At 41.6% G+C, this 98,368-nt stretch carries 94 protein-coding genes and 2 pseudogenes; 87 read left to right on the top strand and 9 right to left on the bottom strand.

All coding sequences use genetic code 11. The features are described 5' to 3' along the window. Positions 1–62: 62 nt before the first annotated feature. Positions 63–1,483 (bottom strand): IS3 family transposase gene (locus tag DXB39_RS11165; RefSeq protein ID WP_243006023.1). Its coding sequence is split into 2 segments (ribosomal slippage): positions 63–997 and positions 997–1,483, totalling 1,422 coding nucleotides; the frame shifts between segments, so codons are not numbered across the junction. Positions 1,484–1,568: 85 nt separating this feature from the next. Beyond that, a complete protein-coding gene (locus DXB39_RS11170) occupies positions 1,569–2,351 on the bottom strand; it encodes an adaptor protein MecA (protein WP_117841856.1) in 783 nt (260 codons plus the stop codon). Positions 2,352–2,578: 227 nt separating this feature from the next. On the opposite strand from DXB39_RS11170, the gene DXB39_RS11175 reads away from it, so the two are divergent. From DXB39_RS11175 to DXB39_RS11190, 4 genes are all read left to right on the top strand, one after another. Next, a complete protein-coding gene (locus tag DXB39_RS11175; RefSeq protein WP_158561554.1) occupies positions 2,579–3,862 on the top strand; it encodes a serine/threonine protein kinase in 1,284 nt (427 codons plus the stop codon). Positions 3,863–3,868: 6 nt separating this feature from the next. Next, positions 3,869–4,429 (top strand): hypothetical protein, encoded by a 561-nt coding sequence (locus DXB39_RS11180; protein ID WP_117698869.1) that lies wholly within the window; start codon positions 3,869–3,871, stop codon positions 4,427–4,429. A gap of 359 nt (positions 4,430–4,788) precedes the next feature. Continuing rightward, positions 4,789–6,606: a glycosyl hydrolase family 18 protein gene (locus DXB39_RS11185; protein ID WP_199535136.1), complete on the top strand. Its 1,818-nt coding sequence runs from the start codon at positions 4,789–4,791 to the stop codon at positions 6,604–6,606. A 226-nt stretch (positions 6,607–6,832) separates the two neighbouring features. After that, positions 6,833–7,591: an N-acetylmuramoyl-L-alanine amidase gene (locus DXB39_RS11190; protein ID WP_117841858.1), complete on the top strand. Its 759-nt coding sequence runs from the start codon at positions 6,833–6,835 to the stop codon at positions 7,589–7,591. A gap of 86 nt (positions 7,592–7,677) precedes the next feature. Here DXB39_RS11190 and DXB39_RS11195 read toward each other — a convergent pair whose 3' ends face one another. After that, complete coding sequence (locus DXB39_RS11195) at positions 7,678–8,718, bottom strand: aldose epimerase family protein (RefSeq protein WP_117841859.1); 1,041 nt, start codon at positions 8,716–8,718, stop codon at positions 7,678–7,680. Between the two features lie 172 nt (positions 8,719–8,890). Here DXB39_RS11195 and DXB39_RS11200 point away from each other — a divergent pair, with 172 nt between their 5' ends. The 4 genes from DXB39_RS11200 (at position 8,891) to DXB39_RS11215 (ending at position 12,118) form a co-directional block, all read left to right on the top strand. Then, positions 8,891–9,940: an L-threonylcarbamoyladenylate synthase gene (locus DXB39_RS11200; RefSeq protein ID WP_117841860.1), complete on the top strand. Its 1,050-nt coding sequence runs from the start codon at positions 8,891–8,893 to the stop codon at positions 9,938–9,940. 11 nt (positions 9,941–9,951) lie between these two features. Next, a complete protein-coding gene (locus tag DXB39_RS11205) occupies positions 9,952–10,410 on the top strand; it encodes an arsenate reductase/protein-tyrosine-phosphatase family protein (RefSeq protein ID WP_117841861.1) in 459 nt (152 codons plus the stop codon). A gap of 1 nt (position 10,411) precedes the next feature. Continuing rightward, complete coding sequence (gene upp, locus DXB39_RS11210) at positions 10,412–11,041, top strand: uracil phosphoribosyltransferase (RefSeq protein ID WP_117698874.1); 630 nt, start codon at positions 10,412–10,414, stop codon at positions 11,039–11,041. 591 nt (positions 11,042–11,632) lie between these two features. After that, positions 11,633–12,118, top strand: coding sequence for a deoxycytidylate deaminase (locus tag DXB39_RS11215; protein WP_022242836.1), 486 nt, complete (start codon positions 11,633–11,635; stop codon positions 12,116–12,118). 354 nt (positions 12,119–12,472) lie between these two features. Here DXB39_RS11215 and DXB39_RS11220 read toward each other — a convergent pair whose 3' ends face one another. After that, positions 12,473–12,697 (bottom strand): hypothetical protein, encoded by a 225-nt coding sequence (locus DXB39_RS11220; RefSeq protein WP_117841862.1) that lies wholly within the window; start codon positions 12,695–12,697, stop codon positions 12,473–12,475. Positions 12,698–12,920: 223 nt separating this feature from the next. On the opposite strand from DXB39_RS11220, the gene DXB39_RS11225 reads away from it, so the two are divergent. The 11 genes from DXB39_RS11225 to DXB39_RS11275 all read left to right on the top strand — a co-directional run bounded on the left by DXB39_RS11225 (position 12,921) and on the right by DXB39_RS11275 (position 22,805). Beyond that, positions 12,921–13,175 carry an AtpZ/AtpI family protein gene (locus tag DXB39_RS11225; protein WP_022242837.1) on the top strand — a complete coding sequence of 85 codons (255 nt, stop codon included), beginning with the start codon at positions 12,921–12,923 and terminating at the stop codon, positions 13,173–13,175. Further along, the gene (locus DXB39_RS11230; RefSeq protein WP_117841863.1) at positions 13,156–13,563 is read left to right on the top strand and encodes an ATP synthase subunit I; all 408 of its coding nucleotides are present in this window, start codon (positions 13,156–13,158) and stop codon (positions 13,561–13,563) included. Before DXB39_RS11225 ends, DXB39_RS11230 begins: the two co-directional genes overlap by 20 nt. Before the next feature lie 79 nt (positions 13,564–13,642). Further along, entirely contained in the window at positions 13,643–14,329 is a 687-nt protein-coding gene (gene atpB, locus DXB39_RS11235; protein ID WP_117698891.1) for a F0F1 ATP synthase subunit A, read from the top strand. A gap of 25 nt (positions 14,330–14,354) precedes the next feature. Then, positions 14,355–14,609 (top strand): ATP synthase F0 subunit C, encoded by a 255-nt coding sequence (atpE, locus tag DXB39_RS11240; RefSeq protein ID WP_007890533.1) that lies wholly within the window; start codon positions 14,355–14,357, stop codon positions 14,607–14,609. A 48-nt stretch (positions 14,610–14,657) separates the two neighbouring features. Further along, the gene (gene atpF, locus DXB39_RS11245; protein ID WP_117698877.1) at positions 14,658–15,173 is read left to right on the top strand and encodes a F0F1 ATP synthase subunit B; all 516 of its coding nucleotides are present in this window, start codon (positions 14,658–14,660) and stop codon (positions 15,171–15,173) included. Next, positions 15,161–15,727, top strand: a complete 567-nt coding sequence (gene atpH / locus DXB39_RS11250; RefSeq protein ID WP_117841864.1) for an ATP synthase F1 subunit delta — start codon at positions 15,161–15,163, stop codon at positions 15,725–15,727. Before atpF ends, atpH begins: the two co-directional genes overlap by 13 nt. Further along, positions 15,724–17,229 carry a F0F1 ATP synthase subunit alpha gene (gene atpA / locus DXB39_RS11255; protein WP_022242842.1) on the top strand — a complete coding sequence of 502 codons (1,506 nt, stop codon included), beginning with the start codon at positions 15,724–15,726 and terminating at the stop codon, positions 17,227–17,229. The genes atpH and atpA overlap by 4 nt, the downstream gene beginning before the upstream one ends. Before the next feature lie 32 nt (positions 17,230–17,261). Beyond that, entirely contained in the window at positions 17,262–18,116 is an 855-nt protein-coding gene (gene atpG, locus DXB39_RS11260) for an ATP synthase F1 subunit gamma (protein ID WP_117841865.1), read from the top strand. Positions 18,117–18,157: 41 nt separating this feature from the next. Further along, positions 18,158–19,549 carry a F0F1 ATP synthase subunit beta gene (gene atpD / locus DXB39_RS11265; protein ID WP_117841866.1) on the top strand — a complete coding sequence of 464 codons (1,392 nt, stop codon included), beginning with the start codon at positions 18,158–18,160 and terminating at the stop codon, positions 19,547–19,549. 11 nt (positions 19,550–19,560) lie between these two features. Then, a complete protein-coding gene (gene atpC, locus DXB39_RS11270) occupies positions 19,561–19,968 on the top strand; it encodes an ATP synthase F1 subunit epsilon (RefSeq protein ID WP_022242845.1) in 408 nt (135 codons plus the stop codon). 371 nt (positions 19,969–20,339) lie between these two features. Further along, complete coding sequence (locus tag DXB39_RS11275; protein WP_243006024.1) at positions 20,340–22,805, top strand: cation-translocating P-type ATPase; 2,466 nt, start codon at positions 20,340–20,342, stop codon at positions 22,803–22,805. Here DXB39_RS11275 and DXB39_RS11280 read toward each other — a convergent pair. Further along, a complete protein-coding gene (locus DXB39_RS11280; RefSeq protein ID WP_022242847.1) occupies positions 22,768–23,214 on the bottom strand; it encodes an Lrp/AsnC family transcriptional regulator in 447 nt (148 codons plus the stop codon). The two genes, DXB39_RS11275 and DXB39_RS11280, sit on opposite strands and share 38 nt — an antisense overlap. A gap of 729 nt (positions 23,215–23,943) precedes the next feature. On the opposite strand from DXB39_RS11280, the gene DXB39_RS11285 reads away from it, so the two are divergent. The 6 genes from DXB39_RS11285 to DXB39_RS11305 all read left to right on the top strand — a co-directional run bounded on the left by DXB39_RS11285 (position 23,944) and on the right by DXB39_RS11305 (position 30,832). Continuing rightward, positions 23,944–25,356 (top strand): aspartate ammonia-lyase, encoded by a 1,413-nt coding sequence (locus DXB39_RS11285; RefSeq protein WP_117841867.1) that lies wholly within the window; start codon positions 23,944–23,946, stop codon positions 25,354–25,356. 265 nt (positions 25,357–25,621) lie between these two features. Next, on the top strand, positions 25,622–26,731 hold the full coding sequence (locus DXB39_RS11290; RefSeq protein WP_117841868.1) for a DUF362 domain-containing protein: 1,110 nt from the start codon (positions 25,622–25,624) through the stop codon (positions 26,729–26,731). Between the two features lie 129 nt (positions 26,732–26,860). After that, the gene (locus DXB39_RS14790; RefSeq protein ID WP_158565991.1) at positions 26,861–27,004 is read left to right on the top strand and encodes a hypothetical protein; all 144 of its coding nucleotides are present in this window, start codon (positions 26,861–26,863) and stop codon (positions 27,002–27,004) included. 125 nt (positions 27,005–27,129) lie between these two features. Then, a complete protein-coding gene (locus tag DXB39_RS11295; protein ID WP_117841869.1) occupies positions 27,130–29,079 on the top strand; it encodes a bifunctional metallophosphatase/5'-nucleotidase in 1,950 nt (649 codons plus the stop codon). A 61-nt stretch (positions 29,080–29,140) separates the two neighbouring features. After that, positions 29,141–30,079, top strand: a complete 939-nt coding sequence (gene purM / locus DXB39_RS11300) for a phosphoribosylformylglycinamidine cyclo-ligase (RefSeq protein ID WP_117698887.1) — start codon at positions 29,141–29,143, stop codon at positions 30,077–30,079. Positions 30,080–30,100: 21 nt separating this feature from the next. Continuing rightward, positions 30,101–30,832 carry a hypothetical protein gene (locus DXB39_RS11305; RefSeq protein ID WP_117698888.1) on the top strand — a complete coding sequence of 244 codons (732 nt, stop codon included), beginning with the start codon at positions 30,101–30,103 and terminating at the stop codon, positions 30,830–30,832. Between the two features lie 30 nt (positions 30,833–30,862). Here DXB39_RS11305 and DXB39_RS11310 read toward each other — a convergent pair whose 3' ends face one another. Beyond that, on the bottom strand, positions 30,863–31,453 hold the full coding sequence (locus DXB39_RS11310; RefSeq protein WP_022242853.1) for a hypothetical protein: 591 nt from the start codon (positions 31,451–31,453) through the stop codon (positions 30,863–30,865). Positions 31,454–31,687: 234 nt separating this feature from the next. On the opposite strand from DXB39_RS11310, the gene DXB39_RS11315 reads away from it, so the two are divergent. The 15 genes from DXB39_RS11315 to DXB39_RS11385 all read left to right on the top strand — a co-directional run bounded on the left by DXB39_RS11315 (position 31,688) and on the right by DXB39_RS11385 (position 54,998). Further along, entirely contained in the window at positions 31,688–32,377 is a 690-nt protein-coding gene (locus DXB39_RS11315) for a response regulator transcription factor (protein ID WP_022242854.1), read from the top strand. 15 nt (positions 32,378–32,392) lie between these two features. After that, entirely contained in the window at positions 32,393–34,777 is a 2,385-nt protein-coding gene (locus DXB39_RS11320; RefSeq protein ID WP_117841870.1) for a sensor histidine kinase, read from the top strand. A 176-nt stretch (positions 34,778–34,953) separates the two neighbouring features. Then, positions 34,954–37,239, top strand: coding sequence for a hydratase (locus tag DXB39_RS11325; protein WP_022242856.1), 2,286 nt, complete (start codon positions 34,954–34,956; stop codon positions 37,237–37,239). A gap of 26 nt (positions 37,240–37,265) precedes the next feature. Beyond that, positions 37,266–38,600 (top strand): AI-2E family transporter, encoded by a 1,335-nt coding sequence (locus DXB39_RS11330; RefSeq protein WP_243006025.1) that lies wholly within the window; start codon positions 37,266–37,268, stop codon positions 38,598–38,600. Between the two features lie 344 nt (positions 38,601–38,944). After that, positions 38,945–41,317 (top strand): tetratricopeptide repeat protein, encoded by a 2,373-nt coding sequence (locus DXB39_RS11335; protein ID WP_117841872.1) that lies wholly within the window; start codon positions 38,945–38,947, stop codon positions 41,315–41,317. 27 nt (positions 41,318–41,344) lie between these two features. Further along, positions 41,345–43,252 (top strand): 1,4-alpha-glucan branching protein GlgB, encoded by a 1,908-nt coding sequence (glgB, locus tag DXB39_RS11340; RefSeq protein ID WP_117841873.1) that lies wholly within the window; start codon positions 41,345–41,347, stop codon positions 43,250–43,252. A 292-nt stretch (positions 43,253–43,544) separates the two neighbouring features. Then, positions 43,545–44,117, top strand: a complete 573-nt coding sequence (locus tag DXB39_RS11345) for a PBECR4 domain-containing protein (protein ID WP_117841874.1) — start codon at positions 43,545–43,547, stop codon at positions 44,115–44,117. A gap of 368 nt (positions 44,118–44,485) precedes the next feature. Beyond that, positions 44,486–46,375 (top strand): oxidoreductase, encoded by a 1,890-nt coding sequence (locus DXB39_RS11350; RefSeq protein WP_199535137.1) that lies wholly within the window; start codon positions 44,486–44,488, stop codon positions 46,373–46,375. A gap of 38 nt (positions 46,376–46,413) precedes the next feature. Next, complete coding sequence (locus DXB39_RS11355; protein ID WP_117698781.1) at positions 46,414–47,793, top strand: PTS transporter subunit EIIC; 1,380 nt, start codon at positions 46,414–46,416, stop codon at positions 47,791–47,793. Between the two features lie 135 nt (positions 47,794–47,928). Beyond that, a complete protein-coding gene (locus tag DXB39_RS11360) occupies positions 47,929–48,786 on the top strand; it encodes a MurR/RpiR family transcriptional regulator (RefSeq protein WP_147343896.1) in 858 nt (285 codons plus the stop codon). A gap of 88 nt (positions 48,787–48,874) precedes the next feature. Further along, positions 48,875–49,375: a PTS sugar transporter subunit IIA gene (locus DXB39_RS11365; RefSeq protein ID WP_117841876.1), complete on the top strand. Its 501-nt coding sequence runs from the start codon at positions 48,875–48,877 to the stop codon at positions 49,373–49,375. 46 nt (positions 49,376–49,421) lie between these two features. Continuing rightward, on the top strand, positions 49,422–49,754 hold the full coding sequence (locus tag DXB39_RS11370) for a hypothetical protein (protein ID WP_117841877.1): 333 nt from the start codon (positions 49,422–49,424) through the stop codon (positions 49,752–49,754). A gap of 180 nt (positions 49,755–49,934) precedes the next feature. Then, complete coding sequence (locus tag DXB39_RS11375; protein ID WP_117841878.1) at positions 49,935–53,036, top strand: DUF6240 domain-containing protein; 3,102 nt, start codon at positions 49,935–49,937, stop codon at positions 53,034–53,036. An 81-nt stretch (positions 53,037–53,117) separates the two neighbouring features. Beyond that, entirely contained in the window at positions 53,118–54,506 is a 1,389-nt protein-coding gene (locus DXB39_RS11380; RefSeq protein ID WP_117841879.1) for a flagellin N-terminal helical domain-containing protein, read from the top strand. Between the two features lie 15 nt (positions 54,507–54,521). Further along, positions 54,522–54,998: a flagellar export chaperone FliS gene (locus DXB39_RS11385; protein ID WP_117841880.1), complete on the top strand. Its 477-nt coding sequence runs from the start codon at positions 54,522–54,524 to the stop codon at positions 54,996–54,998. Here the strand turns inward: DXB39_RS11385 and DXB39_RS11390 are convergent. Continuing rightward, positions 54,962–55,216 carry a YaaL family protein gene (locus DXB39_RS11390; RefSeq protein ID WP_243006026.1) on the bottom strand — a complete coding sequence of 85 codons (255 nt, stop codon included), beginning with the start codon at positions 55,214–55,216 and terminating at the stop codon, positions 54,962–54,964. The two genes, DXB39_RS11385 and DXB39_RS11390, sit on opposite strands and share 37 nt — an antisense overlap. Positions 55,217–55,370: 154 nt before the next feature. On the opposite strand from DXB39_RS11390, the gene DXB39_RS11395 reads away from it, so the two are divergent. From DXB39_RS11395 to DXB39_RS11455, 15 genes are all read left to right on the top strand, one after another. Continuing rightward, positions 55,371–55,643, top strand: a complete 273-nt coding sequence (locus DXB39_RS11395; RefSeq protein WP_022242867.1) for a pro-sigmaK processing inhibitor BofA family protein — start codon at positions 55,371–55,373, stop codon at positions 55,641–55,643. 55 nt (positions 55,644–55,698) lie between these two features. Then, entirely contained in the window at positions 55,699–56,244 is a 546-nt protein-coding gene (locus DXB39_RS11400; protein ID WP_158565992.1) for an A24 family peptidase, read from the top strand. Then, positions 56,244–57,245, top strand: a complete 1,002-nt coding sequence (locus DXB39_RS11405) for a hypothetical protein (RefSeq protein WP_117841882.1) — start codon at positions 56,244–56,246, stop codon at positions 57,243–57,245. Before DXB39_RS11400 ends, DXB39_RS11405 begins: the two co-directional genes overlap by 1 nt. A gap of 90 nt (positions 57,246–57,335) precedes the next feature. Then, complete coding sequence (locus DXB39_RS11410; RefSeq protein WP_117841883.1) at positions 57,336–58,562, top strand: CpaF family protein; 1,227 nt, start codon at positions 57,336–57,338, stop codon at positions 58,560–58,562. A 208-nt stretch (positions 58,563–58,770) separates the two neighbouring features. Then, positions 58,771–59,286: a type II secretion system F family protein gene (locus DXB39_RS14955; RefSeq protein ID WP_199535138.1), complete on the top strand. Its 516-nt coding sequence runs from the start codon at positions 58,771–58,773 to the stop codon at positions 59,284–59,286. Further along, the gene (locus DXB39_RS11415; RefSeq protein WP_117841884.1) at positions 59,280–60,503 is read left to right on the top strand and encodes a type II secretion system F family protein; all 1,224 of its coding nucleotides are present in this window, start codon (positions 59,280–59,282) and stop codon (positions 60,501–60,503) included. Before DXB39_RS14955 ends, DXB39_RS11415 begins: the two co-directional genes overlap by 7 nt. Positions 60,504–60,599: 96 nt before the next feature. Beyond that, complete coding sequence (locus tag DXB39_RS11420; protein ID WP_022242873.1) at positions 60,600–60,824, top strand: Flp1 family type IVb pilin; 225 nt, start codon at positions 60,600–60,602, stop codon at positions 60,822–60,824. Positions 60,825–60,860: 36 nt separating this feature from the next. Then, positions 60,861–62,303 carry a DUF5702 domain-containing protein gene (locus DXB39_RS11425; RefSeq protein ID WP_117841885.1) on the top strand — a complete coding sequence of 481 codons (1,443 nt, stop codon included), beginning with the start codon at positions 60,861–60,863 and terminating at the stop codon, positions 62,301–62,303. Positions 62,304–62,461: 158 nt separating this feature from the next. Further along, positions 62,462–63,208: a TadE family protein gene (locus tag DXB39_RS11430; RefSeq protein WP_117841886.1), complete on the top strand. Its 747-nt coding sequence runs from the start codon at positions 62,462–62,464 to the stop codon at positions 63,206–63,208. A gap of 93 nt (positions 63,209–63,301) precedes the next feature. Further along, a complete protein-coding gene (locus DXB39_RS11435) occupies positions 63,302–63,718 on the top strand; it encodes a prepilin peptidase (RefSeq protein ID WP_117841887.1) in 417 nt (138 codons plus the stop codon). Between the two features lie 59 nt (positions 63,719–63,777). After that, positions 63,778–63,918 carry a hypothetical protein gene (locus DXB39_RS14795; RefSeq protein ID WP_158565993.1) on the top strand — a complete coding sequence of 47 codons (141 nt, stop codon included), beginning with the start codon at positions 63,778–63,780 and terminating at the stop codon, positions 63,916–63,918. Continuing rightward, complete coding sequence (locus tag DXB39_RS11440; RefSeq protein ID WP_117698111.1) at positions 63,902–65,134, top strand: DUF6382 domain-containing protein; 1,233 nt, start codon at positions 63,902–63,904, stop codon at positions 65,132–65,134. Before DXB39_RS14795 ends, DXB39_RS11440 begins: the two co-directional genes overlap by 17 nt. A gap of 87 nt (positions 65,135–65,221) precedes the next feature. Continuing rightward, entirely contained in the window at positions 65,222–66,322 is a 1,101-nt protein-coding gene (locus DXB39_RS11445; RefSeq protein ID WP_243006027.1) for a rhomboid family intramembrane serine protease, read from the top strand. Positions 66,323–66,401: 79 nt separating this feature from the next. Beyond that, entirely contained in the window at positions 66,402–67,394 is a 993-nt protein-coding gene (locus DXB39_RS11450) for an SCP2 sterol-binding domain-containing protein (RefSeq protein ID WP_117698112.1), read from the top strand. A gap of 15 nt (positions 67,395–67,409) precedes the next feature. Further along, complete coding sequence (locus DXB39_RS11455; protein ID WP_117841888.1) at positions 67,410–67,829, top strand: HIT family protein; 420 nt, start codon at positions 67,410–67,412, stop codon at positions 67,827–67,829. Between the two features lie 57 nt (positions 67,830–67,886). On the opposite strand, the gene DXB39_RS11460 is transcribed toward DXB39_RS11455, so the two are convergent. After that, the gene (locus DXB39_RS11460; RefSeq protein WP_117841889.1) at positions 67,887–68,969 is read right to left on the bottom strand and encodes an undecaprenyldiphospho-muramoylpentapeptide beta-N-acetylglucosaminyltransferase; all 1,083 of its coding nucleotides are present in this window, start codon (positions 68,967–68,969) and stop codon (positions 67,887–67,889) included. Positions 68,970–69,119: 150 nt separating this feature from the next. Here DXB39_RS11460 and DXB39_RS11465 point away from each other — a divergent pair, with 150 nt between their 5' ends. The 3 genes from DXB39_RS11465 (at position 69,120) to DXB39_RS11475 (ending at position 72,382) form a co-directional block, all read left to right on the top strand. Next, positions 69,120–70,523 (top strand): hypothetical protein, encoded by a 1,404-nt coding sequence (locus tag DXB39_RS11465; RefSeq protein WP_117841890.1) that lies wholly within the window; start codon positions 69,120–69,122, stop codon positions 70,521–70,523. Positions 70,524–70,642: 119 nt separating this feature from the next. After that, on the top strand, positions 70,643–70,942 hold the full coding sequence (locus DXB39_RS11470; RefSeq protein WP_117841891.1) for a hypothetical protein: 300 nt from the start codon (positions 70,643–70,645) through the stop codon (positions 70,940–70,942). Between the two features lie 93 nt (positions 70,943–71,035). Then, positions 71,036–72,382, top strand: coding sequence for a glucose-6-phosphate isomerase (locus DXB39_RS11475; RefSeq protein ID WP_117698116.1), 1,347 nt, complete (start codon positions 71,036–71,038; stop codon positions 72,380–72,382). A gap of 193 nt (positions 72,383–72,575) precedes the next feature. Here DXB39_RS11475 and DXB39_RS11480 read toward each other — a convergent pair whose 3' ends face one another. After that, positions 72,576–74,378 (bottom strand): methyl-accepting chemotaxis protein, encoded by a 1,803-nt coding sequence (locus DXB39_RS11480; RefSeq protein ID WP_117841892.1) that lies wholly within the window; start codon positions 74,376–74,378, stop codon positions 72,576–72,578. Between the two features lie 251 nt (positions 74,379–74,629). On the opposite strand from DXB39_RS11480, the gene DXB39_RS11485 reads away from it, so the two are divergent. The 29 genes and pseudogenes from DXB39_RS11485 to DXB39_RS11625 form a co-directional block, all read left to right on the top strand. Then, on the top strand, positions 74,630–75,811 hold the full coding sequence (locus tag DXB39_RS11485; RefSeq protein ID WP_117841893.1) for a cell wall hydrolase: 1,182 nt from the start codon (positions 74,630–74,632) through the stop codon (positions 75,809–75,811). A gap of 131 nt (positions 75,812–75,942) precedes the next feature. Then, entirely contained in the window at positions 75,943–76,869 is a 927-nt protein-coding gene (locus tag DXB39_RS11490) for an SPFH domain-containing protein (RefSeq protein WP_117841894.1), read from the top strand. 100 nt (positions 76,870–76,969) lie between these two features. Beyond that, on the top strand, positions 76,970–77,959 hold the full coding sequence (argF, locus tag DXB39_RS11495; protein ID WP_117698162.1) for an ornithine carbamoyltransferase: 990 nt from the start codon (positions 76,970–76,972) through the stop codon (positions 77,957–77,959). Between the two features lie 6 nt (positions 77,960–77,965). Next, positions 77,966–78,943, top strand: a complete 978-nt coding sequence (locus DXB39_RS11500) for a biotin--[acetyl-CoA-carboxylase] ligase (RefSeq protein WP_117841895.1) — start codon at positions 77,966–77,968, stop codon at positions 78,941–78,943. A 94-nt stretch (positions 78,944–79,037) separates the two neighbouring features. Then, the gene (locus tag DXB39_RS11505; RefSeq protein WP_022242890.1) at positions 79,038–79,385 is read left to right on the top strand and encodes a DUF6145 family protein; all 348 of its coding nucleotides are present in this window, start codon (positions 79,038–79,040) and stop codon (positions 79,383–79,385) included. Position 79,386: 1 nt separating this feature from the next. Then, positions 79,387–80,157 carry a type III pantothenate kinase gene (locus DXB39_RS11510; RefSeq protein WP_117698119.1) on the top strand — a complete coding sequence of 257 codons (771 nt, stop codon included), beginning with the start codon at positions 79,387–79,389 and terminating at the stop codon, positions 80,155–80,157. Continuing rightward, positions 80,154–81,128, top strand: coding sequence for a tRNA dihydrouridine synthase DusB (gene dusB, locus DXB39_RS11515; RefSeq protein ID WP_117841896.1), 975 nt, complete (start codon positions 80,154–80,156; stop codon positions 81,126–81,128). Before DXB39_RS11510 ends, dusB begins: the two co-directional genes overlap by 4 nt. After that, complete coding sequence (locus DXB39_RS11520) at positions 81,125–81,754, top strand: hypothetical protein (RefSeq protein WP_117841897.1); 630 nt, start codon at positions 81,125–81,127, stop codon at positions 81,752–81,754. Before dusB ends, DXB39_RS11520 begins: the two co-directional genes overlap by 4 nt. 29 nt (positions 81,755–81,783) lie before the next feature. Beyond that, on the top strand, positions 81,784–82,263 hold the full coding sequence (gene greA / locus DXB39_RS11525) for a transcription elongation factor GreA (RefSeq protein ID WP_117841898.1): 480 nt from the start codon (positions 81,784–81,786) through the stop codon (positions 82,261–82,263). An 18-nt stretch (positions 82,264–82,281) separates the two neighbouring features. Continuing rightward, on the top strand, positions 82,282–84,237 hold the full coding sequence (gene lysS, locus DXB39_RS11530; RefSeq protein ID WP_117841899.1) for a lysine--tRNA ligase: 1,956 nt from the start codon (positions 82,282–82,284) through the stop codon (positions 84,235–84,237). Positions 84,238–84,319: 82 nt separating this feature from the next. Beyond that, complete coding sequence (locus tag DXB39_RS11535) at positions 84,320–85,456, top strand: Fic family protein (protein ID WP_117841900.1); 1,137 nt, start codon at positions 84,320–84,322, stop codon at positions 85,454–85,456. Positions 85,457–85,733: 277 nt separating this feature from the next. Next, positions 85,734–85,913, top strand: a pseudogene (locus DXB39_RS15165) (YoaP domain-containing protein); the annotation flags it as partial. Between the two features lie 382 nt (positions 85,914–86,295). Next, positions 86,296–87,492 carry an ATP-binding protein gene (locus tag DXB39_RS11545; protein ID WP_117841902.1) on the top strand — a complete coding sequence of 399 codons (1,197 nt, stop codon included), beginning with the start codon at positions 86,296–86,298 and terminating at the stop codon, positions 87,490–87,492. A gap of 72 nt (positions 87,493–87,564) precedes the next feature. Further along, the gene (locus DXB39_RS11550) at positions 87,565–88,107 is read left to right on the top strand and encodes a GDSL-type esterase/lipase family protein (RefSeq protein ID WP_117841903.1); all 543 of its coding nucleotides are present in this window, start codon (positions 87,565–87,567) and stop codon (positions 88,105–88,107) included. Positions 88,108–88,293: 186 nt separating this feature from the next. Then, complete coding sequence (locus DXB39_RS11555) at positions 88,294–88,764, top strand: helix-turn-helix domain-containing protein (protein WP_055057417.1); 471 nt, start codon at positions 88,294–88,296, stop codon at positions 88,762–88,764. Between the two features lie 11 nt (positions 88,765–88,775). Then, positions 88,776–88,994 (top strand): hypothetical protein, encoded by a 219-nt coding sequence (locus DXB39_RS11560; RefSeq protein ID WP_055057416.1) that lies wholly within the window; start codon positions 88,776–88,778, stop codon positions 88,992–88,994. 74 nt (positions 88,995–89,068) lie between these two features. Beyond that, positions 89,069–90,040: a site-specific tyrosine recombinase/integron integrase gene (xerA, locus tag DXB39_RS11565; protein WP_117841904.1), complete on the top strand. Its 972-nt coding sequence runs from the start codon at positions 89,069–89,071 to the stop codon at positions 90,038–90,040. A gap of 54 nt (positions 90,041–90,094) precedes the next feature. Beyond that, entirely contained in the window at positions 90,095–90,397 is a 303-nt protein-coding gene (locus tag DXB39_RS11570) for a type II toxin-antitoxin system RelB/DinJ family antitoxin (protein ID WP_176694763.1), read from the top strand. Further along, positions 90,397–90,717, top strand: a complete 321-nt coding sequence (locus tag DXB39_RS11575; RefSeq protein ID WP_015553868.1) for a type II toxin-antitoxin system RelE/ParE family toxin — start codon at positions 90,397–90,399, stop codon at positions 90,715–90,717. Before DXB39_RS11570 ends, DXB39_RS11575 begins: the two co-directional genes overlap by 1 nt. A 39-nt stretch (positions 90,718–90,756) precedes the next feature. Beyond that, positions 90,757–91,185 carry a hypothetical protein gene (locus DXB39_RS11580; RefSeq protein ID WP_055291182.1) on the top strand — a complete coding sequence of 143 codons (429 nt, stop codon included), beginning with the start codon at positions 90,757–90,759 and terminating at the stop codon, positions 91,183–91,185. Between the two features lie 55 nt (positions 91,186–91,240). Beyond that, positions 91,241–91,909 (top strand): hypothetical protein, encoded by a 669-nt coding sequence (locus tag DXB39_RS11585; RefSeq protein ID WP_008402220.1) that lies wholly within the window; start codon positions 91,241–91,243, stop codon positions 91,907–91,909. Between the two features lie 392 nt (positions 91,910–92,301). Next, positions 92,302–92,883: a TetR/AcrR family transcriptional regulator gene (locus DXB39_RS11590; RefSeq protein WP_117841905.1), complete on the top strand. Its 582-nt coding sequence runs from the start codon at positions 92,302–92,304 to the stop codon at positions 92,881–92,883. Between the two features lie 19 nt (positions 92,884–92,902). Next, positions 92,903–93,526: a GNAT family N-acetyltransferase gene (locus DXB39_RS11595; RefSeq protein WP_117841957.1), complete on the top strand. Its 624-nt coding sequence runs from the start codon at positions 92,903–92,905 to the stop codon at positions 93,524–93,526. Between the two features lie 87 nt (positions 93,527–93,613). Continuing rightward, a complete protein-coding gene (locus tag DXB39_RS11600) occupies positions 93,614–94,327 on the top strand; it encodes a lantibiotic protection ABC transporter ATP-binding protein (RefSeq protein WP_117841906.1) in 714 nt (237 codons plus the stop codon). Then, a complete protein-coding gene (locus DXB39_RS11605) occupies positions 94,320–95,051 on the top strand; it encodes a lantibiotic immunity ABC transporter MutE/EpiE family permease subunit (protein WP_117841907.1) in 732 nt (243 codons plus the stop codon). Before DXB39_RS11600 ends, DXB39_RS11605 begins: the two co-directional genes overlap by 8 nt. Position 95,052: 1 nt before the next feature. Next, on the top strand, positions 95,053–95,793 hold the full coding sequence (locus DXB39_RS11610) for a lantibiotic immunity ABC transporter MutG family permease subunit (RefSeq protein WP_117841908.1): 741 nt from the start codon (positions 95,053–95,055) through the stop codon (positions 95,791–95,793). Between the two features lie 14 nt (positions 95,794–95,807). Continuing rightward, the gene (locus tag DXB39_RS11615) at positions 95,808–96,470 is read left to right on the top strand and encodes a response regulator transcription factor (protein ID WP_117841909.1); all 663 of its coding nucleotides are present in this window, start codon (positions 95,808–95,810) and stop codon (positions 96,468–96,470) included. Then, positions 96,458–97,834 (top strand): sensor histidine kinase, encoded by a 1,377-nt coding sequence (locus DXB39_RS11620; RefSeq protein WP_117841910.1) that lies wholly within the window; start codon positions 96,458–96,460, stop codon positions 97,832–97,834. Before DXB39_RS11615 ends, DXB39_RS11620 begins: the two co-directional genes overlap by 13 nt. 120 nt (positions 97,835–97,954) lie before the next feature. Then, a pseudogene (locus DXB39_RS11625) lies at positions 97,955–98,368 on the top strand (lysine--tRNA ligase); the annotation flags it as partial.

Raw genomic sequence — 98,368 nt, forward strand, 5'->3', positions numbered from 1 at the left:
TGATGTGACCCCAAAAAGTTAGACTTTTAAGCGTAGCAGTTTTATTGGCTGCTACGCTGTTTTTATGCAGCCAAGAGGCTAAGCCTGTATTGCACAGGACTCATCCATCCTAGTTTTTCTTTTATTCGTTGTTCGTTATAATACTTTATATATCGTTCTATTTCCGATTTCAATTCTTCATAGCTATAATAAACTACACCATAATAGATTTCTTGTTTTAATAGTCCGAAGAAATTTTCCATCACTGAATTATCGTGACAATTTCCCTTTCTAGACATACTCTGAAATATTCGTTCTCCTTTAAGGCGATATGAGTATGCTTTCATTTGATATGCCCATCCTTGATCCGAATGGAAGGTTCTTCGATAGGGACAATCAGATGTTACTTCTATTGCTTTTTCTAGAGCATCCATTACATTCTTGGTAGACGGGCGTTTATCAATACCAAAGCTTAGTATCTCTCCATTACACATATCCATAAATGTATCCAGATAAAGTTTGTGCATAGTCATATGTCCTTTAACATCAACTTCATAGTATTTAAACTCTGTTGTATCTGTGGTGATCTTCTGATGAGGTATATGTGTGTTAAAGCGTCTGCGAATTCTATTAGGCGCAACAGTTCCAACTTTTCCTTTGTATGAACTATATTTCCTACTCCTGCGTGTAAATGAGGTTACCTGTAATCCGAGTTTTTGCATGATTCGCTGAACTTTCTTTTTATTGATAACATATCCCTGATTGCGAAGTTCTCCTAGCATACGACGATATCCGTAATCCTTGTGAAGTTTTCTAATTTCAAGGATTTTTTCTTCGATTTCCTTATCAGGATTTTCTCTATCAAATCTTTTTTGCCAATACATATATGTTGCTTTAGGCATTCCTGTATATGAGAGAAGATATTTTAGTTTGAACTGTCTTCGGAGGCTGCTGATGATTCGCGCCGTTCTCTCATTTTTGCTTCGTCCTCTAAACGCAGTCTCCTCAGTTCTTTTAAAAAGGCATTCTCTATCCTTAACTTAAGAAGTTCATCCTCTAGTTCCTTTACATGTTCTACACTTGTATCAACAGGAGATTCTACAAGTGGTTTGTTTTGTGTATTGTTATCTGGTTTATCCAATATTTTCTTTCGACCTTTCTTACGTGGCCTCAACGCATCAGGTCCAGCTGCTCGAAAGCGATTAACCCAATCAACTATCATAGACGGGTTAGTAATTCCTTCTTGCAGAGCTAAATCTTGATATGAGATTTCACTTGATAAATATAACTCTACAACAAAAAGTTTCTTTTCGAAAGAATATTTTACTTGTTGACGTGAACGTTTTAACCCATCATCTCCAAAAGACTTATAATTATCCACCCATAACTTAACTTTACTATGAGAAGGAACGCCGTATTGCTCGGCGAGATATTTATAACCGCCTTCTCCATTCAGATAAGCATTTACAACTTTCTTTTTAAATTCATAACTATATTTAGACATAAAAATACCGACCTCCAATCGTTAGATTTTTGGGTCTAACTTTTAGGGGTCGGTACAAACTCAAAGCAATTCCTTTTTATCGTTTTTAAATTTCCGCCAGTACCTGCAGTGCCTGCTCTTTAATCAGAGGCAGGAAATGCTCATCGAAGTAAGCCTGCGAAGCACGGCTGTATTTCTCAGTGGAAGCGTATTCCGATAAGATGTTGCAGACCTTATTGAAATCTTCCGGAGAATGGTGTCCCTTGTGCAGTACCAGATAAAAGGCACTCTTATTCGGATTCTTGTAAAGGAAATTCCGGTCGTTATAAAAGCCATTTAAAATACGGGCAAGATTGCTGATTTTTTCTAAGCTGTCAAATACAAACAGCCGGGTAATGTCTACTACCGGTTCTACAACTGGCTTAGGTACAGGAGCAGAAGCCTTTTCTACAGGAGGTTCTGCCGGGGCAGCAGCCTTCACTGACTTGGCAAGTTCGCTCTTCTGCTTTTCCTGAAGCTGTTTGAAGAAGCCTAAAATGTCATCGGCTCCGGCAGCAGGAGTGCTCTTTGCATCTGCAAAATCCGGATATTCATTTTCATCCGGCTCTGAAAATTTGGAAAACCGGGTGTCTAACTCTTCCGGGTATTCTACCTTGGTAATAATAAGCAATACTGTATCTTGTGTCAGGGGAACGGCTTCTATCATAAGAGGCATATCCTCGGCTTCAAATCCAAATTCATAATTCGCCTGCTGCATCATGTCACGAAACAGGGACTTTGCTTTCTCCGTGCCATATGCTAACTCACTCAGCTTCAGATGGCGGTCATCTAAGTCTGCTCTGGTAAGTGTGCAGCGAATCTGGTTGTCATTCACTTTTTCAATTTTCATAAAAATCACTTCCTTATCTATAGAAAATTGTATGAAGTTTACGCCTATATTATAATGGAATCAAAAATACTTGTAAACCGGTAAAAAATATTAAAGTTTTCTAAAAAGTCTAAAAAAACAGATTTTCTATTGCAAAGCATAATTGCTTTGTGCTATAAACTATTCCAAGAGATGCGTTCCGGTTCCTTTGAAAGAAGGAAGGGGCGGAACATATAGAAACACAAATTTTGTTTGACAGATACGAGCTGTTGTCGGAGTTAGGAAGCGGCGCAGCAGGAAAGGTGTATCTTGCCAGACATCTGAAGTTGGAGACATATCGTGCAATAAAGTGTATTTCAAAGACACGTTCTATGCCGTCTTCAATTCTTTCTGAAGCAAACATTCTCGCTAAGTTACGACATCCCGGAATTCCAATTGTATATGATATAGAGGAAGATGAAGCCTTTTATTATATCATTGAGGAATATGTTGAAGGGGAATCGTTAGAGAAGTTGCTTTGGAATACGTCAGTTTCCCAGGAGTATATGATACAGATTGGCATACAGCTTTGCGGAATTGTTTCATTCCTGCACAGCCAGAAACCATTTCCGGTATTACATCAGGATTTAAAACCGTCACACATTATAGTATGTGGGAATCAGGTAAAATTAATCGATTTTGGAATTGCATCATATATTACCAGTCGTGGAAAAAATTATCAGAACTATGGAACAAAAGGTTTTGCGGCACCGGAGCAGTACGGGGAATATGAACTGCATACGGCAAGCGATATTTATGCAATCGGGGCTGTTTTTTTACTTTATATTAAGAAGCATTCTCACAAAAGCAGCCCGGCATTCCGGCATATCGCACAAAAAGCCACAAGAAAAAATCCAAACAAGCGTTACAAAAGCGCCGGGGAATTACAACAGGCACTGACCCGTGCGTTAAAGCAGAAGGGGAATCGGAAAGAGCATCTCTTAAAAAGCATATCTGTTGTGGGGGCAGAATCCGGAGTCGGAACCACCCATATAGCCATTGCACTGACTTCATTTTTTAATGCGGGGGGCGCAAATGCCCTGTATCGGGAAATTCAGTCCGAAAAGAGGGAAAAGATAAGTAATGTGGTGGAACAAATTGGGCGGAGCCGTGAGGCAGAGTGCGAAGAAGATATCGTCATCTGCCGGAATTTCCGGGGAAGTGAGTCTATCGGCAGCGGGGAAGATACACTCATTTTCGATTATGGAGCTGCAGTGGAAGAAGCCTGCATGGAAGAGGCTGAGATTACAGTACTCGTAGTGAATCTGTCTTTGTGGAAGCGGGAGGCTTCCATGAAAGCCTGGCAAACGTTACGTTGTGTACCAAATCTTAAAATTATCTGTAATCATAGCAGCCCCATGGAGGCGAGAGAATTTGCAGCTTTCATCGGAAGAGAAGTGTACTGTTATCCGAGGGACACAATGCCATTTGATGGTGGCAGAGAAAAGGAAGCATTCTTCACACAAATGCTTTCGAAGGAAGGGAGAAGATAACAAACCATGGAAGAAAGAAAAAGTATCGGAATATTTGGTGTGCAGCAGGGCGTGGGTGTGACGCATCTGTGCACTGCGCTGACCCATTACTGTGCGGACTGCCTGAAAAGTCACACGGCATTGGTGGAATTAAGTGGAAATCACGAATTGGAAGAACTGCAGAAACAGCAGCAGGGTAAATGGGGGCGGCCGGACAGAAAACACTATTTTGCAAATGCGGGAAGTGATAATATGCCGGAATATATCCGACAGGGCTATGAATATTACATCATAGACGGCGGAAGTGAGTTTTACAGGATTCGTCGGGAATTCTTGCGCTGTGACCGGAAGCTGATTCTGGTTTCCTTAAGTCCATGGAAACGAAAGGAATTAGAGTATTTTATGTCCGTCATATGGGAAGAGGAAAAGTGTTTGGACAATGTGACGTTTCTGGCACAGTTTGGGATGAAAAAAGATAAAAAAGATTTTCAGAAACAATACCGGATACCAATCCATACCCTTCCTTTTATGGAGGACCCGCTTCATTTAAAAGAAGCAGAGCGCCTGTTTTTAAAAACTTTAGTTTAACATATCACGAATGCTTATCCTTTTGGAAAAGGAAAGTAGAAAGCAGGCATGTAAATTTAACAGAAACCAAAAACAAAAAAAGATGAATAAATAGAAATATATGCTTTTGATGTGAGAAGGTTACCCTGAATGCTTACTCACACCGCTGCAGAATGCAGCACAATGTAAAGAAAAAGAAAGGTAAGAGGCACAGACAAAAATGATAGTCTGTGCCTCTTTTTACGCGGGAAACTCGCAAAGCGTGTTTCCAGGTGGTTTTTACTTGAAATTTTCCCACCAATGACGTATGCTTATGGCAAAGAAAACAAAAATGGAAAACCATAAGAAAATAGAACAGTAAAGTACAGGAGGACGCAGGCTTGGAGAGAACGCAGCGAACGAACAGACCGACAAATGGAAATAGAAATAGAAACAGGAACCGCAGACGGAACAGAAAAAACACGAAATTAGCACCGGTTATTGTGGTAATCGTATTGATATTACTGGTGCTGCTGATTGCCGTAGGAACGAAAATTATTCAGAAATATATTCCGAGTAAAGAGCATCAGGATATGACAGAATATTATCATTTACAGGCGGATGAGGATATTTCGCTGGTGGTGGATCATGAAGTGTTAGAGATACCAGGCAAATATATTGACGGCGAAGTATATGTGGATTATGAAACGGTACATGACCGCTTCAATGACCGTTTTTACTGGGATGCCAATGAAAATGTATTGCTTTATACACTGCCGGATAATCTCGTTACCGTGGCAGCAGGCAGTAATACTTATCAGGTAGGCAAGGAAAACCAGAGTGCAGATTATACAATTGTCCGGAATGACAGCAATACCATGTATCTTGCACTTGATTTCGTAGAGCAGTATACCAATATTACCCACGAAGTATATGAAGACCCGAATCGTACCGTAATCAATACCGTGTGGGGGGATGTGGATACAGCACCGGCGAAGAAGGCAACACAGCTTCGTTTAAAGGGCGGTATCAAGAGTCCAATCGTGAAAGACTTAGAAAAAGGTGAGACCCTGACAATTTTGGATGCAGGTGACAGCTGGACCAAAGCCATGACAGAAGATGGTGTTATCGGATACCTTAAGAATAAGTTCGTAGGAAAAGTAACCACTGAAACCTTGAACAATGATTTTACAGAGCCGGAATTTACCCATATTTCCAAGGACTTTACCATAGAAATGGCATGGCATCAGGTAACAACAAAGGATGCCAACAGCACCATTGCAACGGTATTGCAGAATACCAAAGGAATCAATGTAATCGCACCGACCTGGTTCTACTTAAATGATAATAATGGTAACATTGCAAACCTTGCATCGCTGGATTATGTAAACTACTGCCATCAGAATAATATTGAGGTCTGGGGACTGGTAAGCAATCTTGAAAATAAAGAAGTGGACACAGCTGCTGTTCTGACCCATACCTCTACCAGACAGTATCTGGTCAATCAGATTATTTCAGCAGCAATCCAGTACGATTTAGATGGAATTAACCTGGATTTTGAATCCTTAAACAGTGAAGCAGTGGGAGACAGCTATATCCAGTTTATCCGTGAACTTTCCTTAAAATGTGCAAACAACGGCGTGGTATTATCCGTGGACAACTATGTGCCGAGTGCTTATACCGCATTTTATGACCGGGAAGAACAGGCAAATTTTGCGGATTATGTAGTGATTATGGGATATGATGAGCATTATGCTGGTTCAGATGAAGGATCTGTTGCATCCATTGGATTTGTAACCAACGGAGTAGCCGATACCTTAAAGGAAGTACCTGCAGACCAGATCATTCTGGGATGTCCGTTCTATACAAGAATATGGGCAGAGACACCAAAAGCAGATGATGAAGAAGATACAACAGCTGCAGCAGCAGAGGATTATGTACCATATGATTTGACCAGCGAAGCTGTTGGTATGGATACGGTACAGAAACGTCTGGAATTAAATGGAGCAACGCCGACCTGGTCAGAAGAAGATGGGCAGAATTACGCAGAATATGTAAATGATGGGGTTACCTATAAAGTCTGGATAGAAGACGCAGCTTCCCTTGAGAAGAAGTTAGAAGTCATGAAGTCAAATAAACTTGCGGGAATATCTTTCTGGAAGCTTGGCTTTGAGACAGACAGCATCTGGGATACCATTATAAAATATACAAATAACTAAAGTGTAAAACCGCAACGGAGAGGCCCATGAAAAAGTTGTTATGGATATTTCCGAAGAATTCTCCAGGGATGGCGACAAAGTAGTGGAAGCCGGACAGGAACTGAAACGGATTGTAGTAGAGATTACCGAAGAAATTGCGAAGTTTAAAGTGGATTAACAGATAAAACAGGATAATTGAGCCGGCACTTTCATATTTATTATAAAGAAAAGAATTAGGAAGTGTGGTTTGAAAAAAAGAATGGAATTATATATGGCGGTTCTTCTACTGGTGGCAGTATGCCTGTTATCAAAAGAAGGAGCAGTGCTGGTAAGCAGCATGCGGGCAGCAGAAGAAAAGCCATGTATCGTTGTGGACGCAGGCCATGGCGGTGATGACCCGGGCAAAATCGGGATTCACGGCGAACTGGAAAAGGACATTAACCTTGCCATTGCAAAGAAGGTAAAAGCCCGTCTGGAAAAAGAAAATATAACAGTGATTCTGACCCGGGAGACAGACGAAAGTCTTGATAAAGGGGAGAGCGGCAGCAAAAAGGTGGCAGATATGCGTAACCGCTGCCGGCTGATTGATGAGGCGAAGCCGTTATTTACCATAAGTGTCCATCAGAACAGTTATACGGAAGAGTCCATAAGCGGAGCCCAGTGCTTCTATTTTGGACAGTCCGAGGAGGGCAGAAAAATTGCCGGGATTATGCAGGAAAGCCTGCGGTCGCATCTGGATACGGAAAATAAGCGGGAAGCAAAAGCCAATGAGAGTTATTATCTCCTGAAAAAAACGGCATATCCTACGGTAATCGTAGAATGCGGCTTCTTAAGTAATTCCGAGGAGGCCGCGAAATTATCTACCGGGGAATATCAGGAGGCAGTGGCAGAAGCTATTGCAGATGGAATTCTAGACTGTCTGGGCAATGAAACAGCAGATACAGAAGAAGCCGGCATGAGTAATGAGACTGCAGATACAGAAAAACAGAAAGTGAAACAGCATTGAAATGCATCAGAAATAAAGAAAGATTACAAAAAAGATTCCAGCCATAATGGTCTGGAATCTTTTGCTTTCTTATATTTTTTTCGGGTTTAGCCCATCACAGAAAAATGATAGAGTGTCTTGGAACGGAAATTCTCGCCTGCTTTTAAAACAACAGGAGGGAAATGTTCGATATTGATCGCATTTGGATAATGCTGTGTCTCTAAACATACTGCGGAATATGGCGGATAATCTTTGCCATCAATTCCTTTCTGATGAAGGGTATAACAAGGGACATAGAGCTGTACACCTGGCTGGTCGGTAAAGCAGGTCATCCGTATGCCGCTTTCCATAGACTGTAAAACAGCCGCCTCTCTTAAGCCATCCCCGTTGATTACAAAGTTATGGTCGTAAGTACCACCTAATTTTAACTGGGCATTGTCACAGTGAATGCCGTCACCGATTTTCTTCATCTCACGGAAATCAAATGGGCTTCCCTCCACAGAGAGAAATGCACCGGTAGGACACTGTGTGTCATCCAGTTCTGTAATCGCATCTGCATCAATGCGTAATTCCTGATCTAATACGGTACCGTTTCCTTCCCCATTCAGATTGAAATAACCATGGCTGGTAACAGAAAATACAGTATCCTGATCACAGGCTGCATCGTAAACAATAGATAATTCATTGTCTTCAGACCATCCGTAGGTAACGGAAACTGTAAGGTTACCCGGATAACCTTCTTCTCCATCCGGAGAAATGCGGGTAAAAGTAACTTTATCATCTGTAATTTTTCCGGTCCATACACGCTGACCAAATCCCGTAGGACCACCATGCAGGTGGTTTGGCCCATTATTAATGGCAAGATTGTATTCTTTATCATTTAAGGTAAAGTGCCCTTTGGCGATACGGTTGGCGCATCGACCGACAACAGCTCCCAGGCTGGCATCATCAGCAAGATACTCATCGGCATTCATTAAGCCTAAAATTACATCGGTCAGTTTTCCCTCTTTATTCGGAACCATAATCTTAATAATACGACATCCATAATCCGAAAGTGTAACGGAAGCACCGGATGCATTTTCAATAGTATAAAGGGAAATCGGCTTATTATCTTTGGTCATGCCAAATTCGCTTTTTGTAATTTTCATCTGGAAACTCCTTTCCATAATATTCTAGTGAACATACTGATTATGCCACACTTAGGGCTACATAGCAAGTAGGAAGTGCGGTTTTCGGGTGTTTTCGATTTTCGATGGAAATGGATTTTGAAAACAATTCCAGTTCTTGAACACATAAAGGGAACGTGATATAATAGGCGTTATGAAAACAGAAGTGATAAAAATAGATCAGAATAATATGGATACAGAAGCACTGGAACGTGCAGCCGCAATTATCCGGGATGGAGGGCTGGTGGCATTTCCAACTGAGACGGTATATGGACTGGGCGCAGATGCACTGAGTGCAGAGGCATCGAAGAAAATTTATGCGGCAAAGGGAAGACCATCTGATAATCCTTTGATTGTCCATGTGGCAGAATTTTCAGACATGGAGAAAATCGCACAGGAGATGCCGGAAGAAGCAAAGAAACTTGCAGATGCATTCTGGCCGGGCCCGCTGACCATGATTGTGCGCAAGAATGATAAGGTTCCATATGAAACTACAGGGGGGATGGATACGGTGGCAGTCCGCATGCCAAATCACCCGGTTGCACTGGAACTGATCAGGAGAAGCGGTGGATATATTGCGGCACCGAGTGCCAATACATCCGGTAAACCGAGTCCGACTCTGGCAGAGCATGTAGCATTTGATATGGATGGCAGAATTCCGATGATACTGGATGGGGGTCCTGTGGGAATTGGAATTGAATCCACGATTGTTGATCTGACAGAAGACATACCAATGATTTTAAGACCGGGCTATATTACACCGAAAATGTTAGAAAAGGTAATCGGGGAAGTGAAAATGGATCCTGGAATTATTGCTTCGGATTCGCTGCAGAAGCCGAAAGCACCGGGAATGAAATATAAGCATTATGCACCGAAAGCAGATTTGATTCTGGTAGATGGAGAAGAAGAGAAGGTAGTAGCAAAGATTAATGCTTTGGCAAAGGAAGCGGTTCTGCTGGGAAAGAAGGTAGGAATCATCGGAACAGACGAAACGATAGACCGTTATCCGGAAGGCGAAGTGGTAAGTATTGGTGCACGCAGTGATGAGGATGCAATTGCAAAGCATTTGTATAAACTGTTGCGGGACTTTGATGAGAAAGAAGTAGATATTATTTACTCCGAGAGTTTTGCAACTCCGCGTATTGGGCAGGCAATTATGAATCGTCTGCTGAAGGCTGCAGGACATCAGGTGATTACAGTTTAGAGGAGGTTTTTATGAAGCCATACGATCGCATTGTATTCGTGGCGGAAAGCGGAACATGCAGGGCACCCATGGCGGCCGGTATTTTTCGGGAATATTCCCTGAATCATCCGGTAGAAGTGTTAGTGAGAGGCCTTGTGGTATTATTCCCGGAACCACTGAATCAGAAGGCAGAAGCTGTTATGATAAGCAATGGCATTAACATGGAAGGTTTTATGTCAAGCCAGATTACAGCAGGGGATTTTGGCGAAGATACATTGGTGCTTACAATGGAAGCACAGCAGAGACAGAAATTATTGGAAATGTTTCCGGAGGCGAAGGAAGAAAATGTCCAGGTACTGACGGAGTTAGTAGGGGATGAACTGGAAATCTTAGATCCTTACGGCGGCACACTTCAGTCATACGGGCTTTGCTTTGAGACCATGAATAAGAGTATAAAAAAATTAGTGAAATTATTAAACGAAGGAGAATGATATGTCAAAAGTATTTGTAATGGATCATCCACTGATTCAGCATAAAATCGGCTGGATAAGAAGAAAAGAAACGGGTTCTAAGGAGTTCCGTACATTAATCAGCGAAATCGCTATGTTAATGTGCTACGAGGCAACCAGGGATTTGAAACTTACCGATATCGAAATCGAGACTCCAATCTGCAGGACAACTGTAAAGGAGTTAAAAGGAAAGAAACTGGCAGTGATACCAATCTTGCGTGCAGGTCTTGGAATGGTAGACGGAATGCTTGCAATGATTCCTGCAGCAAAAGTCGGACACATCGGACTTTACCGTGACCCACAGACATTAAAACCGGTAGAATATTACTGCAAGCTTCCGGAGGATTGCGATGAGCGTGAAGTATTTGTTGTAGATCCGATGCTGGCAACCGGTGGTTCTTCTATAGCAGCTATCCAGATGTTAAAAGACAGAGGTGTAAAGAATATCCGGTTTATGTGCATCATTGCAGCACCGGAAGGTGTAAAGGCAATGCAGGAAGCACATCCGGACGTAGATATTTATATCGGAGCATTAGATGAGAAATTGAATGAGCACTGCTATATCGTACCAGGACTTGGTGATGCAGGAGACAGAATATTCGGAACAAAATAAGTTCGAAGATATATGAAATGTGAAGGGTTCTTAAGTTGAGAGGCTTGAGAACCTTTTTTACATTACTGTCTGGCGCAGTCCACATCCTTCACTTTGAATACGGCATAAAGCCTGCAAGGGACACTAAGAATTTCGAAAAAGATACAGTCTATTCCGGCAACCGGTGCAAATTCACATCCATGTTCATCTGCACCTCACCGGCACATCCCTGTGCCGGTGTTGCCTAGAAACAGACGAAATTCCAAGTGCCCCTAACAGCCTTTATCATGTATCCCAAGTGAAGGAAGCGGGCTTCGCCCATCAAGTGGCAATCAAATATTCTATTGAGCCAAATGCACCGTTAAGAAACTCATCAGGCTTCCTGACAAGCTTACTGTTTATCTGCTTATCGAAAAACGAGTCCATCGCTTCTTTGAATTTAAGAACTGTGTCATTTCCATGAAAATCTCACAGAAACCGTATAAAACCATAAAAAAATATGGTAAAATAGCAACAGAAAAATAGCAGCGTAATGATAATAAAATGCGAAGCAGAAATAATGAAAAGTGAAATAAAAGAAAATGTAAAAAACCGCAGCAAGGAGGAAATAAAATGAGCCAGAAACGGGAAGACTATATTAGTTGGGATGAATATTTTATGGGCGTGGCAATGTTATCCGGAATGCGCTCCAAGGATCCGAATACACAGGTGGGAGCCTGCATTGTCAGCGAGGATAACAAGATTCTTTCCATGGGATACAACGGACTGCCGAAGGGCTGCTCCGATGATGAATTTCCATGGGTAAGAGAAGGTGCACCGCTTGAGAATAAATACTTTTATACGACACACAGCGAACTGAATGCCATCTTAAATTACCGGGGTGGTTCATTGGAGGGAGCGAAAATGTATGTGTCCCTGTTCCCTTGTAATGAGTGCGCCAAGGCAATCATTCAGGCTGGAATCAAGACTATCGTATATGACAGTGACAAGTATCAGAATACACCGGCAGTTATTGCTTCCAAACGGATGTTAGATGCGGCAGGCGTGCGCTATTATCAGTACACCCACACCAACCGGGAAATAAATATTACCTTGTAACGACTGGAGAAATAACGAACAATGGCAGAGGTTTACAACCAATTGAACAAATGACGAAGGTGCAGGAAAAACCCACTGGTAATATTTGTTAAAATTATGTAAAATTGTAAAATCATAAAGCTGATTTATAGACATTTTTCATAAAATATTTATAGACAATTTCCTCAAAAATGATATAATGAGCGTAAGCGAGTCATCGTGCTGACACGTTTGACGAACGGCGAATGTTGATTGTGAGCTGTATCTGCTCACAATATAATGAGCATAAGCGAGTGCAAATGGAAAGCGATTTGTTTTGAAACTTTTTGATTAGAAAGGGCATTTGTCTGATATGCATTGAAATGCCAGCAGTTCTTAGATATGTGTTTTGCTTGATTGTGAACTGTCTTTTCGCTGCTTTGACCGGCTGCCCGGTTGTCCGTCTGCTACAGATACTTCCACAAACCCGTAAGGAGGTCTAGGCATTCTGACAAATAAGTTTGTGATTCCGGCAACCGGCGCAAATTCATATCCATATTCAACTGCGCCTTGCAGGCACATCCATGTGCCTGCATTGCCGGTTGCATAACAGAATGCCAAGACCTCCTAACAGGCTTGTTTATGTATCTGTATGCAGGCGGACAACCGGTGCAGACTGTCAAACATTGGAAAGACTGTTTTAATATCAGAAAGCAAAACATATATCTTAGAACTGCGGTATTTCAGGGCAGAAGAAAAGTCCTTTCTATATCAAAAAAGTTTCTAAAATAAAAGCTTAGTATTTGCAGAGTGTTTCACGAAAATGTAAGGAAAGGAGCTATTCATGAAGAACAGAAATAAAGTGTATGATTCATTGATTTTAATCATGCAGTTCGGTATCAACATGATAGTTCCTATTTTTTTATGTGTTGGACTCGGGGTTTTTATTTACCGAAGATACGGGCATCCGTGGCTGGTGATTCTGCTGTTTTTCCTTGGGGCGGCAGCGGGATTCCAGAATTGCTACCGGATGGCACAGAGGCTTTGGCAGAAAAAAGACACGGGAAAGGTTAAATCAGATGTTAAAAAGGATAAATGATGCATTACCGGAATTGATTCTGGGAATCCTTATATACGAAATTGTGGTGGAATTTACCGGTATCTGGTTTGTAAAGGACAAATTGGGATATTCCATCGGCCTTCTGATTGGAGCAGCAACCGCAATCGGAATGGCAGTCCATATGGCAGTGGTTCTGCGGGACAGTATGGATATGGCAGAATCCGGAAGGACAAGACGGATCGCATTGCAGTATGTGCTGCGGTATCTCGTAGTTGTAGCAGTCTTTTTTGTTACGGCATACTTTGAAATAGGCAATGTGATTGTAGCATTTGTGGGAGTAATGGGATTGAAGGTTGGAGCTTACGTTCAACCCTTTACACATAAAGTAATTTTAAAACTTTTAGGGAGAGGTGATGAATCTTCTTAGGGTGAAGAAAAATATAATATAAGGAGGTGAAAGCGTGGATAACGGAATTTTAGCAGCGGGTGCCCAGGATATAGATTTTATGATTCATGGACTGTTTTCCTATAAGATTTTCGGACATGAGGTATGGATTACGACTTCTCATGTATGTATTCTGATAATCATGCTGATACTGATTGCCTTTTCGTTTATTGTAAAACACAAGATGAAAGCGGCAACGGAGGTACCGGGCGGATTCCAGAATGTAGTAGAACTTATGGTGGAAAAATTAGATGGCGTGGTTGACGGTGTCATGGGGAAAAATGCACCGAAGCTGGTGAATTACATCAGCACCATTTTTATCTTTATTCTCATGAGTAATATATCTGGATTATTCGGGCTAAGACCGCCTACCGCAGATTATGGAACGACACTGGCGTTGGGACTTATCACCTTTTCGCTTATCCATATCTGTCAGATAAAGTACCAGAAACCAAAGAAAATCTGGGAAGATATGTGTTCGCCGTTACCACCATGGCTGCCACTGTGGCTGCCAATCAATATCATCAGCGAGATTGCCGTGCCGATTTCCCTGTCACTTCGTTTGTTTGCAAACGTATTATCAGGAACCGTAATGATGGCATTGGTCTATGGACTGTTGTCCAAGATTGCAATTGTCTGGCCGGCAGCGCTTCATGTGTACTTTGATTTGTTCTCAGGAGCAATTCAGACGTATGTATTCTGTATGTTGACTATGACATATGTGAACCAGCAGATGGAAACAGAATAGAACAGTATAAGGAGGATTTATAATTATGAACATTACAGGACAGGATTTAATTTTAGCATGCTCAGCAATTGGTGCAGGACTTGCAGTTATCGCAGGTATCGGACCTGGTATTGGACAGGGTATTGCAGCAGGACACGCAGCAGCAGCTGTAGGCCGTAACCCGGGAGCAAAAGGAGATATTATGTCAACCATGCTTCTTGGACAGGCAGTAGCAGAGACTACCGGTCTTTATGGTCTGTTGATTGCAATGCTTCTGCTTTTCGTAAAACCACTGGTATAAAGTGCGAAGGAATGATTACGAAAAGAAAGGAGGCACAGCAGGAAGAAAATGACCAGATTATTTAATCTTGATTTTCAGTTATTGCATGATACCATCCTTATGGCGATATCCGTTTTCGTATTGTTTACCGTAATGTCTTATAACCTTTTCGAGCCGGTTCGTAAGATGTTAAAGGGACGTCAGGAGAAGATAAAGACGGAACTGGAATCTGCGGCAAGCGACCAGGCAGAAGCAGCAGAATTAAGACAGCAGTATGAAGAGAAGCTTAAGAACGTCGATAAAGAGGCGGAGGTTATCTTAAGTGAAGCCAGAACCAAAGCCCTGCGCAATGAGAACCGCATCATTGGCGAGGCAAAGGAAGAGGCTGCGCGGATTATCCGGCGTGCCAATGAAGAGGCAGAACTGGAGAAAAAACGCGTGATGGATGAGATGAAACAGGAAATGATAGAAATTGCATCTATGATGGCAGGCAAAGTGGTAGCCGCATCCATTGATACAACAATACAGGATGCCCTCGTGGAAGAAACCTTGAAAGAGATGGGTGATACAACATGGCAAAATTAGTTTCCAAAACATACGCAGATGCATTGTTTGAACTCGCCGTGGAAAAGGGATGTGAAGATGCCTGGTTAGAAGATGCGAAAGCACTTCTTGAGATTCTCCATGAGAATGAGGAACTGGCAAAATTGATGAATCATCCGCAGATTGTAAAAGAAGAGAAGATTCAGATCATTGAAAACATATTCAAGGGAAAGACCGCGGACGAAATCGTGGGATTGATGTGCCAGCTGATAGAAAAAGACCACTTTAAGGACATGGAAAGTGTGTTTACATGCTTTGTGGATTCCGTAAAAGAATATAAAAATATCGGAACGGCATATGTTATTTCTGCGGTGGAGCTGTCAATGCAGCAGAAAGATGAAATCGTAAAGAAACTATTAGAAACCACACATTATGTAGAAATTGAAATGAATTATGAGGTGGATGCATCACTCATAGGAGGCATGGTCATCCGCATAAAAGACAGGGTAGTGGACAGCAGTATCAAAACCAGGCTGCAGAAGCTAACCAGTGAATTATCCAAAATACAGTTGAAAGTAGGTGAAACCGCTTCATGAAATTGAAACCAGAAGAAATCAGTTCCGTTATCAAAGAGCAGATCGAGCGGTATGCATCCCAGCTGGAAGTGGCAGACGTAGGAACTGTCATTCAGGTGGCAGATGGAATTGCACGAATTCACGGCCTTGAAAATGCAATGCAGGGAGAACTTTTGGAATTCCCGGGCGAAGTATATGGAATGGTGCTGAACTTAGAGGAAGATAATGTAGGTGCGGTTCTGTTAGGAGATAAGCGTTCCATCAACGAAGGTGATACCGTAAAGACCACCGGACGTGTAGTAGAGGTTCCGGTCGGAGATGCATTACTGGGACGAGTAGTAAATGCGCTGGGTCAGCCGATTGATGGAAAAGGACCGATTGAGACGGAGAAATACCGCCAGATTGAACGTGTGGCATCCGGTGTTATTTCCAGAAAATCTGTAGATACACCATTACAGACCGGTATTAAGGCAATCGATTCCATGGTGCCGATTGGACGTGGACAGCGTGAGCTTATCATCGGAGATAAGCAGACCGGTAAGACGGCAATTGCAATTGATACCATCATTAACCAGAAGGGACAGGGCGTAAAATGTATTTACGTTGCCATCGGTCAGAAAGCATCTACCGTAGCATCCCTGGTAAAAACATTAGAAGAATTCGGTGCATTAAGCTATACCACAGTTGTTGTATCAACAGCAAGTGAGCTGGCACCATTACAGTATATTGCACCGTATGCAGGATGTGCAATTGGTGAAGAGTGGATGGAGAACGGAGAGGATGTATTAATCGTTTATGACGATTTGAGTAAACATGCTGCTGCATACCGTACCCTTTCCTTGCTGCTTAAGAGACCACCAGGACGTGAGGCTTATCCGGGAGATGTATTCTATCTGCATTCCAGATTATTAGAGCGTGCAGCAAGACTTTCCGATGCTTTGGGTGGAGGTTCCCTGACTGCACTGCCGATTATCGAGACACAGGCAGGAGACGTATCCGCATACATTCCGACCAACGTAATTTCCATTACAGACGGTCAGATTTATCTGGAAACAGATATGTTTAACGCTGGTTTCCGTCCGGCAATCAATGCAGGACTTTCCGTATCCCGGGTTGGTGGAGCTGCGCAGATTAAGGCAATCAAGAAAATTGCAGCACCAATCCGAGTAGAGCTGGCACAGTATCGTGAGCTGGCAGCATTTGCACAGTTTGGTTCTGAGCTGGATGCTGATACCAAAGAGAAATTAGCACAGGGCGAAAGAATCCGTGAAATGTTGAAACAGCCACAGTATCAGCCGATGCCGGTGGAAAAACAGGTAGCAATTATTTATGCTGCAACCAAGAAATATTTACTGGATATTCCGGTGGATGAGATTCTGGCATTTGAAAAAGCATTGTTAGAACTGATTGATACCAAGTATCCGGAGATTTTCGAATCCATTCGTGAAACAAAACAGTTAGACGAAGAAACAGAGCAGAAATTAATTACAGCAATTGAAGCATGTAAGAAAGATTTCAAATAGGCATGTAATATGGTAAAAGGCGGTGAGAGACTATGGCGTCCATGCGTGATATAAAGCGGCGCAAAAGCAGTATTTCCAGCACACAGCAGATTACAAAGGCCATGAAGCTTGTTTCTACCGTAAAACTGCAGAAAGCGAAGGGACATGCAGAACAGGCAAATCCGTATTTTAATTATATGTATCAGACCGTAACTTCCATGCTGGCAAAGAGCGGTTCCATCAATCATCCTTACCTTACCGGTAAAGATTCCGAGCAGAAGGCAGTGATTGTAATTACCTCGAACCGTGGACTGGCAGGAGGCTATAATGCGAATGTCGTAAAGCTGATTACAGAGAGTGACCTTCCAAAGGACAAGCTTTCTATTTATGCAGTTGGTAATAAGGGAAGAGAGTCCTTAGAACATAAGGGATATTCCATTGTAAAGGAACTTCCGGAGCTGATAGAGACACCGGCTTATGATGAGGCGTCCGCATTGGCAAGGGAAGTGCTGGCAGCCTATGAAAAAGGTGAAGTTGGCGAAATTTACCTTGCTTACACACATTTTAAGAATACGGTGGTACATGAGCCGAAATTAATCAAGCTTCTTCCGGTGGATATCGAAGATATGCCGGAGCAGGAAGAAGATAATGTGCTGATGAATTATGAACCAAACCAGGAGGAGGCGCTTAATTTAATCATACCAAAGTATGTAACGAGCCTTCTTTATGGAGCACTGGTAGAAGCAGTAGCCAGTGAAAATGGTGCAAGAATGCAGGCAATGGATTCTGCAACCAGCAATGCAGAGGATATGATCAGTGACCTGTCACTGAAGTACAATCGTGCCCGTCAGGGTTCCATTACACAGGAGCTGACAGAGATTATAGCCGGAGCATCGGCAATTTCTTAATCATATCCATAAGAATAGAGAATAAGGAGTGATAGAAAAAGATGGCAGAAACAAATATTGGAAAAATCACTCAGATAATAGGTGCTGTATTGGATATTAAATTTACCGAAGGAAAGCTTCCGGCAATCAACGAAGCAATCCGTATTACCAGAAAAGATGGTGAAGTTCTGGTAGTAGAGGTATCACAGCATTTAGGAGATGATGTCGTACGTTGTATTGCCATGGGACCAACCGATGGATTAATCCGTGGCATGGATGCAGAGGCAACCGGTGCACCGATTTCCGTACCGGTAGGTGAGCATACCTTAGGCAGAATGTTTAACGTATTAGGCGAGCCAATTGATAATGAGGCTCCACCACAGGATGTGGAATATATGCCGATTCACCGGAAAGCCCCAAGCTTTGATGAACAGGCAACTTCTACAGAAATGTTAGAGACAGGAATCAAGGTTGTTGATCTTCTCTGCCCGTACCAGAAGGGTGGAAAAATCGGACTTTTTGGTGGCGCAGGAGTAGGAAAAACCGTATTGATTCAGGAATTGATTCATAATATCGCAACCGAGCATGGTGGATATTCCGTATTTACCGGTGTAGGTGAGCGTACCCGTGAGGGAAATGACCTTTATTATGAAATGAAGGAATCCGGAGTTATTGATAAGACCACCATGGTATTCGGTCAGATGAACGAGCCGCCTGGAGCACGTATGCGTGTAGGTCTTACCGGACTTACCATGGCGGAGTATTTCCGTGATAAAGGTGGAAAGGATGTACTGTTATTCATTGATAACATTTTCCGTTTCACACAGGCAGGTTCTGAGGTGTCTGCACTGTTAGGACGTATGCCTTCCGCAGTAGGATACCAGCCGACCTTACAGACTGAGATGGGTGCATTGCAGGAGCGTATCACTTCTACCAAGAATGGTTCCATTACATCCGTTCAGGCAGTCTATGTACCGGCGGATGACCTTACTGATCCGGCTCCGGCAACTACATTTGCCCATCTGGATGCCACTACTGTACTGGATCGTTCTATCGTAGAGCTTGGTATTTATCCGGCAGTAGACCCACTTGGTTCTACATCCAGAATCCTTGACCCTCGTATTGTAGGGCAGGAGCATTTTGAAGTAGCCCGTGGAGTACAGGAGATTCTTCAGAAATATAAAGAATTACAGGATATTATTGCAATTCTTGGTATGGATGAGCTGTCAGAAGAGGACAAGCTGGTAGTAAGCCGTGCAAGAAAAGTACAGCGTTTCTTGTCACAGCCATTCTTCGTAGCAACCCAGTTTACCGGTCTTGATGGAAAATATGTACCGGTAGCCGAGACCATCCGCGGCTTCCGTGAAATCTTAGAAGGAAAGCATGATGATGTACCGGAGAGCTATTTCCTGAATGCCGGAAGTATTGACGAAGTACGTGCCCGTATGAAGTAAGGGGTGAAGCCATGGCAGACGAGAAGAAAGCATTTGAGGTAGAAATCATTACCCCGGAGCGAATCTTTTATACCGGGGAAGCAACCATGATAGAATTCAATACAACAGAAGGAGAAATCGGTGTCTATCCGGACCATATTCCGCTGACAACGGTGCTTGCTCCCGGTGTTGTGACCATTACCAATGGCGAAGATGTAAAAGAAGCTGCGGTTCATGCAGGCTTTGCAGAGATTTTGGGCGATAAGGTAACACTGCTGGCAGAGATTGCCGAGTGGCCGGATGAAATCGATGAGAAGCGTGCCGAGGCAGCAAAAGAGCGTGCCGAAGCCCGTATTGCAGCTAAGGCTGCAGATACAGATATGCTTCGTGCGGAATTTGCATTGCGTAAGGCGTTGGTGCGAATTGAAGTGAAACACTAAAAACGGTGTATACAAAAGATAAAAAATGATGTAAGGAAGATACCCTCTTTACCGTAGAAACCGGCAGAGAGGGTATTTTTTACTTTACAGGAAATTACTTTCCTGTAAAGTAAAAAACGCTCCGCGAGGATGCACACTGCGGCGTATAAGGTAGATGTCGCAAGCGACCGCCGCAGGCGCGAGAATGTGCCGAGGCACATTCTTTGTTTCCTTTACAGGAAATTGCTTTCCGGTAGAGTGAAAAAGGGGGATATGTTTTAAGAAAGGTTTCTACATAGTTTATAATAATTTAAGAAAATATTTATACCATACCATAGGGGAAAGCTATATAATGAATTTCAAACAGAATGAAAAGGATGAAGAAACAGTTTATGAGTGAAAACAGAATGCCGGAAGAAAAACGTATCCTGCGGGGATTATCAAAGGAAGAAGTAGAAGAACGCTTTATAGAAGGATTTGTAAATAAAACAGACATCAGCACGGAGAAGAGTGCAAAGGAAATCGTAAAGTCCAATGTATTTACATACTTTAACTTTATTTTCTTAGTCATTACGATTCTGCTTTGTGTGGTCGGTTCTTTCCGGAACCTGACTTTCCTGCCAATCATCATCGGAAATACGCTGATTGGAATTATTCAGGAATTGCGGGCGAAGAAAGTCTTAGATAAGATGAGTCTTCTGAATGCACCCCATGCCATTGTTATCCGGGATGGAGAGCAGAAGAAAATTTTATCGGAGCAGCTGGTGAAGGATGATGTCATTTTACTGACTGCAGGAACCCAGATTTGTGCAGACGCCGTTGTTCTGGAAGGTACGATTCAGGTAAATGAATCATTGCTGACCGGAGAAGCCGATGAAATTGAGAAAACACCGGGAAGCAGGCTGATGTCCGGAAGCTTTGTGGTATCAGGAGAATGTTATGCGAGACTGGAGAAGGTAGGAAAGCATTCTTATATTTCCAGGCTGACTGCAGAAGCAAAAGCGATGGGAAATGAAGAACAGTCCGAGATGATTCGCTCTATTAACCAGTTGGTAAAATGGATTGGTATTGTGATTATTCCGATTGGAATCATTTTATTCTGGCAGGGCTATATCGTAAATGGAGAGACTTTCCAGAAGAGCATCGTTTCCATGGTGGCAGCAATTATCGGAATGATACCGGAGGGATTATATCTTCTGACGACCATTGCCCTGGCACTTGGAACCATGCGTCTGGCAAAGCGGCATGTACTGCTCCATGACATGAAGAGTATCGAAGCACTGGCAAGAGTTGATGTGCTCTGTGTCGATAAAACCGGAACCATAACGGAAGCCGGTATGGAAGTGGCAAAAATTGTTCCGGCGAAGGATGCGGAAAATACGTTTCTTCAGTCTCTGCTTCGGGATTATGCGTCAGCAGTGCCGGATAATAATGCTACTATGGAAGCAATTCGTGATTATCTGGAGCGGAAGGGCAAAGATAAGGATAGAGATAGTGATACCGATAACGATACCGACAGCAATAAGGATAAAACAGTGGAAGTACAGACCTTTATGGCTGCCCGGCGGAAAGCACTGGAGGTTATGCCGTTTACTTCTGCAACAAAATACAGTGGCGTTGTATTTGAGGACGGAAAATATCTTCTGGGTGCGCCGGAATTTGTCATGGGAAATGCCTTTGAAGAAATTGCAGATGAAATTAGGGAATATACGAAAAAAGGTTATCGTGTGCTTTTGCTGGCAAAATATCCGGGCAGTGATATCAAGGGAACCCTGACCGAAAAACCGGAGCCGCTGGGTTATGTGATTCTTTCCAATCCAATTCGTGAAAATGCGAAGAAGACCTTTGGTTATTTTAAGACTCAGGGTGTAGCAGTGAAAGTAATTTCCGGTGATAACCCGGAGACCGTATCCGAAGTGGCACGATGTGCCGGAATCGAGCATGCGGAGAAATATGTGGATGCAGGCACACTGGATACCGATGAGAAAATTTATGATGCGGCAGACCGCTATACCGTATTTGGACGGGTAACTCCGAAACAGAAGCAGAAGCTGGTACATGCATTGCAGGATGCGGGACATACCGTAGCAATGACCGGCGATGGAGTTAATGATATTCTGGCAATGAAGGATGCGGATTGCAGCGTGGCAATGGCGTCCGGAAGTGAAGCAGCAGCGCAGGCGGCACAGGTAGTTCTTTTAGATTCCGATTTTGCCCATATGCCGGATGTGGTATCAGAAGGACGGCAGGTAGTAAACAATGTGCAGCGTTCTGCCAGCCTGTTTCTGGTAAAAAATATATTCTCACTGTTAATGGCAATCTTTGCAGTGGTATCGACAATTACTTATCCGTTAGAGCCGGCACAGATTTCCCTCATCAGTATGTTTACCATTGGGGCACCGGGATTCTTACTGGCATTGGAGCCAAACCGCAACCGTATTGAAGGACGGTTTTTACGGAAAGTATTATTAAAAGCATTTCCGGCAGGACTGACCGATGTATTAATCGTTGGTTCGCTGGTAGTCTGTGGAGAAGTATTTTCTATACCTGCCTCCGATGTGGCAACTGCATCCACCATGCTTTTATGTGTTGTAGGATTTATGATTCTGATTAAAATCAGCCATCCGATGAATAAGTTTAAATATGGAATTTTAATTTTTAATATCGCCGGGCTGCTTTTCTGCGGCATCTGCTTAAACCAGTTATTTGCCATGAGCCAGATGTCTAAGATTAGTATTCTTCTGATGATTGTATTTGCTTTTGCTGCAGAGTCACTGTTCCGTTACCTGACAATCGGGGTGGAAGGAATTGCAAAATTCATCAGTTCACGGGCACATCGCGGTGCTCCACAGAAGTAGAGAATACAATTAGTGTTTTGGTTCGTCCGAAATGCTGCAGTTCGTTGATGAAGTGGTCAAGCTGGATGGTAGTCTGAAACATGACTTCCACCAGCATGGCATAATCACCGGTGACACAATTACATTCAATCACATTGGGAATTCTATCGATGAAAGGGTAGAATTCCTTTTTTTGTGCCGGTTCCACCTCAAGATTAATGAAAGCCTTAATGTGATAGCCAAAGAGCATGGGATTTACAGTGGCATGATAGCCGGTTAAAATCCCTCGTTTTTCCAATCGCTCAATCCGGGCAGAAACCGCCGGGGAAGATAAAAAGACTTCCTTTGCAATATCCTTGACCGGAGTGCGGGCATTTTCCTGTAAGATCCGGATGATGCTTTTGTCAATGTTGTCTAATTCTTTTTCCATAGAGGCTCCTTTCGTTTCCTGAAAAATACAGTTGATGTAAAAAATGAATTTATCTGCAAATATAATGCTGAAAAATGACAAATGAAATAGCAGGTAAAGTAATATATAAAATTTTGTAGCCGGTGAATATCAAATGGCAGGCAGCTGCAGAAAATATCCTCCTGCCTCTGCAGGCAGATATATTTATGACACGGTTAGAGGCACTTGGCATTTTGTAGAAACATAGGCAACGCTGGTGCATGGACGCACCAGCGAGGCACAGATGAACATGGATGTGAATTTGTGCCGGTTGCCGGTTATTTTTCTATTCCTATCAAAATGCCTTAGTGCCCCTTGCCGTGGAATACATATCTGCGCAGAGGCAGGAGAATATTTTGCTGTATACACTGTCTGGATTTTACACATACAAGTATGTTGGCTTATTTTCAAGTATTATATCATACCTCTATTTTGTTGAAAAGACAGACACTTAAGAAAATAAAAAAAACAACAAACAATATTAAAATAATTAATCAAAACTACACTAAAAACAAATATAAAGCATGTTTTGACTTAAAACTATTTACCTTCTGGTCAAAGAGTGCTAGTCTTGGACAGAACCAAAAAACAAAAAATAAAAATTGAAAACAAACCCTTGTGACAATGGCGTCAGGACAGGATAAGACTGTCTTGACGCTATTTGCGTTACTAAGTAGGGTTAAAAAAATAGGAAAGAGAGAGGGAAACATCATGACAGAAGAAATGCGTATGGAATCCGATTCAATTGGAACAATGGAAGTGCCAAAGGAGGCTTATTATGGCGTACAGGCTTTGCGGGCAAAACAGAATTTTCCGATTACAGGACAGCGTCTGCATCCTGCATTTATCCGCAACCTTGCAAAAGTAAAGAAGGCAGCGGCACAGAGTAATCGGAATGCGCTGGCTCTTCCGGCAGATAAGGCAGAAGCAATTATAAGAGCCTGTGATGAAGTGATTCGTGGATGTTTTGCCGATGAATTTATTGTAGATGCTATTCAGGGTGGCGCCGGAACCAGTGCCAATATGAACATGAACGAGATGCTGGCAAACCGTGCCAATGAATGGATGGGAGGAAGAAAAGGTGATTATAGCCGGATTCACCCGAATGACCATGTGAATATGTCCCAGTCCACCAATGATGTGATTCCAACAGCCGGAAAACTTACGGTGCTGGAACTGTTAAAACCGTTGCTGGCAGAACTGGATGAACTGGAGAGGGAGCTTCGGATTAAAGCAGCAGAATTTGATGGAATCTTAAAAATGGGAAGAACGCAGCTTCAGGATGCAGTGCCGATGCGCCTCGGACAGACCTTTCATGCCTATGCAACCATGGTAAAACGTGATTATGAGCGGCTGAAAGAAGTAAGATGTGAAATGTTTACTGTAAATCTGGGGGGGACCGCAATTGGAACTGCCATCAATGTTTCTCCGGCATATTTATCTAACGTGGTGCCGACACTGGCAAAGATAACCGGTTATCCACTGAAGCAGGCAGAGGATTTATTTGATGCTACAGAGAATCTGGATGGATTCGTGATGGTATCCGGTGCACTGAAAGCATGTGCCGTAGACCTTTCAAAAATGTGTAACGATTTAAGACTGTTATCCTCCGGACCAAGAACCGGGTTTGGTGAAATTAACCTTCCGGCAAGACAGAATGGTTCTTCTATTATGCCGGGCAAAGTAAATCCGGTTATTCCGGAAGTGGTAAGCCAGGTAGCGTTCCATGTCATTGGAAATGACACAGCAATTACCATGGCGGCAGAGGCAGGACAGATGGAACTGAATGCTTTTGAGCCGGTGGTATTTTACAGCCTTTTTGATTCCATTGACACTTTAAAAGAAGCGGTTGAGACACTGACAAAAAATTGTATACATGGAATCACAGCCAATGAGGCACACTGCCGCAGTCTGGTAGACAAGAGTGTTGGGATTTCCACAGCACTTTGCCCGTATCTTGGATATAAGGAATCTGCCGATATCGCAAAGACAGCACTCCGGGAGAACAAGAGTATAAGAGAAATCGTTCTGGAACGGAAACTGATGAGCGAAGCAGATTTAGAGCATGTGCTGAATCCGGAAATGATGACAGAAGTACATTTTGAACAGAGAAAAGCAATGTAGCCAATATAAAAATAACAGAAGCAGCGTCACGATTGAGGAAAAGCGAAAGTTTTATTCCACGAAACCGGATGCTGCTTTTTTTCTGGTGGAATAATAGAAGAAAATTCAAACCTGCATGCAGATTTAATGAGTGCTGCAATGATTTTAAGAACGCACAAAGATACAAAACAGTCTGCGTTTTATTGAAAAAAGCGGCGGATTATATTATGATATGAAGTATAAAAAGTGTGTAAATAGTAAGTAAAAACAAGTAGGAGGAAAGCATATGGAAGCGTCCAAAGTATACTATACCAGTTTTAAAACCAGCGGCTCAGAAAATTTGTTGCAGAAGCTGCGTCGCCTTTGTATTACAGCTGGAATGAAAAATATTGATTTTGAAGATAAATATGCAGCAATTAAGATTCATTTCGGAGAGTTAGGAAATCTTGCATTTCTGCGTCCGAATTATGCCAAAGTAGTGGTGGATCTTGTAAAAGAATGTGGAGGAAAAGCATTTCTTACGGATTGCAATACCCTTTATGTAGGAAGCAGAAAGAATGCACTGGATCATATGGATACAGCATATGAAAACGGATTTACACCATTTTCCACCGGATGCCATGTGATTATCGCAGATGGGCTGAAAGGAACGGACGAAGCACTGGTTCCGGTAGATGGGGAATATGTGAAGGAAGCCAAAATCGGAAGAGCCGTGATGGATGCAGATGTATTTATTTCCCTGACACATTTTAAAGGACATGAGGGGGCCGGATTTGGCGGTGCTTTAAAAAATATCGGAATGGGCTGTGGGTCCCGTGCCGGAAAAATGGAAATGCATTGCTCCGGCAAACCGGCGGTAGACCAGAGCCTGTGTGTAGGCTGTGGAGCCTGTGTAAGAATCTGTGCCCATGATGCACCACATATCACAGATGGCAAGGCAGGTATTGATGAAAATAAATGTGTGGGCTGTGGCAGATGTATCGGCGTATGCCCAAAAGACGCAGTCAATCCAACCAACTGGGATGCATCCAATCTTTTGAATTACCGGATTGCAGAGTATTCCAAGGCAGTCTGCCAGAACCGCCCGTGTTTCCATATTTCGCTGGTATGTGATGTGTCACCGAACTGCGACTGCCATGCAGAAAATGATATTCCTATCATCCCGGATGTAGGAATGTTTGCATCCTTCGATCCGGTAGCACTGGACATGGCATGTGCAGATGCCTGCAATAAGCAGCCGGTAGTACACGGCAGTGTATTGGAAGAACAGATGCAGCATGTTCATGAGAAAGACCATTTTCATATGGTGCATCCGGATACCAACTGGGAATCCTGTGTAGAGCATGCAGAAAAAATCGGACTTGGAACCCGGAACTATGAGTTAATTCAGATTTAATTATTTTGCTGTAGAAGTGATTAGAGGCAGGGTCATTTGGAAACAGAGCGATTATGGTGTGTGTTTAGAGGGATACTTCCGGCAGTTCGACTGAATATAGATACCATTTATGCAGTCAGTTAGGGACTCTTGGAATTTCGGCAGAAACTGGCAACGCCAGCACAGGGAAGTGCCGGCGAGGCGCAGATGAACATGGATGTGAATTTGCGCCGGTTGCCATATCATATAGTAAGTATAGCGAAATTCTTAGAGTCCCTTGCTGACGGAATGTAGGTATCTATAACAGCCGGACAGACGGAGGTATCTGAGAAAATCCACCTGATAACCCGGACACCAAAAACCTGCCTCAAATCACACCGGAAACAAAAAATAAAATATAAAATACAAAGGAGAATAATATGAGGGGACAAAAAATAAGAGCAAAGCTACAAGCACTATTACTGGCAGCATGCATGGGGGTATGCAGTCTGCAGGTAACAACAGCATCCGCAGCAGAAGAAAAGCCGAAGTCGGTGGATATCGTATTTACCCATGATACCCATTCCCATTTGAACAGCTTCCGTACGGTAGTAGATGGAGAAAATGTGGAAGCAGGCGGATTTGCACGAATCAAAACAGTCATTGATGAGAAGAAGGAAGAAAATCCGGATACGCTGGTGGTAGACGGTGGAGATTTTTCCATGGGAACACTGTTCCAGACAGTTTATGAAGAAGAGGCATCTGAACTTCGGATGTTAGGCTATCTTGGCTATGATGCAACGACCCTTGGAAACCATGAATTTGATTATCGAAGCAAAGGCTTAGCGCAGATGCTTGATACAGCGGTGGCCAGCGGTGATGTAGTGCCGTCCCTGCTGGTCTGTAACGTTGACTGGTCAGAGATGAATGATGAGAGACAGCTTTTAAAAGATGCCTTTGATCATTATGGTGTAAAGGATTATGAAGTCATCGAGAAGGGCGGTGTAAAAATCGCATTGCTTGGAGTATTCGGCAAGGATTCCCTTTCCTGTGCACCAACCTGCGCACTTGAGTTTAAAGATCCAATCGAGGCGGTGAAGGAGACTGTGGCAACCATAAAGGAAAAAGAAGATGTGGATATGATAGTCTGCCTCTCCCACAGTGGAACCAGTGAAGACCCAAAGAAATCCGAGGATGAACTTCTTGCAAAGGCAGTGCCGGAGCTGGATGTTATCATCAGCGGACATACCCATACCACATTGGAAGAGCCGATTATACAGGGAAATACTGCAATTGTTTCTGCCGGAGAGTATGGAATCAATGTTGGAACCATGCATTTAGCACAGAATAAGGAAGGACGCTGGGAGGTAGAGGATTATAACCTGATTCCGATTCGCCCGGATATTGAGGCAGATGAGGCGGCCCAGGAGAAGATAGATGCTTTTGAAGCCAATATTGATGATACTTACCTGAAACAGTTTGGATACACTGCTTCTGAAGTATTGTGTGAAAATGATTATGAATTTGCATCTGTAGATGATTTGTATGAGGAACATACGGAGCACAATCTGGGGGATCTCATGGCGGATGCTTATATTTATGGGGCAACCCATACGAAGGATTATGACGGCGAAGAAATTGATGTGGCAGTCGTTCCAAGCGGAACTGTCCGTGATACCTATGTGCCGGGGGATGTTACGGTAACAGATGTCTTTAACTCCTTTTCCCTTGGAATCGGGGCAGATGGCGTGCCGGGTTACCCGCTGATTAAGGTATACCTGACCGGAAAAGAATTAAAAACGGTAGCAGAGATTGATGCTTCCATTTCCGATTATATGACAACAGCAAGACTTTACTGCTCCGGACTGAATATGACCTATAATCCGAACCGTCTGATACTAAACCGGGTAACAGATGTATATCTGACGAAGGATGATAAGAGAGAAGAAATTGAAGATGACAAATTATACTGCGTCGTAGCTGACCTTTACAGCGGCCAGATGCTTAGTGCAGTAACGGATATGTCATATGGGCTACTTTCCATTGTGCCAAAGAATGCAGACGGAAGTAAAGTAGAAGATTTTGAAGACTGCATTATTTATGATGGTGACCAGGAATTAAAGGCATGGGTATCCATTGCCCGCTATATGGAATCCTTTGAAGAAGGAGAAAATGGTATTGCAGAGATGCCGGAATATTATAACGGACTTCATGACCGCAAGGTGGTAGATGATGATAAGAGCCTTGGCGCAAGACTGAAAAATCCGAATAAATATGCAGCAATGATTGTGGGAGTTGTTCTTGTGGTACTCCTTGTTCTGATTTTCATAATCGTATTGATTGTCAAAGTCATACGCCGCATCTGTAGAAGAAAATTGAAAAAAAGTTAACACATGAGTGGAAGTGTGGTATGCTATAGAACAGATGAAAAAAGTTTGGAGTAGTTAGAGAGTGCGAGATAAGTTTGACTTAAAAGAATTGACAAATGAAATACCTTTGGGAGAGTTCTTAAAATATGATGAGCCGATTCTGGTATCAAGAACTAATGCGGTAAGTGGAAAATTGCTGCTGGCTTCGGAAATGTCGAGATTTAACACGGTAGGTTATGATTGTGCAGCTGTCTGTATCAATGATATGTATGCCATGGGAGCAAAACCGCTTCTTTTTTATGACAATATTTCCTGTGCCCGTCCCAAGTTTGAATATATCCGGGACATGGAAGAGGGTATGGAAAATGGCTGCCGGCAGGGAAATGTGACTTATGCCGGAAGTGAAATTAAGGAGCTTTCCGATATTTTCTCTTATGACCAGTATGATCTGGTTGGCTTTATTGCCGGAGTTGTAGAGAAAAAGAAGAAAATAGGAATAGCACAGGTGAAAGCTGGAGATGTTATTATTGGACTTCCATCCAATGGACTTCATAATAACGGCTATGTGGCAGCCCGGAGAAAACTATATCTGACGAAGACTTCTATGGAAATCTATTATGAATCATTAGGTTCTACGTTAGGAGATCTGCTTCTGGCACCGACCCGTATGTACCGGGATGCCATGGAAGCATTGCTTCAGAGTGAGATAGAAATTAAATCCTGCGTACAGGTGGCTCATGGAGGTATTGATAAGGCAGTACATACTCTGATGCATAATGCTGCCGGCGCAGTGATAAAGCAGCGGGAAGAAGATATTCCACCACTTTACGATATGCTGCATAAAGATGGTAATATCAGCAAAGAGCAGATGAGAAATATTTTTAATATGGGAATTGGAATGCTGATACTGGTGGCAGAAGAAGATACAGACCGGGTGGTAGAACTGTTAGAAGCAGCGGGAGAAGAACCGGTGGAATTAGGTCTTGCAGAGACAGGCTCGGACATTGTACGATATATATAGCCAAGGTGAAGGGAGAATATCATGAGTACACAGGACAAACTGGAGAGGGTATTACGGGATATACATGTATTAATATCCAGAAGTGAACTTTATGACAATACCGGTGAGAAGATTATTGTTGAGAAGAAGAAAATGTTTGAATATCTCAATCATCTGAATGCCTGTATTTACGAGATGATGGATGAATATGAAGTGACGCAGCAGAGCAGGGACAAGGCAGAACGGGAGGCACGCAAAAAAGGCGATGCCATGATTTTTAAAGCAAGCCGGAATGCTGAAGATGTCTATGCAGCCGCTGTGTTGTATACCGATGATGCCCTTCAGCGGGTACAGCATATTATGCAGGATACAACAGATGCCCTTCAGGATATTCTGAAGAAGGCCCAGGATGATATGAAGACCCAGAAGGTGGTTATCCGGGAGAACCAGTCAGAGCTTAAGAGCCAGCTTCAGGATATGGTAGATACCGAAAAGTATCTGAAATTAATCGAAGAACGTAACCACGAACTGGAAAAGGAACGTGAAAAAGAGAAGAAAGAGCCGAGGGAAGAAAAGAAATCCTCATATCAGGCAATCAAGCCGGAAATCCGGATTAATCCGGAATACTTTAAGAAAGCCGGAATTCCTTTAGAGGATGAAGAACCGGAGGAAGATGCGGCCGAAGGAAAGAAAGAGATTCCGGAAGTTACGGTGGATCTGGATGCAGAGTACTTCAAGTGGAAAGCAAAAGAAAAAGATAACAAAAAGAAATAGAACTACGTAAACCAAATTGCAGGAAGGACTTTAGAGAAGTTCCTCCCTGCAATTTTTTAATTTGTCATATGTGGCAAGAATATCCACATTTCCTTTTTCCAATTGTTTTTTAATAATCTCAATATAGATGACGCCTTTGTTTATTAATTTTTCATCACCGCTGTTGATGCAGGATTCCAGATAAGCAAAGAGTGGATTCTGAGTTTCGCAGTTGGCGGCAAGTTCAGCGAGTACTTCTTTGCTGGTAGATAACTCTACCAGATTAATTGGCTCGGTCTGGATAATAAACCCGCCGGATAATTCCTCCGAATAGAAGGTATCGTCTTCTTTGGCAGTATGAATAAAAGGAAGCAGGCTGGATTTACGCAGGGTGCTGACCTGATGCAGATTGGCAAGTTCTCGTATCATGCGGTAGAGAATGAAACCGGCAGCAATTCCATAGAGAATGAGAAAATACATCTCACTGGTGAGCACCGCAAGCTTCCGGTAACCGATAATGCCAATGACAATCAGGGCAAGCAGGCAGGCACAGGGGCGGAACCACAGGCTGCTGATTAATGCTTTCCGGAAGGAGGATAAATCTTTTTCCTTTAAAGGAATAAAGGTATAATGCTTCTTCATAAACAATCCTTTCAAAAATAATCAATCATAAAACAGATATTTTCACAACAAAATGCTATGAAAGTAACGAATTTAATATAGTATAACACAATTTTAAAGGTTTTTTAAGAAAAGTACGCTTTTCCTATTAAGAAAAATCTGATACGCTATAGATAATTATGAGGTAGTTTATGTGTTCGCAGTATGAAGTATTCAAAAATCAGTAAAGATAGAGCATGAGGACAGGAGGACGAAATGAATATACTGGTATGTGATGATGATAAAGAAATTGTAGAAGCAATCGAGATTTACCTGCAACAGGAAGGCTATCATGTCTTGAAAGCATATGATGGAGAACAGGCACTGGATATGCTTAAGAAAAATGAGGTGCATCTTCTGATTATTGATGTCATGATGCCGAAACTGGATGGTATCCGGGCAACTTTAAAGATTCGGGAGGAAAGCAGCATTCCAATTATTATTTTATCAGCAAAATCCGAGGATTCTGATAAAATCTTAGGACTTAACATCGGTGCTGATGATTATGTGACCAAGCCATTTAACCCGCTGGAACTGGTAGCAAGAGTAAAATCACAGCTTCGCCGTTATACCCAGCTTGGCAATGTCAGCGAAAGCAATGAGACAGTATATCAGGTTGGCGGTCTTATGATTAATGATGATTTGAAAGAAGTCACCGTGGATGGTGAATTAGTGAAGCTTACTCCGATTGAATATAATATTCTTCTGCTTCTGGTAAAGAATCAGGGTAAAGTATTTTCTATTGAACAAATTTATGAAAATATCTGGAATGAAGATGCAATTGGTGCAGATAACACCGTTGCTGTTCATATCCGTCATATCCGTGAAAAGATTGAAATTAATCCGAAGGAGCCAAGATACTTAAAAGTGGTATGGGGCGTTGGATATAAAGTTGAGAAGAATTAACGAAGGAAAGCAAATATGAAGAACAGACACTATGGAAATGTATGGAAAAATACCATTATTCTCCTGCAGTTACTGTTTTCTGTCCTGCTGCTGATGTCCGTCTTTATGGTAGCGGCATTAAACGGAAAGCACATGATAGACATGGATAATCTGACGAATCAGAGCTATGTGGATTCCAGTTACTACAGCTATGTCTATGAACAGAAGGTAACGGAACTGACTAATTTCTTAATGACCCGGAAAAATTTTGAGACCAACGGGGAATACGATTCAGAGAAACCGGTCAATGTTATCAAATACGCAAGAAGCGGCATTATCCGTAATGATACAGAAGAAAGCTATACCATGACACTGGTGAGGAATGGTGCTTCAGCATACTGGATGTATGATGACAGCAGTATCTCCAACGCAGAAGAATATGACGGGGAAAATGACAAGGCACAGTTTGAAAATTATACCTTAAGTGATCTGGTGGCATGGTCGAAGGAAGGCTATGTACAGTATTCCGATAAAATCGAGGAAAAATATCTGCCACAGAGCGGTATTTCCATTGCCCAGGGCATACAGGAGGGCAGGCTTACGGAAGAGGAAGGCCAGGAGCTGTATCAGGCACTGGCAAAGACCTTGGATCGTATCGGCCAGGAAGAAACTGCCTACCGGAAAGCACTGAATGAATTTGATGATTCTGAGACGAATTTATCTTATGTCTTTATTGAAAATGAGCAGGTTATCTACACAAATATGTTAGAGGATACGGAAGAAGATATTACCTCTTATGTATTCGGAGACAAAGCACATAACCTTTTGGATTACGGAAAAGAAAAGGGAAGTTATCTCTACTGTAATGATAAGGATTTGAAATTCCGCAGCAATGTAAAAGGAATGGAAGATTATTATTACAAATACATCGACGGAACCATGTCCGGCATTGGAAATAATGCAGTCTTTTTGGTAGCGGTAGATACCACATTTCCAAATGAAGATGGCTTTACAAAAGCAAAATCAGAATTTATGACGCTGCATCCCTGGGGCATGATTTCGATTGTAACCATTGTGGTAAGTCTCTTAGGCTGGATTGTAACACTGGTTTATCTGACTCTGGCAGCAGGACGCAATCATATGGATGATAAGATTCATCTGAACTGGATTGACCATATTAAGACAGAATTTTTCTTTTTGATATTTATTGTATTTTCTGTACTGATATTGGTTTTAAGTTTTTCTGCGGCATCCTATGAGTGGGATATTCCGGGAATGCTTGTGGTAGTAGGCGTGATTTCCTTTATCTATGACGGCGTGTTCCAGATTTTCTATACCAGTGTTATAAGGCGTATGAAAGCCGGCGTGTTCTGGGAATACAGCTTTACCAACTGGGTATATGTCAGCACTTTGCGGGTACTTGGAACATGGAAAGCATCGGTGCGTGTCATTGTTACCTTTGTATTTAATGCGTTGTTATTTTTGTTTTTGGCGTATCAGTTCTTTACAAGAAGACATTTGTTAGGTGGAATTCTTCTGGCACTTCAGATTATTGTTATCGGTGTAATCTATCTCCGGGATGTAGTACAGAAGCAGGAAATCATGAAGGGAATCAGACAGATTACGGAAGGAGATTTATCCTATAAGATTCCGTTAGAGCATCTTCACAGCGACAGCAGAAAGCTGGCAGAGGCAGTAAACAGCATTGGAGACAGCCTGCATCTTGTGGTGGAAGAGAATACCAAAAACGAGCGTATGAAGGCAGACTTAATCACCAATGTATCCCATGATATCAAAACACCGCTGACTTCTATTTTGAATTATGTAAACCTTATGAAAATGGAGAAGCCGGAAAGTGAGCGGATGCAGAATTATCTGAATGTACTGGAAGAAAAATCCCAGCGGTTAAGGCAGCTTACAGAAGATCTGGTAGAGGCATCGCGAATCAGCTCCGGAAATATTACACTTCAGATGACAAGAATTAATTTTGTGGAACTGATTTACCAGACTGCAGGTGAATTTAATGAGAAATTCGAAGCCAAGGATTTGACCACGATTACAAAGCTGCCGAAGGAATCCGTTGTCATTATGGCGGACGGCAGACGAATCTGGCGCGTGGTAGAGAATCTTTATAACAACGTGGCAAAATATGCCATGGCACACACCAGAGTCTATGTGACCATGGAGACATCAGAGCAGAAGGTAATCTTCTCTATTAAAAATATTTCCGAGCAGCCACTGCATGGAAGTGCGGCAGAGCTGACGGAGCGTTTTGCAAGAGGAGACGAATCCAGAACCACGGAAGGAAGCGGACTGGGACTTTCCATTGCCCAGAATCTTACCACGATTATGGGCGGAACCTTTGAAGTAACTCTGGACGGTGATTTATTCTCTGTTACCATTACCTTTCCACTGGCATAATAAGGAACCTTGCAAACCGTGGGGAATCCTTGAAAAGGGTTGATTTTTAACAGACGTTTCTTTATAATAACGAATTAGAAAAAGAGTATCGGCGGTGGCTTTTTCCCCGCCGATTTCTTCCTATATAGGAAGAGGTATAAAATAGTAATCAGTTCAGAAAACAGGAGGAAACATTCATGAAGTTACATGAGACAGGGGCATATCTCGTAAACGGATGTACCGTAGTAGAAGACAATAGCGAAGCATCCGCAGCTATTGCATCCATGACAGGCACTGCGGTAAGCAAAGAAGAAGCAGCAAAAAATACCATTGCATACGGTATTTTAAAGGACCACAACACATCTGGCAGCATGGAGAAGCTGAAAATCAAATTTGATAAGCTGACTTCCCATGACATTACATATGTTGGAATTATCCAGACAGCCAGAGCATCCGGACTGGAAAAGTTTCCAATTCCTTATGTACTGACCAACTGTCATAACAGCCTTTGTGCAGTAGGTGGAACCATCAACGAAGATGACCACATGTTTGGACTGACCTGTGCAAAGAAATACGGCGGAATCTATGTACCACCTCATCAGGCAGTTATTCACCAGTTTGCCCGTGAAATGCTTGCAGGCGGCGGAAAAATGATTCTTGGTTCTGATTCCCATACCCGTTACGGAGCACTGGGAACCATGGCAATGGGCGAAGGTGGACCGGAGCTTGTAAAACAGCTTTTAGAGCAGACTTATGATATCAATATGCCGGGCGTTGTAGCCGTATATTTAACCGGAGAACCGGTAAAAGGCGTTGGGCCGCAGGATATCGCACTGGCAATCATCGGTGAAGTATTTGCCAATGGCTATGTAAAGAATAAAGTAATGGAATTCGTAGGACCTGGTGTTGCAAACTTAAGCGTAGATTACCGTATCGGCGTAGACGTAATGACCACAGAGACTACCTGTCTTTCCTCTATCTGGGCAACTGATGAGAAAGTGAAAGAATTCTATGACATTCACGGAAGAGTAGAAGAATACAAAGAATTAAATCCGGGACAGGTTGCTTACTATGATGGCATGATTGAAATTGACTTAAGCACCATCCGTCCAATGATTGCAATGCCATTCCACCCAAGCAATACCTATACCATTGAAGAACTGAATGCAAACCTTATGGACATCTTGGATGACTGCGAGAAGAAAGCACAGGTAAGCTTCAATGGAGCAGTAGACTTAAATCTTAAGGATAAAGTCCGCAATGGAAAACTATATGTAGACCAGGGAATCATCGCAGGCTGTGCCGGTGGTGGATTTGAAAATATCTGTGATGCAGCAGACATCTTAGCGGGAAGCAGCATCGGACCGGATGAATTTACCCTAAGCGTATATCCGGCAAGTACCCCGATTTACATGGAACTGGTGAAAAACGGAGCTGTAGCAAAATTAATGGAGACAGGAGCAATCGTTAAGACTGCATTCTGCGGACCATGTTTCGGAGCAGGAGATACACCTGCTAACAATGCATTCTCCATCCGGCATTCTACCAGAAACTTCCCGAACCGTGAAGGCTCCAAGGTACAGAACGGCCAGATTGCATCCGTAGCATTGATGGATGCCCGTTCTATTGCAGCAACCGCAGCAAACAAGGGATATTTAACCGCAGCAACTGATGTGGATGTAAACTTCAGTAAGCCGAAATATTTCTTTGATAAGACCATATATGAGAACCGTGTCTTTGACAGCCATGGTGTAGCAGATCCATCCGTAGAAATCCAGATGGGACCAAACATTAAAGACTGGCCGAAGATGGTAGCATTAACCGATAACCTCATCTTAAAGGTAGTATCCGAGATTCATGATCCGGTAACTACAACCGATGAGCTGATTCCTTCCGGAGAGACATCTTCTTATCGTTCTAATCCACTGGGACTGGCAGAGTTCACACTTTCCAGAAAAGACCCTGCATACGTTGGACGTGCCAAAGAAGTACAGAAGGCAGAAGCAGCAAGAGAAGCAGGCGAAGAACCATACGCAGTGCTGCCAGAATTAAAGGCAGCTGTAGATGCAATCCGTACACAGTTCCCGGATATCAATGAAGAGAATACCGGAATCGGAAGTACCATTTTTGCAGTAAAACCAGGCGACGGTTCTGCCCGTGAGCAGGCAGCATCCTGCCAGAAAGTATTAGGCGGCTGGGCAAACATTGCCAACGAATATGCAACCAAGCGTTATCGTTCCAACCTGATTAACTGGGGTATGCTTCCATTTATCATCAAAGAAGGAGAACTGCCATTTGCCAACGGAGACTATCTCTTTGTACCGGAAATCCGCAAAGCAGTAGAAGAGAAAGCTCCGGAAGTAAAAGCGTATGCCGTAAAAGACGGACAGTTAACCGAGTTCTCATTAACCTTGGGTGACCTTACTGACGAGGAGAGAGAGATTATCCGTAAAGGATGCCTCATTAACTATAACCGGAAATAAAATTCCGGAAAAAGAAGGAGAACGGAATGGAAGAAGATAAGAAAAAGAGCGGGAAAACAGAACATGGGATGCGCTGGTACATCAGCCTTGCAGTGCTGGTATTTGTACTGTTCTGCTGCTGCACAATGTTTTTCTTTATGATATACCGGTACAATGGTGTCTCAAAGGGCTGGGACACTATAATGAGGGTATTACAGCCGATTACCTTCGGACTTGTGATTGCATACCTCATTAATCCAATTATGAAATTCTTTGAAAAGCATTTGCTGCATTTCTTAGAACCAAGAGTGCAGAAAGAGAAGAAGTGCAGGAAGATTGCAAGGAGTATTGCAACCGGTGGAGCCGTAGTTGTCTTTGTATTAATTGTAATCCTGTTGTTTGCCATGATGATTCCGCAGTTAATCAGTAGTATTTCTGGAATGGTAAATTCCCTGCCAAAGCAGGTGGATTCATTTATTGACTGGTTCAATGGACTGACAAATTCAGATAATGAAATCATACAGTCATTAGAAACGAACATGATGGATATGGTAACGTACCTTGAAAACTGGGTAAAGGAGTCTTTCCTGCCAAACATCCAGACCTACATTACATCTATTACCAGTGGTGTAATCAATATGGTTAAGGTGCTGATGAATGCAATCATCGGACTTATCGTATCCGTTTATGTGCTGATGACCAAGGAGAAATTTATCGGTCAGTCCAAAAAGATTGTATATGCCATTTTCAAACCGATGCGGGGCAATGTAATTATTGACACCTTCCGGAAGAGTAATGAAATATTCGGTGGATTTATTTCCGGTAAATTATTGGATTCCGCCATTATCGGTGTATTGTGTTATATCTGTCTTCTGATTATGAAGATGCCATATACCCTGCTGGTTTCCGTATTCGTGGGATTGACCAACATTATTCCGTTTTTTGGCCCTTTTATCGGAGCAATACCGAGCGTTATTATCATCGCACTGGCAGATCCGATTAAGGGAATCTATTTCCTGATATTTATATTTATTTTGCAGCAGGTAGATGGAAATATTATCGGACCGAAGATTTTAGGAGATTCCACCGGACTGAATTCCTTCTGGGTGGTATTTGCCATCATGGTAGGCGGCGGACTCTTTGGAATCGGTGGAATGATTCTTGGTGTTCCGACCTTCGCAGTCATCTATTATATTATCGATAAGACCGTGGATTACTGTCTGCGGAAACGAAAGCTGCCGGAGGATACGGACGAATATATCCGCCTGGAAAAAGTCGATGAAAAGACCAATGAAATCGTACATCTGGAGGAGCCGGTAGAGGAAGCCTCTGAGAAAAAGGAACTTCATATTCCATCCTTAAAGAAAAAAGAGAAAAAGTAAATTCTGGTAAGGAAATAAAAAATCCGGAGAATCATAGCAGATAAAATGTTATGATTCTTCGGATTTTTTACTTTATAGGAAATTGCTTTCCTGTAAAGTAAAAAACGCTCCGCAAGGCTGAGCACTGCGGCGTATAAGGTAGATGTCGCAAGCGACCGCCGCAGGCGCGAGAATGTGCAAGGTACATTCTTTTTTAAACATGAAAAAGTCCGTCGTGCCGGTTCGATTATTTTTGACAGAAGGCACCCCTTATGGTACACTTAAAACAATAATTGGGGTCAGTATACCCTGACGAAAAAAGATGAATTTAAGTTTACTTGAAATAGATATTGAGGTGACATATTTTGGATAAATATGAATACAAATTAAAACTAGATGAAATAAAAAATCTGATGGCGAAGAAGCAGTATACAGAAGCTGCTGAAATTGCTGACAGTATCAACTGGCGAAAGGTCCGTAATGTCAACGCACTGATGAAAGCCGGAGATATTTATGCACAGATTGGTCGTTATGATGAAGCAAAAGAGATCCTTCTGATGGCATATGACCGTTCTCCGATCGGACGAATGATTATCTATAAGCTGGCAGAGATTGCCATTAAAACCAAGGAATTTGATGAAGCACAGGAATATTATGATGAGTTTGTAGAGATTGCACCCCATGATAATTTGAAATATATTCTCCGTTATGAGATGAATAAAGCAAAGGGTGCAGGACTGGATGTTTTAATTCAGATTCTCGAAGAATTAAAGGAACAGGAATATACCGAGAAATGGGCATTTGAATTGGCATATTTATATCATCAGGCGGGACGCAGCGAAGAATGTATCAATGCCTGTGATGAACTGATTCTCTGGTTTGGTGATGGTCCATATGTAGAGAAAGCACTGGAATTAAAGATGCTTTATCAGCCATTAAACCGGGCACAGGAGGACAAGTACCGCCAGTTTAAACAGCGTAAGGACGGAATCGTGGAAGTGCGGCCGGAGGATTATCTGGAATCCGGTGAGATTATCAAGGAGCCGGTACAGATTAAACCGGTAACCACCAATGCAGAGAAGTTTAATACGGTAAACCTGCAGGAAGAATTAGCCCGCAGCATGCAGCAGATTATGAATGCCACAGAGAAGGAAGAAGTGGCAGATACCATGCAGGGCATCAAGAAAATTGTAGAAGAGATTCCGTATCTGCAGCTTCCGCAGGATGAAGAAGCACAGAAGGAGCGTTTTGCGGATATCCCAACCGATGAAGAAATCGATGGCTCCCTGAAAATTAATTTCCAGGAGATGTTAGGCGAAGATTATGATGGTCAGATGCGTATGGTAGTCCCGGAGAAGAGTGCATTAGAAGCACAGATTACCGGACAGATGAGCATACAGGATATTTTAGAGGAGTGGGAGAAGACCAAGCGTGCCGCAGAGAAAGCATTACAGGAAGCGGAGCAGCAGAAGTTAGAATCTGCCAAGGCAAAGGCATTAGCAGAAGCCGGAGATATCATGGAGCGTCTTGCAGATGTAATTCCGCAGCTGGATGCAGGACTTACCTCCAAAGAATTATTAGAAAAAGAATATTTAGGCAAGCTGCCGGAGGAAGAAGCCGGACAGCTTGTTGCCAATATGAATGATATTTTGCAGCAGCAGATTGATTCCATCAGTCAGGCAAATGCGAAAATCGATGAATTCCTAGCTGCCGGTGTACCGGGACAGAACGGAGAGGCGGCTGGCACAGAAGAAATGACAGAACTTTCTCCGGAAGAAGAACTCCCAGAGATTGCACTGCCGGACGATATAGCAGAAGAAGTGGCAGCAACAGAAGCAGAGGAAGTATCCGATGCTGCAGAAGAAGTCTTACCGAATATACAGTTAGAACCGGAAGCTGAGACAGAGGATGCAAAGCCGGAGGAGAAACTTCCGGAGATTGCAGAGCCGGATTTAGATGAGGATAACATCGGAGAGAGAAAACCGATTACCCATCTTTCCAAGGAACAGAAAGCTATCTTTACTTATTTTGTTCCGGTATCCGGAATGGAGCCGCAGATTTGTCAGGCAATGGAAGGATCAATTGAACATTTAGAAAAGGGAATTAAAGGTGGCAACATCCTGATTCAGGGAGCAAGAGGAAGCGGTAAGACCGTACTTGCCACCGCACTGGTGAAGGCAATCCAGAATGAAATCGGAAAGCCGGGCAAGCGTGTCGGAAAGATAGATGCCGTTTCATTAAATCAGAAAAATATCCCGGAGCTTTTAAAGAAAGTTGCCGGTGGATGTCTTATTATAGAAAAAATCGGAGGAATCAGCCGGGAGACAGCTGTGAAATTATCACTGGCATTAGAAGCGGATGACACCGGAATCCTTGTAATCGCGGAAGATACCAGAGAGGGTATCACCAAAGCAATGGGACGGGATGAATCTTTTGCAAAAAGATTTACCGAGAAGATTACACTTCCGATATTTACCAGTGATGAGCTGGTATCCTTTGCAAAATCGTATGCCCACGAACTGACCTATGAAATAGATGAGATGGCAGTTCTTGCTCTATACAATAGAATTAGCAATATTCAACGCTTAGACAGAGCGACCACACTGACCGAGGTGAAAGAAATCGTGGACGAAGCAATTGCCAATTCCGAGAAATTCAGCATTAAGAAGGTATTTTTCTCAAAGAAATACAAAGATGATGATTATGTCATCCTTCATGAAAAGGATTTCGAAGAATAGGAAAGAAAGAAATGAGGTGTAGTATAAATGGGGAACTTCACAGAACTGGATATGTATTTATTTGGCCAGGCAACACATTATGACATTTATAAGAAACTGGGAGCTCATCCGGCAGAGATAAGGAAGAAAAAGGGGATTCTTTTCGATGTCTGGGCACCACATGCTGCAGAAGTCTATGTCATTGGAACTTTTAATGACTGGGATGAGACAGCAAATCCGATGCGGCGGTTAGAGCCGTTAGGAATTGGAATTTATGAAACATTTATTCCAAAGGCAAAATTAGGAGACCTATACAAATATCTGATTATCACACCAGATGGACGGAAATTGTATAAAGCCGATCCATATGCCAATTATGCAGAGGTACGCCCGGGAACAGCTTCCCGTATTGCTGATATTGAGCATTTCAAATGGACAGATGATAAGTGGATGGACAAACGGAAACAGACAGAAGATGTCTATGCAGAGCCGATGGCAATTTACGAGGTACATCTGGGTTCCTGGATGCGCCATCCGGGAAGAGAAGATGAGGGATTCTATTCCTACCGTGAAATGGCAGAAGCACTGACAAAATATGTTAAAGGCATGGGATATTCCCATGTAGAATTAATGGGAATTTCCGAATATCCATACGATGGTTCCTGGGGCTATCAGGTAACCGGCTACTATGCACCAACTTCACGGTATGGAACGCCGGAGGATTTTGTTTATCTGGTAAACTACCTGCATAAGCATGGCATTGGCGTTATCTTAGACTGGGTACCGGCACATTTCCCGAAGGATGCCCACGGACTGGCTGATTTTGACGGCTGCCCGTTATATGAATATTCTGACCCACGGATGGGTGAACATCCGGAGTGGGGTACTAAGATTTTTGATTATGGCAAATCCGAAGTAAAGAACTTCTTAATCGGAAGTGCCTTAATGTGGATTGAACATTATCACATTGACGGACTCCGTGTAGATGCGGTGGCATCCATGTTATATCTTGACTATGGCAAGAAAGACGGACAGTGGATTGCCAATAAATATGGTGAGAACAAGAACTTAGAAGCCATCGAATTCTTCCGCCATATCAATACCTTAATCACCGGAAGAAATCATGGTACTGTCATGATTGCAGAGGAATCTACCGCATGGCCGATGGTAACCGGACCGGCAGACAAGGGCGGATTGAATTTCACATACAAATGGAATATGGGATGGATGCATGATTTCCTGGATTATATGTCTTTAGACCCGTATTTCCGTAAAAATAATCATCACAAGATGACTTTCGCCATGAGTTATAACAGCTCTGAAAAATACATACTGGTGCTGTCTCATGATGAGGTTGTGCATCTGAAGAAATCCATGTGGGAGAAGATGCCAGGTGATGAGGAAGACAAATTCCGTAATTTAAAGAGCGCATACTCCTTTATGATGGGACATCCGGGCAAGAAGCTCCTCTTTATGGGACAGGATTTCGGACAGCTTCGTGAGTGGAGCGAAGAGCGTGAATTAGACTGGTATCTTATGGAAGAACCACGTCATAGACAGTTAAATGAATACTTCCGTGAACTGCTTCATATTTACCGGAAATATCCGGCAATGTATGAGCAGGACAGTGACTGGAACGGATTTGAATGGATTAATGCAAATGATGCAGACCGAAGCATCTACAGCTTCGTCCGCAAGAGCAAGAATGGCAAGAACTCTCTTCTCTTTGTCTGCAACATGACACCGGTAGCCAGAGATGATTACCGTGTAGGTGTACCAAAGAAAGGTACTTACCATCTGCTGTTAAACAGCAATGAAGTCCGTTTCGGCGGTACAGAAGCAGATAAGAGCAGACCGGCAAGCTACAAGGCAGTGAAGTCGGAATGCGATGGCAAAGCGTATTCCATTTCCTATCCATTGCCGCCATTTGGTGTCGCAGTGTTCCGGGTAATGTAGAGGACAGAAAAAAATCGCATGAGTGGGAAATATGAATTTTTTATAAAATTAAGAATTATGGATTGACATATTTTTTCAATGTGATTAGTATAATATTAAAGACAGGCAACTTGAGTGTCTGCCAAGCGTGGAGGTAAGGTGTTGTGCCAGAGAGCAGTGCCTTACGAGCTTTATAAGGGTTTGACATTTACCACAATCTGGCTAGAGACCGTGGGTTTCGAAAGAAAATGTCGGAGGCTCTGCTAATTTTAGCAGAGCCTTTCTTTTTACATAATTAGGAGGAACTGACTTTATGCGAAATATAAAAGATTGTGTAAGTGCTTTCCTTCCGCTTTTAAATACTGAATACAAGATTGTATTGGGGAGAAAAGAGGTAGCTGTAACTCTAAGAATTACTTTTGATAAAAAGGACTGCTTTCATTTGATGGGATTACAGTATTTGGTTGATCGACCTGAATTAAATCGAGACAGAGGAAAAGTATTTGATGGGATAATGTCGGGAAGCATTAGCACAGAACAAGTTGAGTCATCGGATTTTTATAAAAGAATAGAAGAAAGAGTGAATTTCCTTCCGTTGTTGGAGCAGTTATTAGATAGTAATGATACAATATTTAAGTATAACAAGAAGGCAAATATGTATTCTATGATAGAGGCTGATTATCTGATGAAAAATAAAATGGAAGAGAAAGATTTATATCTGTTTTTATCGCATGCTACAGATGATAAGTATTTTTGCAGGTCATTCTTTCCGAAAGGGGAAAAAGATTATACCAAGAAGCAGGCTTCATGGACCCTGTTATATAAAAAGAAATATAATTTGAACACAGGTGAAGAAATTGTTTTGTATGACAGGTTAAAAAAATAATAATATGTATATTAGCAAGCCATTTGGATGAAATTCCAGATGGCTGTTTTATTTACGCGAGTAGCGAGAAAAATCTGGGAGAAAAGAAGGAGCCAAGCTTGCTTGAGTGAACTCCTTTTCTACTCAGATTTGGCGAGCAACGCGATAACTCGAGAAACTCGCAAAGCGTGTTTCTCGTAGTTGCTGTATGAAAGTAAATATAAGCAAAAAGTGAAGCCCAAAATTATAAAAAGATAATAAATTTCATAAATAAATGATGAAAAATAGAGATTGTGAAAAATATTTTCCAGTTGTTTTCAATGGCTTGTTTCTGCGGTTTAAGTGCCTTAAGATGAAGGTAAATAAAATACAGCAGAAAGGAGAAGAACGTGTATAATCATTTATTTCAGCCAATTTCTATTAATGGAATGATATTAAAAAATAGAATTGTGGCAACACCGACAGGTGATGATTTTGAAGAAAAAGCGTTGGGCGGTGCAGCACTTGTAATTGCGGGACATGCAATAGTAGAACCGGGACGTTCCAGTTTTGCAAGTCCGGAAGAACCGTATCCATTTGCCAAGTATGAAAGAGAAGCCACCAGAAAGAAAGTGTTGAAGATTCACAAAGGCGGAGCGAAAGCTTCTATCGAAATCTTTCACGCAGGACAGGATGCAAGAACGGTGGATTATGCGAAAGGACCGTCTGGATTTATCCGCCCGGATGGAGTGGAAGTAAAGGAAATGGATGAAGCGTTGATGGAAGAAACGTTGCAGTGGTATGCCGAGACCGCAGCAAGTGCAAGAAAAATTGGTTTCGATTCCATTTTTCTTCACTTCGGACATGGCTGGCTTCCGGCACAGTTCCTTTCCCCACATTACAATCACCGGACAGATTCCTACGGTGGAAGCATCGAAAACCGCAGCCGTTTTCCACTTCGGATATTAGAAACCGTCCGGAAAGCAGTTGGAAAAGATTATCCGATTGATATGCGTGTCAGTGCCTATGAATGGATTGAAGATTCCATAAGCTTTGAGGATGTGATGTACTTCCTGAAACAGGCAGAGCGGTATGTGGATACTGTTCAGATTTCATCTGGAATTGATAAAGTGTTTGAAGCAAATGTGCATTGCATCACAACCAATCTGGAAGAAGAAATGCCGAATCTCAAATGGGCAAAAATTGCAAAGCAGGAGCTTAAGATTCCGGTTTCTGTGGTCAGCGCCGTTATGACGCCGGAAATGGCAGATGAAATTATTGCAAAGGGTTACGTGGATATGGTGGCATTTGGAAGAACACTTCTGGCAGACCCGAACTGGCCGAAGAAAGCACTGGAGGGGCATCCGGAAGACATTGTTCCGTGTCTCAGATGCTCCAACTGTTATCACATTTCCACAGACCACTGGAATGTAGGCTGCTCCGTAAATCCAAGATATCATAATGAGGAATTTGTTCCATCGGGACTGGATTTGCCGGAAGCAAAAGAGAAAAAGCATGTGGTAATCGTTGGCGGAGGACCGGCAGGCATGAAAGCTGCCATGACAGCATATGACCGGGGACATCAGGTTACATTACTGGAAAAGGAAAGTGAACTGGGCGGCATGCTTCGTTTCATTGAAAAGGAAGCACACAAGGAAGAAATTAAGCGGCTGTTAAATTACTATCGGACTCAGATGGCAAAAAGAAAGATAGAGGTTCGTCTGAACACAGAAGCAACACCGGAGTCTATAAAAGAGCTTCAGCCGGATTCATTGATAGTTGCCCTTGGTGCTACGGAGCGGGTTCTTCCGATTCCGGGAATTGATAATCCCAAGGTACAGCTTGCAACAAAAGCGATTATGCATCCGGAACAGCTAGGACAGGAGATAGTAATCCTCGGTGGAGGAAGTATTGGATGCGAGATAGGATTAGAGCTTGCCGAGCAGGGAAAGAATGTTTCCATTCTGGAACTGACCGATACACTGGCAGCAAATGCCAACTCTTTATACCGGGAAGCATTACGTCAGAAGTTTTTGCAGTATGAGAATCTTCACAGCCTGTTAAAATGCGGTTGCAGCAGAATCGAAGAGGATGTTGTTGTTTATAAGGATGAAAAGGGAGAAGAGAAGAGTATTTCCTATGACAACCTGATTCTTTCTACCGGACTTTCGGCACAGAAAAAGCTTGTAGAAGCATTTTACGGAATTTGTAAAGATACCATAGCAATTGGGGACTGTATCAGTCCATCGAACATTATGAATGCAAATTTTGAAGGGTTTGCAGCAGGATTAAATATATAAGAAAAATGTGAATTACACAAAAGAAAGGGGTAATACGAATGAAAGACTACTCAGAATTAATTCAGGCGGTTATCGCCGGCGTGGGTGGCACAGATAATATTGAAAGTTGTATTCACTGTGCAACAAGACTCCGTTTTACATTAAAGGATGGAGCAAAATTTGATCAGGCCTCCTTAAAGAAAGTAAAAGGTGTACTGGGAACCTTAATCGGCTCCGGATATTATCAGGTATTAATCGGACCAAATGTAGGTGATGTTTATGCACAGCTTGCAGAAGTTCCGGCACTGAAATCCAAATTAAAAGCAGAAAATCCAGCAGAAGCTGTGGATGACGGGAAGAAGAAAGTCGGACTTTTAGACAGATTTACAAAAATGATGTCCGATGTATATGCACCGTATATTCCGATTCTGGCAACCGGTGGTATCGCATCCGGATTAATTGGATTACTGGCAAATCTTGGCGTAGTAGACAGCACAGGTCTTACTTACCAGACCTTTTATTCTATTTTTTATTCGCTGATTTATTTCTTCCCGATTCTGTTGGCATTTACAGCAGGAAAGCATTTTAAATGTAATCCATATGTAGCCGTAACACTGGGTGCATCCATTATGTATCCTGGCGTAGCAGACCTTCTGGTAACCGGTGAGAAAGCTTCCTTATTGGGAATTAACTTTACCACATATAATTTCAGCGGTTCCTTTATCCCGATTTTACTGGCAATATTCTGCATGAGTTATTTTGAAAAATGGCTGAAAAAGATTTTGCCACAGGTAGTGCAGTTTATCCTTGTTCCATTCTTATGTTTGATTGTATTTGTTCCACTTAGCATTCTTGTATTTGGACCACTGGGCGGACTTGTTGCAAACGGAATTAATGCTGTATACGGTGTAGTAAGCGCAAGCAAGATTCTTGTAGGCATTGTATTTGGTGGATTATTCTCCTTGGTAATCCTTCTTGGTATGCACTGGGCAGTTACTCCGATTCTCCTTGGAATTATGGCAGAGCAGGGCTTTGAGCCGGCACTGGCAGCAGGTGGAATGGGCAACTATGCAGCACTTGGAATCTGCCTTGCAGTAGCAGTATTTGCAAAAAATGCAGGAGACAAGACAACTGCCGGTTCAGCAGCATTTACCAATGCACTTTGCGGTATTACAGAGCCTGGACTTTACGGTATCATTTTAAGAAGCAAATGGTTGCTTGGAACAATGATTGTTTCCGGTGCAGCAGCAGGATTAGTTCTTGGAATCGGCGGTGTTGCAGCAACAAACTTCTCCTTCTCAGGACTTCTTGCTTTCAGTGGCTGGTTTGGATGTGTCAACTTCCCGATGTACTGCGTAGGAATTATTGTATCCATTGTTTTAGGATTCGGAATTACAGCATTCCTGCTTAAGAGCGGAAAAGTAAAAGAATATGACTAGAATATAATTGATGCGGGAAACCCGCAAAGCATATTTTAGGTAATTTACAATATCTTCCCTTTTTTTCCGGTGGATTCTCTGCTAAAATAAATGTAAAATTATTTGGCAAAAGCTGCCGGAAGAAAGGGAAGTGCTATGATTATAGAAAAACTGATGAAGCAGGCAGACTTTACAGATGTTGAAAAAAGTATTGCAGCTTATTTGATGAAAAATGGGTTTGATGTAAAAAATATGTCCATTCAGTCCTTGGCGCGTGCGACTTTTTCGTCGCCGTCTACTATTACAAGATTTTGTAGAAAGCTGGGACTGGATGGATATAAAAAATTTCAGATTCTGTTTTATTCAGAATATGAAGCATTTGCAAATCAGGGCGTAGTAGATGCAAACTATCCTTTTTCGGGAAATGACTCTTTTGAACAGATAGCAAGGAAACTTGCAAAATTAAATAATGAGACTATAAGAAAAACAGTGTCTGGATTTGATTATAACCAGCTGCACCGCATTGTACAGCGGATGAGCAGAGCTGATATGATTAATGTTTTCAGTGTCGGAACCTCTGCCACAGTAGCGCTGGAATTTCAACAGAAAATGCTGCGTTTTGGTAAAATAGTAAACTTGACGATGAGTTCCTGTTTCCTGCCGGGCTATGCACTGACGGCAACGGAGCACACCGTCAATTTGGCAATTTCCCAGTCTGGTGAAAACCGGGATGTGGTAGAAAGCTTAAAGCTTCTGAAAAAGAATAAACGGTACTGCGTAGGAATTACGGCAACTCCAGACAGCTCCGTGGCGAAAATGTGTCAGGAAGTCATCCTGGTGGACATCCAGGAGCAGGGCTCTTATGAAGAGAAAATAGATACGTTTGCGGTATATAGTGCATTCCATTTTATATTGGATTGCATGTTTTCATTTTTGTATCAGCTTGATTATGAAAGCAATGAAAAGGAGACAAAGGAAAAGGCGTATTTCATAAAAGAAAGCAAAGAGCAGTAGAAAGACGAGGATGTTGTCTATAGTTATGTAAACCAACCAGGCTTGGCAGCATAGAAGTGAAAAAAGAAAAGAAAGGCGGGAAATAGAGATGTTTTCCATTTTTAAAAATAAAGAAAATTCTGCAGAAGAGAACCAGACACCGGTTCTGAAAGCATATCTGTCGGGAAAAGTAATTCCGATTGAAGAAGTAAAGGATGAGGTATTTTCCTCAAAGGCGTTAGGTGATGGACTGGCAATTGAGCCGGAAGGAAATATTGTTACCGCTCCATGTGCCGCAACAGTATCTTTATTAATGGATGATTCCAGGCATGCGGTTGGATTAACCTTATCAAACGGAGCAGAAGTCCTGATTCATGAAGGAATCGATACCGTAAATATGCAGGGCGATGGTTTCCGCTACTTTGTAAAACAGGGACAGAAAGTAAAAGCGGGAGACAAGCTCTTAGAATTTGACCCGGAGAAAATCAAAGCCCAGGGATATGAGAAAACCTGCATTCTGGTATTTACCAACGGAGATGAGTACCCGGATATGAAGTTTCATACCGGAATGGATGCAGTACAGAACGAGACGGTAATCGTAGAATTTTAAGATTGGAAATTTGTAATTAAAAAACATAGAAACTTCACATATTATAATGTTAGGACTTGTACTTAGTTTTTCAACTTTAAGCGGATGCGGAAACAATACAGCAACCCACACGGAGGTTTCTACGGAGGCAGAGGAAAGCGATACCTTATATGGCGAGGTCAGTAGCGTTAGTGATGATTCCATTACGATAGAGGTTGGAGCATACAGTTTCGATGACGGAACGCTTACACTGAGCGGAGAAGAAAAGACCATAACCGTAACGGATGATACAACCATCAGCCGTCAGGGAATGGGTGGCGCACTGGGAAATGGCGAAACACCGGAGAAGCCATCTCAGGAGATGAGCCTTTCGGATTTGACAAAGCCGGAAGAGCTGTAAATCAAAAGTAATTTATAGAAAAATAGTAATAAAATAAAAAGTGTATAAAACCAGATAGTTCTTTCTTTCATAAGAAAATGGCTATCTGGTTTTTCGCTACCTACTTAAGTTTTTCACTCAATCAACCGACATAATAAAATAGCAGGACATTTGATAAGACCGTGAAAATGGAGGAATTTCATGCGGATAGAACAGAATCAGAAAATGGATGCCAATGTAGTGGTGACAGGAAACGCCAGACAGGACAATGTGGCAGCTGCGAAGAAGGACGCATCCATTGTAAGAATAGAAAAAGACAGAAAGGCAGATCGTCTGTTAGAGCAGCCGACTTATGGCAAGCCGGAAAAAGAGGGAAATGCCTTAGAGAAGATTAAGGAGCAGGCATCCAATCTGGACGCAACCCAGATGAAAAATGAGATGCTTTTTGCATCAGACCATACTACGGGAAAAGATGTAAAAGCAATGGAAGAAGATGGATTTTCCCTGACGGATACGGAGATTCCAACGGTAGTAACCGAGACCGATAAGATGAAGATGCGTCTGGCAAAATCAGGAGAGGACATCAGCTATTTCGGGGACGGACTCAGTGATGCCCAGATTGAAGCGATGGCAGGAAGCACTGCAATGGCACAGCATATAGAATCAGCCCTGAATACCGTAAATATCCCGGTGACGGAGAATAATGTAAAAGATATTACAGAGACTGCAAATATGATGGAAGAACTTCATACACCGGATGAAGGAAGCATGAAATATATACTGGATAATGAACTGCCGGTTACCACTGCCAATTTGTACAAAGCAGAATTTTCCGGGAGTGCAACCTATGCCGGAATGCAGCAGATGACAGACCTTGATTATGATGCGTTAAAGCAGCAGATAGAAGCCGTAATATCCGAAAGCGGTATGGATGTCAATGAGCAGAATATGGCAGATGGCAGATGGCTCATTGAAAATGGTATTCCACTGACTGCAGAGAATTTAGAGAAGTTATCCACATTGCAGCAGTTACAGCTTCCGCTTGGTGAGGAAGAAATTGTAGCGGTATCGGCAGAGGCAATTTCCGATGGAATCCGTCCGCAGGATGTCGTACTTTCCGGAAATGATTTCAAGGATCAGGCGCAGGATGCATTGGACGTCATTACCAATGTAACGAATGAGGAACTTGCCTATGTGGTAAATTCCGGAGAACCGCTTACTATTGAGAATCTGAAAAAAGCTGCGGATGAGATAAAGAACAAGGACACAAAAGTTTCAGCGGCAGCGGATAAAACAGCTTATACGAAAAGCGGCTTAGACCTTCTGACTGCAAGAAGACAGTTAGAGGAAACCAGACTGAAAATGACCAGTGAAGCGAACCTTTCTTTACTGAAAAAAGGAATTTCCATTGATACCATGGAATTGTCCCAGCTGGTGGAAGAACTGAAAACACAGGAAAATGAATATTACAGCAGACTCCTTTCCGGGGATGGCATTGTACCAAAGGAAGCGGATGTGGCATTGTTCCGGAATGTCATGGACACATCTGAAGCATTAAAAGCGATGCCGGCATATGCTCTTGGAATCCATCCGGTAGATGAAACAACATTGCAGAGTCTCTATGAAGATGGAGCTGCCTTAAAGGATACCTTTGAAAAGGCAGGAGAACGATATGAGACTATGATGACCGCACCTCGTCAGGACATGGGAGATTCCATTTCCAAGGCATTCCGCAATGTGGATGATATTTTAAAGGATTTAGACCTGGAAACAAGCTATGGAAATCAGCGTGCCGTCAGAATCTTAGCTTATAACCAGATGGAGCTGACACCGGAAAATATTGCGGAAATGAAAGCTGCGGATGAAGAAGTGCAGCGGGCATTTGAGCATTTAAAACCGGCAGTTGTGCGTACCATGATAAAAGAAGGCATGAATCCGCTGGATATGAGCTTTGAAGAGATAAACACCGTATCTGAGCAGATTCAGGAAGAACAGGGCATTACCGAAGAGGAAAAATTCAGTAAATACCTTTATAAATTAGAGCAGAATAAGGAAATCAGCGAAGAAGAACGAAGTGCTTATATCGGTGTATACCGGCTGATCCGTCAGGTAGAAAAGACAGACGGCGCAGCAATCGGAGCCTTGCTGCAGCAGGGCGGAGATATTACATTGCGTGGACTTCTGACCCAGGTTCGTTCCGCAAAGCATGGTGCCATGGATTATCAGGTAGATGATGATTTTGGAGGCGTACAGACCAAAGAAGGAGCCGGCATTTCCATTACGGAGCAGATTGAGGGAGCTTACCAGAAGAATAAGCTTTCTGATGTGAAAGACGGACTGGTACCGGAGAAGATTGCACCATTTATGGAAGATGAAAAATGGCTTTCCATGACACCGGAAGAACTGGCAGATGCCATGAAAGAAGTGGAGCAGGAAGAGGAAACAGAGGCAGCTTACCGGAGGGAACAGGTACAGGAACTGTCCCAGGCAGCGGCGGCACCACAGGAAGTCTATGAGTGGTTAGAACAGCTTGATATGCCGGCAACCGTTAACCGGGTGCTTGCGGCAGCAGATTATATGAACAACCGGAATCAGGTATTTAACCGTCTGTTTAAGATGGCAGACAGGAGTGAAAATCTGACAGAGGAACTGGAAAATATCAAAGAAAAAATATTTTCTGATTTTGCAGAAGCAGTTAAGACACCGAAGGAAATGGCAGAAGCCCAGCGGAAGCTGGCAGATACCGCAGAGAATGTCATGAAGACCATGATGATGTCGGAGGATAATCTTACAAGCCTTGATTTGCAGGAACTGAAAATGATGCATACCCAGATTGCATTGGGAAGTGCGGCGGCAAAGAAAGAAGAATATGCAGTTCCGGTACTGGTACAGGGCGAGACCTGCAACGTTTCGCTTAAGATTGTCCGTGGTGAAGAAAAGAAAGGTCTGGTGGATGTTGTTTTTGAGACAGACCGGTTGGGAAGAGTGGCAGCGCAGCTTCGTGCCGGCAAGGAAAAGATTTCCGGTTATATTGCAGCAGAATCCAAAGAGACAACGGCATTATTTGAAAGCCATGCGAAAGAGTGGGAAAATCTTTTTGCACAGGAGCCGGGACAGGAAGTCAGCATCAGCTATATGACCGGGGAAATAAAGAAGGATGGAATCCATCACAGCGCAGAAGTTTCTTCTGAAAATACAGACAAGCCGGAAGAAAAGAATTCTTCAGATACGGAAATTCAGACAAAGACACTTTATGGAATGGCAGAAAGTTTCCTAAAAGCGGTTAAGTCCTTAGAAAGGTAGTCCGATATACAATACATAAGACATGGAACGTCAATAGACCGCAAGGATGCGGGCATGAATGGAAGAAAGGAATTAAGATAAATGAAAGTAAACCATAACATGTCAGCAGTAATTACAAATAAACAGTTATTGCGTACAGAAAATAAAGTAACCGAGGCAATGGAGCGTCTGTCCTCCGGATTAAAGATTAATCATTCCAAAGATAATCCGGCAGGTATGGCAATTTCCAATAAATTAAATTTACAGATTGAAGGACTTGACCAGGCATCCCAGAATGCGTCTGATGGTATTTCCGTATTACAGACAACCGATGGAGCCTTAAATGAAGTGACTTCCCTGATACAGAGAATGCGTGAGCTTTCTGTACAGGCAGCCAGTGATTCCAATACACCGGATGATAAGAAAGCAATTCAGCAGGAAGTAGAAGAATTAAAGAAAGAAATTAACCGTGTCAGCAAGGATACCGAGTTCAATACCAAATCCTTACTGGATGGCAGCATCCAGCGAAGAGTATATGGAACCAACGCTACAAGAATGGCAGTATCCAGTAATGTAACCGCAGCAGATTATACCGTAACCATCAATCAGGCAGCTGAGACTGCAAAGAAGGATGCAGATACCGTTGCATTTAATGATATGACAGCAACAATCGGAGCGTCCGGTAAAATGAAAATTAACAGTTCATCCGTAGAAATAGAAGCAACCGATACCTATGAGCAGGTCTTTGAGAAAATCAGAACAGCCGGTGAGTTAGGCGAGACTACCGTAAAAGCAGATGGCGGTAAGCTTTCCTTTGAATCCACTGCATATGGCGAGACAGGCAAAGTAGAAATCACAATCAGCGATGCTGCGTTGGCAGCACAGCTTGGATTTAATTCCATGACACCGGCAGTATCTTACGGAACCAATGCTGAGGTAGATATTCATGCTGCAGGAAGCGGATTTTCAACCACTGCAACTGCCGCAGTCGATGGCAATAAAGTAACTATTACAGACCGTGATGGATTTGAAATGTCTTTTCTTACCAAGAGCGGACTTGCCGCAGGAAGTACTGCTAAATTAGAAGTGACCGACATTGGAACCATGGATCTTCAGGTAGGAGCCAATGAAAACCAGACCATTAAAGTAGATATTCCGGAGATTGATACCGAGACCTTATATCTGGATGATTTAGATGTAACAACTGTAACCGGAGCAGACCGGGCAATCGTTGCATTAGATAATGCACTGGCAAGAGTATCTTCCGTACGTTCTGCCATTGGAGCCTGTGAGAACCGTCTGGATTCTACTGTAGGAAGTCTTGATGAGACCAGCGAGGATATGACATCTGCACTTTCCCGTATTTCAGATGTAGATATGGCAGAGGAAATGACCAATTATACACAGCAGAATGTATTGTCCCAGGCAGCAATTTCCGTATTGTCCCAGGCAAATGACATTCCACAGCAGGTATTACAGTTACTTCAGTAATCAAAGGAGACTGTCATGGATAGTAGAACAAAGCAGGACTTTACCAGAAGGATTACCCAGAGTAACCGCAGTGAACTGGTAGTGGTTTTATATGATATCTGCTTTTCTTATCTTGATGAAGCAGAAAAAAATCTGAAGGAAAAAGATTTTGATGTATACAAAGAAGCCGTCCGGAAAGCTGATGCAGTGATTGGAGAACTTCAGGCGGCATTGAATTTTCAATATGAACTTTCCCCACAGCTTTATCCGCTTTATTCCTATTGCAGAAGAGAGCTGATGTGCAGTATGTATCAGCAGAACGGTGACGGCATCGCCCATGCAAAAAGAGTTCTGAACGGTTTGTATCAGGCCTTCTGTGAGGTCGCAAAGCAGGATACCTCAGAACCCTTAATGCACAATACCCAGCAGGTATATGCGGGTATGACGTATGGAAAAGAACAATTAAATGAAAATTTTCAGGAGTCAGATACTTCCAGAGGATTCTTCGCGTAAGAATCCTCTGTTTTTTGCTTTAAGCGGCGTAGCAGAAATTTATATTTCAGCTGCATGGCATTTACTTCATAAATATAGGCATCAATCAGATCCGGTTCTACAACATTCTGAAAATTCGCATATGCGAAGTCTAAATCATTCTTTGTCCGGTTTAAATCATCTAAAAGTAAGCGGTAGCCGGCATCCGGCGCAGGTGTGTTTTTTGCAATTCCAAACAATACGATCCCCACTTTCTTTATGGAAAATAAATCCTCTTTTTACTAAGTATAATCAGAAAAATCCAATCTATACAAAAAAAGGAATATTTTTTTTTGCAGAAAAATATGTTAATGGTAAGGAAATGGATACTTGAAAAGGATTTTAAGCAGTGTAATGAGTAAAGAAACAGGAATTATGGTGATTATAGGCATTTGTCTGCTGGTTTTGTTTATCGGAATCTTAAAACAGAGGGCAGACCTTGTCTTAAATTTTGTTGTCCGGATGGCAGCAGGAGCGGTGGCAATTGTCTTTTGCAACCAGCTGCTTTCGAAGAATGGCATTGACATTATGGTAGGACTGAATCCGTGGAGCCTTACAACGGTGGGACTGCTGGGAGCAGGAGGATTTACCCTGCTTTATGGAATTATGGCATATCGTCTGATGTAATATTTGTGAAATGTGACGAAAGAAAAAACTTTCCCAATTCGACATGTACAAGGTCATGGGGACATCGTATAATGCGATTACAGCGAAGGGGGAAGGAATTATAACAATACTAGTGATAATTATGCTTGGACTGGCAGTTTGCTTTGACTTATGGAAGTCAAAAATACCGAACTGGCTGACGGGCATGGGGGTGATGACAGGATATGCAGCACATATCCGGGGAGAAGGAGAAAAGGGAATTATACTGGTAACAGTAATAATGTTAATTCCCGTGATTCTATTCTATTTATTATTCTTGATGCATGCAATGGGAGCCGGAGACATTAAGCTTTTTATGGCACTCTCCTGCATGACAGATTATTCTATTGTGCTTCACACAATTATTTTTTCCTTATGTTTGGCAGCAGTATACGGATTGTTCCGGCTGATAAGGCAGGGAACATTACTACAGCGCATACTGTATTTTAGAACTTATATGCAGAGCAGTCTGGTGAGAAAACAGTGGGTGCCTTATCGGGAGCAGTCCGGTATGGATGATTCCTGCATGCATCTGGCACCGGCGGTACTGGGCGGCTATTTACTGACATTGGGGGTGGTGTAATGAATCAGATATCAATTGCAATCTGCGATGCGGACAGTGCCTATGGAAATAAACTGGCAGAATATCTTCTGGAGACAGGAAATGTGGCAAAGGCAGAAGTATATACAGACTGGAACAGTGTGGAGGCAGATTTAAATGAAGAAAAAAGAGATATCTGGCTGATTAATTCAGGGCTGTTGAAAGAAGCAGAAACCCTTCCTTTAAAGAAAGAAATGGTATGTCTGGCAGAAGAACGGCTGGGAGCAAGAGAGGCAGCATTGCCGCATATTTATAAGTACCAGTCTGCCAATGTCATCCTGCAGGAAATGTATGCATTACTGGCGGAGCGTCCAACGGAAATCTGTCTGCGGGGAAGCAGGAAGGGTCGTACCATAGGACTGCTGTCACCCTGGTATGACGGGCTGTCTTTATTGGCAGGACTGGCTGTAGCACAGGTTTTGGCAGAGAAGGGAAAGGTTTTATACATTAATACCAGAGGATATTGCGGCATGAAGCTGCCGGAAATGGAAGAAAGCCATAATTTATCCGATGTTTTGCTATCTCTCCGGCTTGGAAGTACCAATGGGGGTGCCAGTGTGATGAGCGGAATTACTACTGTGGGTGAACTTGGCATTATGGTTCCGGTAGAACAGGCAGTTTTATTGGGTGAAGTAAAAGCACAGGATTATCACAGGCTTTTAGAAATTATCTGGCAGGAATTGTCCTTTGATTATGTGATATTAGAGATACAGCCGGAGCTTGCTGATACGGGAAGAATTATCGAAGAGTGTGACAGGGTGTATGCATTTTTAAAGCAGGAATATGGAATGGATACGGTAGAGCAACAGCTTATGTCACAGGAAGTAAAAGGAAAGATTCAGATTATAAAGATTCCGGAACGATTGCAGACAGGTGAAAGATATGAAAATTCCGGTAATCCGGTTGCAGCAGCAGGCTATTTCAAAGAGTGGATAGCACAGGAAATAGAAAGAGAAGAAGACAATGAAAAAGAAATGCCTTAGGAAAGAAGTAGATAAGGAAATGGATAAGAAAGTGAATAAGAAAGTACATAAGGAAATGCATAAGAAGATGTATGGGGGAAAGGCATTCAGATGGAGACAAAGGAGAATTTAAAGGAACGCTTGAAGCATCAGGTAATGGAACGGATGGACATTTCAAGAACCATGGAAGATGAAGAAATCTTAGAACTGGTGCAAAAGACTTTGGAAGAAGACAGCCATAGAATGCCTATGAGTATTTCCATGCGGCAGAATCTGATTCGGGAAATCTTTCATTCCCTGCGGAGGCTGGATATTTTGCAGGAGCTTATTGAGGATGCTGACATTACAGAAATTATGGTAAATGGGACCAAAGGAATCTTTTATGAAAAGGCAGGGAGGCTTTATCAGTGGGATAAACACTTTACATCAGAAGAAAAGCTTCAGGATGTCATACAGCAGATTGCAGGAGGCAGTAACCGTATGGTAAATGAATTACATCCTATTGTAGATACCAGACTGCCGGATGGCTCCCGGGTAAATATTGTCTTAAAACCTATTGCCATAGATGGAACAGCGTTGTCCATCCGCCGTTTTCCCAAAGAGCCTGTCCGGATGCAGACACTGATAGAATGGGGTTCTATTTCAAGGGAAGTGGCAGATTTTTTAAAGCATCTGGTGTGTGCCGGCTATAACATTTTTGTATCAGGAGGAACAGGAAGCGGTAAGACTACATTTCTAAATGCTTTGTCGGAATTTATTCCAAAGGAAGAACGTGTGGTTACCATTGAGGACTCAGCGGAGCTGCAGCTGCTTGGGCTACCCAATCTGGTGCGTCTGGAGAGCCGGGATATCAAGCTTCCGGGAGCAGAGGAGATTACCATCCGGGATTTGATAAAAAGTGCACTTCGTATGCGCCCAAACCGGATTATCGTCGGGGAATGCCGTGGGGCAGAAGCACTGGATGTCCTGCAGGCAATGAATACCGGACACTCCGGCAGCCTGAGTACCGGACATGCCAATTCGGCAATGGATATGGTAAGCCGCCTTGAGACGATGGTGCTGATGGGAATGGATATGCCGCTGGCAGCAATCCAGAGTCAGATAGCATCGGCCATTGATATTATCATACAACTTGGCAGAATTCGGGATGGCAGCAGAAAATTGCTGCAGGTTGTGGAAGTGAAGGGGGTAGAAAATGGCAAGGTATGTTTACACGAGCTCTTCCGGTTCCGGGAGAAAAAAGAACAGGGAAGCATCGGCGGAATCTGGGAGAAGAAAGGAGAACTTCTCTATCAGGAAAAATTACAGGCTGCCGGATTATCGTCAATATCATTTTAAGAAAAGACAGTTTTTATTATATGTTGGAGAATTTCTGCTGCTGGATATTCTGATAGGCTGGCTGTTTTATCAGTCCACTCTGGCAATTCTTGCAGGATTTGGTTTATGTCCAGTATTTCTTCGAAACAAAAGGAATTCTGCTAAGATACAGCGCCAGAATGATTTAAAGCTTCAGTTTAAGGATGCACTGCTATCGGCAGCAGGAGCAATGCGGGCAGGATATTCCATTGAAAATGCGTGGCGGGAAGCAAAAAAAGATGTGATACAGCAGTATGGCATGGAAAGTGATATGGCGGTGGAAATGCGCCAGATGATACACCAAATGGACTGTAATGTGCCATTGGAGCAGCTGTTAGAGGATTTTGCAGAGCGGAGCCGGATAGAGGATGTAGAGCAGTTTGCGGGAATTTTTTCTTATGCCAAGCGGAGCGGCGGGGATTTTACTGCAATTATGGGAAATACAGTTCGGCAGATGGCAGACCGGATGGAATTGCAGGAAACCATAGAGACAGCATTGACAGCAAGGAAGATGGAACAGAAGGTAATGAATGTAATTCCCTTATTTATACTGGCATTTGTCAATGTGACATCGGGAAGCTTTTTGGAAGCATTGTATGGGAATGTGGCGGGGGGGCTGATTATGACAGGGGGTCTTATTCTCTATGGACTGGCATATCTTTGGTCAGAGAAAATCGTAAGACGTATTGGAGAAAGTATATGTTAAAGAAAATGAAGAAGCAAAAGAAAAAGCTGGCAATTCTGGTACTTTTGGCAGCAGTTTTACTGGGAATTGCAGCGGAGTGGATGCAAAAGCAGGAATCTCATTTTAAGGAGAACTGTTTAATAAGAAATGAACCGGGGGAAGGAGACTATCAGGAATCTTTAAATTATATAGAAGAAGATAGTGGGGAAAAAGGGCAGATTGTATTAAATCTGCAGGAACGTACTTTAACAGCAGCGGAATGGAAAGAGATATTGCCGGAGGCAGAAAAAGAAGCAGAAGAAGTATTTCGAAACGGGCAGCAGGCAGACCATGTCAGTGGACAGGTGGTTTTATGCGAACGTGTTAAAAATGGTCTCATTTCTGTGGAATGGAAGTTAGAACCGGATATCTGGATTGATTTACAGGGAAATATAGAGGAAGAAAATCTTTTGCCGGGGCAGGTGGTGAATGCTACCGCAATTTTGTCGAATGGAAAAAATCAGGCAGAGTATTCCTTTCCCATCTGTCTTTATCCTTCAGAAAACCAGAATGAAACCAATCTGGGAAAAAAGATAGAACAATATCTTTATAATCAAAATGCAGAAGAAAAAGAAGTGGAGCTGCCACAGAATATGGATGGTGTAGCACTTCGCTGGGAAGAAGAAACCGAGAAGCCGTTGGTTATTTTTCTCTTCCTGGGGATATTTGCAGCAGTAGTGATTCTATGGAGTGGGAAAAAGGAACAGCAGGATGCAAAAAAACGTTGGGAAGAGGAATTGGTAAAAGATTATCCGGAAATGGTTAGTCGATTGGGATTATTATTAGAAGCCGGTATGTCATTGCGTCAGGCGTGGAAGAAGCTGACAGATACATATGAGAGTAAACGGAAGGAACAAAGACTGCCAAAACGTGCCGGTTACGAGGAAATGCTGCTTACCAGAAGAGAATTAGAGGATGGAATGGGGGAAAGCCTGGCATATGAGCGGTTTGGAGAACGATGCGGACTGGCATCCTATCGCAGGTTTGCATCTATTCTGACACAGAATCTCAAGAAGGGAACTGTAGGAATCGGCAGAATTCTTGCAAAAGAATCAGAGGATGCATTTTCCCAGCGAAAGACTATGGCGCAGCGACTGGGAGAGGAAGCAGGAACAAAATTATTGTTTCCTATGCTAATGATGATGGTGGTGATTATGGTCATTCTTGTTGTGCCTGCATGTATGACCATGCACATATAAGTTACCAGGCAGCCGTAAGAAGCTGTCAGTGGCAGGTTTCGGCTGTAAGCAGATAACAGGTAACTAAAACAATAGGTAAATAAAGGAGGAAGGAACATGAAAGGTGTAGTAAATGTAAAACGGACAAATCCAATGAACGTTGTAAAAAGAATAAAAGGAAGTCTGACCCGGTTTTTAAAAGAGGAAGATGGGGTAGGTGTTGTGGAAGTGGTTCTGATTCTGGTGGTTCTGATTGGACTGATTGTTATTTTTAAATCAAAACTGACGGTTCTTTTAAACAGTATCTTTTCGACAATTACCCAGCGGACCGGTTCTTTGTAGAAAATGGAAAGAACAAGGGAAAAAGGGAGTATTACATTGTTCTTAAGCCTTGCATTGACGATGATTTTAAGTCTGGTATTTACTCTGCTGGAATCTGCACGCCTCTATGGATTAGAGGCGCAGAGCAAAATGGAAACGGAACTTTTGCTGGAATCCAAAATGGCAGAGTATGATACCGCGCTTTTTGAGCAGTATCATCTCTATTTCCTGGAGGCAGGCAGGAAAGGAGAGCCGGAACTTAGTAGTCTGGAACAGTCATTGCAGGAACTTGGAGAAGAGAACCTTAAGGCGAAGCCGGGATTCTTAAAAATGTCATATACCAATCTTTATGAGATGCAGTTAGAGAACTGCTATATTACGAATTATACGATGGCAACCGATGATGCGGGAACTGAATTTCGAAGGCAGGCGGCAGATTATGTAAAGCGTACCATGGGAATTGCGGCCATTGAAAAATTATATGAAAAGGCAACAGAAGCAAAGGAACTGACGGAAGACAATAAAGACATCGAGAAGAAGTTCGAAACTGCTATTCAGGAGACCGATACACAGAGTGGGCTGGAAAGAAACACAAAACGGAATGCCGCAAATCAGAAGAATGAGAATCCACTGGATTATGTAAAAGAACTTAAGAATAAAAGTATCCTGTCACTGGTGGTAGAAGATGTATCAGCGGTATCGACACAGACCATTGATTTATCCGATGATATTGCAAAGAGAACCTGTTTTACAGGAAATGGGCAGGCACAGCAGGAGGATATGACAACGGGACTTTTCTTCCGGGAATATTTACTGAAGCAGTTTAGTGATTACCGAAATCAGAGTGAGTCGGAAGTGTTGCAATATGAGATGGAATATCTCATTGCAGGGAAAGATTCTGATGTGGCAAACCTTGCTGGCGTTGCAGAACGCATGCTGGCGATTCGTGAGGTGGCAAACTATATTTATTTGAAAGGGGATGCCGAGAAAACGGCACTGGCGAATACCATAGCACTTGTAACTGCGGGCTGGACAGCTAATCCGGCGGTAGTCAAGGTGGTAGAAGAAGGAATTCTTGTGGCATGGGCATTTTCAGAAAGTATAAAAGATGTAAAAACGCTTTTAAAGGGTGGCAAGGTTCCTTTTTTAAAAGGAAATGCCGAGTGGACATTAGACGTTGGAGCATTGTCGGAATCCTTTGCAAAAGAAGAGGAAAGTAAGACCAGTGAAAGTGGTTTAAGTTATGGGGATTATTTAAGAATTTTATTATATCTTACCGGACAGGAGAAGCTTACCTATCGGGCAATGAATCTGATGGAGCAGAATGTCAGGCTGCTGCCGGACCGGGAGAATTTTCGGATGGACTGCATGATTGGTAGTATGGAAATACAGTGCAGTTATCTGTCAAAACCATTGTTCTTCGGGTGGTTTGGAAGTGGCGAAGGCTTCAAAGGAGATTATCATTTTCAGGAAAAAAATTCATTTTCCTATGTTTATTAACAAAAGAAGAAAGGGGGTGCATAAAGGTGTCTCTTCTCAGAATTCAAATAAAAAATCAATATAAAAAAACTCTCTCTAACCCAGATAATACAAATCTATTGTATAGCAATTCTACAAACAGAAAAGAGACACCTTTATGTGCCTCCACAACGGCGTCTATGACAATAGAAGCAGCTATCGCATTGCCACTGTTTGTAATCTGTATACTATCGGTAATCTTTCTTTTCCGAGTATTGGAATTACAGCAGGATGTGGAATATGCCTTGCAATATGCCGCCAGAAAAAGTGCCATTCATGCACATATGACACATGAAAGCGGGCTGGAATCTGTTGTGCCAATTGCAGAAGCAAAAATCCTGTTTCAAAGAAAATTAGAAGAACTGAAAGCACCGGTAATTTATGTGGAAGGGGAAGAAAAGGGGTTCTCTTTTTGGCGTTCTGAATTAATGGGAAATGATATTGATTTATGTGTATCTTATCGGATTGAAAATCCATTGCAGTTATTGGGACTATTTTCTTATGACATGGATCAGCGGGCAAAAGTGCATAAATGGATTGGTTATACAGGCGGTGGAAATGAAGATGGAACTTATGTCTATATTACAGAGACAGGGAAATCCTATCACTGGTTTTCGGACTGTACCTATTTGGATTTGAGCATTCTGGCAGTGCCGGAAGAGACGGTATCCGGATTACGGAATGATTCCGGGGCGAAATATAAAGATTGCGAAAAATGCCGCATAGGAAAGAAAGATACCAAAACAGTATTTGTAACAGAATATGGAGAGGCAGTGCACAATAGTCTTTCCTGCAGTGGGTTAAAGCGTACCGTATACCGTATTTTGCTGGAAGAAGCGGGAAATCATTCATCTTGCGGAAAATGTGAAAAGAGAAAAGCTTCCTGAGGGAATAAATGTATCAGATAAAGAAACGGTAGATAGCAGGTTATAAGTAGTAAGTGGTAGATAGAAAATAACGAATAACAAGGAGATAAGGGGATGGTGACGATATGTTCTGTACTTGGAATGTTGGGGATATGTTCCATCGAAGATATCCGAAAAAAAGAAATACAAAGCATAAGAGTATTGTGTTTTGGCATTGGTGGAATTTTACTGCATCTCTGGCAGAGAAACCAGTCATTATACAGCATGTTAGGAGGGATTGCCGTCGGGGCAGCAGTTATTATTCTGTCACTGGTGTCTGGTGGAATTATTGGAATTGGCGATGGACTGGTACTTTGTGTAGCGGGAATTTACATTGGAGGAATCAATACCATGCGTCTGCTTCTGACGGGACTTTTCCTGTCCTCTCTGTATGCACTGGTATTGCTGTTCATGCACAGAAAAAGACGAAAAGACATCATTCCTTTTATTCCGTTTCTGCTGGCAGCATATCTCATTCTGTTGATTTTATAAGACAGTGGAAAAAGAAATGTTATCTGCCGGCTTCTTATACCATAGAGGCGGCAGTTATAGTGCCAATGATATTGGCAATATTCTGTACCCTGATTGTAGTCAGTTACGAACTGCATGACAGGGTAAAGATGGCGGCAGAAGAAAGCAGCGAGAACAAAATAGAATGTATGGAGGAAATTTATATTGGAGATATGTTATAAGAGAAATCTGAATCAGAGTTATATGTTTATTACATCAGATCCCGCGTATTCCGGATATCAGATTCATATGTGCCGACAGAATCATATTCATAATTTATTGCAGTTTGAACCGGTAGTTTCAGAAGGGGAGACACAGTTTCGATATGAAATTACCGGAAAACGTTCTTTGGATCATGTTTTGGAGAGCAGTGATTTTGCCATAGATATGTTTGCAAAAATGTTAGAAACTTTATTGGGAATCTGTCAGGAAATCCGGCCATATCTTTTGGAGGAAGAGGGAATTCTATTAGACCCGGAGAGTATTTATCTTGAGAATGGAACCAAGAAGTTCTATTTCACCTATTGCCCCGGCAGACAGGAACCTGTTACAGAAGGATTCCGAAAGCTGATGGAATATCTTCTGGCAAAGATTAATCATGAAGATGAACAGATGGTTCTTGCATCTTATGAGGCATATCAGAAATCAACAGAAGAAGGATTTTCTTTGGGTGAAATCCTAAGGATATTATATCAGTACCGGCAGCAGGATGTAGAGGATTATGTACCGGTCCGGCAGAAATCTGTTTCATCTAAAAAGGTAGAGGCATTGCAGAAGGGCATTATGCCATGGGAGCAGGAAAAGAAAGATGCAGCTGTGGAGGAAAAGCCAACTGCAAAGAAAAAGAAGGGGTATTGGAAAAAATATGAGATAGATACAATTGAAAAGGATGATGAATATTATAAGAAGGATGCTCAAAGCCGTGGCTGGAATATGGCAATGGAAGAAAAATTGCAGGAATGCATTGCTGCAATCAGCCGGATTCCGGCATTCTTAACAGGAAAGATAAATCATGAGAAGGAGGAGGAACCAATCGTGTGTACACCTATGGATTACAAAGAAATGCAGGAGGAAAATCCGACCGTTTATCTTGGAACGGAGCGGGCTCCGGAAGGAGTTCTGCGTTATGATGGAAAAGAGGATATTTCGAATATCCGGATGGAGTATTTCCCTTTTATCATAGGTAGCAGTGAGCAGGCGGACGGAAATGTATGTATACAGGGAGTCAGCCGCATGCATGCCCGCATTACCAGAGAAAAAGAGGATTATTATGTGGAAGATTTAAATTCCATGAACGGAACATGGCTCAATGGGAAAATGCTGGCATATCGGGAGAAGGAGCAGTTATGCATGAATGATGTGATTCAGCTGGGACGTGAGAGGTTTACATTTCTTTAAGAAAAAGGTTATATTTCCTTCGTTGACAGTGCCTTTTGAAAGTGTTATTGTCAGATTCATAAAAGACTAGAAGAAGGATAAGTTATATTGATTCAGAAAATAGATGCATGTTTAAAAGAGCGGGGATATTCCTTTATCAAAGTGTCGCCGGAAGAGGTTGGGGTATACTATAGATTTACAGAAGGAAGGGCACAGGTGGTTGCTGGAATCTTTATGCATCCGGGATTTGTACTGGAAACAGAAAAATTGCAGGCAATTCAGAAAAAACTGCAGGAGCTGTTTCTTCATCCGGAAGGAAGGATTCCGGGCTGTGAACAGAATATGGCAATCTATCAGGTGGAGTTACTGACGTTACTGGTTGCAGATGATATAGGACAGGCACGTATGCTCGGTGGCAGCTGTCGGAATGTCTGGCTTATTAATGAGCAGACAGGGCAGCTTATGATTTTTGAAAACCAGCCGGGAGATTTCTATGGATTAAGAGATGCATTACAGGAACAGATATCCGGTGGTGGGAGGCAAAGAGGTTATGCTTCACAGGGGTATGCACAGACGGATAATTACCGTAGAACAGAAGAGAAGCGAGGTCTTACTTTGTGGCAGAGGATAAAACAGTATCCGTCCTGGTGTAACGCCGGCATTGTTTTGATAAATATCATAGTATTTCTGTCATTGAGCGTACTTGGCGATACGGAATCTGCAGCTTTTATGGAACAACATGGAGCAGTATTTCTGCCGGATGTATTTGGACAGGGAGAATGGTGGAGACTGTTTACGGCCATGTTTTTACATTTTGGACTGGCACATCTTGCAAATAATATGATTGTATTATTCTGGACTGGAGACAGACTGGAACGTCTGATAGGAAAGTGGCGCTATCTTATCATTTATTTTGGCGCAGGATTGTGCGGTAATCTGCTTTCACTTCTGGTAACACAGGGCAAAGGAACCCTGACGGTGTCAGCAGGTGCCTCAGGTGCCATTTTTGGTGTATTTGGAGCTTTACTCTGGGTAATAATTGCCAACAGAGGAAGGGTAGAGGAACTGAATATCAGAGGAATTGTAATTATGATTGCATTGAGCCTATATTATGGATTTACCAGTACCGGAGTGGACAACTGGTGTCATGTAGGCGGACTGATTAGCGGATTTTTTCTGTCACTGCTTCTATATCGCAGAAAGGATTGATTTTATTCCGGAAAATTTATATACTGTTGATATATGATTGAATGAAGTAAGATGAAAAACTTAAGATACGGAGGCAGAAATGAAAGTAAATATATATTACGGTGGTAGAGGACTTCTGGATGATCCTACTTTATATGTAATCGGGAAAATGGAAGAAGTTTTAAAAGAGCTTCGTGTCAGTGTGGAACGATATAATATATACGAGCACAAGAATAGCATCTCTACGTTGCCGCAGACCTTAAAGGATGCAGATGGAATCATTCTGGCAACGACAGTAGAGTGGCTTGGAATCGGTGGTTATATGCAGCAGTTTTTGGATTCCTGCTGGCTTTACGGAGACAAGGAAAAGATTAAGACAACCTATATGCAGCCAATCGTTATGTCAACCACGTATGGAGAACGTGAAGGGGAACTGACATTGTCCAATGCATGGGAAATCTTAGGCGGTCTGCCGTGCAGCGGAATGTGTGGCTATGTAGATGATCTGGTAAGCTTTGAAATGAATCATGACTATTCCCTGATTATTGAAAAGAAAGCAGAAAATCTTTACCGTACAATTTCTCAGAAACAGAAGAGTCTGCCGACTTCTAATCAGGCGGTAACCAGAACCATCCTGCGGACGCAGCAGATGGATTTAACACCACAGGAGAGTGAGCAGTTATCACAGTACGTGGCAGATGATTCTTACGTAAAGAAACAGAAAGAAGATATTGAAGAATTAGCATCCATGTTTAAGGATAAATTAAGTGTACAGCAGAATGACACGCAGACAGAATATATTACAGAATTAGAAAGCCATTTTGTGCCACAGGGGGATTTCACGGCGAACTATCTCTTTATGATTGAAGAGAAAAAGAAACCATTGGTAGTGGAAGTAGCAGGAGAGGAGTTAAACTGCTATTATGGACAACAGGAAAATGTAGATGTATATGCGAAACTTACCGGAGAAGTCATGAATAATATCTTGGCGGGCAGAATGACTTTTCAGAGAGCATTTATGACCGGTGAGATGACTGCAAAAGGAAACTTTAAGACACTGCGTACCTTAGATCAGATTTTTATTTTTGAATAGAAAGAAGGAGTAACCATGAAAGACAATAATTGTATTTTTTGTAAACTGGCAGCAGGCGATATTCCGACAAATACCGTATATGAGGATGATACATTCCGTGTCATTATGGATGCCAGTCCTGCAACAAGAGGACATTCCTTAATTATTCCTAAAGACCACTTTACAAATCTTTATGAAATGGATGAGGAAGTAGCAGCAAAAGCAATGAAGCTTGCTAAGAAAATGGCAGTTCATATGAAAGAAAAATTAAACTGTGATGGATTCAATTTACTTCAGAACAATGAAGAGACTGCAGGACAGACAGTATTTCATTTCCATATGCATCTGATTCCAAGATACAAAGGAGACAAGAATGATGATATTTTAAAATATACTCCATTAGAGCTTTCTGATGATGAAATGAAAGAAATCTTGGATAAGATAAAAGTAAAATAAAAAGAAAAATAAAGGTGTAAAGTCTTATATAAAATCAGGACTTTACACCTTTTGACTTTATGCTTTCTTCTTCTTTTTCTCACTGGCCTTTTCAATAAGATCAAGAATGGTATGAATAGAATCTAACTGCTGGCTAGACTTCATATTAGAAATATAAGTCTCCTTTTCTGTCATGACTTTCTTTATGGCAGCATCTAAGGTTTCTTTGGTCAGATTCTCTTCTTCTATCACATAGCTATACCCCTGTTTTTCAAAAGAGCGGGCATTTAAAATCTGGTCACCACGGCTTGCAGCAGCAGACAGTGGAATCAGAATATTTGGCTTGTGAAGAGCAAGCAATTCACAGATTGCATTTGCACCGGCACGGGAAATGACAAGAGAGCTTAAAGCAAACATATCCCGAAGTTCTTTCCCGGCATATTCAAACTGGACATAGCCGGAACGGTTGTTATATAATTTATCTATATTTCCTTTCCCACAGAGATGGATAATCTGATAGTTGGCAAGCAGGTCATCTAAGAGACCACGTACCGCATCATTAATAAATTTGGAACCGCTGCTTCCACCGACTACTAAGATAACCGGTTTATCCATGGTAAAACCACAAAGTCTGGCAGCCTGTTCTTTGTCGCCGCTTAAAAGTTCCTGGCGGATTGGAGAACCGGTAAGAACTGCCTTATCCTTTGGAAGATAGTCTACAGTTTCCGGGAAATTACAGCAGACCTTGCAGGCGGCTGGAATTGCAATTTTATTAGCAAGACCAGGTGTCATATCGGATTCATGAATAATAGCAGGAATACGGAGGCGTTTCGCTGCGAGAACGACAGGAACGGAAACGAATCCACCTTTCGAAAAGACAACGTCCGGTTTGATTTTTCTTAAAAGAGATACAGACTGTGCGTAGCCTTTGATCACACGGAATGGATCTGTGAGATTACGGAGATCCTTATAACGACGGAGTTTTCCTGAGGAAATTCCATAATAAGGAATGTTCTGTTCTTCAATTAACTGTTTTTCCATGCCGGCATAGGAACCGATATAAGAGATTTCATAACCAGCCTCTTTTAAAGCAGGAAAAAGAGCAATGTTTGGAGTTACATGACCGGCGGTACCACCGCCTGTTAAAACGATTTTTTTCATGAAAAGAATCCTTTCTTTAATATCAGATTACTTACAATGTAAAATGATTTGCTGAATAATATATTATACTCTTGGTAAAAAAAGTCAACTTAATTTAAAACCTTATACAATTGTAAAAATATCAGAAAATAAAGCGGGGGGCATGTGAAAATGAAAGCATTATATTATCGGTACTTATTTGAAAATGTGGAAAATGGAATGATTCAGGCAGGCAGTATCTATAACGAGGAGAATGACTGCAGTGTGAATTATGTATACTTATCCGGAAATCCTACGAACAGTAACATAAACGATGGTGTAAGCAGCAAAGACAGCAGCAGAAAAAATGATATAACAGGCATCGGTATCTTGGACAAAAGAACCATCAGAAGACTGGCCGGTGCACCGATAGATCTTGTGGTAGTAGGAGAATATACGAGAGACTGTCTTGGCATATTGTATGAACTATTGCAAAATACGACGATTCAGACGGTGATTATGCCTTATGTAGCACCGATTCACCGGATGCTGGTGGAGCAGTGGATATCGGAGGAACAGGATATGGAAGAGAAGGCATTACCGGAACAATGGATATTGGAGCCGGAAATGTCACCGGAAAAACTATTAGAATTTTCCGGTCTCATCCGGCATCCCTACCATACATTAAAGAATATGGGGGTGGAAAATGTCTATTTATTATATGGAAATTGTCCGCCCTGTTCCCTGGACGCAGTGCAGAATGCCAGAAAAGGAAATTATTTCGAACTGGCAGATGCAGAGGATTTAGAAACGATAAAGATTATGGAACGGGAATACATTCCGGTGGTCAAGGCCGGATGCATCATTGAAAATAAGTGGGTATTTTATTTTTCTGCATATGGAATGGATGTAATGGAACTATATCAGTTTACTAGAAGATATTATACGAAAGAAGGCTATGACAGGGCACTTCGTCATCCGGAAAATACACAGTATCAGGCGGGAATGCAACGGTTATTAGAGGCATATAAGAAGACTTACGGTTTGGAAGCATTTGCAGCAGTTATTATGTATGCAGGTCCGGGTCAGGTAAAAGAAAGCGGAAGTAAAATCAATGGTGCCATGTATGAACAGTCTTTTGGCAGAGAAAATCATTGTTCTCCGTATCTGGATGCCGGCAGAACGGTATGCATGTTAAAATGTATCCAGCGAAATGATTATGGAATGCTCCGGAACCAGTTTACCAGGGAGAGCAGAACACTTCGAATGGGAGTACTTTTTTTGGGAAATATTGATATGCACAAAAATATGGAAGAGATTTTAAAACGTTATCGGGGATATGGAAAGACGGTACGGATTGTATCGATTCCCGGCAATGAAGATGTGTCAAAATGGAATCCGGAATTTCCGTGGAAATTTGAAGGAGAAGGTATCCGTTATTGGGTTGGAAATATCAATGAGCGAATGGATACGAAGATACTAAAAGATATTCTGCTGGCTGGGTCCTATAACCGGATTATCAGCGTAAATGAAGAATATGGCTGCTGCCTTTCCGGCTATATGTTGGATGGGGAAGAATATCAGCAGCTTTTGTAGAAGACCGCAGAAACAAAGGGAAAAATGGAAAAAGATGCGGCGAAAACACGGCGTTGTCCTCTTTTCAAATGGAATGTTCCTTTTTATAATAGAAAGAAAAAGGAAAAGAGGTTATAAGAATGGGAGCTTTCATGAATTTGGTGTATGAATATGCAAATTACATAATTCTGGCAGGAATGCTCTTACAAATGATAATAATCCTGCGGGTTCTGGTTAAAGTGAACCGGACAGGACGCAGATTGCAAATGATACAGGGAAAAGTAGAAGATTATCTGAATGTCATATTAACAGAAGACAGTGGAAAAGAAGAACCATTGGTATCGAGACAGGAAGAACAGATGCGGGATTCTATTGAAAAGAAGAGAAAACAGCAGGAAGAAGCGGTATTTAATGCTGTTTTGAAGGAAATTTTTCCTTGATAAATGCATATAGGTTTGATAAAATAAACTCTAATGAAATTTTATTCATAATTAGGGAATTGTGTATAGAAAAAACAAAGGAGTGAATTTGAAATGAGTAAAGTAACATTTGATTACTCAAAGGCAGCTTCCTTCATCAGTGAAGAAGAAGTTGGCTATATGAGCAAACTTGTAGACAATGCAAAAAAAGAGTTATTGGATAAAACCGGAGCCGGAAATGATTTCTTGGGCTGGCTGGATCTTCCGGTAGATTATGATAAGGAAGAGTTCGCAAGAATTCAGAAAGCAGCAGCTAAGATTCAGTCTGATTCTGAAGTGTTAGTAGTAATCGGAATTGGTGGTTCTTACCTTGGTGCAAGAGCCGCAATCGAATTCTTAAGACATGGATTTTATAATAATGTTTCTAAGGAAGTTCGTAAGACTCCTGAGATTTATTATGCAGGAAACAGCATCAGCGGAAGCTACTTACAGGGACTGCTTGATGTAGTAGGAGACCGTGATTTCTCTGTAAATATTATTTCAAAATCAGGAACAACAACTGAGCCTGCAATCGCTTTCCGTATCTTCAAAGAAAAGTTAGAGAAGAAATATGGTAAAGAAGAAGCTGCAAAGAGAATTTATGCAACCACAGATAAAGCAAAGGGAGCATTAAAACATCTTGCAGATGAAGAAGGATATGAGACATTTGTAGTACCGGATGATGTCGGAGGACGTTTCTCCGTACTTACCGCTGTAGGACTTCTTCCAATCGCAGTAAGTGGTGCAGATATCCAGAAATTAATGGATGGAGCTGCAGAAGGAAGAAAACTTGCTTTAGAGCAGGATTTCACAGAGAATGATGCATTACAGTATGCAGCAGTTCGTAACATTTTATTAAGAAAAGGCAAAGCAGTAGAAATCCTTTGCAACTACGAGCCAAGTCTTCATTATGTATCGGAATGGTGGAAACAGTTATTCGGAGAGAGCGAAGGAAAAGACCAGAAGGGTATCTTCCCGGCATCTGTAGATTTAACAACAGACTTACATTCTATGGGACAGTTCATTCAGGATGGTTCCAGAATTATGTTTGAGACTGTTATGAACGTTGAGACTCCGAAACACAATATCACAATTCAGGAAGAACCGGTTGACTTAGACGGATTAAATTATCTTGCTGGAAAAGATATGGACTTTGTAAATAAGAGCGCAATGAACGGAACCATTCTTGCGCATACCGATGGTCAGGTTCCAAACTTCATGGTAAAGATTCCAGAACAGAACGAATTCTATTTAGGAGAATTATTCTACTTCTTCGAGTTTGCATGTGGTGTCAGCGGATACCTGCTTGGAGTAAATCCATTTAACCAGCCAGGTGTAGAAAGCTACAAGAAGAACATGTTCGCATTACTTGGAAAACCAGGTTATGAAGAAGCAAGAGAAACATTAATGAAACGTTTATAAAAACTGCTGAAGCAGGGTAAGATGGAATCATTTAAATTTGAATCAGTCCTTGCATTACAGCAAAAAAAGAACTCCATCCGATTGGAATATCCAGCCGGGTGGAGTTCTTTCTATGCTTTACAGGAAATTGCTTTCCTGTAAAGTAAAAAACGCTCCGCGAGAATGTGCCAAGGCACATTCTTTGTTATGCATATTATAAAGTAAATGAATTCATATTTTCTTCCAGGATGGAAGCAATCTCTTTCAGACGATTTGCATTTTCCATGATTTCCTGCATAACATTGCTGACTTCCATAACGGAAGCGGAAGTTTCTTCGGTACTTGCTGCATTCTGCTGGGCAATTGCGGTAAGATTCTGTACGACATCCACAACATCTCCACGGGCTTTATCAAGCTGTGTTGTTTTGGTAGCAATCTCGCCTACGCCACTGATAGAAGAACTGATTCCATCACGAACCTGTTCGAATACCTGACCGGTCTTATGTACGTTTTCGCTCTGCAGGTTCATAATAGTTTTAACCTCATCCATGGTCTTAACTGCTTTTTCAGAATCTTCAATCAAAGCATGGATAATCTGGTCAATCTGGTTTGCAGATTCATTGGACTGGTCAGCCAGTTTCTGAATCTGCGATGCAACAACGGCAAATCCACGTCCTGCCTCACCAGCACGGGCTGCTTCGATAGAAGCATTTAAGGAAAGCAGGTTTGTTTCTTCTGCGATGGAAGAAATCAAAGTTGTAGCCTCTTTAATCTTCAGGGCAGAGATATTAGTTATATTGGTCTGTTCATAAATAACATCAATAGAAGCAATTGCCTGCTGGTTGATGCTGTCCAGCTCTTTCAGGGTGGCAGCAGCTTCTTCGCTGGATTCACGCATCAGGTTAGCAGTGCTTGTAAGATTTTCAACCTGACTGTTGGTATGTTCAATCATGTTACCCATATTAACGATATCATCGGTAGCTTTCTGGGTTTCGGAAGCCTGGTTGGTAGCTCCGGTAGCAATTTCATTTACTGCGGTTTCTACATTTCCCACGGTTGATGTTGTGTGGGATGCATTGGTATCCAGTTCAGTAGATGCATTGTAAAGCAGTTCACTCTGGGACTTAATCTGTGAAACAATTGTGACTAACTTCTCACGTAAATCTCCGATAGCTCTTGCCATCTGCCCGGTTTCATCCTTACGTTTGCTGATACGGATGGTAGTTGGGCTTTCTGCAAAGTTCAGGGAAGAGAAACGCTTAATAACGTTGGTAATTTCTACAATCGGACGGGTCATTTTACTTGCAATAAGGAAAGAAATGATTCCCAGTACAATAAAGATAACAATTGCGGCACTAACGGCGCGGACATAAATTACATCTTTAGCACTTAAAATATCTCCACGGTCAGCAGTAATGACTAAAATAGCTGCTTTATTGGAAGTAACATAGTAAGCCGCATATTTTTCAGCACCTCTGAATTCATAGATTGCCATACCCTTCTGCTGTTCTTTACCTGCTTCCAAATCAGCTACTACCTGTTTAATTGCGGTATTTTCTACAGGCTGTCCGACTTTGCTTGCATCCGGATGGTAAATCATGGTTCCATCTGAACCAACCACATAGGCGTAACTGGAATCCAGATCATTGATACGGACATCACCAATCAGAGTTTCAAGATATGCCTGATTTAAAATAATGTTACCGCTCCGGTTCAGGGCAGCATCAACATTTAATCCGCAGGTGTCACAGACATCACGCATATAGCTTTCTGCCAAAGTGGAAATTGCATTATCAGCAACCGGAATAACTATAATCAGAAGAGAAACAACACTGATGATAATACTCAGCAGAACTAACTGTACAACATTAAAACGCATGGAGTGAAGTACGGCCTTTTTCTCCTTCTTCTCCTTAGGCACTTTTGGTGCTTTCGGCACTTTCTGCGCTTTCACAGGCTTTGGAGCCTTTACTGGACTCTGCTTCAAAGCAGAATCTTTTTGCTTACGTTCCTTCATAAAAATACATCCTCCTTGATAACCATTACGAAAAAAGACGAAATCTTTTCTTGTGATTTTGCGTAATTATTATTAGGAAATTATATCATGAATTGGATAAAAAGTACAGAAACTTGACAAATAAAAATTACTTTGTTATAATCCGTGATGTAACAAATTTGTAATAAATGTAATAAAAATGAATAAAATGACATATACTTGTTAATAATCCTTAAAAAAAGAAAAACAGGATATATGTTATGGAGGTCAAAATGAATTTAAGAAAAAGAGTGATTGAGAGCACAATTATAGCAGTGATGCTTACCGTTGTAACCGCAGTCACAGCAGTTATGCAGACAGCACCAGTAGAAAATGTACCGGAACCACAGCAGGAAACAAAGGCTGTGGCAGATGTACAGGCAGATGGCTCCGCCGGCATTATAGAAGAATTGGCATCATTGGGAGACGCGGCAACCGAGCAGGCATCCATTGAACGTGCAGATGTAGTGGTTGTTGCAGAAGCACAGGAAGAGGAGCCTCAGCTCAGTGAGGAGCAGCAGGCATGGAATAGTAAGCTTATGGCAGATGTGGATGATTTCTTATATATAAGAAGCTCCGCAGATGGAGAGTCTGAAGTAATTGGAAAATTATATAAAGGTGCAGCAGCTGATATCGTAGAGACATTAGATGGCTGGTATCATATTACATCCGGTTCTGTAGACGGATATGTAAAGAGCGAATATTGTGTGGCAGGTCAGGAAGCATATGCTTATGCACAGACCGTATGTGACACCGTAGCAACCGTAACCACCGGTGGTCTTCGTGTCCGCAGTGAAGCAAATCCGGATGCATCTGTTATCAAGGCAGCATCAGAAGGAGATAAGCTTGTAGTTGATACACAGACAGAATCTCCGGAAGGATGGGTCGCAGTCAGCTTAAAGAATTCCACTGCATTTGTATCTGCAGATTATGTAACCGTATCCTTAAATGTAGCATCAGCAGTTTCCATGGAAGAAGAAAGAGCTGCATTGGAAGAGAAGGCTGCAGAAGAGGCAGCAAAGAAAGCTGCACAGACTACAACAACCATGGTAACACAGAATGCATCTGTAGCAGCAAACTGTGATGAAGTAACACTTCTTGCTGCATTAATCCAGTGCGAAGCAGGCAGTGAGTGTTATGAAGGCCAGCTGGCAGTCGGAGCAGTTGTTATGAACCGTCTGAGAAGTGGTGCATATCCATCCAGTCTTTATGATGTAATTTACCAGAGCGGTCAGTTTACACCAGCAGGAAACGGAAAAGTTGCATCTGTTATTTCAAGCGGTGTCAGTGGAAGCTGTTTACAGGCAGCACAGGAAGCATTATCCGGTGTAGATAATACCGGTGGTGCATTAAGCTTCCGCCGTGCAAGTTCCGGTCAGGCAGGAGTAGTCATCGGAAACCATGTATTTTTCTAGGAAAATGTAAAAAATATAAGAGAGTATAAAGTCAGGGTGTCAAAAGAAGTTTTTGGCACCCTGTTGTAATCTTGGAAAAAGTATAGTAATATGTGAATAGTTATTCAAAATATAAGTTTTGGAGGGTAAAAATGGAAGGATTAATAGCACTTATCATTTTAGTAATACTAGTACTGGTAATTATTGTATCCTGTATCAAGATTGTACCGCAGGCAAATGCAGTTGTTGTAGAGCGTCTGGGCGGATATCTTGCAACCTGGGGCGTAGGTCTTCATTTTAAAGCACCGTTTATTGACCGTATCGCAAAGAGAGTTCTTTTAAAAGAGCAGGTGGTTGATTTCCCACCACAGCCGGTAATTACCAAAGATAATGTAACCATGCAGATTGACACCGTTGTATATTTCCAGATTACAGACCCGAAGTTATTTGCTTACGGTGTTGAAAATCCGATTATGGCAATCGAAAATCTGACAGCAACCACACTTCGTAATATCATCGGTGATCTGGAATTAGATGAGACCCTTACTTCAAGAGAGACCATCAATACCAAGATGAGAGCTTCCCTGGATGTGGCAACAGACCCATGGGGAATCAAGGTAAACCGTGTAGAGTTAAAGAATATCATCCCACCAAAGGCAATTCAGGATGCCATGGAGAAACAGATGAAGGCAGAGCGTGAAAGACGTGAAGCAATTCTTCGTGCAGAAGGTGAGAAGAAATCTACGATTCTTGTAGCAGAAGGTAAGAAAGAATCAGCAATCTTAGATGCAGAGGCAGAGAAGACTGCCGCAATTTTACGTGCAGAGGCACAGAAGGAAGCAACCGTAAAAGAAGCAGAAGGTCAGGCAGAAGCAATCTTAAAGATTCAGCAGGCAAATGCAGACGGACTTCGTTTCTTGAAAGAAGCAGCACCGGACGATGCTGTATTACAGCTTAAGAGCCTGGAAGCTTTTGCAAAGGCTGCGGACGGAAAGGCAACAAAGATTATCATTCCATCTGAGATACAGGGCGTTGCAGGACTGGTAAAATCAATTACAGAGGTTGCCGGAGAAAAATAATTAAAAAGGAAACCATAAACCTAAAATGAAATCGGGCTGCCACATCTATGTAGGACAGCCCGTTTTGTATCAAAGAGTAAGAAGAAAAGAGGAAAAAGCAATGAATTTAAAAGGACGTAATTTCTTAAAACTGATGGATTTTGAACCAGAAGAAATCCTCTATATGATAGATCTGGCAGCAGACCTGAAAGCAAAGAAGAAACAGGGTATTCTGCATGACAGCTTGATTGGCAAAAATATTGCACTGATTTTTGAAAAGACCAGTACCAGAACCCGTTGTTCTTTTGAAGTGGCAGCCCATGACCTTGGCATGCACGTAACTTACCTTGACCCGTCAGGCTCCCAGATTGGAAAGAAAGAGAGCATTCCGGATACCGCAAGAGTTTTGGGACGTATGTTTGACGGAATCGAATATCGTGGCTATGGACAGGATATCGTAGAAGAACTGGCAAAATATGCAGGCGTACCGGTATGGAACGGACTGACCAATGAATTTCATCCGACCCAGATGTTAGCAGATATGTTAACCATCCGAGAGCATCTTGGCAGATTAAAGGGTGTAAAGCTGGCATATATGGGAGATGCCCGTTATAATATGGGAAATTCCCTGATGGTAACCTGTGCAAAACTGGGAATGCATTTTGTGGCATGTACCAATAAAAAATATTTCCCGGATCCAAAGCTGGTTACATATTGTGAAGATGTGGCATCCCGCACAGGCGGAACCATTACTCTGACAGAAGATGCCATGGAAGGAACCAGGGGCGCAGACATTGTCTATACTGATGTGTGGGTATCCATGGGTGAGCCGGAAGAGGCCTGGAAAGAGCGTATTACAGACCTGATGCCATATCAGGTAAATAAGAAGCTGATGGATAATGCAGGAGAGCAGGCGTTGTTTATGCATTGTCTCCCAGCATTCCATGACCTTAAGACCAGGATTGGACAGGATGTCTATGAGAAATTCGGATACTCCGAGCTGGAAGTAACCGACGAAGTATTTGAAAGTGAGAAATCCATCGTATTTGATGAAGCAGAAAATCGTATGCATACGATAAAGGCAGTTATGCTTGCAACTTTAGGAGAATAAGAACCTATGAAAGCAAAAATACTTGCAGCACTGCGGGAAGCGGAAGGTTATGTTTCCGGACAGGAGCTTTGTGAACGCTTTGGTGTATCAAGAACCGCAGTGTGGAAGGCAATCAATCAGTTGAAAAAGGATGGCTATGAAATTGAAGCGGTGCAGAACCGGGGCTACCGGATTGTAGGTGCACCGGATATCTTAAGCGAAAATGAATTGAGCAGCATCCGTAAAACAGACTGGATTGGAAAGAAAATCTATTATTATGATGAAACAGATTCTACTAATGTAAGAGCCAGCCGTCTTGCAGAAGAGGGTGCAGAGCATGGAACCCTTGTGGTGGCAGACCAGCAGGATGCCGGAAAAGGCAGACGGGGAAGAGGCTGGAGTTCCCTGCCGGGAACCGGAATCTTTATGACACTGATTTTAAAACCGGAGCTGAATCCTTCCAATGCATCCATGCTGACACTGGTGGCAGCCATGGCAGTGGCAAAGGGCATTACCCGCTGCACCGGTATGGAAGCAAAGATAAAGTGGCCAAATGATATTGTCATCAACGGTAAGAAAGTAGTAGGAATTCTGACGGAAATGAGTGCACAGATGGATTATGTAAACCATATTGTGGTAGGCATTGGTATTAATGTGAATAATGAAAGTTTCCCGGAAGAAATTGCGCAGAATGCCACCTCACTTCTGTTACAAAGTGGAAAACGGGTAAACCGTGCAGGATTAATAGAAGCTGTCTGGGAAGAATTCGAGCATTATTATGACCGGTTTATGGCATATCAGGATCTGCGGGATCTGCGGAAGGAATACGATGCAAGCCTTGCCAATAAAGGGCAGAAGGTAAGAGTGTTAGACCCGAAAGAGCCATTTGAGGGAGTGGCACAGGGCATTACCGACCGGGGCGAATTAATCGTGGATACCTGGGAAGCAAGAAAACTGGTGTCTTCCGGGGAAGTATCTGTCCGCGGGATTTATGGATATGTGTAGATATGCATCGAGATAGATGTTTATAGGATAGACAGGAAAAGCCACATTTACCAGATATAAAAAAGGCATAAACAAGAAAAAGGAGTATGAATATATGGAGCAGGAAGAAATCGTTTTATGCGGTTCCAGCGCTTATACCAAGAAATTCTATCTGAATCCGTTGTTTAACGGACTTCCGGAGGGAATCAAAGAGGACTTGAATATTCTTTGTGTACTGTATACAGAGGATATCGGAGGAACACTGCAGCTTATATTTGACAAAGAGGGAAATCTTAATTTCCGGACGGAATGTGAGGATGGAGATTTCTTCTATGATGAAATCGGCAGTGTGTTAAAAATCAAACAGATGCAGCGGGAAAAGACAGAGCTCTTTGAATCGCTTGAAATGTATTACCGTGTATTTTTCCTGGGAGAAGAATTCACAGAAGATAAGGAGGACTAATATGTTACTGGCAATTGACGTAGGAAATACCAACATTACCATTGGAGTGTTTGATAAGGAAAAATTAATCACAACATTTCGTATGACAACAAAAATGCAGAGAACTTCTGATGAATACGGTATTACAATCATTGATTTATTAGAGCATAACGAGATTTCCCATAATGAAATCAAGGATGCCATCATTTCATCGGTAGTACCAAATGTCATGCATTCCCTATGCAGTGGAATGATTAAATATTTTGATATTCAGCCAATGGTGGTGGAACCGGGCGTGAAGACAGGAATCCGTATCACATCCGAGAATCCGGCACAGATTGGCGCAGACCGTATTGTAGACGCTGTAGGTGCATATGAGCTTTATGGCGGACCGGTTGTCGTAATCGACTATGGTACAGCAACCACCTATGACTTCGTCAATGGAAATGGAGATTTCTTCGCAGGAGTAACTTCACCGGGAATCCGCATTTCTGCAAAGGCACTCTGGGAAGATGCGGCGAAGCTTCCGGAAATCGAGATTAAGAAACCGTCTACCATTCTTGCAAGAGAAACCATCAGCAGTATGCAGGCAGGACTGATATTCGGACAGATTGGACAGACAGAATATATTGTAAAAAATATGATAAAAGAATCCGGACTTAAGGATGTAAAAGTAGTTGCAACCGGCGGACTGGGTAAAATCATTGCAAATGAGACAAAATATATTCAGTACTACAATCCGACACTGACATTAGAAGGAATGCGTCTTATTTACGCAAAACAGAAACGATGAAACTGACAATAGGAAATGTAACACTTGATAATAATTTGATATTAGCACCAATGGCAGGGGTAACAGACCTGCCATTTCGTGTACTTTGCAAAGAGCAGGGAGCAGGACTTATCTGCATGGAAATGGTCAGTGCTAAAGGCATTTATTATAATAATAAGAATACCGAGAGCCTGCTTGCCATTGATGAGCGGGAACATCCGGTTTCCCTGCAGCTTTTTGGCTCCGACCCGGAAATTATGAGCGAAATGGCAAAGCGTATCGAGTATCGACCGTTTGATATTCTCGACATCAATATGGGATGTCCGGTGCCAAAGGTAGTCAATAATGGTGACGGCTCTGCACTGATGAAAAATCCGATTCTGGCAGGTGAAATCATCGAAAAGACAGCGAAAGCCATAAAGAAGCCTCTGACGGTAAAAATCAGAAAGGGCTTTGATGATGCCCATGTCAATGCAGTAGAGATGGCACATATTGCGGAAGAGTCCGGGGCAGCTGCCATTGCGGTGCATGGACGGACCAGGGAACAGTATTATTCCGGCAAAGCGGACTGGGAGATTATCCGGAAAGTGAAAGAAGCAGTAAAGATTCCGGTCATCGGAAACGGTGATATTTTTACACCGCAGGATGCATATCGGATGCAGCAGGAAACCGGCTGTGACGGGCTGATGATAGCAAGGGGAGCACAGGGAAATCCATGGATATTTGCACAGATTAACCATTTCTTAGAAACGGGGGAAGAACTGCCGAAGCCATCCGCCAAAGAAATGGTGGATATGGTGCTGCGTCATGCAAAGATGCAGATTGCCTTTAAGGGCGAATTTACCGGAATGCGGGAAATGCGTAAGCACGCAGCCTGGTACACCGGCGGCTACAAGCATGCATCCAGGCTTCGAAGCCTGCTCAATGAAGTGGAGACTTACGAACAGCTGGAGGAATTATTAGAAACCTTTGCATCATATAATGAAGCATGAAATGGTGGAAAAAATTAAAAAGTCTTTTACGCAGGAATAAAAGCAATCTGCAATCAGAAAACAGGAATAGCCATCAGGATGACCTGATTGAAAAAGAAATTTATTTTCCCTGCAATGCATTTTTTCGGAAAATAATCGAAGCAGTATTAGAGCAGAAAGACATTTCCTACCGGGACATGCGGCTGTTTGTCATTGATGCGGAAGCGGAGGAATATCTTCAGCAGGAGGAAGAACAGTATATGCTCCGGCAGCTTTATCCGGGACTTAATGTATATACACTTTGCACCGGTCAGTCAGAACATCACCAAGGGGAAATAGAGTATCTCTATGAGGAACTGGGACTGATTGTAGAAGTGATTGGAAAAGAGGAAAATGCAATTCAAAAGGGAACCGGTCCGGAAGAGGGCAGACTGATACTGGATTTTGAAGCTGACGGAAGAATCCGGGAAGAATTTCTATCGGAAAAAAGTATCTATATTTCCATTTATAAAAGGAACTGGTATCAGCGGGCAAATCTTGACATTGAGGTACCTATTGGGTATAATATTATGATTGTTAAGGGAACCGGTTTTGCAGGCTGTGGAGCGGTTCCAGATCGATTAGAGCGAGAATTTTATGCAGAATAGAAAATCTATAAAAGGAAGGGCTAATAAGCATGGATAAGAAAAACATTTTGACCTATCAGGGTTTACAGAAACTGGAAGACGAGTTACAGAATCTGAAAGTGGTCAGAAGAAAAGAAGTTGCACAGAAGATTAAAGAAGCAAGAGAGCAGGGAGACTTATCTGAGAACGCTGAGTATGATGCAGCAAAAGATGAGCAGCGTGATATCGAAGCAAGAATCGAACAGATCGAGAAAATCTTAAAGAATGCAGAAGTCGTAGTAGAAGAAGAAGTTGATTTAGACAAGATTAACATCGGATGTCAGGTAAAAATCCTTGATATGGAATTCGATGAGGAACTGGAATATAAAATTGTTGGTTCTACAGAGGCAAACAGCTTAAAGGGAAAGATTTCCAACGAGTCTCCGGTTGGTAAAGCATTAATCGGTGCCGGCGTTGGTGACGTAGTAGAAGTTGAGACCCAGATGGGTAACTTAAAATATAAAGTATTAGGAATCCAAAGATCAAACTAACAGATTAGGAGAACAAAGATGGCGGAACAGAAGAACGTACAGGAACAGGATATTAACCAGTTAATCAAGGTGCGCCGTGATAAGTTAAAAGAACTTCAGGAAAATGGAAAAGATCCGTTCCAGATAACCAAATATGATGTAACAAACCACAGCACAGATATCAAAGACGACTTTGATGCTTTTGAGGGAAAAGAGGTATCTATCGCAGGCCGTATGATGTTTAAGCGTGTGATGGGAAAAGCTTCTTTCTGTAATGTACAGGATTTAAAGGGAAGCATTCAGGCATATGTCGCAAGAGATGAAATCGGAGAAGATTCTTATAAAGATTTCAAGAAATATGATATCGGAGATATTTTAGGAATCAAAGGAAAGGTATTTAAGACCAAGACAGGAGAAATCTCTATCCATGCATCTGAGGTAACTTTATTATCCAAGAGCTTACAGATTTTACCGGAGAAGTTCCACGGACTTACTGATACCGATACCAGATACCGTCAGCGTTATGTAGACCTTATCATGAATCAGGATTCCAAGCAGACTTTCATCAAACGTTCCCAGATTATCAAGGAAATCCGTAATTTCTTAGCTGGACGTGACTTCATGGAAGTAGAGACTCCGATGCTTGTATCCAATGCCGGAGGAGCTGCAGCGAGACCATTTGAGACACATTACAATGCATTAAATGAAGATGTAAAGCTTCGTATTTCTCTTGAGTTATACTTAAAGAGACTGATTGTTGGCGGTTTAGAGCGTGTATACGAAATCGGACGTGTATTCCGTAACGAAGGTGTTGATACCCGCCACAATCCGGAATTTACATTGATGGAGTTATACCAGGCATACACTGATTATGAAGGCATGATGGAACTTACCGAGAGCATGTTCCGTTATCTTGCAGAAAAAGTATGCGGCACTACAAAGATTACTTACAATGGCATTGAAATCGACCTTGGAAAGCCTTTTGAGCGTCTGACCATGAACGATGCCATCAAGAAATATGCCGGCATCGATTTTGATACCGTAGCAGATGATGAAGCTGCAAAGGCGCTGGCAAGAGAACATCACATTGAATTCGAAGAGCGTCATACCAAGGGTGATATCATCAACCTCTTTTTCGAAGAATTCTGTGAGAAAGAACTGATTCAGCCGACCTTTATCATGGATCATCCGGTAGCAATTTCTCCGCTTACCAAGAAGAAACCGTCTGACCCAACCAAGGTAGAACGTTTTGAATTATTTATCAATACATGGGAAATGTGTAATGCATATTCCGAGTTAAATGACCCGATTGACCAGCGTGAGCGTTTTGCTGCACAGGATGCTGCATTCGAAGCTGGCGATGAGGAAGCAAACCATACCGATGAAGATTTCTTAAATGCATTGGAGATTGGTATGCCGCCTACCGGTGGAATCGGATATGGAATCGACCGTCTGGTTATGCTGCTGACAGATTCACCGGCAATCCGTGACGTATTGCTCTTCCCGACGATGAAGTCATTAGACTCTGACAAGAAGGCTTCTAAGTCTTCCGAGGGAGATGCAGCAGAAGCTGCAAACGATAACAACGGATTCTTTACAGCAAATGAGAAGATTGATTTTTCAAATGTAAAAGTTGAGCCTTTATTCGAGGAAGAGGTTGATTTCGATACATTCAGCAAGTCTGATTTCCGTGCGGTAAAGGTTAAGGAATGTGTTGCAGTACCAAAGTCAAAGAAACTGTTACAGTTTACTCTTGATGACGGAACCGGCACAGACCGTACTATTTTAAGCGGAATCCACGCTTATTATGAGCCAGAAGAGCTTGTTGGCAAGACACTTATCGCCATCACAAATCTTCCACCACGTAAGATGATGGGAATTGATTCCTGTGGTATGTTACTTTCCGCAGTGAATAACCTGAAGGATTCAGAGGATGAAGAACTTCATCTTCTTATGGTTGATAACCATATTCCTGCTGGTGCAAAATTATATTAAGAATAAAAATAGATATTCCCCATCAGTTTACTGGTGGGGGATTTTGCCATAAAGGTAATGCATATGAATTGAGGTAGCAGGTATGGAAAAAGATCCATTTAAAGAATATCTGAAAGAGGCAGAACCAGACAAAGCAGGCAAAAGCTATGCCTGGAGTACGGCAATCGGACTTCAGGCAGTGGACGGACTCAAACCATCTAAATATTTGATTGATACTGCCATTCAGAATATTGAAGGCAAAATCACAATGAAAGAAGCACAGAGCCTTATCGACAGCTATTATGGGGAAGAACCTGTGCATTTTTCGGATGAGGAACGTATAGAAGAAGCGGATAAGGTATCTTCCCGTATTGCAGGGATACTTTCTGAAACAGCATTTTCCTTTTCTCCAAATGAATATATCTCAATCCATCGTAAACTTTTTCGGGGAATATATAAGCATGCCGGGAAAATCAGAGATTACAATATTACGAAAAAAGAGTGGGTACTTGATGGCGCAACTGTAATGTATGGAAGTGCATCAGAATTGAGAGAGACGCTTGAATATGATTTTTCACAGGAAAGGGATTTCAGCTATAAAGGACTTTCGATGGATGAGATTATCCATCATCTTGCAGTGTTTGTTTCACGATTGTGGCAAATCCACATTTTCGGTGAGGGTAACACAAGGACAACGGCAGTATTCTTTATCAAGTATCTCGGGACACTTGGCTTTTCTGTAACAAATGATATATTTGCGGAAAATGCGTGGTATTTTAGAAATGCACTTGTCCGTGCAAATTATACGAATCTGCAAAAAGGCATTCACGAAACAACAGAGTATCTGGAAGCGTTTCTCAGAAATCTGCTCTTGAACGAGAAAAATGAGCTTCATAATCGAAATCTTCATATAAGTGGACTTTTGAACGAAGAAAAAGTGGACATTGGAGATTCGAAAGTGGATATTGAGAATGAAAAAGTGGACATTCAAGAAACAAAAGTGGATATTGAAAGTGTGCTTTCCGAAAAAGGTAGTGATTTTTCAGTAAAAACGACAGTTCATATTCATAGACTTTTTAAAAGGTTTGGCTTTGATGAGGTGTTTGGAAGAAGTGCAGTTATGGAGCTTCTTGAGCTAAAAGGTTCAGGTGCTTCAAAACTTCTTTCCAATTTGGTGCAGGCAGATATTATTGAACCAGTGTCCGGTCACGGAAAAGGAAAATATAAATTTAAGATGTAATTTAACAGATTAAGTTCATTGAACAAAAATGCCTTTTTGGGCTATAATTTTCAATGAAAAAATGAGAGATATGTTGTACCAATGTTATGGGTTAAAGGATAAATAAATTGGACTATACTAAGATATTTCATGATAACTTAGACAATATTCAGAAAAAAGTGGAGCAGATAATAGAAATTTAGAATCGTTTAAAAATCTATCTAAAGAGGTGTTTGCACAATGCAGCACCTCTTTTTTTGCACAAATTTTTCATCATTTGCACACATACCGTGTTCTTGAAGTTGCCAGGGAAAGAGAGGTTCCGTTTCAGGCAACCAGATTGGAAACGAAAGAAGAAGCACAAAATGCTCCGACACCGGTTACAACCTATGCATTGTTTTATAATGGAGAATACCTTACGAATGAGCAGATGAATGATAAAAGATTTATAAAGCTTCTGGATGGGATGGAAAAATAAATGAGCAAATTCGAACTCTACTCTCCGTAGGTTGAGGATATTCATACGCTGAAATAGAATGGTGTCATGGATTGCAGTTACAGCAGGAAGAAGCCGTATCCACAGGGCAATGCAGAGGCGAGATTTAAAATGAATGGTGTGAAGATAGTCTATTTAAACTGCAATCAGAGTGGTCTGTTTTAGGAAGAAACGTCAAACCATGTGCTTACGAAATGTCTGCTGCTTTTTTGTTCTATAAGAAAATGCCATTACCAGAAAATGAATTATTTGAGAAAAATGGGAATAGAATAATGACAGAAGCAGCTGACTGTGCTAGAATATGCATGAAATGTATTACCAAAATATAAAGAAATTTAAAAAAATGGGAATAGGAGATAGTGATATGCAGTTTATGGTAAGGCAAAAGTATCTAGATGAATTGATTGAATTATATGGGACGCCAGATATAAAAGTAATCACGGGCATCAGACGGAGCGGCAAGTCTGTTTTGCTGCAGGAATTTATCACTTATCTGCAGTCGTTAGAGGAAAAGAGCAATATTGTAATGATAAACCTTCAGGAATTAGAGTTTGATCATTTACTGGAATATCATGCATTGCATAAGTATATCCTGGGTCAATATAAAGAAGGAATGAATAACGTATTATTGATTGATGAGGTTCAGATGTGCCCTCAGTTCGAACTTGCAATCAATAGTATTTATACAAAAGGAATCTATGATATTTATGTTACCGGATCAAATGCATTTTTGTTAAGTTCAGATCTGGCAACACTTTTTACTGGAAGAACGATGGAAATAGAGGTATATCCTTTTTCTTTTGTGGAATATCTGACTTATTATGGAATTACGGATGGGTATGATGATGCATTTGATCAGTATGTCCGAACCGGTGGTATGCCAGGAGCTTATGTATATAAGACAGAGGATAGACAGTATGATTATATCAGAGATGTGTATGGGACTATTCTTATAAGAGATTTGGTTGAGAAATATAGAATAAGAAATACATCAGAGTTTGCCAGTATATCTGAATTTATGATGGATAATATTGGCAACCTGCTTTCTCCCAATAATATCTGCAAGACATTAAATAATGACCAAAGAGAGATTACCAGAAAGACAGTATCAAAATACATTGGTTATTTAGAGAACGCATTTCTATTTTATGAGGCAAAACGGTATGACCTAAAGGGGAAAAAATATCTCGAAAACAATAGTAAGTTTTATCTTTGTGATCCAGCATTTCGATATGCAGTCAATGGTACACGAAATATGGACTTTGGAAGGGTTTATGAGAATATTGTTTATCTGGAGTTACGAAGGAGAGGTTATGAGGTATATGTTGGTAAACTTTATAAAAAAGAAGTGGACTTTGTAGCAAAGAAACGAGACACACTGATATACATTCAGGTAAGTGACAATATTTCAGATGAAACAACATTTGAGAGGGAATATTCGCCATTGCTTGCAATACGAGATGCATATCCTAAGATGGTAATTGCAAGGACACATCATGAAACTTATGATTATCAGGGTGTGCAGGTGGTCGATATTTGCAGATGGCTGCGATGCAGATAGATGAATTCCAGTTTGTATAATTAAGAAAATCGGGAGTCAACAGGACAAATTCTTTTTACAGGATCATCCTTGATGGAAATGTTTCCTGTCTGTGAAATTGCACGAAGTCAGGGTATCGAACAAGTGATATATAATCGCGGCGTTAGTGGATTGAATACAGATGAGTTTCTGGAAAATATCGATACATTGCTTTTAGATCTTGAGCCATCAAAGATATTTATCAATATCGGTACTAATGATATTACAAAAGAACGATTTGGAGATCAGTGGATGTTACATTTAATGGATAATATCTGTAGAATCATGGAAATTATCAAATTCCGTATTCCAGATGTGGAAATTTTTATCATGGCGTTTTATCCTGCAAATCTTCACCTGCCATGGCAGACAGAACAATCAATCCAATGGATGAAACTCCGTACTCCTGAAAATCTTATATTATGTAATCATCGATTAAAAGAAATAGCAGAAAAATACGGTTGTCGTTACCTTGATTGTAATGAAGCACTTGTTGATGAACATGGTGAACAGAAATCGGAGTATGCCATTGATGGTGTACATATGTATGCAAATGGATATTTGAATGTTTTTAAGTTTTTAAAGCCTTATTTGTAATTCATGAAAGGGTTTTATTAGTGGAACAAAAAGTAAACAAATCGGAATTTATTGGCACAGTTATCGCTTGATTTGATGTAAAACCATGACAATATGCAGTTGCTACCGTGGGTTGCGTAATTGCATACCAAGATGTATAGTATTATACCGGCTATTGGGGTATGCTCTGGGTGAAAGGAGGAGAACATGGCACTTTCAGAAAAACTATACGAACTCCGAAAGAAAAGAGCTCTTTCACAGGAGCAGCTTGCCGAGCAATTAGGCGTGTCCAGACAAGCTATATCAAAGTGGGAGTCTGGAAAAGCAGTTCCGGAAACCGATACTCTTATTTCAATCAGTAAGTATTTTGATGTTTCACTGGACTATTTGATGAAAGAAGAAAATTCAATATCAGAAAACGCTGTGAGTTTAGAAGTCCATCAAACTGAGGCAACGAACAAGCGTGAGAAGCGCATCCTTGGTATAGCCACTTGTATCATTGGAGTAGTCTTGTTGATTGCTTGGGGAATTGTATCTGTTTTTATGCCGTCTGCATCGGAACAAATTGGAACATCTTCCATGATAACAATAGACGGAAACGGAATTTTCCTACTTATCTGCCTTGTAGCAATTATTGCCGGTGCTGTTTTGCTCCTTAAAAGTACATCGAACAAATAAGGAGGATTTTTATGAAAACTATATCTAATTTGTTTTTGATTTTGGCTGTTCTTCTGTCTGATGTGATGTGTGCTGTTGTTGCATATAACTATTGCGACATGATGTGGGGCATCAAATATGCTGGTTATAGTGCTCCAGTCTCGACTGCATTTTTGGTAGCAATTCCTTTTGCAATTGCTATTGTGGTATGCGTTGTAATTGCACTGTATTTCAAAAAGAGAATAGGCTAACAACTTCCAGTAATACGCTCTGTTGATGTGCTGATTTTTCTACGATATACTCCTTCAAAAAGGAGTGCGCTCTTATGGGTAGAGAAATTTATGACATCATCAATGACATGGCAGAAGTATTAAATGCATCGCAGATGCAGAAACTACAAGAGGTGTTGGTAAAACGGTTATCTGAAAATACTGTATCTGATTATTTGCAGACAACGAATATGGACTTTCTAGATATGTTTTTAACTGCAAAGCATTTAGAAGGGTGTTCTGACAAAACAATACGCTATTATAGGTGTAATATTGAAAAGATGTTGGATACAATAAATATTCCGGTCATAAAGATAACGACCGAGATGCTACGAAAATATCTTGTAGAGTATCAAACGATAAATAATTGTGGAAAGGTAACTATTGATAATATTCGTAGAAGTCTTTCCACATTTTTTTCGTGGCTAGAGGAAGAGGACTATATTATAAAAAGCCCAATGAAAAGAATTCATAAGGTAAAGACTGCCGTTATTGTAAAAGATACCATTCCAGATGAGAAAATAGAAATTCTTAGAGATAATTGTAATAATCTGCGTGATAGGGCAATGATTGATTTTCTGCTTTCAACAGGAATTAGAGTAGGCGAATTGGTAAGGCTGAACATTGATGATATAGATTTCTCTGAGCGGGAATGCGTGGTTTATGGCAAAGGAGACAAAGAGAGGAAAGCATATTTTGATGCTAAGACCAAAATTCATTTGTTGAATTATATTGAATCAAGGACAGATAATAATATAGCGTTATTTGTGTCGTTAAACAAACCACACAGTAGACTTACTGAAAGCGGTGTGGAGTTACGATTACGAGAAATGGGGAAGAAGTTAGGTGTAGAAAAGGTACACCCACATAAGTTCAGAAGGACTATGGCCACCAGAGCAATTGAGAAAGGTATGCCGATTGAACAGGTACAGAAAATTCTGGGACATGAGCAAATAGATACAACGCTCAGATATGCAATGGTTAATCAAAACAATGTGAAGCTATCGCATCGAAAATATATTTCATAGATTGACTTGTAACGCAAAAGACGTTACAATAAAAGAAAGATGGAGGTGTATTCTATGGGAAAAACAGCAACATTAAATATAAGAGTAAATCCAGATGTAAAAGAAAATGCAGAAAGTGTATTGGCACAATTAGGGATACCAATGGCTACTGCTATAGATATGTATTTAAAACAAATATCATTAGTAGGAGGAATTCCCTTTTCTATTGTACTACCAAAAGCAGCTAATTCAGTGAATGCAGATATGATGTCTGCTACACAGATTCATCAAAAGTTAGAAAAAGGATATGCCGATATAGAGAAAGGAAATGTTGAGGATGCAGCTAGTGCGTTTGTGGCATTTAGAGAGAGGCATTAATGAAGCAATATAAGGTAGAGATTACAAAAGAAGCTTTGCAGGATATGGAAGATATATACAATTATATTGCTATAGATTTGCTTGCTCCGGATAATGCAATGGGGCAATATAATCGCATTGCTGATGAAATACTTACATTAGACACTTTCCCGGAACGATTTAGGATTATGGATTCTGAGCCGGAAAAGAGAATGGAGTTGCGTAGAATGCTCGTCGATAATTATTCAGTGTTTTACACAATCCGTGACGAAAGGGTAATTGTAACGGATGTGTTATACACGGCATCTGATATAGAAGCACGTTTGAGAGGCGAGCTATAAAAGCACGCGTTTATTTGAATTCGTAGGAGGTATCGAAAAATGAATAGGAAAACTTTATTCTGTTTTCTGACAGCTTTGATAATGATTTTTGTTCTTGCCGGCTGTAGTGGAAAGAATAGTGGTGGGAATATTGACAATGTTCAAATTCCTGATTGGAAACCATCGGAAATATATTCAGACAGTGATATTGAGGCGGCTTTCCAAACAGTAAAAGACTATTTCGGCAACGAATTTGACGGCTGCACACTGACAAAACTGTCCTATCCCGGAGATACATACGCCGATGAATTTGATGAATGGGCTGAACAATATGACGCGGATGAAGCAATCGTAATATTATCATCTTTCGATGTAGACTCATCAGGCGGGGATGGTTCGCTTAATCCGGATTCAACATATGATGATTGGAAATGGATTCTAATTAGGAATGACAGTGGGAATTGGGAACATGTTGACCACGGGTATTAAAGCGACAAATTCCAGTTTATAGAGTTAAAAAATATAAGTTAAGGAGGCATGTATTATGAAAAAAGTAATCTATCTGCTTGTATTATGTATGGTGCTGGGAATGGCTGGATGTGGAACGAATCAAGAAAATAAAGAACCTGTGTCTGGAAATGTGTCCGTAGAAACAGAAAATAAAGAAAATGATGATGTAGTACAAAATGAGCAAATAGCAGATACTGGCTCATATCCTCCATGTGTTATGGTTGATGGTGTTATATATAAAGACACAGGATATGTAGCGTCAATGCCTGGTTGTGGAACAATGGATGGAGAAATTGTGTCAACAGTGGCAGGGACAGAGTTACCATCTGAAAATAATCAATCAAATTTCGGAAGCGGATATCATTATCAAAGGAGTTCTGAAGGTCAGCTCATAGTAGTCATTGATGACGAACGAATCATATTTAGAGATATTGAAAAAGATGATACGTCTATTCCAATAGAGGTTATCAATTTTAATGCAAAAGTAAAAGAAATTACCGATGATGGAGAACTTCTTGTAACGCATGTGAGTACAGCTGAAGGCTTTTGTCAGATGAATGATGGAGAGTATTATGTATCGGCAGAAAATTTAGCGGAAGATGTTCAGGTGGGAGATATCGTTACAATATGGTTTAATGGAATGATTCAAGAAACATACCCTGCTCAATTGGGGGTAGTTTATAGAATCATTAAAACACAATAATTAGTCAAATTCCAGTTTTCAGATGACGATTTTTAAAGGATTTAATAACTGTTATATCTTGTTATAAAAATCTCGTCGCCCCCTTGAAAATACTAAACCTTTCACTGGTATCCTTTCGATTACATCTTGTATCGTGTTATATCGTTTTCCCCTTGTTTATGAGTCCTCCTAAGGGAAAGAATGAGCTGGATGAGCGACCGATTATTGATATTTATCGGAAGATAGAGGAAGATGGTTATATGGAGATTGACATCTGTTTCCCATTAAAGACAAAATTATCATAAACAAAGTTATGTAAAAATGTGTAGAGATATCTGACTTGACAAATAAACGGCCGTTTACTATGATCAAAATGTAAACGGTCGTTTATTTTATGGGCAGGAGGTTTGGGTATGTCAAAAACTACAAAGGAAGATATATTGATTGTTGCATTACATTTATTTGCGAGAGATGGATATGAAGCAGTTTCTGTCAGTCAGATTGCGGGTGAGCTTGGCATGACAAAAGGTGCATTGTATAGGCATTATGAGAGTAAGAGAGATATTTTTGAACATATTGTAAAAAGGATGGAGCAGGGGGATGGCGAACAGGCAGAATCACATGATATGCCTGCTGATAAAAAGGAAAATGAACCTGAACAGTATGAAGAGATTTCTACGGACAATTTCGTGGAATACAGTAAATCTATGTTTTCGTATTGGACAGAAAATGATTTTGCATCGTCATTTCGAAAGATGCTTACGTTAGAGCAGTTTCGGAATGAGGAGATGCAGGCATTGTATCAGCAGTATCTTGTGTCTGGTCCGGCAGAATATGTGAAGGATTTATTCAAGAGCATGGGGATAGTGGAGGCAGATAAAAAAGCAACCATGTTTTATTCCATCATGTTTTTCTACTATAGTCTGTATGATGGAGCAAAGGATAAAAAAAGAATAAAAGAGCAGTTTGAAAAAAGTATTAGCAGCATTATATAAAGAAGTGGAGAAAAAGAAAATGAAGGAAAATATTATCATTCGATTGGAAAGAGAAAATGAATACCATGAGGTAGAAAATCTGGTAAGGGAGAGTTTCTGGAATGTGTATCGACCAGGCTGTCTGGAGCATTATGTACTCCATCAGCTTCGCAACGATCCGGCATTTGTTCCGGAACTGGATTTTGTCATGACATTAGATGGACAGTTAATTGGACAGAACATGTTTATGAAGGCTGTGATTGCAGCCGATGATGGCAGAAGTATTACCATTATGACTATGGGACCGATCTGTATTGCACCGGAGCTTAAAAGGAAGGGGTATGGAAAGATTTTACTGGATTATTCTTTAGAAAAAGCAAAAGAGCTTGGATGCGGAGCACTATGTTTTGAAGGAAATATTGATTTTTATGGAAAAAGCGGATTCAGACAGGCGAGTGAGTTTGGCATCCGCTATCATGGATTGCCGGAAGGCGAGGATGCATCTTTTTTTCTGTGCGAAGAACTGATGCCGGGATATCTTAATGGAATTACAGGAGAGTATGCACCTCCGGCAGGTTATCTGGTAAATGAAAAGGAAGCAGAGGCATTTGATAGAGAGTTCCCGTATATGGAGAAGAAAAAACTTCCGGGACAGATTTTCTAAAATGTAGCAAGCTTCATCAAATCTTTATTTTTCCCTGATAGATTATATTTCAGTGAGAAATGAAATATAGAAGGAAGGATAGTAAAGATGGAAATGATGTTGCAGACACAAAATCTATGTAAATATTTTAGAAAACAGAAAGCGGTAAATAATGTTTCGCTTAATATCGAAAAGGGAAAGATTTATGGACTGCTTGGACCGAATGGTGCGGGAAAATCTACCATATTGAAAATGTTGACCGGTATGATGAAACCCACTGCAGGAAAGATTTACTTTGATGGAAAACTTTGGGATAGGAAAGATTTATCAAAAATAGGAGCGTTAATTGAGAATCCGCCTATTTATGAAAATCTTTCCGCCAGAGAGAATTTGAAAGTAAGACAATTATTGCTTGGTACAGATGAAAACAGAATTGATGAGGTCTTGCAGATTGTATCACTTACAAACACCGGAAAGAAGAAAGCAGGACAGTTTTCTTTGGGGATGAAGCAAAGACTAGGCATTGCAATGGCATTGCTTGGAGAACCGGAACTTTTGATATTGGATGAACCTACGAATGGATTAGATCCAATAGGCATCGAGGAATTACGAGAGCTGATCCGGTCTTTTCCGGAACAGGGAATCACTGTAATTCTCTCCAGTCATATTCTCTCGGAGGTACAGTTACTTGCAGATAAAGTCGGGATTATTTCAGGTGGAATCTTAGGATACGAAGGAGCATTAAAGCAGGGAGATAATCTTGAAGATTTGTTTATGAATGTGGTAAGAAAAAACCAGAAAGCAGGTGAAATCCATGGTTAATATTATAAAAGCAGAACATCAAAAAGCCAAAAGAACCATGCGAAAAAAGTTTATCTGGGGATTTCCGCTTCTTACATTTGTCATGGCATTTATATTTACTCTTGGGATGACAAATGCTTATGCAGAAAGTGTTTGGAACTGGTGGTATACACTTTTGCTGCCGGGGATGATTGCCCTATTTTGTTATCTTTCTGTGGCGCAGGAGAAAAAGATAAAATACTATCATTTAACGACTATTCCAACAGACAGAAGAAAATTGTTGCTGGGGAAAATTATTTATATTGGGTGCATGATTCTGTTTTCCAATGTGATTGTGTTTGCAGGAGCAACGCTTGGAGGCTTTCTTCTAACGACACATGTTCCGGTGAAAGGAGCGTTGATTGCAGTATTGTTTCTGACGTTTTCTGAGTTATGGGAGATTCCGGTAGCTTTGTTTTTAAGCGAACGCTTTGGAATGATTGTAAACCTGTTCGTCTGCCTGTTTATTACCGTCAGCGGTGTGGTAATATCACAAACCAGGATCTGGTATGTACTTGTTTCGGCAATCCCTATGCGAATGATGTGTCCGTTACTTCATATTTTACCGAATGGTCTTGCGGCAGAATCGGGGAATCCATTTTTGAATACGGGAGTCATTGCTCCGGGAATGTGTCTCTCAATCATCTGGTTTGTTTTTGTAACGGTTCTGTTTTTGAAATGGTTTGAGAGAAGAGAGGTGAAATAAGATGATTGGAAGATCTCTGAATGCAGACTTGCGAAAGATGAAAGGAACATCTGTGATTCTGGCACACTTACTGATTCCGATTATAACCAGCGTTATATTCTTAATATATTACTTTTTTTCACCATGGAATGAAAATATGAAAGTGATTGCATTTTATCAGGCAATAGGAGCAGGACTTCCGGTACTTATTGGAATTTTTACAGCAAGTGTGATGGAACAGGAACAAAATGCAGGTGATTTTCAAAATCTGTTGTCTTTACCGGATAAACCTGCAGCATTTTTATCGAAACTGTTGATGCTACTGGTTTTGTGTCTGTGCTCTATCCTATTGACAGCAATCATATTCGGAATTGGATTTGGAAGAATCGCATCAAGCGATATCGAAATCATGAAAGGATGTATATTTGCAGCATTGCTGCTGTGGGGAAGCAGTGTTCCACTTTATCTGTGGCAGCTGATTCTGGCTTTTCAGTTTGGAAAAGGGGTATCCATTGGAGCAGGGATTATATCAGGACTAATTAGTGCATTGATGCTTACCGGACTTGGAGATTATGTGTGGAAATATGTATTTGTCTGCTGGACGGGTAGAGTACCATATACTTATCTGCAATCTGTATTGGGAGAAACTAGTGTAGGTGAATGGTTGTCATTCATACCAGGTTGCTTAATATTTACAGTGATTAGTATGGTATACTATTTTTGGTGGGTAAACCACTGGGAAGGAAACAGAATATCGGAATAGAATCGAGGGAAACTATGGCAAAAATACTGGCAGTTGATGATGAACCGGCAATTCTGGAAATGATAGAAAGCATTTTGAATAAGGATGGACATCTGGTTACCAAAGTAAGTAATCCGCTGAAACTTAATATGGAAGAATTACATCGTTATGACCTGATTTTACTTGACATTATGATGCCTGGAATGGACGGCTTTGAATTATGCAAAAGAATCAGGGCACTTGTGGATTGTCCGATTTTGTTTCTTACCGCAAAAACGGAGGAAAAAAGTCTGGTGAACGGACTTTCGTTGGGAGCAGATGATTATATTTCAAAGCCATTTGGAGTGAGGGAACTTCGGGCAAGGATTCATGCACATCTTAGAAGAGAGCACAGGGAACATTCTGTCCGGATGGTTTTAGGGAGAGTCTGCATTCAGATGTCTCAAAAGAAACTGTTGATGGATGATAAGGAAGTTCCTCTTACGAAAGCGGAGTACGAAATTTGTGAATTCCTGGCTAAAAACAGGGGACAGGTTTTCTCGAAAGAACAGATTTTAGAAGAGGTCTTTGGTTTTGACAGTGAGAGTAATGACAGTACCATTATCACGCATATCAAAAATATAAGAGCAAAATTTGCGGATTATGATTATACACCGATAAAAACAGTCTGGGGGATTGGATATAAATGGGAAGAGTAAAGAGAAGCAATGCACTCAGCTGGATTTTTATGAGATATGTACTGGTCATGCTTGGATCATTAGTAGGTTTGGTGATTGTTGCTTGGCTGCTGCTGTACCTTTTGATTAGTGTGGGCTGTATCTATCCGGCGAATTATGCAGAGCAAAAGATTAATGAAGCATATGATACGATTTTACGTGCGGATAAAGTAACTGCTGAGATGATTCCTGCACTTTGTGATTATGTAATCTTTTCAGAGAATGGAGAGAAAATAGGTGGAGATCTGTCAGAACAATACGAACAGATAGCATGGAATGTTGCAAAGTACGGAAACGCATCCGGGAAATATTTTTATAAAGTAATTGTAAGGGAAAATGAATATGTTGTATTGCAATATCGCCTGACACCTCAATATCATTCAGCTTTTTTGAGGGAGCATTTTATAGGACCACAGAATGTGATGAGTATTATGTCTGTGATTGGAGCGGTAGCGATTATCATCATTCCGTCCATACGTTTTGGAAAAAGAATCAAAAAGCAGATGCAGCCTGTATTAGACGCAATCGGACAAATAAAGGATCAAAATCTGGAATATGAGACATCCTGTTCCGGTATCAAAGAGTTTGATGACTGTTTATCGGCAATCGATGATATGCGAGATGCATTGCGAGAATCTTTAGAAAAGCAGTGGAAAACAGAGCAGGAAAAGAAACAGCAGATGTCTGCTTTGGCGCATGATATTAAAACACCTCTTACGATTGTACGGGGAAATGCAGAACTACTTTCAGAGACTGAACTGACCACAGAACAGAAGAAAAATATCACTTATGTTTTGAACGGCACAACACAGATACAAAGTTATGTAAAACAGTTGATAGATGTCACAAAATCATGGAATTGCAGTGATGTTACCTATACAACGGTGAGGTTAGAAGATTTTTTCGCAGATATAAAGGAACAGGCACTCGGACTGGTAGAAATCTATCACCAGAAGATAGATTGGAAGGCGGAACAAAGTGATAAAAAGGTAACGATTGCTTATGATCCAATGTTCCGAGCCGTAATGAATGTGATTCAGAATGCAGTGGAGCATACAAAAGAAAATGGAATCATTTATATTGACGCAAAGGAGCAGGATGGCCGGCTGACATTCATTGTGGAGGATAGCGGATCAGGATTTACAAAAGAAGCATTATTGCATGGCACAGAGCAGTTTTTTATGGATGACACAAGTAGAAATGGCGAAGCCCATTATGGGATGGGACTATTTTTTGCAAAAACTGTGGCTGAAAAATATGGTGGAGGTATTAAACTTTCAAATTCTGAAAATACAGGTGGGGCGAGGGTAGAAATATTTTTCCTGAGTAGTCAAGAAACAAGCTAAATAGACCGCAATTAAGCTATGTAAAAGAAATTTTACATGCTTTTATCTAATATGTAATGATTTAAAGAAATGTAAATCATCTTACAGCTCTTTACAGTAGGAGCGAAAAAGCTCCCGACAATGAAGAGTCTTGATTCCGATAAAAAGGCAGCTAAGGCATCTAACAACAACGAAGTACAGGCTGCAGGCACTGCTTCTGCGCAGGCTGCAGAACCGGTTGAAAAGATTGACTTCTCCAATGTAAAGATTGAACCTTTATTTGAGGAAGAAGTAGACTTTGATACATTCAGCAAGTCAGATTTCAGAGCTGTTAAGGTAAAAGAGTGTGTAGCAGTTCCTAAGTCAAAGAAACTGTTACAGTTCACACTTGATGACGGAACAGGCACAGACCGTACTATTTTAAGCGGAATCCACGCTTATTATGAGCCAGAAGAGCTTGTTGGCAAGACACTTATCGCCATCACAAATCTTCCACCACGTAAGATGATGGGAATTGATTCCTGTGGTATGTTACTTTCCGCAGTGAATAACCTG

The sequence above is a fragment of the Roseburia sp. OM03-7AC genome (genome assembly GCF_003462625.1).
Classification (GTDB): Bacteria; Bacillota; Clostridia; order Lachnospirales; family Lachnospiraceae; genus Roseburia_C; species Roseburia_C amylophila.

Coding starts and splice junctions, on each gene's coding strand:
- DXB39_RS11170 (WP_117841856.1), bottom strand. CDS start 2,351: ATGAAAATTGAAAAAGTGAATGACAACCAGATTCGCTGCACACTTACC.
- DXB39_RS11180 (WP_117698869.1), top strand. CDS start 3,869: ATGGAAGAAAGAAAAAGTATCGGAATATTTGGTGTGCAGCAGGGCGTG.
- DXB39_RS11195 (WP_117841859.1), bottom strand. CDS start 8,718: ATGAAAATTACAAAAAGCGAATTTGGCATGACCAAAGATAATAAGCCG.
- DXB39_RS11200 (WP_117841860.1), top strand. CDS start 8,891: ATGAAAACAGAAGTGATAAAAATAGATCAGAATAATATGGATACAGAA.
- DXB39_RS11205 (WP_117841861.1), top strand. CDS start 9,952: ATGAAGCCATACGATCGCATTGTATTCGTGGCGGAAAGCGGAACATGC.
- upp (WP_117698874.1), top strand. CDS start 10,412: ATGTCAAAAGTATTTGTAATGGATCATCCACTGATTCAGCATAAAATC.
- DXB39_RS11215 (WP_022242836.1), top strand. CDS start 11,633: ATGAGCCAGAAACGGGAAGACTATATTAGTTGGGATGAATATTTTATG.
- DXB39_RS11225 (WP_022242837.1), top strand. CDS start 12,921: ATGAAGAACAGAAATAAAGTGTATGATTCATTGATTTTAATCATGCAG.
- DXB39_RS11230 (WP_117841863.1), top strand. CDS start 13,156: ATGTTAAAAAGGATAAATGATGCATTACCGGAATTGATTCTGGGAATC.
- atpB (WP_117698891.1), top strand. CDS start 13,643: ATGATTCATGGACTGTTTTCCTATAAGATTTTCGGACATGAGGTATGG.
- atpE (WP_007890533.1), top strand. CDS start 14,355: ATGAACATTACAGGACAGGATTTAATTTTAGCATGCTCAGCAATTGGT.
- atpF (WP_117698877.1), top strand. CDS start 14,658: ATGACCAGATTATTTAATCTTGATTTTCAGTTATTGCATGATACCATC.
- atpH (WP_117841864.1), top strand. CDS start 15,161: ATGGCAAAATTAGTTTCCAAAACATACGCAGATGCATTGTTTGAACTC.
- atpA (WP_022242842.1), top strand. CDS start 15,724: ATGAAATTGAAACCAGAAGAAATCAGTTCCGTTATCAAAGAGCAGATC.
- atpG (WP_117841865.1), top strand. CDS start 17,262: ATGGCGTCCATGCGTGATATAAAGCGGCGCAAAAGCAGTATTTCCAGC.
- atpD (WP_117841866.1), top strand. CDS start 18,158: ATGGCAGAAACAAATATTGGAAAAATCACTCAGATAATAGGTGCTGTA.
- atpC (WP_022242845.1), top strand. CDS start 19,561: ATGGCAGACGAGAAGAAAGCATTTGAGGTAGAAATCATTACCCCGGAG.
- DXB39_RS11275 (WP_243006024.1), top strand. CDS start 20,340: ATGAGTGAAAACAGAATGCCGGAAGAAAAACGTATCCTGCGGGGATTA.
- DXB39_RS11280 (WP_022242847.1), bottom strand. CDS start 23,214: ATGGAAAAAGAATTAGACAACATTGACAAAAGCATCATCCGGATCTTA.
- DXB39_RS11285 (WP_117841867.1), top strand. CDS start 23,944: ATGACAGAAGAAATGCGTATGGAATCCGATTCAATTGGAACAATGGAA.
- DXB39_RS11290 (WP_117841868.1), top strand. CDS start 25,622: ATGGAAGCGTCCAAAGTATACTATACCAGTTTTAAAACCAGCGGCTCA.
- DXB39_RS11295 (WP_117841869.1), top strand. CDS start 27,130: ATGAGGGGACAAAAAATAAGAGCAAAGCTACAAGCACTATTACTGGCA.
- DXB39_RS11305 (WP_117698888.1), top strand. CDS start 30,101: ATGAGTACACAGGACAAACTGGAGAGGGTATTACGGGATATACATGTA.
- DXB39_RS11310 (WP_022242853.1), bottom strand. CDS start 31,453: ATGAAGAAGCATTATACCTTTATTCCTTTAAAGGAAAAAGATTTATCC.
- DXB39_RS11315 (WP_022242854.1), top strand. CDS start 31,688: ATGAATATACTGGTATGTGATGATGATAAAGAAATTGTAGAAGCAATC.
- DXB39_RS11320 (WP_117841870.1), top strand. CDS start 32,393: ATGAAGAACAGACACTATGGAAATGTATGGAAAAATACCATTATTCTC.
- DXB39_RS11325 (WP_022242856.1), top strand. CDS start 34,954: ATGAAGTTACATGAGACAGGGGCATATCTCGTAAACGGATGTACCGTA.
- DXB39_RS11330 (WP_243006025.1), top strand. CDS start 37,266: ATGGAAGAAGATAAGAAAAAGAGCGGGAAAACAGAACATGGGATGCGC.
- glgB (WP_117841873.1), top strand. CDS start 41,345: ATGGGGAACTTCACAGAACTGGATATGTATTTATTTGGCCAGGCAACA.
- DXB39_RS11345 (WP_117841874.1), top strand. CDS start 43,545: ATGCGAAATATAAAAGATTGTGTAAGTGCTTTCCTTCCGCTTTTAAAT.
- DXB39_RS11355 (WP_117698781.1), top strand. CDS start 46,414: ATGAAAGACTACTCAGAATTAATTCAGGCGGTTATCGCCGGCGTGGGT.
- DXB39_RS11360 (WP_147343896.1), top strand. CDS start 47,929: ATGATTATAGAAAAACTGATGAAGCAGGCAGACTTTACAGATGTTGAA.
- DXB39_RS11365 (WP_117841876.1), top strand. CDS start 48,875: ATGTTTTCCATTTTTAAAAATAAAGAAAATTCTGCAGAAGAGAACCAG.
- DXB39_RS11370 (WP_117841877.1), top strand. CDS start 49,422: ATGTTAGGACTTGTACTTAGTTTTTCAACTTTAAGCGGATGCGGAAAC.
- DXB39_RS11375 (WP_117841878.1), top strand. CDS start 49,935: ATGCGGATAGAACAGAATCAGAAAATGGATGCCAATGTAGTGGTGACA.
- DXB39_RS11380 (WP_117841879.1), top strand. CDS start 53,118: ATGAAAGTAAACCATAACATGTCAGCAGTAATTACAAATAAACAGTTA.
- DXB39_RS11385 (WP_117841880.1), top strand. CDS start 54,522: ATGGATAGTAGAACAAAGCAGGACTTTACCAGAAGGATTACCCAGAGT.
- DXB39_RS11395 (WP_022242867.1), top strand. CDS start 55,371: ATGAGTAAAGAAACAGGAATTATGGTGATTATAGGCATTTGTCTGCTG.
- DXB39_RS11400 (WP_158565992.1), top strand. CDS start 55,699: ATGGGGACATCGTATAATGCGATTACAGCGAAGGGGGAAGGAATTATA.
- DXB39_RS11405 (WP_117841882.1), top strand. CDS start 56,244: ATGAATCAGATATCAATTGCAATCTGCGATGCGGACAGTGCCTATGGA.
- DXB39_RS11410 (WP_117841883.1), top strand. CDS start 57,336: ATGGAGACAAAGGAGAATTTAAAGGAACGCTTGAAGCATCAGGTAATG.
- DXB39_RS14955 (WP_199535138.1), top strand. CDS start 58,771: ATGCGGGCAGGATATTCCATTGAAAATGCGTGGCGGGAAGCAAAAAAA.
- DXB39_RS11415 (WP_117841884.1), top strand. CDS start 59,280: ATGTTAAAGAAAATGAAGAAGCAAAAGAAAAAGCTGGCAATTCTGGTA.
- DXB39_RS11420 (WP_022242873.1), top strand. CDS start 60,600: ATGAAAGGTGTAGTAAATGTAAAACGGACAAATCCAATGAACGTTGTA.
- DXB39_RS11430 (WP_117841886.1), top strand. CDS start 62,462: ATGACAATAGAAGCAGCTATCGCATTGCCACTGTTTGTAATCTGTATA.
- DXB39_RS11435 (WP_117841887.1), top strand. CDS start 63,302: ATGGTGACGATATGTTCTGTACTTGGAATGTTGGGGATATGTTCCATC.
- DXB39_RS11450 (WP_117698112.1), top strand. CDS start 66,402: ATGAAAGTAAATATATATTACGGTGGTAGAGGACTTCTGGATGATCCT.
- DXB39_RS11455 (WP_117841888.1), top strand. CDS start 67,410: ATGAAAGACAATAATTGTATTTTTTGTAAACTGGCAGCAGGCGATATT.
- DXB39_RS11460 (WP_117841889.1), bottom strand. CDS start 68,969: ATGAAAAAAATCGTTTTAACAGGCGGTGGTACCGCCGGTCATGTAACT.
- DXB39_RS11465 (WP_117841890.1), top strand. CDS start 69,120: ATGAAAGCATTATATTATCGGTACTTATTTGAAAATGTGGAAAATGGA.
- DXB39_RS11470 (WP_117841891.1), top strand. CDS start 70,643: ATGGGAGCTTTCATGAATTTGGTGTATGAATATGCAAATTACATAATT.
- DXB39_RS11475 (WP_117698116.1), top strand. CDS start 71,036: ATGAGTAAAGTAACATTTGATTACTCAAAGGCAGCTTCCTTCATCAGT.
- DXB39_RS11480 (WP_117841892.1), bottom strand. CDS start 74,378: ATGAAGGAACGTAAGCAAAAAGATTCTGCTTTGAAGCAGAGTCCAGTA.
- DXB39_RS11485 (WP_117841893.1), top strand. CDS start 74,630: ATGAATTTAAGAAAAAGAGTGATTGAGAGCACAATTATAGCAGTGATG.
- DXB39_RS11490 (WP_117841894.1), top strand. CDS start 75,943: ATGGAAGGATTAATAGCACTTATCATTTTAGTAATACTAGTACTGGTA.
- argF (WP_117698162.1), top strand. CDS start 76,970: ATGAATTTAAAAGGACGTAATTTCTTAAAACTGATGGATTTTGAACCA.
- DXB39_RS11500 (WP_117841895.1), top strand. CDS start 77,966: ATGAAAGCAAAAATACTTGCAGCACTGCGGGAAGCGGAAGGTTATGTT.
- DXB39_RS11505 (WP_022242890.1), top strand. CDS start 79,038: ATGGAGCAGGAAGAAATCGTTTTATGCGGTTCCAGCGCTTATACCAAG.
- DXB39_RS11510 (WP_117698119.1), top strand. CDS start 79,387: ATGTTACTGGCAATTGACGTAGGAAATACCAACATTACCATTGGAGTG.
- dusB (WP_117841896.1), top strand. CDS start 80,154: ATGAAACTGACAATAGGAAATGTAACACTTGATAATAATTTGATATTA.
- DXB39_RS11520 (WP_117841897.1), top strand. CDS start 81,125: ATGAAATGGTGGAAAAAATTAAAAAGTCTTTTACGCAGGAATAAAAGC.
- greA (WP_117841898.1), top strand. CDS start 81,784: ATGGATAAGAAAAACATTTTGACCTATCAGGGTTTACAGAAACTGGAA.
- lysS (WP_117841899.1), top strand. CDS start 82,282: ATGGCGGAACAGAAGAACGTACAGGAACAGGATATTAACCAGTTAATC.
- DXB39_RS11535 (WP_117841900.1), top strand. CDS start 84,320: ATGGAAAAAGATCCATTTAAAGAATATCTGAAAGAGGCAGAACCAGAC.
- DXB39_RS11545 (WP_117841902.1), top strand. CDS start 86,296: ATGCAGTTTATGGTAAGGCAAAAGTATCTAGATGAATTGATTGAATTA.
- DXB39_RS11550 (WP_117841903.1), top strand. CDS start 87,565: ATGGAAATGTTTCCTGTCTGTGAAATTGCACGAAGTCAGGGTATCGAA.
- DXB39_RS11555 (WP_055057417.1), top strand. CDS start 88,294: ATGGCACTTTCAGAAAAACTATACGAACTCCGAAAGAAAAGAGCTCTT.
- DXB39_RS11560 (WP_055057416.1), top strand. CDS start 88,776: ATGAAAACTATATCTAATTTGTTTTTGATTTTGGCTGTTCTTCTGTCT.
- xerA (WP_117841904.1), top strand. CDS start 89,069: ATGGGTAGAGAAATTTATGACATCATCAATGACATGGCAGAAGTATTA.
- DXB39_RS11570 (WP_176694763.1), top strand. CDS start 90,095: ATGGGAAAAACAGCAACATTAAATATAAGAGTAAATCCAGATGTAAAA.
- DXB39_RS11575 (WP_015553868.1), top strand. CDS start 90,397: ATGAAGCAATATAAGGTAGAGATTACAAAAGAAGCTTTGCAGGATATG.
- DXB39_RS11580 (WP_055291182.1), top strand. CDS start 90,757: ATGAATAGGAAAACTTTATTCTGTTTTCTGACAGCTTTGATAATGATT.
- DXB39_RS11585 (WP_008402220.1), top strand. CDS start 91,241: ATGAAAAAAGTAATCTATCTGCTTGTATTATGTATGGTGCTGGGAATG.
- DXB39_RS11590 (WP_117841905.1), top strand. CDS start 92,302: ATGTCAAAAACTACAAAGGAAGATATATTGATTGTTGCATTACATTTA.
- DXB39_RS11595 (WP_117841957.1), top strand. CDS start 92,903: ATGAAGGAAAATATTATCATTCGATTGGAAAGAGAAAATGAATACCAT.
- DXB39_RS11600 (WP_117841906.1), top strand. CDS start 93,614: ATGGAAATGATGTTGCAGACACAAAATCTATGTAAATATTTTAGAAAA.
- DXB39_RS11605 (WP_117841907.1), top strand. CDS start 94,320: ATGGTTAATATTATAAAAGCAGAACATCAAAAAGCCAAAAGAACCATG.
- DXB39_RS11610 (WP_117841908.1), top strand. CDS start 95,053: ATGATTGGAAGATCTCTGAATGCAGACTTGCGAAAGATGAAAGGAACA.
- DXB39_RS11615 (WP_117841909.1), top strand. CDS start 95,808: ATGGCAAAAATACTGGCAGTTGATGATGAACCGGCAATTCTGGAAATG.
- DXB39_RS11620 (WP_117841910.1), top strand. CDS start 96,458: ATGGGAAGAGTAAAGAGAAGCAATGCACTCAGCTGGATTTTTATGAGA.